General features: G+C 65.8%; 109 protein-coding genes, 1 tRNA gene, 1 other RNA gene and 2 pseudogenes (2 of these 113 only partly in view). 62 read left to right on the forward strand and 51 right to left on the reverse strand.

The window, feature by feature from the left end; all coding sequences use genetic code 11:
* The 9 genes from ABLE85_RS08255 to ABLE85_RS08295 form a co-directional block, all read right to left on the reverse strand.
* Positions 1–329, reverse strand: partial view of a hemolysin family protein gene (locus tag ABLE85_RS08255; RefSeq protein ID WP_348792493.1) — the start only. Its footprint begins 748 nt before the window's first position; the window shows 329 of its 1,077 coding nt (coding positions 1–329); its start codon is at positions 327–329; its stop codon lies off the left edge, out of view.
* A 27-nt stretch (positions 330–356) separates the two neighbouring features.
* Complete coding sequence (ybeY, locus tag ABLE85_RS08260; RefSeq protein WP_348792236.1) at positions 357–863, reverse strand: rRNA maturation RNase YbeY; 507 nt, start codon at positions 861–863, stop codon at positions 357–359.
* A gap of 16 nt (positions 864–879) precedes the next feature.
* The gene (locus tag ABLE85_RS08265; protein WP_348792494.1) at positions 880–1,875 is read right to left on the reverse strand and encodes a PhoH family protein; all 996 of its coding nucleotides are present in this window, start codon (positions 1,873–1,875) and stop codon (positions 880–882) included.
* 65 nt (positions 1,876–1,940) lie between these two features.
* A complete protein-coding gene (miaB, locus tag ABLE85_RS08270) occupies positions 1,941–3,338 on the reverse strand; it encodes a tRNA (N6-isopentenyl adenosine(37)-C2)-methylthiotransferase MiaB (RefSeq protein WP_348792237.1) in 1,398 nt (465 codons plus the stop codon).
* A 157-nt stretch (positions 3,339–3,495) separates the two neighbouring features.
* Positions 3,496–4,290, reverse strand: a complete 795-nt coding sequence (locus ABLE85_RS08275; RefSeq protein WP_348792238.1) for a lysophospholipid acyltransferase family protein — start codon at positions 4,288–4,290, stop codon at positions 3,496–3,498.
* Between the two features lie 33 nt (positions 4,291–4,323).
* Positions 4,324–4,818, reverse strand: a complete 495-nt coding sequence (rimI, locus tag ABLE85_RS08280; RefSeq protein ID WP_348792239.1) for a ribosomal protein S18-alanine N-acetyltransferase — start codon at positions 4,816–4,818, stop codon at positions 4,324–4,326.
* Complete coding sequence (gene tsaB, locus ABLE85_RS08285; RefSeq protein ID WP_348792240.1) at positions 4,818–5,495, reverse strand: tRNA (adenosine(37)-N6)-threonylcarbamoyltransferase complex dimerization subunit type 1 TsaB; 678 nt, start codon at positions 5,493–5,495, stop codon at positions 4,818–4,820. Before tsaB ends, rimI begins: the two co-directional genes overlap by 1 nt.
* A 24-nt stretch (positions 5,496–5,519) precedes the next feature.
* Positions 5,520–7,688: a malate synthase G gene (locus ABLE85_RS08290; RefSeq protein ID WP_348792241.1), complete on the reverse strand. Its 2,169-nt coding sequence runs from the start codon at positions 7,686–7,688 to the stop codon at positions 5,520–5,522.
* A 163-nt stretch (positions 7,689–7,851) separates the two neighbouring features.
* The gene (locus ABLE85_RS08295; RefSeq protein ID WP_348792242.1) at positions 7,852–9,870 is read right to left on the reverse strand and encodes a hydantoinase/oxoprolinase family protein; all 2,019 of its coding nucleotides are present in this window, start codon (positions 9,868–9,870) and stop codon (positions 7,852–7,854) included.
* Positions 9,871–10,295: 425 nt separating this feature from the next.
* On the opposite strand from ABLE85_RS08295, the gene ABLE85_RS08300 reads away from it, so the two are divergent.
* Entirely contained in the window at positions 10,296–10,985 is a 690-nt protein-coding gene (locus tag ABLE85_RS08300; protein ID WP_348792243.1) for a hypothetical protein, read from the forward strand.
* Positions 10,986–11,035: 50 nt separating this feature from the next.
* Here the strand turns inward: ABLE85_RS08300 and ABLE85_RS08305 are convergent, their stop codons facing one another.
* Entirely contained in the window at positions 11,036–11,635 is a 600-nt protein-coding gene (locus ABLE85_RS08305; protein WP_348792244.1) for a lysozyme inhibitor LprI family protein, read from the reverse strand.
* 129 nt (positions 11,636–11,764) lie between these two features.
* Between ABLE85_RS08305 and ABLE85_RS08310 the strand changes: the two are divergent.
* Positions 11,765–11,971 (forward strand): annotated as a pseudogene (locus ABLE85_RS08310) (GIY-YIG nuclease family protein); the annotation flags it as partial.
* 371 nt (positions 11,972–12,342) lie between these two features.
* Here ABLE85_RS08310 and lepA read toward each other — a convergent pair.
* The 3 genes from lepA to ABLE85_RS08325 all read right to left on the reverse strand — a co-directional run bounded on the left by lepA (position 12,343) and on the right by ABLE85_RS08325 (position 16,595).
* Positions 12,343–14,157, reverse strand: a complete 1,815-nt coding sequence (lepA, locus tag ABLE85_RS08315; RefSeq protein WP_348792245.1) for a translation elongation factor 4 — start codon at positions 14,155–14,157, stop codon at positions 12,343–12,345.
* A gap of 72 nt (positions 14,158–14,229) precedes the next feature.
* Complete coding sequence (gene dmeF, locus ABLE85_RS08320; protein ID WP_348792246.1) at positions 14,230–15,153, reverse strand: CDF family Co(II)/Ni(II) efflux transporter DmeF; 924 nt, start codon at positions 15,151–15,153, stop codon at positions 14,230–14,232.
* A 401-nt stretch (positions 15,154–15,554) separates the two neighbouring features.
* Positions 15,555–16,595: a phosphatidylglycerol lysyltransferase domain-containing protein gene (locus ABLE85_RS08325; RefSeq protein ID WP_348792247.1), complete on the reverse strand. Its 1,041-nt coding sequence runs from the start codon at positions 16,593–16,595 to the stop codon at positions 15,555–15,557.
* A 146-nt stretch (positions 16,596–16,741) separates the two neighbouring features.
* On the opposite strand from ABLE85_RS08325, the gene ABLE85_RS08330 reads away from it, so the two are divergent.
* Entirely contained in the window at positions 16,742–17,884 is a 1,143-nt protein-coding gene (locus ABLE85_RS08330; protein ID WP_348792248.1) for an NAD(P)/FAD-dependent oxidoreductase, read from the forward strand.
* A gap of 1 nt (position 17,885) precedes the next feature.
* Here ABLE85_RS08330 and ABLE85_RS08335 read toward each other — a convergent pair whose 3' ends face one another.
* Positions 17,886–18,590, reverse strand: a complete 705-nt coding sequence (locus ABLE85_RS08335) for an SDR family oxidoreductase (protein WP_348792249.1) — start codon at positions 18,588–18,590, stop codon at positions 17,886–17,888.
* A 238-nt stretch (positions 18,591–18,828) separates the two neighbouring features.
* Here ABLE85_RS08335 and ABLE85_RS08340 point away from each other — a divergent pair, with 238 nt between their 5' ends.
* The 5 genes from ABLE85_RS08340 to ABLE85_RS08360 all read left to right on the forward strand — a co-directional run bounded on the left by ABLE85_RS08340 (position 18,829) and on the right by ABLE85_RS08360 (position 21,608).
* Entirely contained in the window at positions 18,829–19,167 is a 339-nt protein-coding gene (locus ABLE85_RS08340) for a hypothetical protein (protein WP_348792495.1), read from the forward strand.
* 120 nt (positions 19,168–19,287) lie between these two features.
* Positions 19,288–19,998, forward strand: a complete 711-nt coding sequence (locus ABLE85_RS08345; protein ID WP_348792250.1) for a phosphatase PAP2 family protein — start codon at positions 19,288–19,290, stop codon at positions 19,996–19,998.
* A gap of 78 nt (positions 19,999–20,076) precedes the next feature.
* A complete protein-coding gene (locus tag ABLE85_RS08350) occupies positions 20,077–20,406 on the forward strand; it encodes a metalloregulator ArsR/SmtB family transcription factor (protein ID WP_348792251.1) in 330 nt (109 codons plus the stop codon).
* Entirely contained in the window at positions 20,406–20,837 is a 432-nt protein-coding gene (locus ABLE85_RS08355; protein ID WP_348792252.1) for an SRPBCC domain-containing protein, read from the forward strand. Before ABLE85_RS08350 ends, ABLE85_RS08355 begins: the two co-directional genes overlap by 1 nt.
* A 27-nt stretch (positions 20,838–20,864) precedes the next feature.
* Positions 20,865–21,608: a thioredoxin family protein gene (locus ABLE85_RS08360; RefSeq protein ID WP_348792253.1), complete on the forward strand. Its 744-nt coding sequence runs from the start codon at positions 20,865–20,867 to the stop codon at positions 21,606–21,608.
* An 84-nt stretch (positions 21,609–21,692) separates the two neighbouring features.
* On the opposite strand, the gene ABLE85_RS08365 is transcribed toward ABLE85_RS08360, so the two are convergent.
* On the reverse strand, positions 21,693–22,499 hold the full coding sequence (locus ABLE85_RS08365; RefSeq protein WP_348792254.1) for an undecaprenyl-diphosphate phosphatase: 807 nt from the start codon (positions 22,497–22,499) through the stop codon (positions 21,693–21,695).
* 153 nt (positions 22,500–22,652) lie between these two features.
* Here ABLE85_RS08365 and ABLE85_RS08370 point away from each other — a divergent pair, with 153 nt between their 5' ends.
* The 11 genes from ABLE85_RS08370 (at position 22,653) to ABLE85_RS08420 (ending at position 33,032) form a co-directional block, all read left to right on the forward strand.
* Positions 22,653–23,345: a glutathione S-transferase family protein gene (locus ABLE85_RS08370; protein ID WP_348792255.1), complete on the forward strand. Its 693-nt coding sequence runs from the start codon at positions 22,653–22,655 to the stop codon at positions 23,343–23,345.
* Positions 23,326–24,501 carry a tRNA epoxyqueuosine(34) reductase QueG gene (queG, locus tag ABLE85_RS08375; protein ID WP_348792256.1) on the forward strand — a complete coding sequence of 392 codons (1,176 nt, stop codon included), beginning with the start codon at positions 23,326–23,328 and terminating at the stop codon, positions 24,499–24,501. The genes ABLE85_RS08370 and queG overlap by 20 nt, the downstream gene beginning before the upstream one ends.
* Positions 24,498–25,406: an SDR family oxidoreductase gene (locus tag ABLE85_RS08380; protein WP_348792257.1), complete on the forward strand. Its 909-nt coding sequence runs from the start codon at positions 24,498–24,500 to the stop codon at positions 25,404–25,406. Before queG ends, ABLE85_RS08380 begins: the two co-directional genes overlap by 4 nt.
* A 105-nt stretch (positions 25,407–25,511) precedes the next feature.
* Positions 25,512–26,582, forward strand: coding sequence for a penicillin-insensitive murein endopeptidase (gene mepA, locus ABLE85_RS08385; protein WP_348792258.1), 1,071 nt, complete (start codon positions 25,512–25,514; stop codon positions 26,580–26,582).
* Positions 26,583–26,691: 109 nt separating this feature from the next.
* Positions 26,692–27,075 carry a methylglyoxal synthase gene (locus ABLE85_RS08390; RefSeq protein ID WP_348792259.1) on the forward strand — a complete coding sequence of 128 codons (384 nt, stop codon included), beginning with the start codon at positions 26,692–26,694 and terminating at the stop codon, positions 27,073–27,075.
* 20 nt (positions 27,076–27,095) lie between these two features.
* A complete protein-coding gene (locus ABLE85_RS08395; protein ID WP_348792260.1) occupies positions 27,096–28,121 on the forward strand; it encodes a glucokinase in 1,026 nt (341 codons plus the stop codon).
* 170 nt (positions 28,122–28,291) lie between these two features.
* Positions 28,292–30,139, forward strand: a complete 1,848-nt coding sequence (locus tag ABLE85_RS08400; protein ID WP_348792261.1) for an ABC transporter ATP-binding protein — start codon at positions 28,292–28,294, stop codon at positions 30,137–30,139.
* On the forward strand, positions 30,136–30,957 hold the full coding sequence (dapB, locus tag ABLE85_RS08405; RefSeq protein ID WP_348792262.1) for a 4-hydroxy-tetrahydrodipicolinate reductase: 822 nt from the start codon (positions 30,136–30,138) through the stop codon (positions 30,955–30,957). The genes ABLE85_RS08400 and dapB overlap by 4 nt, the downstream gene beginning before the upstream one ends.
* 31 nt (positions 30,958–30,988) lie before the next feature.
* On the forward strand, positions 30,989–31,609 hold the full coding sequence (locus ABLE85_RS08410; protein ID WP_348792263.1) for a 2,3-bisphosphoglycerate-dependent phosphoglycerate mutase: 621 nt from the start codon (positions 30,989–30,991) through the stop codon (positions 31,607–31,609).
* Between the two features lie 340 nt (positions 31,610–31,949).
* Positions 31,950–32,034: transfer RNA gene (locus ABLE85_RS08415), tRNA-Leu, on the forward strand.
* 425 nt (positions 32,035–32,459) lie between these two features.
* Complete coding sequence (locus ABLE85_RS08420) at positions 32,460–33,032, forward strand: DUF3592 domain-containing protein (RefSeq protein ID WP_348792264.1); 573 nt, start codon at positions 32,460–32,462, stop codon at positions 33,030–33,032.
* Between the two features lie 318 nt (positions 33,033–33,350).
* Here ABLE85_RS08420 and ABLE85_RS08425 read toward each other — a convergent pair whose 3' ends face one another.
* Positions 33,351–34,241: a GntR family transcriptional regulator gene (locus tag ABLE85_RS08425; RefSeq protein ID WP_348792265.1), complete on the reverse strand. Its 891-nt coding sequence runs from the start codon at positions 34,239–34,241 to the stop codon at positions 33,351–33,353.
* A 147-nt stretch (positions 34,242–34,388) separates the two neighbouring features.
* On the opposite strand from ABLE85_RS08425, the gene ABLE85_RS08430 reads away from it, so the two are divergent.
* The 6 genes from ABLE85_RS08430 (at position 34,389) to ABLE85_RS08455 (ending at position 41,220) form a co-directional block, all read left to right on the forward strand.
* Positions 34,389–35,894 carry an altronate dehydratase family protein gene (locus ABLE85_RS08430; RefSeq protein WP_348792266.1) on the forward strand — a complete coding sequence of 502 codons (1,506 nt, stop codon included), beginning with the start codon at positions 34,389–34,391 and terminating at the stop codon, positions 35,892–35,894.
* A 77-nt stretch (positions 35,895–35,971) separates the two neighbouring features.
* Positions 35,972–36,958, forward strand: coding sequence for an aldo/keto reductase (locus ABLE85_RS08435; RefSeq protein ID WP_348792267.1), 987 nt, complete (start codon positions 35,972–35,974; stop codon positions 36,956–36,958).
* Between the two features lie 12 nt (positions 36,959–36,970).
* Entirely contained in the window at positions 36,971–37,420 is a 450-nt protein-coding gene (locus ABLE85_RS08440) for an RbsD/FucU domain-containing protein (protein WP_348792268.1), read from the forward strand.
* A gap of 142 nt (positions 37,421–37,562) precedes the next feature.
* On the forward strand, positions 37,563–38,558 hold the full coding sequence (locus ABLE85_RS08445) for an ABC transporter substrate-binding protein (protein WP_348792269.1): 996 nt from the start codon (positions 37,563–37,565) through the stop codon (positions 38,556–38,558).
* Positions 38,559–38,672: 114 nt separating this feature from the next.
* A complete protein-coding gene (locus ABLE85_RS08450; protein ID WP_348792270.1) occupies positions 38,673–40,208 on the forward strand; it encodes a sugar ABC transporter ATP-binding protein in 1,536 nt (511 codons plus the stop codon).
* A gap of 37 nt (positions 40,209–40,245) precedes the next feature.
* Positions 40,246–41,220, forward strand: a complete 975-nt coding sequence (locus ABLE85_RS08455; RefSeq protein ID WP_348792271.1) for an ABC transporter permease — start codon at positions 40,246–40,248, stop codon at positions 41,218–41,220.
* 2 nt (positions 41,221–41,222) lie between these two features.
* Here the strand turns inward: ABLE85_RS08455 and ABLE85_RS08460 are convergent, their stop codons facing one another.
* Positions 41,223–41,765: a DUF488 domain-containing protein gene (locus ABLE85_RS08460; protein WP_348792272.1), complete on the reverse strand. Its 543-nt coding sequence runs from the start codon at positions 41,763–41,765 to the stop codon at positions 41,223–41,225.
* Positions 41,766–41,918: 153 nt separating this feature from the next.
* On the opposite strand from ABLE85_RS08460, the gene ABLE85_RS08465 reads away from it, so the two are divergent.
* Together ABLE85_RS08465 and ABLE85_RS08470 are read left to right on the forward strand one after the other, a co-directional pair.
* Positions 41,919–42,572, forward strand: a complete 654-nt coding sequence (locus tag ABLE85_RS08465) for a 5-formyltetrahydrofolate cyclo-ligase (RefSeq protein WP_348792273.1) — start codon at positions 41,919–41,921, stop codon at positions 42,570–42,572.
* Between the two features lie 71 nt (positions 42,573–42,643).
* A complete protein-coding gene (locus ABLE85_RS08470) occupies positions 42,644–43,708 on the forward strand; it encodes a nitronate monooxygenase (RefSeq protein WP_348792274.1) in 1,065 nt (354 codons plus the stop codon).
* Between the two features lie 58 nt (positions 43,709–43,766).
* On the opposite strand, the gene hutC is transcribed toward ABLE85_RS08470, so the two are convergent.
* Together hutC and ABLE85_RS08480 are read right to left on the reverse strand one after the other, a co-directional pair.
* Complete coding sequence (gene hutC, locus ABLE85_RS08475) at positions 43,767–44,510, reverse strand: histidine utilization repressor (RefSeq protein WP_348792275.1); 744 nt, start codon at positions 44,508–44,510, stop codon at positions 43,767–43,769.
* A 32-nt stretch (positions 44,511–44,542) separates the two neighbouring features.
* On the reverse strand, positions 44,543–45,895 hold the full coding sequence (locus ABLE85_RS08480) for a formimidoylglutamate deiminase (RefSeq protein WP_348792276.1): 1,353 nt from the start codon (positions 45,893–45,895) through the stop codon (positions 44,543–44,545).
* Positions 45,896–45,996: 101 nt separating this feature from the next.
* Between ABLE85_RS08480 and hutI the strand changes: the two genes are divergently transcribed.
* From hutI to ABLE85_RS08520, 8 genes are all read left to right on the forward strand, one after another.
* Complete coding sequence (hutI, locus tag ABLE85_RS08485; RefSeq protein ID WP_348792496.1) at positions 45,997–47,232, forward strand: imidazolonepropionase; 1,236 nt, start codon at positions 45,997–45,999, stop codon at positions 47,230–47,232.
* Positions 47,229–48,773, forward strand: coding sequence for a histidine ammonia-lyase (gene hutH, locus ABLE85_RS08490; protein ID WP_348792277.1), 1,545 nt, complete (start codon positions 47,229–47,231; stop codon positions 48,771–48,773). Before hutI ends, hutH begins: the two co-directional genes overlap by 4 nt.
* A complete protein-coding gene (gene hutG, locus ABLE85_RS08495) occupies positions 48,770–49,588 on the forward strand; it encodes an N-formylglutamate deformylase (protein WP_348792278.1) in 819 nt (272 codons plus the stop codon). The genes hutH and hutG overlap by 4 nt, the downstream gene beginning before the upstream one ends.
* 32 nt (positions 49,589–49,620) lie before the next feature.
* Positions 49,621–51,297 carry a urocanate hydratase gene (gene hutU, locus ABLE85_RS08500; RefSeq protein WP_348792279.1) on the forward strand — a complete coding sequence of 559 codons (1,677 nt, stop codon included), beginning with the start codon at positions 49,621–49,623 and terminating at the stop codon, positions 51,295–51,297.
* Positions 51,297–51,887 (forward strand): HutD family protein, encoded by a 591-nt coding sequence (locus ABLE85_RS08505; RefSeq protein WP_348792280.1) that lies wholly within the window; start codon positions 51,297–51,299, stop codon positions 51,885–51,887. Before hutU ends, ABLE85_RS08505 begins: the two co-directional genes overlap by 1 nt.
* Before the next feature lie 327 nt (positions 51,888–52,214).
* On the forward strand, positions 52,215–52,466 hold the full coding sequence (locus tag ABLE85_RS08510) for a hypothetical protein (RefSeq protein ID WP_348792281.1): 252 nt from the start codon (positions 52,215–52,217) through the stop codon (positions 52,464–52,466).
* Between the two features lie 195 nt (positions 52,467–52,661).
* Positions 52,662–54,416: an ABC transporter permease subunit gene (locus ABLE85_RS08515; protein ID WP_348792282.1), complete on the forward strand. Its 1,755-nt coding sequence runs from the start codon at positions 52,662–52,664 to the stop codon at positions 54,414–54,416.
* Positions 54,417–54,452: 36 nt separating this feature from the next.
* A complete protein-coding gene (locus ABLE85_RS08520) occupies positions 54,453–55,778 on the forward strand; it encodes a nitrate/sulfonate/bicarbonate ABC transporter ATP-binding protein (protein WP_348792283.1) in 1,326 nt (441 codons plus the stop codon).
* A gap of 155 nt (positions 55,779–55,933) precedes the next feature.
* Here ABLE85_RS08520 and ABLE85_RS08525 read toward each other — a convergent pair whose 3' ends face one another.
* The 7 genes from ABLE85_RS08525 to ABLE85_RS08555 form a co-directional block, all read right to left on the reverse strand.
* The gene (locus ABLE85_RS08525) at positions 55,934–57,211 is read right to left on the reverse strand and encodes a cysteine desulfurase-like protein (RefSeq protein ID WP_348792284.1); all 1,278 of its coding nucleotides are present in this window, start codon (positions 57,209–57,211) and stop codon (positions 55,934–55,936) included.
* Positions 57,212–57,282: 71 nt separating this feature from the next.
* On the reverse strand, positions 57,283–57,960 hold the full coding sequence (locus tag ABLE85_RS08530; RefSeq protein WP_348792285.1) for an amino acid ABC transporter permease: 678 nt from the start codon (positions 57,958–57,960) through the stop codon (positions 57,283–57,285).
* Positions 57,961–58,064: 104 nt separating this feature from the next.
* Positions 58,065–58,856 (reverse strand): ABC transporter substrate-binding protein, encoded by a 792-nt coding sequence (locus ABLE85_RS08535; protein WP_348792286.1) that lies wholly within the window; start codon positions 58,854–58,856, stop codon positions 58,065–58,067.
* Between the two features lie 102 nt (positions 58,857–58,958).
* Complete coding sequence (locus ABLE85_RS08540; protein WP_348792287.1) at positions 58,959–60,098, reverse strand: aminotransferase class V-fold PLP-dependent enzyme; 1,140 nt, start codon at positions 60,096–60,098, stop codon at positions 58,959–58,961.
* Positions 60,099–60,574: 476 nt separating this feature from the next.
* Complete coding sequence (locus ABLE85_RS08545; protein ID WP_348792497.1) at positions 60,575–61,261, reverse strand: GntR family transcriptional regulator; 687 nt, start codon at positions 61,259–61,261, stop codon at positions 60,575–60,577.
* Between the two features lie 104 nt (positions 61,262–61,365).
* The gene (locus ABLE85_RS08550; RefSeq protein ID WP_348792288.1) at positions 61,366–62,085 is read right to left on the reverse strand and encodes a fumarylacetoacetate hydrolase family protein; all 720 of its coding nucleotides are present in this window, start codon (positions 62,083–62,085) and stop codon (positions 61,366–61,368) included.
* Between the two features lie 197 nt (positions 62,086–62,282).
* Complete coding sequence (locus ABLE85_RS08555) at positions 62,283–62,753, reverse strand: CAP domain-containing protein (protein ID WP_348792289.1); 471 nt, start codon at positions 62,751–62,753, stop codon at positions 62,283–62,285.
* A gap of 313 nt (positions 62,754–63,066) precedes the next feature.
* On the opposite strand from ABLE85_RS08555, the gene ABLE85_RS08560 reads away from it, so the two are divergent.
* From ABLE85_RS08560 to ABLE85_RS08570, 3 genes are read left to right on the forward strand one after another with little or no spacing between them, the layout of a single operon-like run.
* Positions 63,067–64,254 carry an efflux RND transporter periplasmic adaptor subunit gene (locus ABLE85_RS08560; protein WP_348792290.1) on the forward strand — a complete coding sequence of 396 codons (1,188 nt, stop codon included), beginning with the start codon at positions 63,067–63,069 and terminating at the stop codon, positions 64,252–64,254.
* Positions 64,251–65,324, forward strand: coding sequence for an efflux RND transporter periplasmic adaptor subunit (locus ABLE85_RS08565; protein WP_348792291.1), 1,074 nt, complete (start codon positions 64,251–64,253; stop codon positions 65,322–65,324). The genes ABLE85_RS08560 and ABLE85_RS08565 overlap by 4 nt, the downstream gene beginning before the upstream one ends.
* Positions 65,321–68,377 carry an efflux RND transporter permease subunit gene (locus ABLE85_RS08570; protein WP_348792292.1) on the forward strand — a complete coding sequence of 1,019 codons (3,057 nt, stop codon included), beginning with the start codon at positions 65,321–65,323 and terminating at the stop codon, positions 68,375–68,377. Before ABLE85_RS08565 ends, ABLE85_RS08570 begins: the two co-directional genes overlap by 4 nt.
* Before the next feature lie 162 nt (positions 68,378–68,539).
* On the opposite strand, the pseudogene ABLE85_RS08575 reads toward ABLE85_RS08570, so the two are convergent.
* Positions 68,540–69,439, reverse strand: a pseudogene (locus ABLE85_RS08575) (D-alanyl-D-alanine carboxypeptidase family protein); the annotation flags it as partial.
* 198 nt (positions 69,440–69,637) lie between these two features.
* Between ABLE85_RS08575 and ABLE85_RS08580 the strand changes: the two are divergent.
* A complete protein-coding gene (locus ABLE85_RS08580; protein WP_348792293.1) occupies positions 69,638–70,270 on the forward strand; it encodes a nucleoside triphosphate hydrolase in 633 nt (210 codons plus the stop codon).
* 117 nt (positions 70,271–70,387) lie between these two features.
* Here ABLE85_RS08580 and ABLE85_RS08585 read toward each other — a convergent pair whose 3' ends face one another.
* The 3 genes from ABLE85_RS08585 to ABLE85_RS08595 all read right to left on the reverse strand — a co-directional run bounded on the left by ABLE85_RS08585 (position 70,388) and on the right by ABLE85_RS08595 (position 72,668).
* Positions 70,388–71,092: a glutathione S-transferase N-terminal domain-containing protein gene (locus ABLE85_RS08585; RefSeq protein ID WP_348792294.1), complete on the reverse strand. Its 705-nt coding sequence runs from the start codon at positions 71,090–71,092 to the stop codon at positions 70,388–70,390.
* A gap of 108 nt (positions 71,093–71,200) precedes the next feature.
* Positions 71,201–72,412 (reverse strand): beta-ketoacyl-[acyl-carrier-protein] synthase family protein, encoded by a 1,212-nt coding sequence (locus ABLE85_RS08590; RefSeq protein ID WP_348792295.1) that lies wholly within the window; start codon positions 72,410–72,412, stop codon positions 71,201–71,203.
* Between the two features lies 1 nt (position 72,413).
* Entirely contained in the window at positions 72,414–72,668 is a 255-nt protein-coding gene (locus ABLE85_RS08595; RefSeq protein WP_348792296.1) for an acyl carrier protein, read from the reverse strand.
* A gap of 250 nt (positions 72,669–72,918) precedes the next feature.
* On the opposite strand from ABLE85_RS08595, the gene ABLE85_RS08600 reads away from it, so the two are divergent.
* Positions 72,919–73,170: a DUF1272 domain-containing protein gene (locus ABLE85_RS08600; RefSeq protein WP_348792297.1), complete on the forward strand. Its 252-nt coding sequence runs from the start codon at positions 72,919–72,921 to the stop codon at positions 73,168–73,170.
* Positions 73,171–73,203: 33 nt separating this feature from the next.
* On the opposite strand, the gene ABLE85_RS08605 is transcribed toward ABLE85_RS08600, so the two are convergent.
* Positions 73,204–73,695 (reverse strand): hypothetical protein, encoded by a 492-nt coding sequence (locus ABLE85_RS08605; RefSeq protein WP_348792298.1) that lies wholly within the window; start codon positions 73,693–73,695, stop codon positions 73,204–73,206.
* Between the two features lie 327 nt (positions 73,696–74,022).
* Here ABLE85_RS08605 and ABLE85_RS08610 point away from each other — a divergent pair, with 327 nt between their 5' ends.
* The gene (locus ABLE85_RS08610; RefSeq protein WP_348792299.1) at positions 74,023–74,568 is read left to right on the forward strand and encodes a peroxiredoxin; all 546 of its coding nucleotides are present in this window, start codon (positions 74,023–74,025) and stop codon (positions 74,566–74,568) included.
* Positions 74,569–74,691: 123 nt separating this feature from the next.
* Positions 74,692–75,327 (forward strand): HAD family phosphatase, encoded by a 636-nt coding sequence (locus tag ABLE85_RS08615; RefSeq protein ID WP_348792300.1) that lies wholly within the window; start codon positions 74,692–74,694, stop codon positions 75,325–75,327.
* Positions 75,328–75,349: 22 nt separating this feature from the next.
* Here ABLE85_RS08615 and ABLE85_RS08620 read toward each other — a convergent pair whose 3' ends face one another.
* Positions 75,350–76,117 (reverse strand): class II aldolase and adducin N-terminal domain-containing protein, encoded by a 768-nt coding sequence (locus ABLE85_RS08620; protein WP_348792301.1) that lies wholly within the window; start codon positions 76,115–76,117, stop codon positions 75,350–75,352.
* A 197-nt stretch (positions 76,118–76,314) separates the two neighbouring features.
* Between ABLE85_RS08620 and ABLE85_RS08625 the strand changes: the two genes are divergently transcribed.
* On the forward strand, positions 76,315–77,016 hold the full coding sequence (locus ABLE85_RS08625; RefSeq protein ID WP_348792302.1) for a hypothetical protein: 702 nt from the start codon (positions 76,315–76,317) through the stop codon (positions 77,014–77,016).
* Between the two features lie 22 nt (positions 77,017–77,038).
* On the opposite strand, the gene ybgC is transcribed toward ABLE85_RS08625, so the two are convergent.
* Complete coding sequence (ybgC, locus tag ABLE85_RS08630) at positions 77,039–77,506, reverse strand: tol-pal system-associated acyl-CoA thioesterase (RefSeq protein ID WP_348792303.1); 468 nt, start codon at positions 77,504–77,506, stop codon at positions 77,039–77,041.
* 121 nt (positions 77,507–77,627) lie between these two features.
* Here ybgC and ABLE85_RS08635 point away from each other — a divergent pair, with 121 nt between their 5' ends.
* On the forward strand, positions 77,628–78,845 hold the full coding sequence (locus ABLE85_RS08635) for a cellulase family glycosylhydrolase (protein WP_348792498.1): 1,218 nt from the start codon (positions 77,628–77,630) through the stop codon (positions 78,843–78,845).
* Positions 78,846–78,896: 51 nt separating this feature from the next.
* Here the strand turns inward: ABLE85_RS08635 and ruvB are convergent, their stop codons facing one another.
* The 9 genes from ruvB to opgC form a co-directional block, all read right to left on the reverse strand.
* Positions 78,897–79,934: a Holliday junction branch migration DNA helicase RuvB gene (ruvB, locus tag ABLE85_RS08640; protein WP_348792304.1), complete on the reverse strand. Its 1,038-nt coding sequence runs from the start codon at positions 79,932–79,934 to the stop codon at positions 78,897–78,899.
* A 43-nt stretch (positions 79,935–79,977) separates the two neighbouring features.
* Positions 79,978–80,598: a Holliday junction branch migration protein RuvA gene (ruvA, locus tag ABLE85_RS08645; RefSeq protein ID WP_348792305.1), complete on the reverse strand. Its 621-nt coding sequence runs from the start codon at positions 80,596–80,598 to the stop codon at positions 79,978–79,980.
* Positions 80,599–81,033, reverse strand: a complete 435-nt coding sequence (locus ABLE85_RS08650; RefSeq protein WP_348792306.1) for a type II toxin-antitoxin system VapC family toxin — start codon at positions 81,031–81,033, stop codon at positions 80,599–80,601. It lies immediately after the preceding gene.
* Entirely contained in the window at positions 81,011–81,274 is a 264-nt protein-coding gene (locus ABLE85_RS08655) for an AbrB/MazE/SpoVT family DNA-binding domain-containing protein (RefSeq protein WP_348792307.1), read from the reverse strand. The genes ABLE85_RS08650 and ABLE85_RS08655 overlap by 23 nt, the downstream gene beginning before the upstream one ends.
* 61 nt (positions 81,275–81,335) lie before the next feature.
* Complete coding sequence (gene ruvC, locus ABLE85_RS08660; protein WP_348792308.1) at positions 81,336–81,848, reverse strand: crossover junction endodeoxyribonuclease RuvC; 513 nt, start codon at positions 81,846–81,848, stop codon at positions 81,336–81,338.
* 90 nt (positions 81,849–81,938) lie between these two features.
* Entirely contained in the window at positions 81,939–82,472 is a 534-nt protein-coding gene (locus tag ABLE85_RS08665) for a DUF1465 family protein (RefSeq protein ID WP_348792309.1), read from the reverse strand.
* A 358-nt stretch (positions 82,473–82,830) separates the two neighbouring features.
* A complete protein-coding gene (locus ABLE85_RS08670; RefSeq protein WP_348792310.1) occupies positions 82,831–83,232 on the reverse strand; it encodes a hypothetical protein in 402 nt (133 codons plus the stop codon).
* A 183-nt stretch (positions 83,233–83,415) separates the two neighbouring features.
* On the reverse strand, positions 83,416–85,056 hold the full coding sequence (locus tag ABLE85_RS08675) for an acyl-CoA synthetase (RefSeq protein ID WP_348792311.1): 1,641 nt from the start codon (positions 85,054–85,056) through the stop codon (positions 83,416–83,418).
* Positions 85,057–85,176: 120 nt separating this feature from the next.
* The gene (gene opgC, locus ABLE85_RS08680) at positions 85,177–86,376 is read right to left on the reverse strand and encodes an OpgC domain-containing protein (RefSeq protein ID WP_348792499.1); all 1,200 of its coding nucleotides are present in this window, start codon (positions 86,374–86,376) and stop codon (positions 85,177–85,179) included.
* A gap of 266 nt (positions 86,377–86,642) precedes the next feature.
* On the opposite strand from opgC, the gene ABLE85_RS08685 reads away from it, so the two are divergent.
* The 8 genes from ABLE85_RS08685 to ABLE85_RS08720 all read left to right on the forward strand — a co-directional run bounded on the left by ABLE85_RS08685 (position 86,643) and on the right by ABLE85_RS08720 (position 94,480).
* On the forward strand, positions 86,643–87,314 hold the full coding sequence (locus ABLE85_RS08685; protein ID WP_348792500.1) for a thiamine phosphate synthase: 672 nt from the start codon (positions 86,643–86,645) through the stop codon (positions 87,312–87,314).
* Between the two features lie 13 nt (positions 87,315–87,327).
* Entirely contained in the window at positions 87,328–88,398 is a 1,071-nt protein-coding gene (locus ABLE85_RS08690; RefSeq protein ID WP_348792312.1) for a tetratricopeptide repeat protein, read from the forward strand.
* Positions 88,399–88,536: 138 nt separating this feature from the next.
* Positions 88,537–89,103, forward strand: a complete 567-nt coding sequence (efp, locus tag ABLE85_RS08695) for an elongation factor P (RefSeq protein WP_348792313.1) — start codon at positions 88,537–88,539, stop codon at positions 89,101–89,103.
* 24 nt (positions 89,104–89,127) lie between these two features.
* Positions 89,128–89,928, forward strand: coding sequence for an inositol monophosphatase family protein (locus ABLE85_RS08700; RefSeq protein WP_348792314.1), 801 nt, complete (start codon positions 89,128–89,130; stop codon positions 89,926–89,928).
* 84 nt (positions 89,929–90,012) lie between these two features.
* Positions 90,013–90,717 carry a hemolysin III family protein gene (locus ABLE85_RS08705; protein ID WP_348792315.1) on the forward strand — a complete coding sequence of 235 codons (705 nt, stop codon included), beginning with the start codon at positions 90,013–90,015 and terminating at the stop codon, positions 90,715–90,717.
* Positions 90,718–90,860: 143 nt separating this feature from the next.
* Positions 90,861–91,880, forward strand: a complete 1,020-nt coding sequence (locus tag ABLE85_RS08710) for a MotA/TolQ/ExbB proton channel family protein (protein ID WP_348792316.1) — start codon at positions 90,861–90,863, stop codon at positions 91,878–91,880.
* Between the two features lies 1 nt (position 91,881).
* On the forward strand, positions 91,882–92,910 hold the full coding sequence (locus ABLE85_RS08715; RefSeq protein ID WP_348792317.1) for a peptidoglycan -binding protein: 1,029 nt from the start codon (positions 91,882–91,884) through the stop codon (positions 92,908–92,910).
* Positions 92,911–92,995: 85 nt separating this feature from the next.
* Positions 92,996–94,480, forward strand: coding sequence for a carboxypeptidase M32 (locus ABLE85_RS08720; protein WP_348792318.1), 1,485 nt, complete (start codon positions 92,996–92,998; stop codon positions 94,478–94,480).
* 97 nt (positions 94,481–94,577) lie between these two features.
* Here ABLE85_RS08720 and ABLE85_RS08725 read toward each other — a convergent pair whose 3' ends face one another.
* Positions 94,578–96,380, reverse strand: coding sequence for an ABC transporter transmembrane domain-containing protein (locus ABLE85_RS08725; RefSeq protein WP_348792319.1), 1,803 nt, complete (start codon positions 96,378–96,380; stop codon positions 94,578–94,580).
* A gap of 191 nt (positions 96,381–96,571) precedes the next feature.
* On the opposite strand from ABLE85_RS08725, the gene rpmE reads away from it, so the two are divergent.
* On the forward strand, positions 96,572–96,793 hold the full coding sequence (gene rpmE / locus ABLE85_RS08730) for a 50S ribosomal protein L31 (RefSeq protein WP_348792320.1): 222 nt from the start codon (positions 96,572–96,574) through the stop codon (positions 96,791–96,793).
* A 92-nt stretch (positions 96,794–96,885) separates the two neighbouring features.
* On the opposite strand, the gene ABLE85_RS08735 is transcribed toward rpmE, so the two are convergent.
* From ABLE85_RS08735 to ssrS, 7 genes are all read right to left on the reverse strand, one after another.
* Complete coding sequence (locus ABLE85_RS08735; RefSeq protein ID WP_348792321.1) at positions 96,886–97,959, reverse strand: D-alanine--D-alanine ligase family protein; 1,074 nt, start codon at positions 97,957–97,959, stop codon at positions 96,886–96,888.
* Positions 97,960–98,079: 120 nt separating this feature from the next.
* Positions 98,080–98,385, reverse strand: a complete 306-nt coding sequence (locus ABLE85_RS08740; protein ID WP_348792322.1) for a SelT/SelW/SelH family protein — start codon at positions 98,383–98,385, stop codon at positions 98,080–98,082.
* Positions 98,382–99,131, reverse strand: coding sequence for a YebC/PmpR family DNA-binding transcriptional regulator (locus tag ABLE85_RS08745; protein ID WP_348792323.1), 750 nt, complete (start codon positions 99,129–99,131; stop codon positions 98,382–98,384). The genes ABLE85_RS08740 and ABLE85_RS08745 overlap by 4 nt, the downstream gene beginning before the upstream one ends.
* A 122-nt stretch (positions 99,132–99,253) precedes the next feature.
* Complete coding sequence (locus ABLE85_RS08750) at positions 99,254–100,015, reverse strand: TerC family protein (RefSeq protein ID WP_348792324.1); 762 nt, start codon at positions 100,013–100,015, stop codon at positions 99,254–99,256.
* Positions 100,016–100,081: 66 nt separating this feature from the next.
* Positions 100,082–100,906 carry a YmdB family metallophosphoesterase gene (locus ABLE85_RS08755; protein WP_348792325.1) on the reverse strand — a complete coding sequence of 275 codons (825 nt, stop codon included), beginning with the start codon at positions 100,904–100,906 and terminating at the stop codon, positions 100,082–100,084.
* 84 nt (positions 100,907–100,990) lie between these two features.
* Positions 100,991–101,575 carry a 5-formyltetrahydrofolate cyclo-ligase gene (locus ABLE85_RS08760; protein ID WP_348792326.1) on the reverse strand — a complete coding sequence of 195 codons (585 nt, stop codon included), beginning with the start codon at positions 101,573–101,575 and terminating at the stop codon, positions 100,991–100,993.
* A 136-nt stretch (positions 101,576–101,711) separates the two neighbouring features.
* A non-coding RNA gene (gene ssrS / locus ABLE85_RS08765) (6S RNA) lies at positions 101,712–101,868 on the reverse strand.
* Positions 101,869–102,203: 335 nt separating this feature from the next.
* On the opposite strand from ssrS, the gene tolQ reads away from it, so the two are divergent.
* The 8 genes from tolQ (at position 102,204) to ftsH (ending at position 111,163) form a co-directional block, all read left to right on the forward strand.
* Entirely contained in the window at positions 102,204–102,914 is a 711-nt protein-coding gene (gene tolQ, locus ABLE85_RS08770; protein ID WP_348792327.1) for a protein TolQ, read from the forward strand.
* Positions 102,915–102,928: 14 nt separating this feature from the next.
* Positions 102,929–103,381 carry a protein TolR gene (tolR, locus tag ABLE85_RS08775; protein WP_348792328.1) on the forward strand — a complete coding sequence of 151 codons (453 nt, stop codon included), beginning with the start codon at positions 102,929–102,931 and terminating at the stop codon, positions 103,379–103,381.
* A 6-nt stretch (positions 103,382–103,387) separates the two neighbouring features.
* Complete coding sequence (locus ABLE85_RS08780; RefSeq protein WP_348792329.1) at positions 103,388–104,446, forward strand: hypothetical protein; 1,059 nt, start codon at positions 103,388–103,390, stop codon at positions 104,444–104,446.
* 37 nt (positions 104,447–104,483) lie between these two features.
* Positions 104,484–105,800: a Tol-Pal system beta propeller repeat protein TolB gene (gene tolB / locus ABLE85_RS08785; protein WP_348792330.1), complete on the forward strand. Its 1,317-nt coding sequence runs from the start codon at positions 104,484–104,486 to the stop codon at positions 105,798–105,800.
* A 205-nt stretch (positions 105,801–106,005) separates the two neighbouring features.
* Positions 106,006–106,512 (forward strand): peptidoglycan-associated lipoprotein Pal, encoded by a 507-nt coding sequence (gene pal, locus ABLE85_RS08790; protein ID WP_348792331.1) that lies wholly within the window; start codon positions 106,006–106,008, stop codon positions 106,510–106,512.
* A gap of 158 nt (positions 106,513–106,670) precedes the next feature.
* On the forward strand, positions 106,671–107,735 hold the full coding sequence (ybgF, locus tag ABLE85_RS08795; RefSeq protein WP_348792332.1) for a tol-pal system protein YbgF: 1,065 nt from the start codon (positions 106,671–106,673) through the stop codon (positions 107,733–107,735).
* Positions 107,729–109,117 carry a tRNA lysidine(34) synthetase TilS gene (gene tilS / locus ABLE85_RS08800; RefSeq protein WP_348792333.1) on the forward strand — a complete coding sequence of 463 codons (1,389 nt, stop codon included), beginning with the start codon at positions 107,729–107,731 and terminating at the stop codon, positions 109,115–109,117. The genes ybgF and tilS overlap by 7 nt, the downstream gene beginning before the upstream one ends.
* Before the next feature lie 105 nt (positions 109,118–109,222).
* A complete protein-coding gene (gene ftsH / locus ABLE85_RS08805; protein ID WP_348792334.1) occupies positions 109,223–111,163 on the forward strand; it encodes an ATP-dependent zinc metalloprotease FtsH in 1,941 nt (646 codons plus the stop codon).
* A gap of 105 nt (positions 111,164–111,268) precedes the next feature.
* Here the strand turns inward: ftsH and ABLE85_RS08810 are convergent, their stop codons facing one another.
* Entirely contained in the window at positions 111,269–111,619 is a 351-nt protein-coding gene (locus tag ABLE85_RS08810; RefSeq protein WP_348792335.1) for a cupin domain-containing protein, read from the reverse strand.
* Positions 111,620–111,748: 129 nt separating this feature from the next.
* On the opposite strand from ABLE85_RS08810, the gene ABLE85_RS08815 reads away from it, so the two are divergent.
* Positions 111,749–112,033: the 5' portion of a MarR family transcriptional regulator gene (locus tag ABLE85_RS08815; RefSeq protein WP_348792336.1), read on the forward strand. The gene runs 246 nt beyond the window's last position; 285 of the gene's 531 nt are visible here — the first part of the coding sequence; its start codon is at positions 111,749–111,751; its stop codon lies beyond the right edge, outside the window.

The following is a 112,033-nucleotide window of genomic DNA, read 5'->3' on the forward strand; positions in this document are numbered from 1 at the left end:
TCGGCGCGGGGCACCATGACATCCTCGACGCGCACCTCGCGCAGCCGCAGGATGTTATTCAGCATCGCCCGCTCGCCGGGCGAAAACCCTTCCGCTTCGGTGGTGCTTTCGGCCAGCGCGTCGGTCAGGTCGTCGCGGAGGCTGGATCCATTGCGCGGCTTGAATAAGCCGGCGAGCCGTTCAAACAGCGACGGGCGGTCATGAGAAGGATCATTTGCGACGCTGCTTGGCGTCGCGATGGGACTAGGGTCCTCTTCGGCGCTTTCGGGCGCCTTCGGCGCGCTGCTGCCGGCGTCCGATCGGGCGGCAGTGTCAGGGTTTTCGTTCATCATCGTCCGGTTGGTTGTCATTATGTGTTACGCATAGGGGTCGGGGATAGCAAGCCGCGCCAGCGCCCGGCGCTCCAGGCCCTCCATCTCCTCCGCTTCCGTGTCGGTTTCGTGATCATAGCCCATGAGATGCAGGAAACCATGGATCACCAGATGAATAATATGATGCTCGCGCGGCTTGCCTTCCAGTGTCGCCTCACGCTCGACGGTCTCGGCGGCAAGCACGATGTCGCCCATCAGCGGCGGCAGCGGCGCGCCGGGCTTGGTCGGGAAGGCCGGGAAGGAGAGCACGTTGGTCGGCTTGTCCTTGCCGCGCCATTCGGCGTTCAGCACCTGGATATGGGCGTCATCCGAAAAGACCAGGCTGAGCTCGGTGCCTGTCGGCGCAGCCGCGCCGGTCTCGGCGAGGGCCGCGGCGACCGCGCGCCGCGCCAGCGCCTCCAGTTCCTCCTCGGACGGCCAATCGCCGGCCTCGACCATCAGATCGATCTCGACGGGAAGCGCTTCCGCGCCTTTCTCGACGGTGTTGTCCATGATGCGTTTCGGCCAATCAGTTTTCGGAGGCGCCCAGGCCGCGCTCGATCTTGCCGTCGCGTTCATAGGCGCGAACGATCTCGGCAACCAGCGGATGCCGCACCACGTCGCTGTCGTTGAAGCGTACCGTGACCACACCGGGCACGCCGTCGAGAATGCGCAATGCCTCGACCAGGCCCGAGCGCGTGTTCGGCGGCAGGTCGATCTGGCTCGGATCGCCGGTGACGATCATGCGCGAGTTTTCGCCCAGGCGGGTCAGGAACATCTTCATCTGCATGGAGGTGGTGTTCTGCGCCTCGTCCAGGATGACGGCGGCGTGCGAGAGCGTACGGCCGCGCATGAAGGCCAGCGGCGCAATCTCGATGACCTCGGCGGCGATCGCGCGCTCGACCTTGTCGGCCGGCATCATGTCGTAGAGCGCGTCATAGAGCGGGCGCAGATAGGGGTCGACCTTTTCCTTCATGTCGCCGGGCAGGAATCCTAGCCGCTCGCCGGCCTCGACCGCCGGGCGCGACAGGATGATGCGCTCGACCATGCCGCGTTCGAGCAGCATGGCGGCATGCGCCACCGCCAGATAGGTCTTGCCGGTGCCCGCCGGACCTATGCCGAACACCAGTTCGGCCCGCTCCAGCGCACGCATATAAGCGTCCTGGTTGAGGGAGCGGGCATAGATGGTGCGCTTGCGCGTCGAGATCTGGGCCGCGGCCATCTTGCCCTTGCGCTCCAGCGTCGGAAGGGTCAGCTGGTCGTCGGTGGCGATCGCCATGCGAATGGCGCCGTCGACATCGGACTGGGCGATCTCCGCCCCCTTTTGCAAAATAGCGTAGAGGTTGTCGAGCGCGCGCTGCGCCTGCCCGGCCGCAACCGGGTCGCCCTTGATGGTCAGCCGATTGCCGCGCGAATTGATGTCGACGCCGAGCTTTTGCTCGATACGCGCCAGGTTCTCGTCGAACTGGCCGTAGAGGGCGCTGGCAAGCTTGTTGTTGTCGAAGGTCAGAACGATATGCGCCATGTCCGAGGCCCCGGAGGGCACATTCTTCACGTCGGCGTTCAACCGTATCTCCTCATCTCGGTGCCTCAGACCCGCTCGGCGAACAGGCTAGCATGGCCGGTTTTCGTGATTCTTACCTGGATAATCTCACCGATTCCACCGGCCTTTTCATCAAGAATGACCGGCTGGAGCCAGGGTGAGCGGCCGACGATCTGCCCGGCCTGACGGCCCGGCTTCTCGATCAGCGTCTCGATCGTCTTGCCGACGAGGCTGGTGAGGAAGGCGTCCTGCTGCTCGTTGAGGAGGGCCTGCAGGCGCTGCAGGCGCTCGTCCTTCACCTCTTCGGCGACATGGTTTTCCATCTCGGCGCCCGGAGTGCCGGGGCGCGGCGAATACTTGAACGAGAAGGCCTGCGCGTAGTTCACCGCACGCACGATCTCCATCGTGTCCTCGAAGTCCGCGTCCGTCTCGCCGGGGAAGCCGACGATGAAATCTCCCGACATGGCAATGTCCGGCCGCGCCGTCCGGATCCGCTCGATGAGGCGCAGATAGTCGGCTGCCGTGTGCTTGCGGTTCATCGCCTTCAGGATGCGGTCCGAACCCGCCTGCACCGGCAGGTGCAGATAGGGCATCAGCATGGGCAAATCGCGATGCGCGGCGATCAATTCGTCGTCCATGTCGCGCGGATGGCTGGTGGTGTAGCGCAGCCGCGCCAGGCCGGGGATTTCGGCCAGTCGCAACAGCAGCCGGCCAAGGCCCCATTCGTTGCCGTCGGGTCCCTCGCCATGCCAGGCATTAACGTTCTGGCCAAGCAGGGTCACCTCGCGCACTCCCGCCGCCGCCAGACGTTCGGCTTCGGCCACGATCTGCGCAACCGGGCGTGAAACTTCGGAACCGCGCGTATAGGGCACCACGCAGAAGGTGCAGAACTTGTCGCAACCCTCCTGCACGGTGAGGAAGGCGGTCACGCCGCGGCCGATGATTTCGGCGCGCCTGGGCTGCGGCAGGTGGTCGAACTTGTCTTCCAGCGCGTATTCGGTCTCCACGACCTTCTCACCGCCGCGCACCTTTTTCAGCGCTTCCGGCAGGCGATGGTAGGTCTGCGGCCCAATCACCAGATCGACCGCCGGCGCGCGCCGGATGATCTCGCGCCCTTCCGCCTGCGCCACGCAGCCGGCAACGCCGATCACCATCTCGCCGCCATTCCTGGCGCGCTCGGCCTTCAGTTCGCGGATACGGCCGAGTTCGGAATAGACCTTCTCGGCGGCCTTTTCGCGGATGTGGCAGGTGTTGAGGAGCACGAGATCGGCCTCCTCGATGGCCGTGGTCGCCACATAGCCATCAGCGGCCAGCGCATCCGACATGCGCTGGGAATCGTAGACGTTCATCTGGCAGCCATAGGTCTTTACGAAAACCTTCTTGGCCACTCCCGCCGCCCCGTGAGGGGTCTCGGCACCGTCCTGAGAAATCTGTTCCAGTTCCATGGGGCGGCTTCTAACGCTTTTCGATGTCAAAAAACAGACGATTCTTGGCTGGGGCATCGGACCGAAAAGTGGAATCCGGTTTTCGGAATATTCCGATGCTCATTTGAATGTCGGATCGTCCTTTGTGCGTCCGAATGGACGCACGGCGATCCAAGCGTCAGCGCTTCGGGTCGCGCAGCGCCTGCTGCATCATCGCCCGCACGTGTTCCTCCACCGCGCGGGCCGTTTCCTTGCGGCTGCTGCCTGCGGAAAATTCCAGCGGCTCGCCGAAATGCACTTCAACGTCGATCGCACCTTCGGCAAGCAGGTCCTTGATGTGCGGCACCAGGTCCTGGTCGCCAATCCAGGCGGCGATGGCGCGGTGCTGACGCCCCATGGGCAGACCATGCAGGCGCGTATAGCTGATCGCGACCGGCTGGATGAAGACCTTGTCGGCCCCGCCTTCGGCCAGGGCAAGATTGGCCGCGCCGAACAGCGTGCTCTTGAACGGCAGCAGCAGGTTGCCGTCGCCCGTGGTTCCCTCGGCAAACAGCACCATGGCGTCGCCCGAAGCGAGGCGGCTGGCGATCTCGTTCGCCTGCTCACCCGATTTGCGCTTGCGGTCACGCTCGACGAAGATGCAGCCCTGAAGGCGCGTCAGCCCGCCGATGAGCGGCCAACGCGCCATTTCCGACTTGGCGATGAAGGCGACGTCGTTGAACGAGCCCAGCACCATCACATCGGTCCAGGAAACGTGGTTGGCGGCGACCAGGAGCGGGCGGCTTTTCGAAATCTCGCCGGTCACATGGACGCGAAAGCCCAGCGCGCGCAGGATGAGCCCGTTGCACCAGCGCCGTATCCGGCGCGGCTGGTAAAGCCCGGTTTTCACGCCGAGATAGGCGAACGGCACCATCAGGCCCAGCCCCACCGCGACGCAGAGAAGCGCCAGACCTATGCGTAACTTCACAAACATGCGCCGCGCCGTTCCTACACGCCGCCGAATTCGCTAGCGGAGGTCGCGCCGCATGACAAGAGCTCCGTTGGCGCCGCTGCCGGGGGCACGGTAGTAGTCGGGGCGCTTGCCGACCTCGCGGAAGCCGAGCCGTCGGTAGAGCGCGATCGCCGGCGCATTGGTCTCGTCGACCTCGAGGAACAGCGCCTCGGCGCGCTGCGCATGCAACTCGCGCAGCACCGCATCCATGAGCTTCCAGCCGAGCCCCTGCCGCCGGTGTGAGCGCGCCACCGCCACCGTCAGGATCTCGCCCTCGCCGGCAACCAGCCGCGCCAGCACGAAGCCGACGGGCGGTGCCTTGCCGCGGCCGACCTCGCGCGCGACATAGCCAAAGACCGTGTCCTGCGCCAAAAGGTCGGCGAACTCGCCGCCCGTCCACGGCCGCACGAAATCCTCGCGGTGCAGCGCCGAGACCGCGTCGCAGTCCTTGACGGTGAGCGGCTCCAGCGAAAAGTCACGTTCGCGCGAGGTGATGAAGGGGATGCGCATCAACCGCTCCTCGGCAGAACGAAGCCGGCCTGCGGCTTCGCGTCCGGTTCACGCAGATAGAGCGGCTTCGGGCGCTCACCGGGTTCCTTGCCGGCGGCCAGCCGGGCGTAAACGCCGATGTCGGCCGTCGACCCGAGCGGGCCGACCGAGTTGTCCCGTCCCGACAGGCTGCCGGCGATCATTTCCGCCGCGGTGCCGGCAAGCGCCGCATCATATTCGGTTGCCAGCAAGGTCGCCCGCGCAAGGTCGATGACGGCCGGGACGAAGAGTATTGCGCCGACATCATCATAGACCGCGGCTTGAATCTCGCCGCGCCCGCCGTCGAGAGCGGCAAGAACGGTGCATGGCCCGTTGAGCACGCGCGCCTCGGCGGCCAGCGCCTCCAACGTGGAGACACCAATTGCCGGCACGTTCAGCGCCAGCGCAAGGCCGCGTGCGGCCGAGACGCCGACGCGCACGCCAGTAAAAGAGCCCGGCCCGACCGAGACTGAGACCGCCCCAAGGTCGGCAAAGGCCAGCCCGCCCGCCTTCATCGCCGCTTCGATCACGCCCATCAGGTGCTCGGCGTGGCCCTTGCCGAGGTCGAGCACCTCGCGACCAAGCTCTTTTCTCGCGTCCGCGTCATAGACGCAGGCCGCGCAAAGCCGGGCTGAGCAATCGATGGCGAGGAGCTTCATTGGCAGCACACCTGCGGCAAACGACTACTTCGCCGCCGCGCGGTCGCGCGCCTTCAGCTCCAGCCGGCGCCGGTGCAGCACCGGCTCGGTGTAGCCATTGGGCTGCTCGCGGCCCTTGAAGACGAGATCGCAGGCGGCCTGGAAGGCGACGGAGTTGTCGAAGTCGGGCGCCATCGGCCGATAGAGCGGGTCGTCCGCATTCTGCCGGTCGACCACCGCCGCCATGCGCTTCATCGTCTCCATGACCTGCTCATGCGAGACCACGCCGTGATGCAGCCAGTTGGCGAGGTGCTGCGAGGATATCCGCAACGTGGCGCGGTCTTCCATCAGGCCGACATCGTTGATGTCCGGCACCTTGGAGCAGCCGACGCCCTGGTCGATCCAGCGCACGACATAGCCCAGAATGCCCTGGGCGTTGTTGTCGATCTCGTGCTGGATTTCCTCCGGCGTCCAGTTGGGCCGCACGGCCACCGGCACCGACAAGATGTCGTCGAGCTTGGCACGTGGGCGGTTCTTCAGCTTTTCCTGCACCGCATGCACGTCGACCTTGTGGTAGTGCGTGGCGTGGAGCGTGGCCGCCGTCGGCGACGGCACCCAGGCCGTGTTGGCGCCGGCCTTGGGATGGGCGATCTTCTGCTCCAGCATCGCCGCCATCAGATCCGGCATGGCCCACATGCCCTTGCCGATCTGGGCGTGGCCGGAAAGCCCGCATTCCAGCCCGATGTCGACGTTCCAGTCCTCATAGGCGGAGATCCAGGCGGCCTGCTTCATGTCGCCCTTGCGGATCATCGGCCCGGCTTCCATCGAGGTGTGGATCTCGTCGCCGGTGCGGTCGAGGAAGCCGGTGTTGATGAACACCACCCGCTCCTTCGCCGCACGGATGCTTTCCTTAAGGTTGATGGTGGTGCGCCGCTCCTCGTCCATGATGCCCATCTTGAGCGTGTTCGGCTTCATGCCGAGCAGCTTCTCGACGCGATCGAACAGCTCGACGGCAAATGCCGCTTCCTCCGGCCCGTGCATCTTCGGCTTGACCACATAGACCGAGCCGTTGCGCGAATTGGCGTGGCGGCCATTGGGGCCGATGTCGTGCAACGCGATGAGGCCGGTGACGGCGGCATCCATGACGCCTTCCGGCACCTCGTTGCCGTCGCGGTCGAGGATCGCGGGGTTGGTCATCAAGTGCCCGACATTGCGCACCAGCATCAACGAGCGGCCGGGCAGCACGAGCTTGCCGCCGTCGGGTGCGGTGTATTCGCGGTCGTCGTTCAGCTTGCGGGTGACACTCTTGCCGCCCTTCTCGAAGGTTTCGGCAAGGTCGCCCTTCATCAGGCCGAGCCAGTTGCGATAGGCAATGACCTTATCCTCGGCGTCCACTGCCGCGACCGAATCCTCGCAGTCCTGGATCGTGGTCAACGCCGCCTCGATCACGAGGTCGGCAATGCCGGCCGGATCGGTCTTGCCGATGATGCTGTCGCGGTCGATGACGATCTCGACATGCAGGCCATGGCGCTTGAGCAGCACGGCCGAAGGGGCCGCCGCATCGCCGCGATAGCCGACGAACTGCGCCGGATCGGCCAGTCCGGTCGAGCCAACGACCAGCTTGCCGTCCTTGACCGACAGCGCGCCGGCATTGGCCCAGGAGCCGTCCTTCAGCGGCGCGGAGGTGTCGAGGAAATTGCGGCCCCAGGCAATGACCTTCTCGCCGCGCTTGGGGTTGTAGCCCTTGCCCTTCTCGGCGCCGTCCGTCTCCGGAATGGCATCGGTGCCGTAGAGCGCATCGTAGAGCGAGCCCCAGCGGGCATTGGCGGCGTTGAGCGCATAGCGCGCGTTCATCACCGGCACGACGAGCTGCGGGCCGGCCACCACCGCGATCTCGGGATCGACGCCGTCGGTCGCAACCTGGAAGCCAGGGCCTTCCTCGACCAGATAGCCGATCTCTTTCAGGAACCCACGGTAGGCGGCCATGTCGGACGGAGCACCATTCTCACGGTGCCAGGCATCGATCTTTTCCTGAATGGCGTCGCGTTTGGCCAGCAGTTCGCGGTTTTTGGGAGCGAGATCGTGCACGATCGCCGAGACCCCGGCCCAGAAGGCGTCGGCCTCAACGCCGGTTCCGGGCAATGCCTCCTGCGCCACGAAATCGTGAAGCTCCCGGGCGATCTTCAATCCCGACGCTTCAATCATACCGCTCATATCTTCTCTCCTGAGACCTGTCCGGGCAGATCAATCAGCTTCGCCCGGCGCGAATTTCCGCGGCCTTTGAACACGTTGGGGTGGCAGGGTCAATTCATCCCTAGGTTTACCAGCCCCAAGCCAATCATAATACGCGCGAAAGGGGCGTGGATGAACCTGTCCTTCAGACGGCAATGCGCGGCCTGCCGGTGGCGACGGCCAGAATATGCGCCTCGATGAACATGCGCTGGCCGTCCACCATCGACGCGCGCACATCATGCGTGACCTCGATCTCGGCGGCGTCGGTGCCTGCCTCCAGCGCCCGCTGGGCGGCGATCTTGCGGATCTCGGCGTCGGCGACGCGGATCGCTTCCTCCTCGTTCAGGAAATCGCGCACATCATCACCCGAAGCCACCCGGAACAGCCCCTCCTTGGGCTGACTGACGCGCGCCTCGGCGGAAATGCGCACCTGGCCAACCACGGCGCCCAGCGCATTGGCCACATCCGTATCCTGCGGCACCACGCAGTCATTGCCGACGAAGCCCGGCAGGCCGGCATAATGCAGCGGCGCGGAAGCGCCGAGGCCGATGACCGGCCGATCAAGCGCGACGGTAAAGCGGGCGATGCCCTCATGGCCGTCGACGGCGCGCTGCACCAGCGCATGGGCGACGGTGGAGGCACCGTCCAGCCCGTCCTCGGCGAAGGCGGTTTCGAGAATGACTTCCGCCGAATTGCGCGTGACTGCGAGCAGCACCCTTTCCGCAATTGCTTCCGGCGTATCGGCAATCGCCTGACCGCGACCGTCGCGCTTGCGGGCAAAAAGCTCGGCGCCGAGGCGGGCGGCAGCAGCGTCCCAGTTCGACTGGCGGCCGAGCGTATGGGCGGCGTCCGACGGCGTGAAGCCCGCGACATGCACCAGGCCCCGCCCCACCAGCCGGTTGAGCGTCGCGGTCTGCGCGGTCGAGGTGAGCAGCCTGTCGAGCGGCAGCGGCACGGGGCCGATGGCCTCGTAGAGCTTGGCCTCGGGCCCGGTGAGGCCGGCGGCAAGGCGCTCCGGCACGCCGGTGCGCATGGCGAAGCGGCCGTCCATGCGGCCGGGGTTGGGCGCACGCAGCTGGCGCTCCAGCTCGGCGATGACGGCCTCGCCATGGGCGACGGCGGCAAGCGACAGCGGCACGACGCGGCGGGGCCCGAGCATGATGCGCGGGGCAAGCCCGCCGTCTTCCAGCGCGACCTCCGAATCCCCGCCGAGGCCGAAGGTGCGCATGGCCACCGCCTCGACCATGGTGCGAAAACCGCCGACGGTGGCGCCTTCGGGGTCGAGCCGGGGGCGGCCATTGTCGAGCACGGCGACGTCGGTGGTGGTGCCGCCGATGTCCGACACGACGGCGTTGTCGAGGCCGGTCATGTGGCGGGCGCCGACGAGGCTGGCGGCGGGGCCGGACAAAATCGTCTCGATCGGGCGCTGGCGGGCAAAGGCGGCCGAGACCAGCGCGCCATCGCCGCGCACCACCATCAGCGGCGCCTTGATCCCCCGCGCGGCCAAAAAGCCTTCGGTGGCGGCGACCAGACGGTCGATCATCGAGATCAGCCGCGCGTTGAGCAGCGTGGTCAGCGCCCGGCGCGGACCGCCGAGCTTTGCGGACAGCTCGTGGCTGGCGGTGACGGGCAGGCCGGTCTTTTCGCGGATGAGGTCGCGGGCGGCGATTTCGTGGGCCGGGTTGCGGGTGGCGAAATAGGCGCAGACAGCAAAGCCCGACACCGATTTTTCCAGCTCCGGCAGCGCGGCCTCGAGTTCGGCCAGTTCCAGCGGCTTGGCGTTGCCATGCACGTCATGCCCGCCGCCGCAAAACACCACCGGGTCGGTGCCGAGCGCTGTCTTCAGCCCGTCGCGGGCGAGATCGGCTTCCGAGAATCCGATCATGACCAGCGCCACGCGCCCGCCCTGCCCCTCGACCAGAGCGTTGGTGGCGAGCGTAGTCGACATCGACACCAGCTTTATGCCGGCCGGGTCGGCCTTGGCCTGCCCCAGCACCGCATCGACCGCGCCCGAAATGCCGACCGCGAGATCGTGCCGCGTCGTCAGCGACTTCGCCTTGGCGGTGACGCCCGCGCTCTCCGACCACAAGACCGCGTCGGTATAAGTGCCGCCGGTATCGATGCCGAGAAACAGCGGGGACGACGGCGTGGGCATTTGGGTCATGTCGCGGGCAATCCGGAGCGGTTGAACTCGCCCCTGCCCTTAGCCCACAAAACTTCGCCACGGAAGCACCGCAAGGTTGAGCCAGTGCGGGCCAGCCGCTGTCGTCACCACGCCCGGCCTTCGCCGTCTGGTCATTGTCCCTCGACACGCTCGGGATGAATTCGGGAAGCGGGGCGCATGGCCATGCCTTCCTATGGTAATACGTGGCACGGTTTCCGCGCCCCGCCGGTGCTCTTGCCCCCGCTCTGTCGCCTCCACATTCGCGTGGCCAGCCGCCGCCAAGGCCCGGGCTTGGGGGCTCATCACCCAGCAACGCCACCGTTAGCGTCACCAGCCCGGACACCGACGCTTCCACCTGATACCCGGTGCGCACCAGGCTTCCCGCGGAAGCGGATTTGGCCTTCAGGATAAGAGGCGGTGGTGGCGTGGGGGATAAAGCTTTTCGCGGCGTGGGTGCGGCTGGTGTTTGTTCACCAGCCAAGACGCTGGCATTTCAATGGATTGGCTGGTTTGGCGCGCGGCGGGCGCTGGTGTGGCAGGCGAAAATAGCGGGATTTCTGTCCACCTTTTGCCGGCGCGAAAACACCCTCCTGACAGCAAGTTGTCAGGAGCTGTCAGTTATGCTCGGGCATCAATCAAGGGAGGGACGGATGCGCGACGAAGGATTTGCCGATTTCGATTTCCTGATCGGGGAATGGAGCATCACCAACGAGTGCCTCAACGAGCGGCTGGCCGGCTGCACCGAATGGCACAGTTTTCCGGCCACCGCGCGGGTGGAAAAGGTGATGGATGGCTGCGGCAATCTCGACCAGATGTTCGTGCCCGCGCGCGGCTTCACCGGCATGACGCTGCGCCTCTACAACCCCGAAACAACATTTTGGTCGATCTACTGGTCCGACACCAAATCGCACCGGCTGTTTCCGCCGACGGTCGGAAAATTCGAAAACGGCCGCGGCGAATTTTATGGCGACGATGTCGAGGGCGGAAAGCCGGTGCGCGTGCGGTTTTTATGGACGGCGGACAAAAGCCCGCGCTGGGAACAGGCGTTTTCCACGGATGGCGGGGAAAGCTGGGAGGTGAATTGGGTGATGAAGTTTGAAAAGAGTAGCGGATAGGTTGGGCCTCAGGCCCCGCACCGTTGAGACCGAGGAAGATAGCTGTAGTGTTAACCCTCGTAGCGCTCGCGCATCTCTTCCAACATACGTTTCAGTTCGCCCGTTCGGCTCAGGGTAACGGATTCCAACTCACTGGCGTAAACGAGAGGCGCCATGGAGCCGCCCTCAAATTCGGCAGCAGCAAATTCCGCTTGGGCTTGAGCGTACTTCTCCCAACGTCCCTGAGTCTCTTTCAGGGCTGCCGTTTGTGCTTCGCTAATCCAGCCCGAACGCTCCAACGCGATGATGGCACGTTCCATTTGTTGCCTTGCTACAACCGCGCGGCGGCCCGCCTCCTCGTTGATTTCGGCCTGTGTCATGTAAGTGCTGTCGATAAGTTCAATGGCGTTTTCAACGAACGCCTCTTGTTGGCTGATTAGGACGCTCATGAATTGAGAGGCATCATCGCGAGCGTACTTCACCAAGTCCGGGTCCTTGCCGACAGACTTCAGCTTTTCCATTATGTTTAGCGTCAGAATATTCTCCTCAACATTTGCTTTTCTGCGTGCTGAGGGAATAAATCGATTAATCCATTCGGTGCTTGCGGGCATGAAAACGGAACGAAAAAGATCCGCAATAAATCCTAAAACGAAGCCGCCCAACCATTCCATTACGCCCCCTGCTTTCAGTAGAATCGGCTCCGCGATGATAGCAGCGCATGAGTCGAGCCCCCAGGTCTTCAGAGAATTTCTTCCAACCGACGACTGTCTTGTCCAGCAAAATTGGGAGACGCGGTGTGGCTATGGGAGCACAAGGAGGCTGTCTACTACGGATAGACCGCCAAACGGCGGCCGGTGGAGTTGGTGTTCACCGAAACCTACGACCGGATCATCGACGCGATCGCGCGGGAGCGGCAGATAAAGGGATGGTCGCGCACCAAGAAGGAAGCGCTGATTGCGCTCGCCTATGAGAGGCTGCCGGAACTGGCGAGCAGGAAGAAAAGATAGCTGGAGCCACCCTCGTGGTTCGAGGCTCCGTTCCGCTTCGCTCCACTCCCGCACCTCACCATGAGGGTGGGGGTGTGCCGCCTCGCTCATTGTTGAAGGGGCGTGCCGAGCGCTCAATCTTGAGGGTGGGGTTGCGCCAACTTCCCTCATCCTGAGGAGGCGGCGAAAGCCGCCGTCTCGAAGGACGCACCCATCGTGAGGGTGGGGGCGCGCCAATGCCCACTAAACATTGTTCTCGTATTTCGAACGTTGAAGGTTAGCGCAGCGGCATTCCAGTAGCCCTCATGGTGAGGTGCCCGGCCCGCAGAGCGCCAATTATAGTTCCGCGAGCCCGGCAAGGCCGGGCCTCGAACCACGAGGGCGCTGGGCTCTTAGTTATCGCCCATCTTCAGCGCCTGGATGAACGCTTCCTGCGGGATGTCCACCTTGCCGAACTGGCGCATGCGCTTCTTGCCTTCCTTCTGCTTTTCCAGAAGTTTGCGCTTACGCGACACGTCACCACCATAACATTTGGCAGTGACGTCCTTGCGCAGCGCCGAGATGGTTTCGCGCGCGACGATGCGGCCGCCGATGGCGGCCTGGATCGGGATCTTGAACATGTGCTGCGGGATCAGCTCTTTCAGCTTCTCGCACATGACGCGGCCGCGCTTTTCGGCTGCCGTGCGGTGCACCAGCATGGAGAGCGCGTCCACCGGCTCGTCATTGACCAGGATCGACATCTTCACCAGGTCGCCCTCGCGATAGTCGGTGAGGTGGTAGTCGAAGCTGGCATAGCCTTTCGAGATCGACTTCAGCCGGTCATAAAAATCGAAGACGACCTCGTTGAGCGGCAGGTCGTAGACCAGCATGGCGCGCTTGCCGACATAGGAGAGGTCGGCCTGGATGCCGCGCCTGTCCTGGCACAGTTTCAGGATGCTGCCGAGATAGTCGTCAGGCGTGAGGATGGTGGCGCGGATCCACGGCTCCTCGATGTGGGCGATCTTGACCACGTCGGGCATGTCGGCCGGGTTGTGCAGCTCCTTCACCTCGCTGTCGTTCATGACCATGCGGTAGACGACCGACGGGGCGGTGGCGATGAGGTCGAGGTTGAACTCGCGCTCCAGCCGCTCCTGGATGATTTCGAGGTGAAGCAGGCCGAGGAAGCCGCAGCGGAAGCCGAAGCCGAGGGCGGCGGAGGTTTCCATTTCGAAGGAGAACGAGGCGTCGTTGAGGCGCAGCTTGCCCATGGCGCCGCGCAGGTCCTCGAAGTCGGCGGCGTCGACCGGGAACAGCCCGCAGAACACCACCGGCTGGGCCGGCTTGAAGCCCGGCAGGGCGTGATCGGTGGGGCGGCGGTCCTCGGTGATGGTGTCGCCGACTCGGGTGTCGGCCACTTCCTTGATCGAGGCGGTGATGAAGCCGAACTCGCCGGGGCCGATCTCGTCGGCCTGGATCATCTTGGGCGTGAAGAAGCCGGTGCGCTCGACCGGATACTTTGCGCCGGTGCCCATCATGCGGATGGTCTGGCCCTTCTTCAGCACGCCGTCGATGACGCGCACCAGCACGATGACGCCGAGATAGGCGTCGTACCAGCTGTCGACCAGCATGGCCTTGAGCGGCGCCTTGGCGTCGCCCTCGCGCGGCGGCGGCAGCTGCTTGACGATCGCCTCCAGCACGTCCTCGATGCCGATGCCGGTCTTGGCCGAGATCATGACGGCCTGGGAGGCGTCGATGCCGATGACTTCCTCGACCTGCTCCTTGATGCGCTCGGGCTCGGCGGCGGGCAGGTCGATCTTGTTCAAGACCACGACGATCTCGTGGTTGTTGTCGATGGCCTGGTAGACGTTGGCCAGCGTCTGCGCCTCGACGCCCTGGCTGGCGTCGACGACGAGGAGCGAGCCTTCGCAGGCCGCCAGGCTGCGCGACACCTCATAGGCGAAGTCGACGTGGCCGGGCGTGTCGATGAGGTTGAGGACGTAGTCCTCGCCGTTCTTGGCCTTGTAGTTGAGGCGCACCGTCTGCGCCTTGATGGTGATGCCGCGCTCGCGCTCGATGTCCATATTGTCGAGCACCTGCTCCTTGCCCGCCATTTCGCGCGAGTCGAGGCCGCCGGTCATCTGGATGAGCCGGTCGGCGAGCGTGGACTTGCCATGGTCGATATGGGCGACGATGGAGAAATTGCGGATGTGATCGAGCGGTGTGGTCATGGCCGCGCATTTAGCAGGGGGCCGGGCCTTCCACAAGCGCCGCGAGCGGGGTCTCGCGGCGCAAGAGCCGCTTTATGCGGCGTGGACCTCCACAGTGACATGGGAAAGCCGGGGCAGGCCGGCAAGGAGGGCCTTGTAGCTTTCCGGCTGCTGCGGCAGTGCCGAGACGATGGAGACGATCAGGCCCATGTGCCCCGGCCCCAGCCGCCACAGATGCAGGTCGGCGACGCGGTCGCCTTCGCGTTCGAGACGACGGCGCACTTCGGCAGCGAGCCCATCGTCGGCGCGGGCGTCAAGCAGCACGGCGCCGGAAGACCGCAGCAGGCCCCAGGACCAGCTGGCGATGACGGCAGCGCCGATGATGCCCACCACCGCATCCATCCAGATCCATCCGTAGAGCCTGCCGGCGAGCAGGCCGAGTATGGCGAGTACGGAGGTCATGGCGTCGGCAAGGACATGCAGATAGGCCGACCGCAGATTGTGATCGACATGGGCGTGATGATGGGCGTGATCATGGTGATGCCCGTGATCGTGGTCGCCGCCGCCCGACAGCAGCCAGGCGCTGAGCAGATTGACGCCAAGGCCGAGCACCGCCACCGCGATGGCGTCGTTGAAGCGGATCGGCACGGGCGCGACGAGCCGCGTCGCCGACTCGTAGCCGATCATCAGAGCGATGACCGCCAGGACGATGGCACTGGTGTAGCCGGCAAGCTCGCCGAACTTGCCGGTGCCGAAGGCAAAGCGCTCGTCATGGGCATGGCGGCGCGCATAGGCGTAGGCCGCCGCGGCGATGGCCAGCGCGCCGGCGTGGGTCGACATGTGGAAGCCGTCGGCCAGAAGCGCCATCGAGCCGAAGAGCAGGCCGGCGGCGATCTCGCCCACCATCATGACGAATGTCAGCGCGATGACCATGTAGGTGCGGCGCGCATTGCGGTCGTGATGCTCGCCGAGGAAGACGTGGTCGTGGGTGTATCGTTCGATGGGCAACGTGCGCATGGCCGGCCTCTCAAAGATATTTGCTGATCTCCCGGAACTTTGGGCGCGCCTGGCGCCCTCGTGGTTCGAGGCCCGGCCTTCATGGGTTGAGCAACAGGTTCGACGCAGTGCGGGCCGGGCACCTCACCATGAGGGCTACTGAAGCGCCGCTATGTTACCCTTCAACGTAGGAGCTATGGAAATCAATGTTTGGGCGAGGCGGCGGCAAGTCCCACCCTCACGATGGGTCCGCCCTTCGAGACGGCGGCTCACGCCGCCTCCTCAGGATGAGGGAGGCGGCGCAACCCCCATGCTCAAGAATGGCAGCGGCACGCCCCCACCCTCATGGTGAGGTGCGCAGTGGAGCGAAGCGGAACGGAGCCTCGAACCACGAGGGTGGCTCCAGCTATCTCTTCTTCCCCTCACACCGCCTTGCACAGGCGCAAGAGCGCCATGACCTCGAGCGGGGTTCCCCGCTTGAAGGCGATGTAGGTCGGCTCCTCCTCGCCGTGGAAACGGCGCTTGAAGGCCGCCTGCCCCTGCAGGTTGAAGACGTGCCGGTTGATGCGGCCGGAATCGTAGGCGCGAGAAAACATCGAGCGCCAGAAACGGCTTTCGTCGAACCCGCTTTCGCGGATGTCGGCCAGCGGCGACAGGCCGAGCGTGACGATGCTGTGCCCTTCCTTGCGGAAGCGATCGACCGCGAATTTTGTCAGTCCGATCTCGGCATGCGGCGTGGTGCCGGCGAATTTGCGCTTGAAGGCGGTGGTGTAGCCGACGACCTCGCCGCCGCTGTGGATGGGGTCGAAGTCGAGCAGAGCCACCGTCCTGCCATCGGGGTCGGCGAGCACGAAGCGGCGCATGCCATGGCCAAGCCGCGCCCTGAAAGGCCGGTTGAGGAAACGCATCTCCCAGCGCTTGACGACGCGCTCGGCCAGCCAATCGGCGGACAGGCGCTCGATATGGCCGAGCGAGCCACCGTCGCCCTCCTCCTCGATGATGGAAAAGCCGCGCTTGAGCAGCCAGCGCTCGGAATAGCGCACCGTCTCGTTGCGCGTGCCGGAAAAATCATGCGCGGGAAGCGGCAGGCGGGTGTCGATGCCCATGCGGTTGATGCGAAAGCCGAGATCGGCCAGCGTGGCGGCGGTGGCTGCCCCGATCTGGACGAACCACGGGTCGCGGGCGGCGGCGACGAAGCCGCGGATGAGGGCCGCCCTCTCGGCAGGCGCGGCCACCGGATCGCCTAGCGCGAAGTGGCTGCCCATCTTGGTGGCGAAGGCGATGTAGCCGTCGGTATCGCCGAAATAGGACAGATCGTCCTGGATCGCGGTGGAATAGGCGAGCGAGAAATCGCCATGGCGCCGCACCACACCCAGACGATCCTCCAGTGCCAGCTCCGCGCGCGGCACGACCGGCGCGCGCCTGTCCAAGTAGGCGTCGAAACTCTTGCGTAGGAACCGCATGCTTTCGTCAAGTCCCCGTGCCGCCGCTGCAAGAAGATGCCCCCGCATCTTCATTGGCCGGCAAAGGCACTCTTGCTCAAAATCTTCGGCTGCGCCACAAAGATCGCAACAGCGCGCCGACCGGCACAAATTCCAGCGAGAGTTGCATGTCTTCAACTGATGTCGAACGGGTGATCGTGATCGGCGCGGGGCCGGCCGGCATGGCAACTTCGCATGCGCTGGGCAAGGCCGGGGTGGCGTCGGTGATCCTGGAACAGGAGGCGCGCATCGGCGAGCCGTGGCGGCGCCGGCACAAGAACCTGACGCTGAACACCCATCGCGACCTCTCGGCCATGCCCGGCCTGACCTTTCCGAAGGGCACGCCGGCATTTCCCCATCGCGATCAGTTGGTCGAGCATCTCACCGCCTTCGGGAAACACCACAGGCTGCCGATCGAATATGGCGTGACGGTCGACGCAATTTCGCGGCAGGACGGGTTTTGGGCGGTGCGGGCAAACGGCACCAAATGGCTGGCGCGCGACGTGGTGGTGGCGACCGGCCGCGACAAGCACCCCTACATGCCGGACTGGAAGGGCGCGAAGACATTCGGCGGCAGGCTGATCCATGCCGCCGATTTCACCCAGGCGGCGGATTTTGCCGGCAAGTCGGTGCTGGTGATCGGCGCCGGCAATTCGGGCTTCGACCTGCTCAATCACCTGATCCGCGCCCAAACCGGGCAGCTCTGGCTTGCCGCGCGCAACGGACCCTCGATCCTGCCCAAGCGCATCGCCAAGGTGGCGGTGCATAAATTCTCCCCCATCACCAACGCGCTGCCGGGCTGGCTGGCGGATGCCGTGGTGGGGACCACGCAGCGGCTGATGTGGGGCGACATGACCCGCCACGGCCTGCCCAAGGCGCCGGGCGGCGGGGTGAGCCGGCTGCGCTCCGACTACACGGCGATCGCGGCCGACGACGGCGCGATGGATGCGATCAAGGCAGGCCGCATCAAGGTGGTGCCGACGGTGCGGGAGTTTCTGGCCGACGGCGGCGTGGTGCTGAGCGATGGGCGCACGATCCACCCCGACGTGACGATCGCCGCCACCGGCTACCGCACCGGGCTGGAAAAGCTGGTGGGCGAGCTTGGCGTGCTGGACGAGCGGGGCTTTCCGCTGGTCAACGGCTCAGACCATCCCAACGCGCCGGGGCTGTGGTTCCTCGGCATGCGGCCCAGCATCCGCGGCTGCTTCTACGCCTCGGTCCGGCAGGCCGGCCAGATCGCCAAGGCGATCTCGCGCAGCCGGCGGGGGTGAGCTACACCGAGCGCGTGATGCCGCCGTCGATGCGGATGTTCTGGCCGGTGATGTAGCTCGACTTGTCGCTGGCGAGGAACGCGATCAGCTCCGACACCTCCTCCACGCGGCCGTAGCGGCCCATGGGGATGCGCTCGCGCCGTTCGCCGGCTTCCGGCAGGCTGTTGATGAAGCCTGGCAGCACATTGTTCATGCGCACATTGTCGGGCGCGTATTTGTCGGCGAACAGTTTTGTGAAGGCGGCGAGCCCGGCGCGGAACACGCCCGAGGTCGGGAACAGCGCCTCGGGCTCGAAAGCGGCATAGGTCGAGATGTTGACGATGGAGCCCGACTTCTGCGCCTGCATGACCGGCGTGACCAGGCGGGCGATGCGCACGGCGTTGAGCAGATAGGTCTCCATGCCGAGCTGCCAGTCCTCGTCGCTGATCTCCAGGATCGGCGCGCGAGGCCCGTGGCCGGCGCTGTTGACCACGGCGTCGATGCGGCCCCACTTCGCAAACGTGGCGTCGACGAGGCGCTTGAGATCATCGTTGGAGCGGTTGGAGCCGGTGACGCCGATGCCGCCGAGTTTTTCGGCCAGTGCAGCACCCTTGCCCGACGAGGACAGTATGGCGACCTGGAAACCTTCCTCGGCAAGCTTGCGGGCGGCGTCCGCGCCCATGCCGCTGCCGCCCGCGGTGATGATGGCCGTCTTCAGTTCCGACATGTTTGTTCCCACTCCCCTTGAGGCGCACTGCGCCGGCAAATCCCGATCGGCAAAGAGGTATCCGCGCGGGAGGAGCGCGACAAGCCGCTGGACCAGCAGGCAGGCGGCCGTGGCAAGTGGTCCGGGCGGCGGCACCTTGACGGCGCGCGGCGGCTTTGCCAGACAGATCGGGTGGACGGGCCGGAGTTTCCAGCCGGGCGCCGATGTGGCGCCTTGCACCATGCCCGCGGAGAACGACTTGAGCTTATTCGGCTTTGTGCAGCTTGCCGCCTCGACGGTGATCTTCCTGCTTGCGGCGACCTGCGCCAAATCCTGGGCGCTGACGCCCGGCATCGGCAAGCTCGCGCTGACGCTTGCGCTCTATTCGGCGGGCAACCTGGTGATGCTGCGCCTGGTGCGCGAATTCGGCATGGCCTCGGCCTTCAGCCTGTCGGCCATCATCCAGCTGGTGGCGATCAACGTGATCGCGCTGGCCTTCTTCGGCGAAAGGCTGAGCGCAGTGCAGAGCGGCGGCATCGTGCTCGCCATCCTGGCCGTCGGCCTCATCACGCTCGGGCCGCAGGCCGGTGGGCAGTAGGCATTATCCGGCATCATTCGGTCGCGCCTCGCCCGAGATAAACTCCACCGCCGTAAGGCGTGGCTTATGGATGCGGCCATTTTGTGCTAGCTCGCAAGGCGACTGACCAAGGGAATTGCCATGCGGACATCATGGGGCCTTTTCGGCAAGGTCGAATTCACCGTCCTGCTTGCGGCGCTGGTCGTGGCGGGCGGGCTGTGGGGGTTCGTGGAGCTCATGGAATTGGCGCGCGACAGCGCCCCGCACGGCTTCGACACCGAGATCCTGCTGGCGCTGCGCACGCCGGGCGATCTCGCCACGCCGATCGGGCCGCGCTGGCTGCCGGATGCCATGCGCGACCTGACCAGCCTTGGAAGCGCAGCCGTGCTGGTGTTCATCACCGCAGCCGCGATCTTCTATCTGCTGGTGGAGCGAAAGCCACTGGCGGCGCTTTTCGTGTTCGTCGCGGTGGACGGCGGCCAGGTGCTGAGCAGCCTGTTGAAGCTTGGCGTCAACCGTCCGCGCCCGGACGTGGTGCCGCACCTGGCCGAGGTGCACTCGCTGAGCTTCCCCAGCGGCCACGCGATGATGTCGGCCGTGACCTTCCTGACGCTTGGCGCGCTGCTGGCACAGACGCTGCCCGACCGCGCCACCAAGATCTACGTGCTGACGGTCGCCGTACTGGCGACGCTGATCGTGGGCTTCAGCCGGCTTTACCTCGGCGTGCACTGGCCTTCCGACGTGGCGGCCGGATGGTGCGCGGGTGCGGCCTGGGCGATGCTGTGCTGGCTGGTGGCGCGCTGGGTGCTGCGGCGGCGCGCCGGAGCGCGTGTCGATACTGACAGCTTGTGAAACCCGTCCCGGGCGAGCGCCCGGGAAATTGCGACCACGCGCTTGACAGCGGAGGGCTGCGGCCCAATACTTAACCTCATGGTTAAGTTTCAAGAGCCCGACCTCGACCGCATCTTCGCCGCCCTTGCCGATCCGACCCGGCGGGCTATGCTTTCCCGGCTGGAGGAGCAGGAAAGCCTTTCGGTGAGCGAGCTGGCGCAGCCTTTTCCGCTGTCGCTGCCCGCGGTGATGAAGCATCTGGACGTGCTGTCGGACGCAGGCCTGATCAGCCGCGCCAAGACCGGGCGCACCGTGGCCTGCCGGCTGAACGCAGGCCCGATGGAAGAAGCGATGAACTGGCTGCACCGCTACGAGCGCTTCTGGAGCGGCAGCCTCGACCGACTGGCCAAATTCGTTGAGGAGGAATGATGCTGGACAAGCCAAGCCTGACGCTGAAACGCCGCATGAATGCAGCCCCGGAAAAGGTCTACGCCGCCTGGACAGAGCCGAAACGGATCATGGGCTGGTGGGGACCGCGCGAGGACGACGAACCGGTGCTGGCCGAGACCGATGTGCGCCCCGGCGGCCGCTTCCGTATCGTCTTTCGCGGCGCCGACGGCGAGGAATTCGACGTGCGCGGCGTGTATCGCGAAGTGGTGCCAGCGGAGAAGCTGGTGTTCAGCTGGGCCTGGCGCTCGACGCCGGAGCGCGAGTCGCTGGTAACGGTGACGCTGCGGCCCGACGGCGACGGCACCATGCTGACGCTGCACCACGAGCAGTTCTTCGACGAGGCCGCGCGCGACAGCCACCGCATGGGTTGGACGGGGGCGCTCGACAAATTGGAGAGGCAGTTTTCCTGATCGCATATCCACCAAGGGAGAAGACAGATGGAACCGCATAAAGTCGTCTCGCAGCAGGAATGGATGGAAGCCCAGAAGGCCCATCTGGTGAAGGAAAAGGAATATACGCGCCACCGCGACCGGCTGAACGCCGAGCGCCAGGCGCTGCCCTGGACGCGGGTGGAGAAGGATTACGTGTTCGACACGCCGCAGGGGAAAAAGACGCTGGCCGAGCTGTTCGCCGGACGCAGCCAGCTGATTGTCAATCACTTCATGTTCGGCCCGGACTGGGAGGCGGGCTGCGTCGGCTGCTCCTTCGGCGCCGACCATATCGACGGTGCCAACCAGCACCTGAAGCAGCATGACGTGACGCTGGTGGCCGTCTCACGCGCGCCGCTGTCCAAGATCGAGGCCTACAAGAAGCGCATGGGCTGGAAGTTCGACTGGGTGTCGTCCTTCGGCAGCGACTTCAATTTTGATTTCGGCGTGTCGTTCCGAAAAGAGGACATCGCAAACGGCAAGGCGATCTACAATCACGCGCCGATGACGTTCGAAATGGACGAGATGCCCGGCCTGTCCGTGTTCTACAAGGACGAGGACGGCAACATCTACCGCACCTTCTCGCAATATGCGCGCGGCGACGAGGACAAGATAAGCACCTATGCCATCCTCGACCGCACGCCCAAGGGCCGCGACGAGAAGAGCGCGATGGACTGGGTGAAGCGCCACGACGAATATCCCGACGAGGACAAGAACATCGCGGCGATGCTGACGTCGTCCTGCTGCGGGTGATTTAGGGAGGCGTTTGCGGGCATTTGCCCGGGAAAACCCGGCCGAAGCTTAGCGCCGGCCGGGCCCGGATCCGGGCGAAAAAACTCAGCGCAAGGCCAGCAGTGCGGCAAGGCCGACGGAGCCGATCACCAGCCGCCACCACGCAAACAGGGCGAAGCCGCGGCGCGACACGTAGTCGAGCAGGTGGCGCACGACGAACAAACCGGCAACGAAGGCGGCGACGAAGCCGACCGCGATGATCGGCAGGTCGGCCGCCGACAGCACGTCGCGGTTCTTGAATAGGTCGTAGGCGAAGGCGCCGGCCATGGTGGGCATGGCGAGGAAGAACGAAAACTCGGCTGCCGAGCGCTTGTCCGTGCCCATCAGCAGCGCGCCGACGATTGTTGCGCCCGAGCGCGAGGTGCCCGGAATCATCGCCAGGCACTGGCAGAAGCCGATGGCCAGGCAGGCCGGCAGCGGGAAATCCATAACGTCGTGATATTTCGGCGTCAGCTTCAGCCGGTCGACGCCGAGCAGCACGATGCCGCCGACGATCAGCGTGATGCAGATCAGCATCGGCGATTCGAACAGCACCGTCTTGATGAAGCCATGCGCCATCACACCGATGACGGCCGCGGGCAGGAAGGCCAGCAGGATGCCGACCACGAAGCGCCGCGTGCGCGCGTCGCCCGGCAGGTCGGTGACGATCTTCCAAAGCCGCCCGAAATAGACGGCCAGGATCGCCAGGATGGCGCCGAGCTGGATCAGCACCTCGAAGGACTTGCCGGTCGACTCGAAGCCGAGGAAATGGCCGGCCAGCAGGAGATGGCCGGTGGAAGAAACGGGGATGAACTCGGTCAAGCCCTCAAGCAGACCAAGCAGCAGGGCCTCGATAATGGTTTGATGTTCCATGGGGATCTCGACGATACGGGGAACGGCGGGGCTTGCTTGTCACGGCGCGGAACTGTCCCTATACGGATGCGCCATGACAGCCTTGTGAATCGGGCATAGATAGAACTACCGGCGCGGCCGAAAAATGACCAGCGCAGTTTTCACCACGGAACCATGCTGACGCTTTTCCACCATCCCATGTTCGCCTCCTGTCGTTTCGTCCGCCTCGCCTTCGGCGAATACGGCGAAGAGCTGGCGCTGATCGAGGAAAGGCCGTGGCTGCGCCGCCGGGAGTTTCTGGCGCTGAATGCCGCCGGCACGCTGCCGGTGCTGCTGGCCGAGGGCGACGTGCCGATCATCGGCGCAGGGGTGATCGCAGAATATCTCGACGAGACGCGCGGCGTGCTGAAGCGCGAGCGGCGCCTGTTCGCCGAGGACCCGATGGAGCGCGCCGAAATCCGCCGGCTGGTGGACTGGTATCTGGTCAAGACCGAGGGCGAGGTGACCAAGCACCTAGTGCGCGAACGCGTGCTGAAGCCGCTGATGCCCAACGAGATGGGCGGCGGCTCGCCGGACTCGGGCGCCATCCGCGCCGCCCGCGCCAATATCCGCCAGCACATGAAATACACCAACTGGCTGGCCGGCACCCGCCACTGGCTGGCCGGCCCGCGCATCACCTATGCCGATCTCGCCGCCGCCGCTGCCATTTCCGTGCTAGACTATCTTGGCGAGATCGACTGGCACGACCACACCGCGGCGCGCGAATGGTACACGCGGGTGAAGTCGCGGCCCTCGTTCCGCCCGCTGCTCGGCGACCGGGTGCGCGGAATTTCGCCGGTATCCCACTATGCGGACCTCGACTTCTGATAAGCCCGATAAGGGCGAGCGCCTGCGGCAGATGATAGACCGCGAGGCGCGCCGCGCCGGCTTCGACGCGGTGGCGATGACCACGCCCGAGGCGATCCCGCAGGCCCCTGCCCGGCTGGCCGAATTTCTGGCCGAAGGTTTTCACGGCTCGATGGGCTGGATGGCCGAGACTTTTGCGCGCCGGGCGGCTCCCAAAGCGCTTTGGCCGGGCGTTCGCTCCGTCATCGTGCTGGCCATGAACTACGGGCCGGAGGAAGACCCGCGCGAACTGCAGGCGATGCCCGAGCGCGGCGCGATCTCCGTCTATGCCCGCAACCGCGACTATCACGACGTCATCAAGGGCCGGCTGAAGGAGCTGGCCGGCAAGATCGTGGCGCAGGCCGGCGGCGACGTGAAGGTATTCGTCGACACGGCACCCGTGATGGAAAAGCCGCTGGCGGAGGCCGCCGGCATCGGCTGGCAGGGCAAGCACACCAATCTCGTCAGCCGGCAGTTCGGCTCCTGGCTGTTTTTGGGCACCATCTTCACCACGGCCGAGATCGCGCCGGACCAGCCGGAAACCGACCATTGCGGCTCCTGCCGCGCCTGCCTCGATTCCTGCCCGACCAATGCCTTTCCCGCGCCCTACAAGCTCGATGCGCGGCGATGCCTCTCCTACCTCACCATCGAGAACAAGGGGCCGATCCCGCACGAATTCCGGACGGCGATGGGCAACCGCATCTATGGCTGCGACGACTGCCTCGCCGCCTGTCCGTGGAACAAGTTTGCCCAGGCCGCTTCCGAGGCAAAACTCGCCGCCCGCGACGATCTTCTCGCGCCAAAGCTGGCGGATTTTCTTGTCATGGACGATGCGGCCTTCCGCACCTTCTTCACCGGCTCGCCGGTGAAGCGCATCGGCCGCGACCGCTTTGTCCGCAACGTGCTGATCGCCGCCGGCAATTCGGGCGACCGGGCGCTGATCGGCCCTTGCGAAAGCCTGCTCGATGATCCCTCGCCGCTGGTGCGGGGGGCGGCGGTGTGGGCGCTGTCGCGCCTCATGCAGCCGGCGGATTTTGCGGCGCTTGCAGCACGGGCGGAGACGGAAGACGACGCCGAGGTGCGCCGGGAATGGGACTTGGCTGCCGGCCAGCCGCAAACGATCGGGGAACATGTATGAGTGTGGACAAGATGGTCATCTTCGGGGCCGGCTATTCCGGCAAGGCGGTCGGCCGGGCCAAGCCCGACGCCGGCATCCGGATTGCCGGCACCACGCGCTCGCCCGAAAAGTTCGAGGCGCTGCGGCAGGCAGGCATCGAGCCGCTGGTCTTCGACGGGTCGCTGACCGATGAACTGGTCGAAGAGCTTGCCGAGACGACGCATCTGCTGATCTCCATCGCGCCCGACGAGGCCGGCGACCCGGTGCTGAACGCGGCGCGCGAAAAAATCCTGCGCGGCATGCCGAAGCTTCAATGGATCGGCTATCTCTCCACCGTCGGCGTCTACGGCGACCATGGCGGCGCCTGGGTGGACGAGACGGCAGAATGCCGGCCGGTCTCGCGCCGCTCGGTGATGCGGCTGAAGGCGGAGCAGGAGTGGCTGGCGCTGGGCGTCGACAGCGGCCTGCCGGTGGCGGTGATGCGCCTTTCCGGCATCTATGGCCCCGGCCGCAACGCGCTCGTGAACCTCACCAACGGCACCGCCAAGCGGCTGATCAAGCCTGACCAGGTGTTCAACCGCATCCATGGCGAGGACATTGCTGGAGCCGTCTGGGCGCTCGCGCGACAGGACAGGGGTGGCATCTTCAACGTGACCGACGATGAGCCCGCGCCGCCGCAGGACGTGGTGACCTATGCCGCCAAGTTGATGGGTGCGACACCGCCGCCGGAAATTCCCTTCGAAACCGCCCAACTTTCGCCAATGGCCCGGTCTTTCTATGGCGAGAACAAGCGCGTCTCCAATGCAGCGCTCAAGGCCGCCGGCTACCTGTTCCGCTATGCGGACTATCGCACGGCCTTCGATGCGATGTGGGCGGCGGGCAACTGGAACGAGGGCGAGGCTCGCAGCCCGATGAAGCGCGGGTGATCGCCGGCGGGAGCCGGCTATTGTATGAGCAGGCAGGAGAGCATTCGTTCACCCTTCGCTAACCAAGGCGTCTCAAGCTTGGCCTCGAGGCCGGATTGGAAACCAATGCGACTGAGTTTTTTCCTCAAGGCAGCAACCCGCATTGCCGCGGTGGCCGTGGCGGCGCTGACCCTTTCGGGGCTCGAGGCGCCGCGCGCACATGCCGAAGAATTGGCCAAGAACCTGTTCGGCGCGCAGAAGCTACCGGGAGCGACCTCGCCGAAATCCTACGGCTTCTACTCCAGAGGCTGCTTCACCGGCGGCGTGGCGATCGCCACCGACGGGCCGACCTGGCAGGCCATGCGGCTGTCGCGCAATCGCCGCTGGGGCCACCCGACGATGGTCAAGCTGATCGAGAAGCTGTCGCACGATGCGGTGGCCGACGGCTGGCCGGGCCTGCTCCTGGGCGACATCTCGCAACCGCGCGGCGGGCCGATGCTGACCGGCCATGCCTCGCACCAGATCGGGCTCGACGCCGACATCTGGTTCACGCCGATGCCCAGCCGACGCCTGACGCCGACCGAACGCGAGAACATGAGCGCGACCTCGCTGGTCGACGAAAAGACCCATCGGGTGATCGACAAGCTCTGGACACCGGCGCATGAGCGGCTGCTGAAGCGCGCCGCCAGCTATCCGGAGGTCGAGCGCATCCTGGTCAATCCGGGCATCAAGAAGAAGCTGTGCGACACGGTGACGGGCGACCGCTCCTGGCTGCGCAAGATCCGTCCCTTCTGGGGCCACGACTACCACTTCCACGTCCGCATCGGCTGCCAGCCGGGCTCGGTGGGTTGCAAGGCGCAGGAGGCGACCCCGCCCGGCGACGGCTGCGACAAGTCGCTGGCCTGGTGGTTCACGGAGGAGCCGTGGCGCCCCAACAAGAACCCTGACGCACCCAAGGCGCGCGACGTGATGACCATGGCGAGCCTGCCCAAGGAATGTCGCGCCGTGCTGAACGCGCCCTCGCCCGCCTCGGAAGCAGCCGTGACGCTCGGCGACACCGGCGGGTCGGCGGTAGCCACGGCACCCGCTCCGGCAAACCCGACCGTCGATGTGGGCGCGCCGCCATTCACCGCCAACGCCTTTGCCCCGACGCCGGAGAGCCGTGTGCCGCTGCCGTTGCCGCGCCCGGCGAAGTGAGGTTTTTCAGGCGCACAAATTCGACTGCGGCGCAAGCGTGGCCCCTTTCGCCGCGCCACATCCTTGGCTATAGGTTTCAACCGATTTAGCTACAGGAATCGGCTTCAAAGTGGCTTCACCGCTCCGGCTGGCGTTGATCGCGCATGACGAAAAGAAGGACGACATGGTCGCCTTCACGTGCGCTCACGCGCCCTTCCTGGCGGGATGCGACCTGGTGGCCACCGGAACGACCGGCCAGCGCGTCGTCGAAGCCTGTCCAAACCTCGAAGTGCGACGGCTGAAAAGCGGCCCGCTGGGCGGCGACCAGCAGATCGGCGCGCTGATTGCCGAGGGAGCGGTCGACGTGCTGATTTTCTTCGTTGATCCGCTGACGCCGATGCCGCATGACGTGGATGTAAAGGCGCTGATGCGGCTGGCGATCGTCTATGACATACCGCTGGCGCTGAACCACGCCACCGCCGAAATGATGCTCAAGCGGCTGGGTCAGCCGTGAATTTGGGGACGACGAACAGAATGTCTTTTGCCAGCGACGACTATGCCGTGCTGCAGTTTCCGATCCTGATCGGCGATATCGGCGGCACCAATGCGCGCTTCGCCATCATCGTCGACGCCAATTCCGAACCGGGCGAGACGCGCGTCGTGCAGACCGCCAACTATGCCTCGATCGACGAGGCCATCCAGCAGGCAGTGCTGGACCACACTTCGCTGACCCCGCGCTCGGCGGTGCTGGCGGTGGCGGGCCCCGTGGACGGCGACGAGATCGCGCTGACCAACTGCCCGTGGGTGGTGCGGCCGAAGGCGATGTTCGAAACGCTGGGCCTTTCCGACATCGTGGTGCTCAACGACTTCGAGGCGCAGGCGCTGGCGGTGGCCGCACTTGGCGAAGAGCACATGGAAAAGATCGGCGACGGCGAGCCGGAGCCGAATGCCGGACGCGTGGTGCTGGGCCCCGGAACCGGGCTGGGCGTAGCGGGGCTGATCCATGCCTGTCACCGCTGGATTCCGGTGCCGGGTGAAGGCGGCCACATGGACATCGGCCCGCGCACGGCGCGCGACCGCGAGATCTTCCCGCACCTGGAGCCGATCGAGGGCCGCATTTCGGGCGAGCAGATCCTGTGCGGGCGCGGTCTTGTCAGCTCCTACCGCGCGATCGCGGCCGCGGACGGCAAGGAGGCGCGCTTCACCACCCCCGCCGAGATCACCGCCGCGGCGCTGGAGGAGTCGGACGCGGTAGCCGAGGAGGCGCTGGAATTCTTCGTCACCGCGCTTGGCCGCACGGCCGGCGATCTCGCGCTGGTGTTCATGAGCCGCGGCGGCGTTTATCTCACCGGCGGCATCGCCCAGAAGATCGTGCCCGCGCTCAAGCAGGGCAACTTCCGCGAGGCCTTCGAGGACAAGGCGCCTCACCGCGAACTGCTGCGCAGCATGCCGGTCTATGTCATCACCCACCCGCTGGCGGCGCTGAACGGGCTTGCGGCCTACGCGCGCACGCCCTCGCGCTTCGGCGTGGAGACCGCCGGCCGGCGCTGGCGCAAATAGGCTCTCGCCGCGGGGCCGGCATGGCCGGAGCGCTCGCGGCATCGTGGCCACAGCGGCGATGTTTCGCATTCCGGCCATAGGCAAGCCGGCGCGATGACGCTATTAGGATCGCCGGGCGGGTGGCGCAGCGCGCTGCCCTGGCAGCGCAATTGGCACGGACAGATCCGAATTTGAGCCTCTTCAAGAAAAAAAGCGGAACGAAAGCCGAGCCCGGCGAGATCGTCGCCGTGATCAAGCGCGTCCTGGCGGAAAACGGCCGAGAATATGTGCGGTCCTACGTGATCGCGGGGCTGTGCATGGTGGCGGTCGCGCTAACCACGGCGTTTCCGGCGTGGATCATGCGCGACGTGATCGACGACATCTTCTATCGCCAGCGCGCCGACCTGATCACGCTGATCTGCGTGTCGATCGTGGTGGCGTTCCTCATCCGTGGCGTGGCCGGCTATGCGCAGGCGGTGATCCTGGCCAAGGTCGGCAACAACCTCGTCGCCCGCTACCAGCGCCGGCTGTTCGACCATCTCATGAAGCTCGACGTCGGCTTCTTCACCGAAAACCGCTCTGGCCACCTCGCCGCGCAGATCAACCAGAACGTCAGCGGCATTCGCGACCTCTTGTCCATGACGCTGACGGCGGTGGCGCGCGACGCGGTCTCGCTGGTGGCGCTGGTGACGGTGATGATCTGGCAGGACCCGATGCTGTCGCTGCTCGCCTTCCTCGTCGGCCCGCCGCTGGTGCTGTCGGTCAACTACCTGATGCGGCGGCTGCGCGCCGTCACGCGCCAGGCGGTGGAGATCAATTCGCGGCTGATCGGCTCCATGCAGGAGGCCACGCAGGGCATCGCCGTGGTGAAGGCCTTCACCATGGAAGACCAGCTGTCGCGCCGCATGATCCAGATGATCGACCATGCCGAGGAGCGCTCGAACAAGATCGCCAGGGTTTCGGAGCGCATGACGCCGATAGCCGAGGTGCTGGCAGGCTTCGCGGTGGCCGGCGTCATCGGCTATGCCGGCTATCGCGCCACCCAAGGCGGGTCGCTGCCCGGCTCGATCGTGTCCTTCATCACCGCGCTGCTGCTTGCCTACGACCCGGTGCGCCGGCTGGCGCGGCTGCAGGTGGGGCTTGAGCGCTCGCTGGTCAATGCGCGCATGATCTACGAGATCCTCGACCTCAAGCCGCAGCAGGGCGACGCGCCCGGCGCGGTGGAGATCAAGGTCGGCAAGGGCGAGGTGCGCTTCGAAAACGTCTCCTTCGCCTATTCCGAAGACCTGCCGGTCCTGAGCGAGGTGAGCTTCGTGGCCGAGGCCGGCAAGACGACCGCGATCGTCGGCGCCTCGGGCGCGGGCAAGACCACGCTGACGGCGCTGCTGGAGCGCTTCTACGACGTCGACGGCGGCAGGATCACCGTCGACGGGCAGGACATCGCAACAGTGACCAAGCGCTCGCTGCGCGGCTCGATGGCCTATGTCTCGCAGCAGCCTTACCTATTCGAGGGCACGATCGCCGACAACATCCGCTACGGCCGCGCCGACGCGAGCGATGCCGACATCCGCTTCGCCGCCGAACAGGCCGCCGCGGACGACTTCATCCGCCAGCAGCCCGAAGGCTACGACACGGCGGTGGGCGAGAACGGCGTGACGCTCTCGGGCGGCCAGCGCCAGCGCATCTCGATCGCCCGCGCCATCGTGCGCAAGGCGCCGATCCTGCTGCTCGACGAGGCGACCTCGGCGCTCGACAACGAGTCCGAGGCGCGGGTGCAGCAGGCGCTGGCGACCGTGATGAAGGGCAGCACGACCATCGTCATCGCGCACCGCCTGTCGACCGTGGTCAATGCCGACCGCATCGTCGTTATGGAGGCCGGCCGGGTGATCGAGCAGGGCACGCATAGCGAGCTGATGGCCAACCCGCACGGCACCTATGCCCGCTTCCACCGCCTTCAGAACCAGAAGGGGCTGGAACTGGTGGACGACACCGCAACCGCCGCAACGCCCGCCATGAACCCGGAAGGAGAAAACGCATGACCGACATGGGTCTCGTCGTCGTCGGGGCTGCCGGCCGCATGGGCCAGACGCTGATCCGCACCATCCACGCCATGCCGGGCGTGAAGCTGGCGGGCGCGGTCGAGCGCGCGGGCTCCGACCATGTCGGCATGGATGCCGGCGAACTGGCGGGGCTTCGCAAGATCGGCGTGGAGATCACCGACGACCCGCTTTCGGCCTTCGCCAAGGCCGACGGGGTGCTCGACTTCACCGCGCCGGCGGCGACGGTGGAATTCGCCGGCTATGCCGCGCAGGCGCGCATCGTCCATATCATCGGCACCACCGGCTTCTCGGACGAGCAGAACGCGGCGATCGCGGCGGCGGCGCGCCACGCCACCATCGTCAAGTCCGGCAATATGAGCCTCGGCGTGAACCTGCTGGCGGTGCTGGTGGAGCAGGCGGCGCAGGCGCTGGAGCCGGAAGACTTCGACATTGAAATCCTGGAAATGCACCACCGCCAGAAGGTCGACGCGCCCTCGGGCACGGCGCTCCTGCTGGGCGAGGCCGCAGCCGCCGCGCGCGGCATCGAGCTTGCCGAGCACAGCGTGCGGGTGCGCGACGGGCACACCGGCGCGCGCGAGACCGGCGCGATCGGCTTCGCCACGCTGCGCGGCGGCTCGGTGGTGGGCGATCACTCCGTCATCCTGGCCGGCACCGGCGAACGCATAACCCTGTCGCACCATGCCGACGACCGCGCCATCTTCGCGCGCGGCGGGGTCAAGGCCGCGCTCTGGGCGCGCGGCCGCAAGCCCGGCCTCTATTCCATGCGCGACGTGCTGGGCCTTTCGCAGACCCGCTGACCCGCATCTCATCATCCCAAGGGAGTAACATATGTCCGGAACCCTCGTGCTCGTCCGTCACGGCCAGAGCGAATGGAACATGAAGAACCTGTTCACCGGCTGGCGCGACGTCGACCTCAGCGCGCAGGGCGAGGCGGAGGCGAAGGCCGCCGGCGCCACGCTCGCCGCCCGCGGCCTGAAGTTCGACATCGCCTTCACCTCGGCGCTCAAGCGCGCGCAGAAGACCTGCCAGTACATCCTCGACGCCACCGGCCAGAGCGACCTCGAGACGTTCCGTGATCAGGCGCTGAACGAGCGCGACTATGGCGACCTCAACGGCCTCAACAAGGACGACGCCCGCGCCAAGTGGGGCGAAGAGCAGGTGCATGTCTGGCGCCGCTCCTATGATACCCCGCCGCCCGGCGGCGAGAGCCTGAAGGACACCGGCGCGCGCGTATGGCCCTATTACATGCACGACATGCAGCCGCATGTGCTGCGCGGCAAGACCGTGCTGGTGGCCGCCCACGGCAACTCGCTGCGCGCGCTGATCATGGCGCTGGAGGGCATGTCGGGCGACGAGATCGTCAAGCTGGAGCTCGCGACCGGCGTGCCGATCATCTACCGGCTCAACGCCGATTCGACCGTGGCGTCGAAGGAAGTGCTGTCGGCATAAGGACCCGCGTGGGCAAAGGCCCGGCGAATCGAATTCGAAGGCCCGGCCCCTGCGCCGGGCCTTTTTCATTCACATTTGCGTCGGTGATTCGAGCCGGCAAAGCGATTCACCGGCCGCCGCCGAAGCCCCATCGGATGACGCCGGGGAACCCCCGTCCGCCGGTTCCTTCGCCGCCCGACAGCACCCAAAGTGCGCGTTTCCGGCCTTTTTCGGGGGCTGGTCGGGACACCCGGGCGGACACAAAACGACCGACCCACAGCAACTTTCCACTCATTTGCTTTTTTTGCCGAAAAGCGCGTTGACACGGCACCGCTGTCCGCTTACATCGGCGGCACACCTAGCCCAGGTGGCGGAATTGGTAGACGCGCACGGTTCAGGTCCGTGTGCCGCGAGGCGTGGAGGTTCGAGTCCTCTCCTGGGCACCATCTCTTCAGATGGTGATTGATTTATCTGCCTTTTTAGGCTTCCCATCCCACTGTTTACCAAGCGATTTCCCGGCGGGACGGTTTCGTCCTTTTGTCCCGGGATGAGCTCGCGCATCGCTCCCCTTGCGAGGCGTTCCCGGTCTGCAGCTTTCATGTAAATCGACAGCTGGCGACTGCGAACGGGTCGCGCCGTTGGCCGCTGCTGTCATCGCTGCCGCGACCGAACCGCTGCGTTTCTTGTCTGCCCCGAGCAAATGATGCACTCTCCCGAAAGGAGGGATTGGGGGAGAGCGGATGGAACAGGCAGTTCTGGCGCTGGTCGGCGACACGGGGGCCCCGGCATCCCCGCCGCAGCCGGGTTCTGCAACCAATACGACATGCTCATGTGATCCCTTTCGGCTCCCGCCCGGAAAGGACCGCTGAACATGGCGCGCAGAAAACAACCCAATCGTGGCGGCATGGCCTTCGGGCGCAACATCATGGTCCTGGGGATGGTCCCATTCGCGCTCGGGACCTACGCCGCCATTCAGGGCGCGCTGACGCTCTCATGGCCGCGCGTTAACGCAACCATCATCGGCTGCGAGCGGGTCTGGCCGGAAAACGATCGCCGCAATATCGGCACCCCCGACAATCCGAAGGGCTGGAGCACGGCGCACCTCACCTATTTCTATATCGCCAAGGGCCAGGAATACACCGGCTCGGCCGTGCAGCCCTATACTCTCGGGCTCGTCAACGCCGGCCATGACCAGCAGATGTGCCTCACCTACCAGCCCCATCAGGCTGTCGAGATTGCATACAATGCCGACAGGCCGGACATTGCCTATCTCGAACCGGGCCCAAGCCTTCCGGCTCTGATGCTTTCCGGCGTCGGCGCGTTCATGCTGCTGTGCGGCTGGCGGGTCCGGGTGCTCGCAAGCCGCGGCATCGGTACCATGAACGAGGAAGGGGCCACCGAGCACATCAAGCGTGCTCGAAACGCACCAGGCGGATGGTGGTGACCCACGGCCTGGCGCGAAGCGCTTCCGGAGCGGGTCGCAGGCTACTTCTCCCGGGTGTCGTTGCGTCCCGGCCGCTGAAAGGTCAGGAGAGCGACCACATCTCTCATGACCTGGATTATCGCCTTGATCATCAGCTGCAATCCTCCGCGCGTCTCTGCTGTGCGCATGATCGGAGTTCGACGGGCCCGCCGGCTCTTCAGCCACGAGGTTCATGATCGTGCGCAGGTCGAAGGATAGCTATTCACCGGATGCTCCACTTCATCCGACCGGATGAGGGAGACATGATTTTCGTGATTGGGCGCGCAGCCTGTGCGGCGCCTATTGCCAGCTCTCCGGGATCGAGGCGAGCAGCGTCTCGCGCGCCGATTTCAGGTGACGGCGGCATGCCTGCTCGATCGCCTCGGGCCGGCGCGACTTCAGCGCGGCGATGTAGTCCAGGTGCTCGTGCAGGGCCGCTTCATTGCGGGCGCGCTGGCCGGCCTTGTTCCACTGGTAGTGGTAGTGGAAGATCATGGCGATGACGTCGTAGAAATCGACGATGAAGCGGTTGCGCGAGACGCTGTGGACGAGACGGTGGAAGCGCTCGTCCAACTCCGAAAACTCGGGATAGCGCGTTGAAATCTCGGCCAGCAGCGCGCGGTGCTCGACCTCCATCGCGTCGAGCTCGGCCCAGACCGGGTTGTCGGCGTCGAGCGCGGCGAAGGCGGCGACCGAGCGCAACTCGAACATCTCGCGGATCTCGGTCAGCTCCAGCGCGAAGGCGCGGGTAAAGCCCTTGAGCACCCAGTGGCTGTTGCGGCGCTTCTCGATCAGGCCGAAGCGGCTGAAGCGGATCAGGAACTCGCGCACGCTGGTGGTGCCGACGCCGATCTCGCGGGCGAGCTCCAGCTCGTTGATCTGCATGCCGGCCTGGGCGCCCTCGGCCAGCAGGCGGCGCATGAAGGAGCGCTCGATGATCTGCGAAAGGCTGTCGGTCTCATCCTCGGGGAAGAAATCGGCGGGCTCGGGCGCGCGCAGCACCAGCTTGCTGCGCTTGTTCCATTCGATGAGCCCGCACTCCTCCATCCGCGCCAGGATGGAGCGCACCGTGGTGCGGCTGACCTCAAGTGCGGCACCCAGCTCCGGCTCGGAGGGCAGGCTGGCGCCGGCCGCGAGCAGGCCGAGGCAGCGGTTGTAGGCTTCCTTGTAGACGTTGTTCTGTTTCGCCATGACCAGCCCCTCGTCCCGCCGTCGCCGCACGCGGCGCACCCGGCCGCTCCTTACCGGAAAACCGATTGACGGCAAAATGTCTTTTCACGATAAAAGACAAAATCGAGCAGGTTGCAAGTGCCGCCCGCCGCCAGGAGGAGCCCCAGCGTGAACCCCGCCAGCTGCATCGTGCTGTCCGCTTCCGACAATGTCGCCGTGGCCAATGGCCGCCTGGAGCCAGGCACGGCGCTGCCGCGCGGCGGCGTGGCGTTGGAGGCGATCGACCCCGGCCACAAGGTGGCGATCGCGCCGATCGCGACGGGCGCGGCGGTGGTGAAATACGCCCAGGCGATAGGGCGGGCGACGCGCGACATCGCCGTAGGCGAGGCCGTGCATTCGCACAATCTGGTTTTCGAGGCCGGGCGCCTGCCCGTGGTGCCGCCGGCGGCGGCCGTGCAGGCGACCGAGGCCGACCGGGCGCGCAGCTTCATGGGCTATCGCCGCGCCGACGGGCGCGCCGGCACGCGCAACTTCATCGGCATCATCGCCAGCGTGAACTGCTCGACCACGGTGTGCCGGGCGATCGCGGAACATGCAAACCGGACATTGCTGCCCAGATTTCCGGGCATCGACGGCTTCGTGCCCATCGTACACGACCAGGGCTGCGGCATGAGCGGCACCGGCGACGGCATGCGCGTGTTGCACCGGACGCTGGCCGGCTATGCGCGGCACCCGAATTTCGGCGGCGTGCTGATGGTGGGGCTGGGCTGCGAGGTCAACCAGCTGACGCTCTACGGCCAGAAGGGCGTGGCCGCCGGCAAGCGGCACTTCAACATCCAGGAAGCCGGCGGCTCGCGCCGCTCGGTGGAGCGGGCGCTGGGCATTCTGGCCGAGATCGCCGAAGAAGTTGGGCAGCTGGAGCGCGAGCCGATCCCGGTGAGCGAGATCGTGGTGGGGCTGCAATGCGGCGGCTCGGACGGCATGTCTGGCATCACCGCCAATCCGGCGCTGGGGGCCGCGGTGGACATACTGGCGGGCGCGGGCGGCACCGGCATCCTTTCCGAGACCTCCGAGATCTACGGCGCCGAGCACCTGCTCGCATCTCGCGCCGCCACGCCCGAGGTTGCCGAAAAACTCGACGGCTATGTGAAGTGGTGGGAGGACTATGTCGCCATGCATGGCGCCTCGCTCGACAACAACCCCTCCCCCGGCAACAAGAAGGGCGGCCTGACCACCATCTTGGAAAAGTCGCTCGGCGCGGTGGCCAAGGGCGGCCAGACGCCGCTGCGCGGCGTCTACGGCTATGCCGAGCGCGTGACCGAGCGCGGCCTCGTCTTCATGGATACGCCCGGCTACGACCCGGTCTCGGCCACCGGCCAGGTGGCGGGCGGGGCCAACATCATCGCCTTCACCACCGGGCGCGGCTCCTGCTTCGGCTGCCGGCCGACGCCGTCGATCAAGCTTTCCACCAACACCGCCCTCTACCGCGCCATGGAGGAGGACATGGACATCGACTGCGGCCGCATCGCTTCCGGTGAAATCGGGGTGGCCGAGCTGGGTCGCGAGATATTCGAGCTGATCGTGGAGACGGCGTCGGGGCGCAAGACCAAGAGCGAGCTGTTCGGCTACGGCGACAACGAATTCGTGCCGTGGCATCTTGGCGCGACGCTGTAGCGGGAGCATGATGAGCGAGCGGACCCGGGGAACCGGATAATGCTCCTCTGGGAACGGGGTCTTCGGGGAGGGAGTTCATGAAGAAGCGCCGCATCGGCGACACTGCGCTCGAGGTCACCGAGGTGAGCTTCGGCGGCGCGGCCATCGGCGGGCTCTACCGCGCCTGCCCGCGCGAGGCGGCGATGGATACCCTCGAGCGGGCGTGGCAGGCCGGCCTGCGCTATTTCGACACCGCGCCCTTCTACGGCTTCGGCCTGTCGGAGCGGAGGGTCGGCGATTTCCTGCGCGACAAGAAGCGCGGCGACTACGTGCTTTCAACCAAGGTGGGCCGGCTGCTCAGCCCGGTGCCGGACGACCAGGTGCCCGACCTCGGCTATGTCGACCCGCTGCCGTTCCGGGTGGACTATGACTACAGCTATGACGGCATCATGCGCTCGGTGGAGTTCAGCTACGCCCGGCTGGGGCTGAACCTCATCGACATCCTCTTCGTGCACGACATCGGCGTCTACACGCATGGCGTGGAGAAGACGAACATACACTTCCGCCAGCTCATGGAGGGCGGGCTGAGGGCGCTGGAGGAACTGAAGTCCGCCGGCACGATCGCGGCCTACGGGCTGGGCGTCAACGAGGTGCAGATCTGCCTCGACGTTTTGGCCGAGGCGCCGCTCGACTGCATCCTGCTGGCCGGGCGCTATTCGCTGCTCGACCGCTCGGCCGAGGAGAAGCTGCTGCCGTTGTGCCGCGCAAGAAACACCTCGCTGGTGATCGGCGGCGTGTTCAACTCCGGCATATTGGCGACGGGGCCGGTGCCCGGCGCGACCTTCGACTACGGCCCAGCCCCGGCCGAAGTTTTCACCCGTGTCGCTGCGCTGGAGGCCACGGCGCAAGCCCACGGCATTCCGCTGGCGGCAGCGGCCTTGCAATTTCCGCTGCACGAGCCGGCGGTGGCGACGGTGCTGATCGGCACCGCCAAGCCGTCGAGCCTGGCGCGCAACCTCGATCTCCTGAACACCCGCGTGCCCGAAGCCGCCTATGCGGATTTCGAGCCCCACACATTCCGCTGAGGTAGACCAGACATGCTGCGAGGCGTCCACCCCCTGCTCGGGCCCGATCTTCTCCACGCCTTGCGCACCATGGGTCATGGCGACGAGATCGTGATTGCCGACGCCAACTTCCCGGCCAGCACGCTCGGCCGCCCGGTGATACGCGCCGACGGCATCGGCGCCGAAGCGCTGGTGGAGGCGATCCTGACCCACATGCCGCTCGACACGTTCGCGCCGGCTGCCGCCTACCGCATGGCGATGGTGGAGACGCCGGAGGAAGTGCCTCCGATCTGCCTGTCCTTCGAGGAGATCATCGACCGGCTCGCCGGCCCGTTCGTGGTGGCACCGCTGGAGCGCTTCGCCTTCTACGAGCGCGCGCGGAAGGCCGCTTATGTGGTGGCCACCGGCGAACTCAAGCTTTACGGAAACCTGATCCTGACCAAGGGCGTGCTGTCGCCGGGGGAGTTCGAGCCGGCGTGGTGAGACCGGAAAGTGTCTTGCAACCGCAGCGCGATTGAATTAACAAAAACCGTCATTTGTTTTTTATACATAAAATCCGGTTCGATGAGCGCCTGATCGACCCGGATAGAGCAGAAGGGAACAAGGCGCCCCAGGGAGGATGCCAATGAAGCTTTTCACCGCATTCGTCACACGCCGTTCGTTCGTCGCGCTCGCGACGGCCACCGCCATGATGGGGCTTGCCCCGACACTGCCTGCTTCCGCCGCCGACCCGACCATCCCGATCATCGTCAAGGACACGACCAGTTTCTACTGGCAGATCGTGCTCGCCGGCGCCCGCAAGGCCGGCAAGGATCTTGGCGTCAACGTGCCGGAACTGGGCGCGCAGGCCGAGACCGACGTCAACGGCCAGATCTCGATCCTTGAAAACGCCGTCGCCGGCAACCCGGCCGCGGTGGTGATCTCGCCCACCGAAGCCAAGGCGCTCGGCAAGCCGATCGACGAAGCGGCAACCAAGGTGAAGATCATCGGCATCGACTCCAGCGCCGAATCCAACGCCTTCACCTCCTTCCTGACCACCGACAACGTGCAGGGCGGCCGCGTCGCCGCCGACGGCCTGGCCGCCGCCATCGCCGCCGCCAATGGCGGCAAGATCGAGGGCGACGTGGCCCTCATCACCGCCCTGCCCGGCGCCGGCTCGCTGGAGCAGCGCGCCCAGGGCTTCAAGGAGCAGATCGCAGCGAAATATCCAGGCCTGAAGCTGATCGCCGACAAATATGCCGACGGCCAGGCGACGACCGGCCTGAACATCGCCACCGACCTGATCACTGCCCACCCCGACCTGAAGGGCATCTTCGCCTCCAACCTGATCATGGCGCAGGGCGTGGGCCAGGCGGTGGCGGAAAACAACCTTTCCGGCAAGGTGGCGCTGATCGGCTTCGACAGCGACGACAAGCTGATCAAGTTCCTCAAGGACGGCGTCATCTCCGGCCTCGTGGTGCAGGACCCCTACCGGATGGGCTACGACGGCATCAAGACCGCGCTGGCCGCCTCCAAGGGCGAGAAGGTCGAGGCCTTCGTCGACACCGGCGCCAACCTCGTCACCAAGGACAATATGAGCGACGAGAAGATCGCCGCTCTGCTGAACCCGAAGCTGGACTGACAAGCCCGCGACGCGCGGCGGCTTCCGGGCGGGGACGCCCGGAGGCCGGCCCTGCTGCAACAGGTGGGCCAATAACGCGCCCGCAGGCGCAGCATGCCAATCGGGAGGATTGTCATGACCCTATCCACCCTCGACGGCCAGGTTCACCCGGCTCCGTTGGAAACGATTGACGGGCAGCCGATACTCGAGCTGAAGGGGCTCGAGAAGAAATATGTCGGCACCCACGCCCTGAAACCCGTCGACCTGACCTTCAACTCCGGCGAGATCCACGCCATCGTCGGCGAGAACGGCGCCGGCAAGTCGACGCTGATCAAGCTGCTGACCGGCGTCATCTCCCGTACCGCCGGCGAGGTGTTCTGGGACGGGCGCCCGGTGGCGCTGGCCACGCCCAACGAGGCGATCGCGCTCGGCATCAACGCCGTGCACCAGGAGGTGGTGCTGTGCCGCCACCTGACGGTCGCGGCCAACATGTTCCTCGGCGAGGAGAACACCCGCTTCGGCCTGCTGCAGGGCCGCGCCATGGTGCAGCGGGCGCAGCGCATCCTCGACGATCTCGGCTTCGACCTGCCGGCGGATGTGGTGCTTGGCGACCTGACCATCGGCCAGCAGCAGCTGATCGCCGCCGCCCGCGCCACCATACGCGGCACGCGCTTCCTGATCTTCGATGAGCCGACCGCCTATCTCACCCGCAAAGAGACGGAGCAGCTGTTCGCGCTGATCCGGCGGCTGGAGGCCGAGGGCGTCACCATCGTCTATATCAGCCACCGGCTGGAGGAGGTGTTCGAGCTGGCCACGCGCGTTTCCGTGCTGCGCGACGGAACCCTGGTGGGCACCCGCACCATCGGCGAGACCGACGAGGCCGAGCTGGTGCGCATGATGATCAACCGCTCGATCGAGCAGATCTACCACAAGAACCATTTCGAGCCCGGCGCAGCGATCGTCGAGGCGAGAAACCTGTCGGGCAAGGGGTTCGAGGACGTGTCGCTGTCGGTGCGGGCGGGCCAGATCGTCGGCCTCTACGGGCTGATCGGCGCGGGGCGCAGCGAATTCGTCATGACGCTGTACGGACGCGAGAAGAAGACTGCCGGCACGGTGCTGTGGAACGGCGCGCCGGTCGAGATCGCCAGCGAACGCGACGCCATGAGGCTCGGCATGGCGCTGGCGCCGGAGAGCCGCCGCGACCAGGGCCTGTGCCTCAACCTCGCCGTCGGCACCAACCTCAACCTGCCGATCTACAAGCGCATCAGCCGGCACCTGCTGATCTCCGGCTCGCAGGAGGCCGACCATGCCGACCGCCAGATCGCCGGCCTGCGCATCAAGACCGCCGGGCGGCAGGCGCTGGCCTCGAGCCTCTCGGGCGGCAACCAGCAGAAGATCGTGATCGGCAAATGGCTGAACCACGGGGCAAGACTGTTCATCTTCGACGAACCGACGGTGGGCGTGGACGTGGGCACCAAGGCCGAGATCTACCGCCTGTTCTCGACGCTGCTCGCCGGCGGCGCCGGCATCATCCTGATCTCGTCCTACCTGCCGGAGGTCTACGAGCTGGCCGACACGCTGCACGTGTTCCGGCGCGGGCGGCTGGTGGCCAGCCATCGCCACGGCGAGGGCAACCATGAGGACATACTGACCAAGGCAATCGGGGCGTGACGCGCAGCCGCGAGGATAACGAGGGACAAGAACGCCGATGACCATCAGCGCAGAAACGACGACCATCGAGAGGCCGAAGCGCAACTACAGCATCCTGTTCGGGTTGACGCTGCTGGCGCTGTTGCTGCTGTTGTGGGCCGTGCTGGCGGTGGCCACGCCGAGCTTCGCCACCGCCAACAACATCGCCAACCTGATGCGTCAGGGGGCGATGATCGCGATCCTGGCGGTGGGGCAGACCTTCGTCATCATCACCGGCGGCATCGACCTGTCGGTGGGCGCCATCGTCGGCTTCTGCACCGTCATCGTCGCCATGATGATCAACGCCGGCTTCCCGATCTGGGTGGCAGTGCTGGCAACGCTTGCGGTAGGCGTCTGCATCGGCATGTTCCACGGCTTCGGCATCGTCAAGATGGGGCTGCCGCCCTTCATCATTACGCTGGCGACGCTGACCTCGCTGCGCGGCATCGGCCTTCTGATGACCAACGGCAACTCGATCTCGATCCAGAGCGACGCCTTCTCCGAGTTCTCGCGCAACACCTTCGCCGGCATCCCGAACCTGTTCTGGATGGTGATCCTGGTGGGCTTGCCGGCCTATGTGTTCCTGCACCACAGCCGCTGGGGGCGCTATCTGTTCTCGGTCGGCTCCAATGCCGAGGCCTCGCGCCTGTCGGGCGTCAACGTCAGCCGCACCATCTATCTCGCCTACACGCTGTCGGCGCTCTGCGCGTCCTTCGTCGGCGTGCTGCTGGCTTCGCGCATCGGCATCGGCAACCCGACGCAGGCGGAAGGCTGGGAGTTGCAGGCTATCGCCTCGTCAGTGATCGGCGGCACCAGCCTATTCGGCGCCATCGGCTCGGTGCACGGGCCGCTGCTGGGCGCCTTTATCCTGGCCACGATCAACAACGGCGCCAACCTTCTCAACGTCAACTCGTTCTGGCAGCGCATCATCACCGGTGCACTGATCATCGTGATCGTCTATTTCGACGGGCTGCGGCGCCGACGCGGCAGGTGAGCTCAGGCGGGAGCCGGTGCCGGATAGGCGAGCCGGCCGGCCGGCTGCGGCACTGCCTCGGGTGTCATCGTGGCGGGCTCGATCTTGTCGGGGTCCATGAGATGAAAGACCGCCTCACCGCGAGCGATGAGGTAGTCGGCGACGATGCGGCGGTGGCAGCGCCACCACACGCTTTCCGCGCACATGACCGCGAGCCGCCGCGCACGGCCCATCTCCACCAGCCGGTCAAACGCGGCGCGAAACTCGGCGCCCATCGCGTAATCGGCATAGTTGTGAAAACTCTGGTTTTCCCAAAAGCCGTTGACCGAGGCCGGCACCGTTTTTGAGCGGGCACGCAGGCCGCCGAGCTCGACGAGATGGATGTAGTCGATGCCGAAGGCGGCGAGGCTTTGCGGCAGCGCGTCGGCATTGTACTGCGGATTGGCGCGCGAGCGCGGAACGGTGCGGATGTCGACCACCAGCGCCACCTCGGCAAGCTGCAGCAGATGGACGAACGCCTCGATGCTGCGCGTGCCATGACCGATGGTGAAGAATGGCTGCCGCATGGCGCCTCCAGTCTCCCCATTGCAGCAGCGGGTTGGCGTGGCGTCAATGCGCGTCAGAGCCGGTTTTGTATTCGTCCAGCCGGCGTTTCGGTTTGCCTTTTGGCCCTCCGAGGCGGATAGTTGCCCTGCGCAGCCGCCCAGCAAGGAGGCTTCATGAGCGACAAGGACAACGCGGCCGGCTATGCCTCACCGCCCTGCTTTATGCATGAGCTGACACCGGAATTTCAGCCCGACAACAGCCCGGCGGACCCGACCGCCTGGGCCGATGTGGTGCGCTGGCGCAAGGCTGAGCGCCAGCGCCTGATCGACGAGCGCATGGCCGTGCCGGCCGACGAGCGGGCGCGGCGCACGGAGACGATCGCGGCAGGGCTCACCGAGGCGATCGGCGACCCGAGCGGGAAGCTCATCAGCCTCTACTGGCCGTTCAAGGGCGAGCCGGACCTGCGCGGCTGGATGAACGAGACCATCGCGGCCCGCGGCCGCTTCGCGCTGCCGGTGGTGATCAAGTCCGGCCAGCCGCTGGAGTTTCGCGCCTGGGGGCCGGGCGAGCCGCTGGAGCGCGGCGTGTGGAACATTCTCGCGCCCGCGAACGGGCCGGCGGTGCTTCCCGACGTGGTGATCGCGCCGCTGGTCGGCTTCGACGCGGCAAACTATCGGCTGGGCTATGGCGGCGGCTTCTTCGACCGCACGCTGGCAGCCATGCCGCTTAAGCCGCTCATCATCGGCGTAGGCTACAGCCAGGGGCGGCTGGCCACCATCTACCCGCAGCCGCACGATATCCCGATGGACAGGATCATCACCGCCTGATCAATGCCTTAGGCCGCGGCGTTCGGATGTCCGGCCACCCACATTCACCAAACCATCTGAACGGAGCGCCCATGCACAGAGACCGCCGCTTCCAGGAACTTGCCGGCATCGAGCTGCCGATATTGCTGGCGCCGATGGCGGGGCCCGTCGGCTCCGAGATCGCGATCGCAGTGGCTGAGGCCGGCGGGCTTGGGGCGCTACCCTGCGCGCTGCTTTCGCCTGAGCAGATGCGCGCCGAGATCGGCATTTTCCGCCAGCGCACGACAAGGCCGGTCAACCTCAACTTCTTCTGCCACACGCCGCCCACGCCCGACATCGCCCGCGAGGCCGCCTGGCGCAAGCGGCTGGCCAGCTACTATGTCGAGCTCGGGCTCGACCCGGAAGCACCGGTGCCGAACTCCAGCCGCACGCCCTTCGACTCAGGGCTGTGTGAAATGGTGGAGGAATTCCGGCCGGAGGTGGTGAGCTTTCACTTCGGCCTGCCGGAGCAGGCGCTGGTCGAGCGGGTCAAGGCAGCGGGCGCGAAAGTGCTGTCGAGCGCAACGACCGTGGACGAGGCGCGCTGGCTGGAGGACCATGGCTGCGACGCCATTATCGCGCAGGGCGCGGAAGCCGGCGGCCATCGCGGCATGTTTCTGACCGACGACATCGCCACCCAGGTGGGCACCTTCGCGCTGGTGCCGCAGGTGGTGGATGCGGTGTCGGTGCCGGTCATCGCGGCCGGCGGCATCGGCGACGCGCGCGGCATCGTCGCCGCCTTCGCACTGGGAGCCTCGGCGGTGCAGATCGGCACCGCCTATCTGTTCAGTCCCGAGGCCAAGGTGGCGGCACTGCACCGGCAGGCGCTGCGTGAGACGCGCAGCGACGCGACGGCGATCACCAATGTCTTCACCGGACGTCCGGCGCGCGGCATCGTCAACCGCATCATGCGCGAAGTCGGGCCGATGTCGGAGGTTGCGCCGGCTTTCCCGCTCGCCGGCGGCGCGCTGGCGCCGCTTAGGACAAAGAGCGAGCCGGCAGGTTCCAGCGATTTCATGTCGCTATGGTCGGGACAGGCAGGCCGGCTTGGACGCGAGATGCCCGCCGGCGAACTGACGCGGCGCCTGTGGGCCGAGGCGCAGGAGTTGATGGGGTAGCAATAGAAGTCGGCAGCTGCCCTCTGCACCCTTCCCTCGACGGGAGAGGCAAAAGACCTCACCGCGTCTGCGAGGGCGTGAAGCGGGCCACCAGGGTGTGGCTGTCGGCCGGATAGGTGAAGCGCACATGGGTGACCGGGTGCTCGGCGATCCAGGTGCGGCGCTCGACGACCAGGCAGGGCACGCCGGGCTCGATGCCCAGCGCGGCGGCGATTTCGGCGTCGGCGCCGGTCGCCCCGATACGGTGCTCGGCTGCGCTCCACGGAACATGGCCGATCAGCCACGGCCCCGGCGCGTCAACGTCGAAGGGCTCGCCAGCCGCCTCGGGCACTGCCACGAGGTTGATCAGCCGCTCCTCCAGGCAGAAGGGGCGCGGGCCGGCGAAATGCCGGCATTTGAGCGCCAACACCGGTCCGGCCTCGTGCAGTTCCATCAGTGCACGGTCGGCCGGCGTGCTCTTGCGCTTGTGGTGCGAGACCAGCTCGTAGCGGTAGGGCAGGCCCAGCGCCTGCACCTCGTCCTTGATGTCGTGGATCTCCAGCACGGCCGCCTGCGACCGCGGCCGGCGGACAAAGCTGCCCAGCCGGCGGCGGCGCTCGATCAGGCCCGTCTTGGCGAGCTCCGACAGCGCCTTGTTCACGGTCATGCGCGAGCAGCCATACTCCTCGGTCAGCTCGTGCTCGAAGGGAATGCGATGGCCTGGCGCCCATTCGCCCGACAGGATGCGCTCGCTGATGTCAGCGAGGATGCGCTGGTGCAGCGATGTCGGTTCCTGCTCCTTCAAGGTGTCCATCTTTTCCATCGCGCTATCCAGAGGCCGCGGCAACTTATGCTTCAGCCCGCGGCAAGCTCATTCATCACGGCTCGGAACTCCTCGGCAATGGCATCACGCATGAAATGTTTGCCGCCGGCCACAACTTTCTTGCCGCGCACCCAGACATTGTCGACCTTCGTGCCGTTGGCGAAGATCCAGGCGTCGAGGGCGCCATCGCCCTTCTTGCCCGCCAGCGAGGGGTTGTCAGCATCGAGCGAGACGAAATCGGCCGATGCGCCGGCGGCTATTTCCGCCGGGCCAGCGCCGAGTGCAACCGCGCCGCCTGCGCGCGCGCCGTCGAACAGCGCGCGGCCGTTCGATTGGCCGGGAGCCGCAAGCACGTTGCGCTGGCGGCGAGCCAGGCGCTGCGAATATTCGAGCTGGCGCAGCTCATCGGGCAGACCGATGAGCACGTTGGAATCGGACCCGACGCCGAAGCGGCCGTCATGCTTGGCAAACAGCGGCGCGGAAAAAGTGCCGTCGCCGAGGTTGGCCTCGGTGACCGGACAGAGGCCGGCGATGGCCCCGCTCCAGGCCATCCCGATGGTTTCGGCTTCGAGCATGTGGGTGGCGTGGATGAAGCACCAGCGTCCGTCGACCGGGGCGTTGGCGAGCAGCCACTCGACCGGGCGTGCACCGGACCAGGCGATGCAGTCCTCCACCTCCTTCACCTGTTCGGCGACGTGGATGTGGATTGGCCCGTCCGTCATGGCAGCGACGGCGGCAAGCTCCTCGGGCGTCACCGCGCGCAGGCTGTGCGGCGCAACGCCGACCACCGCGCCGGGCAGATTTTTCACCGCCGCGCGGGCGCCTTCGAGCAGGCGCGCAAAACTGTCGAGATCGTTGATGAAGCGGCGCTGACCCTCATTGGGCGCCGCACCGCCGAAACCGGAATGGGCATAAAAGACCGGCAGCAGCGTCAGCCCGATGCCGGTGCGCGCGGCGGCGGAAGCGATGCGCTCGGCCATCTCGGCGATGTTGGCATAGTGCCCGCCGTCGAGATCATGGTGCAGGTAGTGGAACTCGCCGACGCGGGAAAAACCGGCCTCCAGCATCTCGACATAGAGCTGGGCGGCAACGGCCTCGGCCTGGCGGGGCGTCATCGACAGGGCGAAGCGGTACATGACCTCGCGCCACGACCAAAAACTGTCGGCGCCGGGACCGCGCGTTTCGGCAAGGCCGGCCATGCCGCGCTGGAAGGCGTGGCTGTGCAGATTGGGCATGCCGGGCAGGATGATTTCATGGCGCTCGTCGCCGGGCTGCGGAGCGGCGTCGAGCTCGACGGCGGAGACCCGGCCGTCCTTGACGGTCAGCCGCACGTCGTTGCGCCAGCCCTGGGGCAGCAGCGCCTGCCCGGCAAAAATCGTCGTCATCGGCCTTCCCCTCCGGTCTCCAAGTCCACCTTCACAAGACACTTGCGTCTGTCGTTCTTATGTATATACATAAACAGATCGGGATGGAAACGGAAATCATGATGCAGGAACGCGAGAACGCGCAACCGGGACGGGTCCGCCTGTGGCGGAATGCCCGCCTCGCGACACTGGCCGAAAACGCACCCGGCCTCGGCATCGTGGAGAACGGCGCCGTCGCCGCAAAGGACGGCCGCATCGTCTATGCCGGGCCTGAGGCCGACCTGCCCGCCGCGCTGCGCGACGGCGCGGAGACGGTGGATTGCGAAGGCCGCTGGATCACGCCCGGCCTGGTCGACTGCCACACGCACCTTGTGCACGCCGGCGACCGCGCCAACGAATTCGAGATGCGGCTGGCGGGTGCCACTTATGAGGAAGTCGCGCGCGCCGGCGGCGGCATCGTCTCCTCGGTGAAGGCGCTGCGCGCGGCGAGTGAGGACGAGCTGGTGCGGCAGTCCCTGCCCCGGCTCGACGCACTGCTGGCCGAAGGCGTCACCACCGTCGAAATGAAATCCGGCTACGGGCTCGATCTGGAGAACGAGGCCAAGTCGCTGCGCGCCGCGCGGCGGCTGGGCAACGAGCGGCCGGTGACGGTTCGCACCACCTTCCTTGGCGCGCATGCGCTGCCGGCGGAGGCCAATGGCGACAAGGACGCCTACATCGCCAAGGTCGCCGACGAAATGCTGCCGGCGATCGCGGCGGAAAAACTGGCCGACGCGGTCGACGGGTTCTGCGAAGGCATCGCCTTTTCGCCCGAGCAGATGACGCGCGTGTTCGACGCGGCCAAGGCCCACGGCCTGCCGGTAAAACTTCATGCCGACCAGCTTTCCAACCTGCATGGTGCGGCCCTCGCCGCCCGCTACGGCGCGCTGTCGGCCGACCATCTCGAATACACGGACGAGGAAGGTGCCGCGGCCATGGCCAAGGCCGGCACGGTGGCGGTAATCCTGCCCGGCGCATACTATTTTATCCGCGAGACCAAGAAGCCGCCGGTCGACCTCTTCCGTCGCCACGGCACGAAGATGGCGCTGGCGACCGACAACAACCCCGGCACCTCGCCGCTGACCTCGCTGCTGCTGACCATGAACATGGGCGCTACGCTGTTTGCCATGACCGTCGACGAATGCATCGCCGGCGTGACCCGCGAGGCGGCGCGCGCGCTGGGGCTGCTTGGCGAAACCGGCACGCTGGAGGCCGGCAAATGGGCCGACCTCGCGATCTGGGACATCGAGCGCCCGGCCGAACTTGTCTACCGAATGGGATTCAATCCGCTGCATAGCCGCGTCTGGAGAGGAAAATGACTGAACTTGTACTGAAGCCCGGCGAATCCACGCTGGCCGACTGGCGCGCCATCTATCGCGGCGCGGTGCCGAAGCTGCATCAGAGCGCCAGGGCGAAAATCCAGGCCAGCGCCGACACGGTGGCAAAGATCGTCGCCAAGGGCGAGCCGGTCTACGGCATCAACACCGGCTTCGGAAAGCTCGCATCCGTGCGTATTCCGGCCGCAGACCTCGAAACGCTCCAGCGCAACATCGTGCTGTCGCATGCCGCCGGCACCGGCGAGCCGATGCCGGTCGCCGTCGTGCGGCTGATGATGGCGCTGAAACTTGCCAGCCTGGCGCAGGGCGCTTCGGGCGTGAAGGTCGAGACCGTCGAGCTTCTGCAAAAGATGCTGGCCAACGACGTGATCCCGGTGGTGCCCGCGCAGGGCTCGGTGGGCGCTTCGGGCGACCTCGCGCCGCTGTCGCACATGACGGCGGTGATGATCGGCGTGGGCGACTGCTTCACCCCGCATGGCCGCGTGCCGGCCAAGGTGGCCTTCGTCTCGCACGGGCTGGAGCCGGTGACGCTCGGCCCCAAGGAAGGTCTGGCGCTGCTCAACGGCACGCAGTTCTCCACGGCTTACGCGCTGGCCGCGCTGTTCGAGGCCGAGATACTCTACCACTCGGCGCTGGTGGTCGGCGCGCTGTCGACCGACGCCGCCAAGGGCTCGGACGCGCCGTTCGACCCGCGCATCCACATGCTGCGCAAGCACCGGGGCCAGATCGATACGGCCGATGCGCTGCGCGCGCTGATGGAAGGCAGCGCCATCCGCGAAAGCCATCGCGTGGGCGACGAGCGCGTGCAGGACCCCTACTGCCTCCGCTGCCAGCCGCAGGTGATGGGCGCCGCCCTGACCGTGCTGCGGCAGGCCGCCGACACGCTGGAAACGGAGGCCAACGGGGTCACCGACAACCCGCTGATCTTCGCCGAGGACGGAACCGCCCTTTCGGGCGGCAATTTCCACGCCGAGCCGGTGGCCTTTGCCGCCGACATGATCGCGCTGGCCGTCTGCGAGATCGGCTCGCTGTCGGAACGCCGCGTCGCCATGCTGGTCGACCCGGCGCTGTCGGGCATGCCGGCCTTCCTGACGCCGAAGCCCGGCCTCAACTCCGGCTTCATGATCCCGCAGGTGACGGCGGCAGCCCTCGTTTCGGAAAACAAGCAGAAGGCCTATCCGGCGAGCGTGGATTCCATCCCCACCTCCGCCAACCAGGAAGACCATGTTTCCATGGCCGCCCATGGCGCGCGCCGGCTGATGGGCATGGTGGAGAACGCCACCGCCGTCATCGGCATCGAGCTTCTGGCCGCAGCACAAGGCTGCGACTTCCACGCGCCGCTGACCTCCAGCGCACCGCTTGAGGCCGTGCGCAAGCTCTTGCGCGCCGAGGTGCCGCACCTCGACGACGACCGCCATTTCCACCCCGACATGGAAAAGGCCAATGCGCTGGTGCGCAGCGGCGCGGTGATCGCCGCCGCGAGCGCGGTGAAGCTGCCGGCTATTGCGGGGAGCGAGGGATGAGCGACACGCCCTGGCTCTCCATCACGCGCGGCGAGGCGCCGCTGCTGGTGTCGATCCCGCACACCGGCACCGACCTTGCGGGCCTCGAAGATCGTCTGGTCTCGCCCTGGCTTGGCCGCAAGGACGCCGACTGGTGGATCGAAAAGCTCTACGACTTCGCCGCCGGACTCGGCGCAACCGTGGTGCGCACCTCGATCTCGCGCACGGTGATCGACGTCAACCGCGACCCGTCCGGCGTCTCGCTCTATCCCGGCCAGGCAACGACCGAGCTTTGCCCGACGACCACCTTCGACGGCGAGCCGCTTTATCGCGACGGGCATGCGCCGAGTTCGGAAGAGATCGCCGAGCGGCGGAAGACCTATTTCGAGCCCTATCACGCAGCACTAGCCGAAGAGCTGGCGCGTCTGCGCAAGGCGCATGAAAAGGTCGTGCTCTATGACTGCCACTCGATCCGCTCGGTGATCCCGCGCCTGTTCGACGGCGAGCTGCCGGTCTTCAACCTCGGCACCAACAGCGGCGCCAGCACGGATCCGGCGCTGCAGAAGCTGGTGGCCGACATCATGGCCGGCACCGGCGAGAGCCACGTCGTCAACGGCCGCTTCAAGGGCGGCTTCATCACCCGCAATTTCGGCAAGCCGGAAGCGGGCGTGCACGCGCTGCAGATGGAGCTTTCCTGCCGCGGCTACATGCACGAGCGGTCCGGCCCGGTGAATGCCGACAACTGGCCGGCCGCCTACGACGCCGAATACGCCGCGCCGATCCGCGCGACCCTGACAAAAATCCTTCAAACCGCACTCGATTGGGCGCGCGCCTGAGGCGCCACCTGCCCTCCTGCTGGAGACCACGCATGACCCAACACACCCGCATCGACAATTCGCGCACCATCCGCGCCGCAACCGGCACCGAGCTCACCGCCAAGAGCTGGCTGACGGAAGCGCCGCTGCGCATGCTCATGAACAATCTCGACCCGGGCGTCGCCGAAAAGCCCGGCGAACTGGTGGTCTATGGCGGCATCGGCCGCGCCGCGCGCGACTGGGATAGCTTCGACCGCATCGTCTCGGCGCTGCGCAAGCTGGAAAGCGACGAGACCCTGCTCGTCCAGTCGGGCAAGCCGGTGGGCGTCTTCCGTACCCACAAGGATGCCCCGCGCGTGTTGCTCGCCAACTCCAATCTCGTGCCGCATTGGGCCAATTGGGACCACTTCAACGAGCTCGATAAGAAGGGCCTGATGATGTACGGCCAGATGACGGCCGGCTCCTGGATCTATATCGGCTCGCAGGGCATCGTGCAGGGCACCTACGAGACCTTCGTGGAAATGGGCCGCCAGCACTACAATGGCGACCTTTCCGGCCGCTGGATCCTGACCGCCGGCCTCGGCGGCATGGGCGGCGCGCAACCGCTGGCGGCAACCATGGCCGGCGCCTCGTGCCTGGCCATCGAATGTCAGGCCAGCCGCATCGAGATGCGCCTGAAGACCGGCTATGTCGACGTGCTGGCCAAGGACCTCGACGACGCGCTGGCCATCATCGACAAGGCCACCAAGGAAAAGAAGGCGATCTCGGTCGCCCTGCTCGGCAATGCCTCCGAAATCCTGCCGGAACTGGTCAAGCGCGGCGTGAAGCCCGACGCGGTGACCGACCAGACCTCGGCGCACGACCCGGTCAACGGCTACCTGCCGATCGGCTGGACCGTGGCCGAGTGGGAAGAAAAGCGCGAGCGCGACCCGAAGGCCGTCGCCAAGGCCGCGCGCGCCTCCATGGCCGTGCATGTGAAGGCCATGCTCGACTTCCACCACCAGGGCATCCCGACCGTCGACTACGGCAACAACATCCGCCAGATGGCCAAGGAAGAGGGCGTGGAAAACGCCTTCGACTTCCCCGGCTTCGTGCCGGCCTATATCCGCCCGCTGTTCTGCCGCGGCGTCGGCCCGTTCCGCTGGGCCGCCCTCTCGGGCGATCCGGAAGACATCTACAAGACCGATGCCAAGGTGAAGGAGCTGACGCCCGGCAACAAGCACCTGCACAACTGGCTCGACATGGCGCGTGAGCGCATCCACTTCCAGGGCCTGCCGGCGCGCATCTGCTGGGTGGGCCTGGGCGACCGCCACCGGCTCGGCCTCGCCTTCAACGAAATGGTCGCCAAGGGCGAGCTGAAGGCGCCGGTGGTGATCGGCCGCGACCACCTCGATTCCGGCTCGGTCGCCTCGCCCAACCGCGAGACGGAAGCGATGAAGGACGGCTCGGACGCCGTGTCCGACTGGCCGCTGCTGAACGCGCTGCTCAACACCGCCTCCGGCGCGACCTGGGTGTCGCTGCACCATGGCGGCGGCGTGGGCATGGGCTTCTCGCAGCATTCGGGCATGGTCATCGTCTGCGACGGCACCGAAGACGCGGCACGCCGCCTCGAGCGCGTGCTGTGGAACGACCCGGCCACCGGCGTGATGCGTCATGCGGACGCCGGCTACGACATCGCTATCGAATGCGCCAAGGAGCACGGCCTCAACCTGCCGGGCATTCTGGGGTGATGCGCATCTTCCGCGCAGCCGACTACCGGCGAATGCCATGGAAGAACGGCGGCGGCGAGACGACGGAAATCGCCGTCTCGCCGGAAGGTGCGTCCGTAGACGATTTCGACTGGCGGCTGTCGATGGCGACGGTGGCGAGCGGCGGTCCATTTTCGGTATTCGCCGGCATCGACCGCACGCTGGCGGTGCTGGACGGCGACGGCCTCAGCCTGACCGTCGAGGGCATGGGAACGACCGAGCTGACGACCGGCTCGGCGCCGCTCCCCTTCCCCGGCGACGCGCCCACCGGTGCCGAACTAATCGGCGGCACCGTGACCGATCTCAACATCATGACCCGGCGCGGCCGGCTGAGCCACAGGATGCGGCGGCTGGACGTCAGCGGCACGGTCGACATCGCCGCGGCTGCGTCCGGGCTGCTGGTGTTCTGCCAGAGCGGTGCGTGCCACGTAAGCGCCGGTGGAGCGGCGGTTGCCTTGGGCGCGCTGGACACCGCTCATTTCGACGACGCACGGCAGACGGTGCGTATCCAGACCGATGCCGCAGCGAGGCTTTTCCTCATAGAACTGTCACCGGAATCGCGCGCGCAATAGTTGTTGCAAGGGCGGCTTGCCGACCGTGTTGACTTCACTGCATCACATTGCGGCTACTCGCACCGGGGCAGCCAATTGGCGCTTGACACTTTGAACAATACGGGCGTAAGGCACCCTTGTTTCGGGCGTGCCCGAGGCAGTCATCAACAGATCGAACAGGTTATGGACAGTCATTCTAGTCGCTGTTCGGGGACGGCTCTGAGCCCGATCCGGACACCGCATACGACAATCGATACCGCGTCCGGCATGTCCCGCCGGGTGAGCTTCGGCAAGGCCTGACGGTCTGTCCGCTCGCTTCCGGGTCCTGTCGGACCAAGGAGGTGAGCCATGAACAACATCATCCTCTCATTTCGTGACGGCGACACGGTGCGTCTTGCCATGCGCAGCGCGGCTCCCCTCACTCGCAAGAGTGTCCGGCCGGCGGCGCCCACCAAGGCCGAAACCCGCCGCGCCGAACTGATTTGCCACTGGCAGCGGGATCCGCTGACCGGACGGCTCGAAGGCCGCTGGTCGCGCGAGCATCGCACCCTCTCCGAAGAGGGTGTCAGTCGCAGCTTCCGATACGCTCTCGCAGCCTGACCTTCCCGTCCGCGCCGCCAACGCTTTTTTCCTGATCGCGAAGATCCTTCGCCCGCCGCAACCCATGCCGGTCGCGGCGGACGAACGCGCGCCTCTCGTCCTGGGTCATCCCGCCGTCATGCCGACGATGCACAAACGGCGGACCCGCCTCCGAGCACAATTCAGCCTCCCGCATACGGACTTCGAGGTTCGCATATGATCTTCCTGCCTCACAATCGGCAATCGCTGAGCGACGCCGCTACGCTGTCGCGCGCACGCATCGTGCCCAACGTTTATGACATCCTCGCATTGTCGATCATGGGAGCGGTCTTCGTACTGGTGGCCCACGGCGCAATCGCCATGCGCGGCTCGGCGGAGCTGCTTACCACCACGCCCGTGACGCTCGACCCGGCCAACCTGCCCGAATATGCGCTGCGCACCACGCTGCGCATGTTCGCGGCCATCATCGCCTCGCTGATCTTCACCTTCGTGGTGGCGACGCTGGCCGCCAAGAGCCGGCGGGCCGAGATGGTGATCATTCCAGCGCTCGACATATTGCAGTCGGTGCCGGTGCTGGGCTTCCTGACCTTCACCGTGACCTTCTTCCTGGGCCTTTTCCCCGGCAGCCAGCTCGGCGCCGAATGCGCCTCGATCTTCGCGATCTTCACCGCCCAGGCCTGGAACATGACCTTCTCCTTCTACCAGTCGCTGCGCACCGTGCCGCGTGACCTGGACGAGGTCACCCGCGGCTTCGGCCTCACCGCCTGGCAGCGCTTCTGGCGGCTGGAAGCGCCCTTTGCGGCGCCGGGGCTGATCTGGAACACGATGATGTCGATGTCGGGCGGCTGGTTCTTCGTCGTCGCCTCCGAGGCCATCACCGTGGGCGACACCACGGTGGAGCTGCCGGGCATCGGCTCATGGCTGGCGCTGGCGATCTCCAAGGAGGATTTTGTCGCCGTCGGCTGGGCCGTGCTGGCGATGGCGATCCTGATCCTGCTCTACGACCAGCTGCTGTTCCGGCCGATCGTGGCCTGGGCCGACAAGTTCCGCGCCGAGCAGACCGCGGCCCAGCAGAAGCCGCGCTCCTGGGTCTACGACCTCCTGCGCCGCACGCGCATGCTGAAACTGGTGGGAAGGCCTCTGGCCGCCGGCTGGGACCAGCTGATGCTGGTGGGCGCCGGCCGGCCCCACAAGGCGCCGCCGCCGGCCGAGCCTGGCCGGCGCAGCAGGATCGCCGATGCCCTGTGGCTGACCTTCATCGTGCTGCTGGCCGCGGCCGGAGCGGTGGTGACCGTGGCCTATATCCGGCGCACGCTGGGCTGGGGAGATGTGGCGACGGCTTTCGGCGGCGGCTTCGCGACGCTTCTGCGGGTGGCCGTTCTGGTCGGCCTTGCCAGCCTGATCTGGGTGCCGTTGGGCGTTTGGATCGGGCTGCGTCCGGCGGTGGCACAGAAGGTGCAGCCGCTGGCGCAGTTCCTGGCAGCGTTTCCGGCCAATGTGCTGTTTCCCTTCGCCGTGATCGCCATCGTCGCCACTGGCGCCAGCCCCAATATCTGGCTCTCGCCGCTGATGATCCTGGGGACGCAATGGTACATCCTGTTCAACGTGATTGCCGGCGCCAGCGCCTTTCCCTCCGACCTCAGGGAGGCGGCTGCGGTGTTCCGCCTGAGCTCTTGGAGCTGGTGGACCAAGGTCATGCTGCCGGGGATTTTCCCCTACTACGTGACCGGGGCGCTGACCGCCACAGGCGGCTCGTGGAACGCCTCCATCGTGGCCGAGCTAGCGAGCTGGGGCAACACGCATCTCGAGGCCTACGGGCTCGGCGCCTACATCGCCAAGGCGACCGAAGCCGGCGACTTCCCCCGCGTGGTGCTGGGAATTGCGGTGATGTCGCTGTTCGTGACCATGTTCAACCGCATCCTGTGGCGCCCGCTCTACGTCTTTGCCGAGCGTCGCCTGCGCCTCGACTGAACCGACACTATATCTATTCGATCGGGAGACCGACCCATGAATGAATTCGTCAATACCACCGCAACCGTTGCAAACGCCGCTCCGCTGGTCGAGGTCAAGGGCTGCTGCCAGAGCTACGACAACGGCCAGTTCGTCGTACTGGACAAAGTCGCACTGAGCCTGAACTCGGGCGAGATCGTCGGCCTGCTCGGCCGCTCCGGCTCGGGCAAGTCGACGCTGCTACGGTCGATTGCCGGTCTGATCAATCCGACCTCCGGTTCGATCACCTTCGAGGGCAAGCCGGTCACTGGCACGCCCGAAGGCATCGCCATGGTGTTCCAGAGCTTTGCGCTCTTTCCCTGGCTGACCGTGCTGCAGAATGTCGAGCTCGGGCTCGAGGCGCGCGGCATCGAGTCCACGGAACGGCGCAAGCGCGCGCTGGAGGCGATCGACCTGATCGGCCTCGACGGCTTCGAGAGCGCCTATCCCAAGGAACTGTCGGGCGGCATGCGCCAGCGTGTGGGCCTTGCCCGAGCGCTCGTGGTGCACCCCAAGGTGCTCTTGATGGACGAGCCCTTCTCGGCGCTGGACGTGCTGACGGCCGAAACGCTGCGCACCGACCTGCTCGACCTCTGGTCGGAGGGGCGCATGCCCATCGAGTCGATCCTGATGGTGACGCACAACATCGAGGAAGCGGTGCTGATGTGCGACCGCGTGCTGATCTTCTCGTCCAATCCGGGACGGGTGGCGGCCGAGATCCGCATCGACCTGCCGCAGCCGCGCGACCGGCTCGACCCCGCGTTCCGCGCGCTGGTGGAGGATATCTATGAGCGCATGACAGCCCGCAAGCCCGTGACCGAGCCGGCCCGCGACGGCGTCTTCCCCGGTTCGGGCATCGACATGGTGCTGCCGCGCGTCTCGACCAACCTGCTGGCCGGCATGATGGAAACGGTGGCCGCCGAGCCCTATCGCGGCAAGGCCGACCTGCCGCCGCTGGCGGCCAGCCTGCAGCTGGAGATCGATGACCTGTTCCCGATCGCGGAGTCGCTGCAACTGCTTCACTTCGCCGAACTGGCCGAGGGCGACATCCGCCTGACCCCGGCGGGCATGCGCTTTGCCGAGGCCGAGGTGGACGAGCGCAAGCACCTGTTTGCCCAGCAGCTTGCCGCCCATGTGCCGCTGGCGGCCCATATCCGCCGGAAACTCGACGAGCGGGCGAGCCATGAGGCCCCCGCCCGCCGCTTCCGCGACGAGCTGGAGGACCACATGTCGGAGGAGAATGCGGAGTACACGCTGCGGGCGATAACGAGCTGGGCCCGCTATGCCGAGCTCTTCGCCTATGACGAGAAGACGGACATGTTCACGCTCGAAAACCCGAGCTGAGCGCTCGCCGGGCAGCAAACGCAGCTACCAAATAGAAGGGGCGCGACCATTCGCGGTCGCGCCCCTTCTCATATGCCGGGCGTGCCCCAACCCGGCAACCGCCCAGGGCGAGACGGCTTTTCGCTATCTCGCCCCAAGCTTTTGTCTTGAAGCCCTCACGAATGGCGGGCGATCAGTTCCTTCAGCGCCTTCTCGAAGCGGTGGATTTCCCCGATCGTGTTGTAGTGCACGAGCGACAGGCGCACCGCGCCGCTGTCCATGCTGAGGCCGAGGCGGGCCATGAGACGCGGCGCATACATGTGGCCGTCGCGGATGCCGATCTGCATTTCCGACATCTCTTCGGCGATCATCTGCGGCGACAGCTTGCCGATGTTGAAGCAGAAGGTCGGCACGCGCTCGTCGATGCGGGCTTCGTCGTCGACGCCGTAGATGGTGGCGCCGCAATCCTTCAGCACGCGCATCATCTCGCGGGCGAGGTAGAGCTCATAAGCGCGGATGGCGCCCATGCCGGCGACGATGTTTTCGCGGCGCGAGAGATTGTTGGACGGCGCGAAGTTGCGGCCGACCGATTCCAGATATTTTACCGCCGCATCCATGCCGGCGACGTTCTCGTAGATGAAGGTGCCGGCCTCGACCTTGTAGGGCGGCTCGTCCGGGATGAAATCCTCGCGGAAGGTGGGCAGGCGCTTCAGCGTCTCGAAGCGGCCCCACAGGAAGCCCATATGCGGCGAGAAGTTCTTGTAGCCCGAGCAGACCAGATAGTCGCAGTCCCAGGCCTGCACGTCGATGAGGCCATGCGGACCATAATGCACGCAGTCGAGGAACACTTCGGCGCCGGCGGCATGCGCGATCTTGGCCACGGAGGCCACGTCGACGATGGAGCCGATGGAATGCGCCGTCACCGTGCAGGCGACGAGGCGGGTGCGCTCGTTGACCAGCGGGCGCAGATCGTCGACATGCAGGTTGCCGTCCTCGCGCATACGCCACCAGACGAACTTGGCCCCGGCGGACTCCAGCGCCAGCCAGGTGGCGATGTTGGCGTCGTGGTCCATGTCGGTGACGATGATCTCGTCGCGTTCGCCAAGCATCTGGCCGATGCCGAGGCTGACCAGGCGGATGAAGGAGGTTGCGTTCATGCCGAAGCAGATCTCGGCCGGGCTGTAGGCGTTGATCAGCAGCGCCACGCTCTCGCGTGCCTCGGCGACCGACTGGTCGACCTTGACGCTGCGGCCGTAGCGGCCGCCGCGCTGGACATTGTGGCCGACGAGGTGGTTCTGCACGGCTTCGAGCACGCTCTGCGGGATCTGCGCGCCGGCGGCGTTGTCGAAGAAGATGAAGTCGCCGGCCTGCTGCAAGGCCGGGAACATGGCACGCGCCTGTTCGACCGGGAACGATGCGGCGTCGGCAGGCACGATCGGGCTATGCTGGGTCATGGATATGCTTTCTGAAGTCGAGGAATTTCACGCGGCGCGGACGCCGCCGGGTTGTGCCGGAATTGGGTGTTTCAGCTTCTTCCGTAGGCGCGCTTGCCGCGTGCCTCGAGATGGCTGACGAGGCGCACCAGCGGCCACAGGAAGGCCAGATAGATGATCGCCGCGCCGATGAGCGGGGTTGGGTTGGCCATAAGCGCCTGCGCATCGGTCGCCTGCTTCAACAGGTCGGGCATGGCCACGACCGAAGCGAGCGCGGTGTCCTTGTAGACCGAGACGCAGTTCGAGGTGAGCGGCGGCACGACCACGCGCAGCGCCTGCGGCAGCACCACCTTGCGCAAAGCCAGCCAGAACGGCAGGCCAAGTGCTGCCGCCGCCTCGAACTGGCCACGAGGAATGTTCTCGATGCCGGCGCGGCAGACTTCGGCCGTGAAGGCCGCGAGCACCATCGACAGCGCAATGGTGGCCGAGGCGAAGGAAGACAGGCGGATGCCGACGAAGGGCAGCGCATAATAGATCAGGATCAGCACCACCAGGATCGGCAGGGCGCGGAACACGTCGACATAGAAGACGGCCAGCGCCTTGAGCGGACGCGGCCCGTAGAGACGCGCCAGGCAGACCAGCAGGCCGGCGATGCAGCCGAAGAAGATGCTGGCGCAGCCGAGCAGAATGGTGTTGCCGAGCCCGCGCAGCAGGATCGGGAAAGATCTGACCAGGACATCCCAGTTGAAGAAGGTATTGATCAGTTCCATGGACCGAGCCCGCATCTTGAGGAACCTTCGCTGCCGCCAGGCGGCGGCAGCGAAGTGGATATGGCAGAAGCGCCGGCGCCATGCACCGGCGCTTCCAGACCGGATTACTCCGCCTTCGGCAGCGGCATGACCTTGATGGTGCTGGTCTCGGGATCGGCATCAGCCTCGAACCACTTCTTGTGGATCGCGGCCAGGGTGCCGTCTTCCTTCATCGCCGAGATCGCATCGTTAGCCTTCTCGACCAGCGGGTGGTCCTTCTTGGCCATCATGGCGAAGCGCTCGCCGGTGGGGATGCGGACGAGGATTTTCAGACCCGGGATCTTGGTCATGGCATACTGGAAGCCGGCGAGTTCGCCCGCGCCGCCTTCGATGCGGCCGTTCTGCACCTCGAGCAGCAGATCCTGCTGCGAGGCGTAGCTCTTGACCTCGGCAATGCCGAGCTTCTCGGCGTTTTCCTTGGCCCAGGCTTCGCCGGTGGTGGCGGCGACGACGCCGATGGTCTTGCCCTTCAGATCCTCCAGCGAGGAGACGGTGGAATCGGACTTGCCGACGACGGTGCCGTCGCTGTCGTAGTAGGGCTGCGTGAAGGACTGGTTCTGCAGGCGCTCATTGGTGATCGAGATCGACGAGATCGCGAAGTCGATGCGGCCCGAGCTGGTGCCGGCGAACAGAGCCTGGAAGCCCATGTCCTGGAACTCGACTTCCATGCCGAGACGCTTGCCGACTTCATTGGCGACGTCGACTTCGTAGCCTTCGAAGTCACCCGCCTCGGTCTTGTATTCCCACGGCGGATTGGCCGGATAGGCGCCCACCGTGATCGTGTCGGCAAAGGTCGGCGCCGTAAAGGCGAAGCCGGCCGCCACCATCATTCCCATAAGTCCCAGACGCTTGAACATTTTCACTCCCTTTGTTCGGCCACACCATGTGGCGCATTTTCCGCCCCTTCCAGCGTCCTGTTGACCGGACGGTGCAGGCGGGGCGATACCTGAATTCCAAGGCTAGGAAGCGCGCCGATCGCGCCAGCCGATCCGCCGTTCGAGACCACTGAACAGCTTCTCGACGGCCTCGTCGCAGGTGACCACGCCCGGCGACAGCCTGAGCGTGGAGCCCCGCGCGTCGCAGTAGAGCTTCTCGGCGCGCAGTACCGAAATGAGGCGAGGCGCATCCACGCCTTCCGGCAAGGTGAGCATGACGCTGCCGCCGCGCTCACGCTCGTCGAGCGGCGAGGCAACCGACCAGCCGTTTTCGAGCGCGCGCTCGATGATGCGCTCGGTCAGCACCAGATTGTGCGCGCGGATGGTATCGACGCCGGTGCGCGTGACCCATTCCAGCCCCGGCAGCGAGGCGACGCTGGCCAGGATCGCCGGCGTGCCGTGGTCGAAGCGGCGCACATCCGAGGCGTAAGTGAACTTGTCGAGGTCCCAGGAGAAGGGATTTTCCTGACTGAACCAGCCGCGCAGCTCGGGCTCGCAAGTCGCCAGCAGTTCGGGCCGCACCTGCAGGATGCCGGCGCCGGAGGTGCCACACAGCCACTTCAGCGACGAGGAGACGACGAAGTCGACGCCGGTAGCGCTGACCGTGAAGGGCGCCACGCCGACGCCCTGGGTGATGTCGACGCCCACCAGCGTGCCCATGCGCCGGCCATGCTCGGCAAGGCGAGCGACATCGCAGCGGTGCGACGAGGTGGAGGTGACGAAGGTAAGCAGCGCCACGCCGACGTCGTCCTGCCAGCGGGCGATGACGTCCTCGTCGCGCACCCAGGTCTCGCCGGGGCGCAGCGGCACGGTGTCGAGCACGAAGCCGAAACGCTCGGAAAGCTTGGCCAGCAGGAAATGCAGGCTCGGGAAGCAATCGCCGGCGACGAGGAAGCGGCGGCCCTTCAGGTGCGCTTTCGGCAGGCCGCCGATGAAGCTGTAGAGCGCGGTGGTGACGTTTTCCGCCGTGGTCAGCGAGCCGGCAGGCGCGTCGATGAGTGAGCACCAGCTGTCGATGAAGCGCTGGCGAACGGCCATCGCGGCCGGCCACTGGCCATCATCCTCGGCCGACCAAACCCCGGAGAAGGCCGACAGGGCAGCGCCCACGGCTTCCGCCTTGCCGGGAAAGGTCCCGATCGAATGATAAAGAAAATAGCCCGACATGCTCCCTCCCTCCGGCTTGTGATCATGTGATCACAAAATCCGGCGCGGATCAACCGAGGCCGGGCCAACAATTTTCACGGGGCTTTGCCGAGCGGCGTTTTTTGCGTTCCCGGGTGTGGAAATCGGGGGTTCACCGCGTCTGCCGCATGGCACTGTCATGTAGCAGGGGAGCCGGCGCGCCGACAATGAACGACAGGGACTATCACTTGGACCGCTTTGGCCATGTCAGCATCGAGGCATGGATTCCCGACACTCTCCGCTCGTTTCACTCGCTCACGAGGTCGGGAATGACGGAGGGATGGAGCGCCCGGGCGCTACCCATTCTTGCCGACCATATCACCTTCCGTCGTCCTCGGGCCGGAGCACGAGCGCAGCGAAATGCGGAGGTTCCGGGGACCCATGCCTCGGACTCGCAACCGGCAGTCCGGTCCAGGCTGGCATGGGAGGCGGGCAGCCCCCCCCCCCGAAAACCAAACCTATTGTCCGTCCGGGCAGATCCCGCGCAGCGTCTCCTGCGTCGCCTTGATGTCGGCCACGATTTCGTCGCGGGCGCGCAGGAAATCCCCTACTTTCAATGCCGCGATCACGGCCTGGTGGCGGCCGGAGGGCTCCATGGTGCCGGCCTTCATGGAGGGCGCGACGTGATGCGACAGAAGCCGCATATAGGGGCCGAATCGCAGCCACAGCGTCTCGATGAGCTGGAACAGCACGTCCGAGCCGGAGGCGCGGTAGATGGTGAAGTGGAACTGCTGGTTCTTGCTGATCAGGTCGTAGATGCTGTCGTTGCGGCCGATGTCCTGTTGCTCGGCCACGATCTGCTCCAGCGTGGCGATGTCGGCCGGTGTGAGGCGCGGGGCGCCGAGTTCAGCGGCAAGGCCCTCGACGGCGACGCGGGCGCGGCACAGGTCGTCGAGGCGGACGCGAGTGACAGGCGGCACGCAGGCCGAGCCGTTGGGCGCGATCTCCAGCGCGTTTTCCGCCGCAAGCCGGCGCAGCGCCTCGCGCACGGGCATGTTGCTGGTGCCGAAAGCCTCGGCAAGCGAGGCGATGGTCAGCGTCTGCGCCGGATCGAAGCGCCCGACCATCAGCGCATGGCGAAGCTGCTGGTAGACGCCGTCCTGCACCGTCATGCGGGTCGCCACCGGCTCGAAGCCCAAATCCATCGCCATGTCTCATCCTCCGTTCCGGCGCCGCAGCCGGGACCCGGTTCCCGCCGAATATGATCATCTGATCACAAATCCGCGCCGACGCCAAGCGATGGTGAATATCAGTTTGCCGGCTCACCGATGGTGATAGAAAGCGGCGGCAGGCCGGCGATCTCACCGACGAGGCGGTTGCCTGGCTCCACGGCCCCGACGCCGGCGGGCGTGCCGGTGAAGATAAGATCGCCGGCGCCGAGCCGGTAGAAGCGTGAAATGTGCGCGATGACATCGCCCACCGGCCAGATCATCTCGGAGAGGTCGCCATCCTGCTTGGTCGCGCCATCGACGGACAGCGCAATGCGTCCCCGCGCCGGATCGAAGCCGGCAGCGGCAGCTTTGGCGGCGGGCACCAGGCGTCCGGTCGGCGCCGATTCTTCGACGTTCTTGGCGACATCCCACGGCCGGCCGAGATCCTTGGCGGCCGATTGCAGGTCGCGGCGCGTCATATCGAGGCCGACGGCATAGCCCCAGACCGTCTTCATGGCCGCCTCGGCATCCGCCCGGAAGGCGGGCGCGCCGAGCGCCACGACGAGCTCGACCTCGAAGTGATAGCTGGACGTCTCGGGCGGATAGGCGATGCGGCAACGATCGACAGGGTCGGCGTTGACCACCGTCTCGGCCCATTTGGTGAAGAAGAAGGGCGGCTCGCGGTCGGGGTCCTCGCCCATTTCGCGGGCATGGGCGGCATAGTTGCGCCCGATGCAGAAAACCCTGCGCACCGGGAAATCGTCGCCGTCGACGGTCTTGAGGAAAGTCGCCGGTGCGGGCTCAAACAGAATTGCCAAAGATCGTCCCCAGTCGCTTGCGGCAGTAACCGCGGTTACTTCCAGATAACGCGCTTCGCCGCCCAATTCCAGCCGCAGGCATCTCGATGCGGCCTACCGGTCTGGGGAAACCGATGGGCGGGACAGAACGCTATCGGTGGCGGCGGCCGTGAGCCACGGCCGCCGCCATCCGCGCACTTGGGAGGATACGCGCGAACCTACCTGCCCATTACCAGCGCCCAGTACTTCTGGTCGCTGCCGGCGCCGCCGCGGACATAGGCCAGGCCGAAGCGGCTGAAGCGCGGATCGAGCATGTTGCGCCGATGGCCCGGCGAATTCATCCAGATGTCGAAAAGCTTGGCCATGTCCATGCGGCCGTAGGCGATATTCTCGGCGGCTGCGCCTTGGACGCTGTTGTCCTTCATGCGGGCCGCGAAATCCTTGCCCCAGCCGGTGGTGTGGGCCATGCGCCCGGCGCGCGCCATGTAGCCCGCCTGCTGCAAGGCAGCCTTCTCCAACTGCGGATCGGAAACCAGCTTGCCCAAGCCGTTGGCAGAGCGGATTTCGGCGAGATAGCCATAGGCAGACGTGGATGCGCCGCCCCCCTCACCCGGGGTGCGGGCCGTCTGGCAAGCGGCAAGAAACAGCGCGGCGCAGAGCGCTGCACCCTTGAGAATCCCCTTCTTCACGTACGATTGTCCACCCTGTCCTGTTGAATGCCCTCTTCCCCGCACGTAATGCGGCAAATCGGTGACGCTCCTGTGGCGCGCAAAATCGTCAAGAATATGCCCGACACGCCCTCGGTCGCGATCTTTTCACGCGACCGGCAGGTGGCCCCTTCCGACTGCGCGCCCGGCCTCCGTCAAAGGTACTCCCGCGCACACCTTGCGGACCAAGGCGGAGATGCTAGTTTGCTCTGGCAGGTCGAATTACGTTCGACGTAATGCGTATTTAAGTCCTGTTTGGCAGATGTGGCGGCGTCGAGCCCGGATGGGGGAAGTGATGAACGGCAACGCTGTCTGCTCGCCGAGTCATGCGCCGACGCCGCGGCGCCGGAACCCGCAAGGTACGCATTCCTTCTCCTCCCTCACCGTCGGCGGATCGCGCTCGGCAAGGGGCCTCGGCATCGGCGCGCTGGCCCTCTCGGTCCTGCTGCTCGCCGGCTGTCAGGGACAGGAGTCGGCGGCCGAACCGGAGCTGCTCAAGGTACGGGCACAGACGGTCGAACCGGCAGACTATGCCGCCACTGTGACGCTCACAGGCGTGATTGCCGCGCAGACGGTGGGCAACCTGTCCTTCCGCGTCGGCGGCCGCGTGGCCGAGCGTATAGTCGATGTGGGCCAGCACGTGGAAAAAGGCGCGGTCCTGGCGCGGCTCGACCCGCAGGCGCAGCAATCGGACCTCAAGGCCGCGCAAGCCAATCTCGATGCGGCGCAGGCGCAGTCGCGGCAGGCCAGTGCGGCCTTCGACCGACAGAAGAAGCTGCTTGGCCAGGGTTTCACGACGCGGCGCGACTACGACCAGGCCGAACAGGCGATGCGGACCGCCCAGGCCTCGGTCCAGGCTTCACAGAGCCAGGTCGCCGACGCGCGGGAAAGCCTGTCCTTCACCGAGCTTCGCGCCAGCGCGGCCGGCATCATCACCGCACGGGACGTCGAGATCGGCCAAGTGGTGCAGGCGGCGCAGACCGTCTTCACCATCGCCGAGGACGGTGACCGCGACGCTGTCTTCGGCGTGCAGGAGACGCTGGTCGCCTCCAACGCGACTGAAGTGCCACGGGTAACGATCACGCTCATTTCGGACCCCAAGATCACCGCCGAGGGTCGGGTGCGCGAAGTGTCGCCGGTGATCGATCCCGCATCGGGCTCCGTGCGCATCAAGGTGGCCGTCCCCCGCACACCGGCCGCAATGCAGCTGGGTGCGGCCGTGACCGGAATGGTTATGGCCAAACCGCGCAAGGCGATCATCCTGCCCTGGGAGGCGCTGGCCTCGATCGACGGGAATCCGGCCGTCTGGATCATCGATCCCGCCACGCGGCAGGTGTCGATGACGACCATAGGCATTCTGGCCTATGACGCAGGCATCATCGTCGTCGACAAGGGGCTGGAGGCCGGCCAAAGCGTCGTCACGGCCGGTGGACAGCTTTTGCACCCCGGCCAGGCCGTCGAGATCGCGGAGGATGGCCAATGACCCTGCCCAGGAACGCCATCTTCGCGCTCGCACTGGCGGCGCTGGCCGGTTGCGCCGGCGAGCCGGAGCAGGCGCCGGAGATCGTCCGGCCCGTGCTTTCGGTCGTGGTCGAGCCGCAGACCCGCCAGATCCAGGGGTTCGCCGGCACCATCCAGCCGCAGGTGAGCGCCGGGCTGGCCTTCCGCATCCTGGGCCGGGTGGTGTCCCGCAGCGTGCAGGTGGGCGACCTGGTCAAGAAGGGTGAGACCATCGCCGCACTCGACCCAGTGGCGCTGGAACTTTCGGTACAGGCGGCGCGCGCCGATCTGTCCAGCGCCGAGGCACAACAGGCCAACGCGACCGCCAGCGAAGAACGGCAGCGCACGTTGCTGGCGGGCGGCAACACCTCGCAAGCCGTCTATGACGCAGCGCGGCAAGCCCGCGACGCCGCGCAGGCAAATCTCGAACGGTCCCGGGCAAGCTTGCGCAAGGCCGAGGAGCAGCTCGGCTATGCACGGCTCTTCTCGGATTTCGATGGCGTGGTCACGGCGGTCGGTGCCGAGGTCGGCCAGACCGTTTCGCCGGGGCAGATGGTGGTCACCGTCGCCCGCTCCGACATCCGGGAAGCCGTGTTCGACGTTCCCGAGCAACTCGCCGCAGAATTGAAGATCGGCGCGTCGTTCGAGGTGCTGCTCCAGTCCATGCCCTCCATCCGGGCGCAAGGAAGGGTACGCGAGATAGCGCCCCAGGCCGAAAGCGTGACGCGGACGCGGCGCGTGCGCCTGACACTGACCGATCCGCCGAATGCCTTCCGCCTGGGGGCGACGATGACGGCGCGGCGGGTTACCGATGTGGCGCCGATGATCGTGCTGCCGCTGACCGCGCTGCTCGAACGAGACGGCAAAAGCCTGGTCTGGGTCCTCGATCCGCGAAGCTCGACAGTGTCGACGCGCGAGGTCCACGTCACGTCCAAGGGCGCTGACACATTCGTGGTGTCCGGCCTGGAAGCCGGCGAGCGCGTGGTGACGGCAGGCGTGAACAGCCTGACCGAGGGACAGAAGGTGCAACTACCGCAAGGAGCGTCGTCGTGAAGGGTTTCAACCTGTCCGATTGGGCGCTCGAGCATCGCTCGCTGGTCTGGTACTTCATGCTGATCTTCCTGGTGGCGGGGGTGTTCTCCTACTTCCATCTCGGCCGCGAGGAAGACCCCAACTTCACGATCAAGACCATGATCATCCAGGCCAACTGGCCGGGCGCCTCGGTCGAAGAGACGATCAACCAGGTCACCGACCGTATCGAGAAGAAACTGGAGGAGCTCGACAGCCTCGACTACACGCGCAGCATAACCACCGCCGGCAAGACCATCGTCTTCGTCAACCTCAAGCCGACCACCAAGGCGCGCCTCGTCGAACCGACCTGGATCCAGGTCCGCAACATGATGAACGACATCCGCAGCACCTTCCCGGAGGGGGTGCAGGGGCCGTTCTTCAACGACCGCTTCGGCGACGTGTTCGGCAACATCTATGCCTTCACCTCCGATGGGCTGACGCTGCGCCAGCTGCGCGACTATGTGGAACTGGTGCGCTCACGCGTGCTGACCGTGCCCAACGCCGGCAAGGTGGAGCTGATCGGCGCGCAAGACGAGGCGATCTATCTCGAATTCTCCACGCGCGAGATCGCAGCACTCGGGCTCGACCAGCAGGCGATCATCCAGAGCCTGCGGGCGCAGAACGCCATCACGCCCTCCGGCGTCGTCCAGGCCGGACCGGAGCGCGTCAGCGTGCGCGTAACCGGCCAGTTCACCTCGGAAGAAAGCCTCAAGCAGATCAATCTGCGCGTGAACGACCGCTTCTTCCGCCTGACCGACGTGGCGACCGTGGTGCGCGGCTATGTCGACCCGCCGACCTCGCTTTTCCGGGTGAACGGCCAGGAGGCCATCGGCCTTGCGATCGGCATGAAGCCCAACGCCAACCTGCTCGATTTCGGCCAGGCGCTACGGAACGAGATGCAGAAGGTGACCGCCGAGCTGCCCATCGGCGTCGGCATCCATCTGGTCGCCGATCAGCCGGTGATCGTGAAGGAAGCAGTGTCTGGCTTCACCCACGCGCTGTTCGAGGCGGTGGCGATCGTGCTCATCGTCAGCTTCGTCAGCCTGGGCCTGCGCGCGGGGCTCGTGGTGGCGCTGTCGATCCCGCTGGTTCTCGCCATCACCTTCGTGGCCATGGCCTATCTCGGCATCTCGCTGCAGCGCATTTCGCTCGGCGCGCTGATCATCGCGCTCGGCCTCTTGGTAGACGACGCGATGATCGCGGTGGAGATGATGGTGGCGCGGCTGGAGGTGGGCGATTCGCTGCGCAAGGCAGCCACCTTCGTCTACACCTCGACCGCTTTCCCGATGCTGACCGGAACGCTTGTGACGGTCGCCGGCTTCATTCCGATCGGGCTCAACAACAGCTCGGCCGGCGAATACACCTTCACCCTTTTCGTCGTCATCGCGGTCTCGCTTCTGGTGTCGTGGATCGTGGCGGTGCTGTTCGCGCCGCTATTGGGCGTCACCATCCTGCCCGCCATGATGAAGCAGAAACACGAGGGACAAGGCCGCTTCGCCCGGGGCTTTTCGCGCCTCCTGATCGCGTCGGTGCGCCGCTACTGGATCACCATCGGCGCCACCGCCCTTTTGTTCGCGCTTTCGCTCTTCGGCTTCCAATTCATCCAGCAGCAGTTCTTCCCGCCCTCGGACCGCCCCGAACTGATCGTGGACTGGAACCTGCCGCAGAACAGCTCGATTGCCGAGACCAACGCGCAGATCGCGCGCTTCGAGAAGATCGCGCTGGCCGGCAATCCGGACATCGAGCACTGGAGTTCCTACATCGGCCAGGGCGCGGTGCGCTTCGTGCTGGCTTTCGACGTGCAGCCGGCGAACCCCTATTTCGGCCAGATCGTCATCGTGCCGAAGGACGTGGGGGCGCGGGACCGGGTCAAGGCCTCGATCGAGAAGATACTGCACGAGCAGTTCGTCGGCACCGACACTTATGTGAAGCTTCTGGAGCTCGGGCCGCCCGTGGGCCGGCCGGTGCAGTACCGGGTCAGCGGGCCCGACATCCAAATGCTGCGCGCCTTTGCCATGGGGTTCGCCGGCGTCATCGCCCAGAACCGCAATCTCACCTCGCCCACCTATGACTGGAACGAGCCGGGTCGCGTACTGAAGGTGGATGTGCTGCAGGACAAGGCGCGCCAGCTCGGCATCACCTCGCAGGACATCGCCAGTGCCATGAACAGCGTCGTCGGCGGCAGCAACATCACCCAGGTGCGCGACGCGACCTACCTCGTCAACGTCATTGGGCGCTCGCGCGAAGCCGAGCGTGGATCGATCGAAACGTTGCGGAGCCTGCAGATACCGACCGGCAAGGCCGAGCCGATCCCGCTCGCGACGGTGGCGAATTTCCACTACGAACAGGAGCAGCCGACGGTCATTCGGCGCAGCCGCATTCCCACCATCACAGTCAAATCCGGCATCGTCGGCAACGTCCAGCCGGCGACGGCGGTCAAGCAGCTGGAGCCTGCCGTGAAGGCCTTCACCGACAAGCTGCCCGACGGCTACGGCGTTGCGGTCGCCGGCACTGTGGAGGAAAGCAACAACAGCCAGGCGCCGATCGCGGCGGTGGTGCCGCTGATGCTGTTCATCATGGTGACGATCCTGATGATCCAGCTGCAGAACTTCCAGCGGCTGTTCCTGGTGGTCGCGGTGGCGCCGCTCGGATTGATCGGCGTCGTCGCCGCCCTGGTGCCGAGCGGCGCGCCGCTCGGTTTCGTCGCCATTCTCGGCGTGCTGGCGCTGATCGGCATCCTCATCCGCAACTCGGTCATTCTCATCGTGCAGATCGAGGACCTGGTGCGCGAGGGCAGCGACCGCTGGACGGCGGTGATCGAGGCGACCGAGCACCGTATGCGGCCGATCGCGCTGACGGCGGCGGCGGCGAGCCTGGCGCTGATCCCGATCGCCCGCGAGGTGTTCTGGGGCCCGATGGCCTATGCCATGATGGGCGGCATCATCGCCGGCACGGCGATCACGCTGCTGTTCCTGCCAGCGCTCTACGTCGCCTGGTTCCGCCTCAAGGAGCCGGAGACCAATGAAGGAGGATGACACTCGATGGCCGACGCCACGGCGCGCCGGCCTGACGCAAGGGCGTTCGAAAAGAGCGGCCTACTCGATCGGCATCTCCGGACGGACAGGGGATCCTGTCAGCGCCATCTCGGGTGAAGGCGCCGGCATGGAAGCGGCGGGCGCTGCCGCCACGGCAGCCGGCCCGCGGCTGGCCTGCGGCAGGTAGCGCTCAATCAGCTGCTCGACCTCGGCGTTACGGCTGCGCGCCGTGTCGCCGCCCATCACCACGACGACCAGCTTGCGCCCCTCCGAATTGACCGAGGTGACGATGTTGAAGCCGGAGGCGCGGATATAGCCGGTCTTGATGCCGTCGACGCCCTCGACGCGACCGAGCAGGTCGTTGTGGCCGCGGATCGTCTTGCCGGCGAAGGCGAAGGAGCGCGCGCCGAAATAGGCGTAATACTGCGGGAAGCGCTTGCGCAGCGACAGTCCCAGCACCGCCATGTCGCGCGCCGTGGTCATCTGCCGGTCGTCGGGCAGGCCGGAGGCATTGCGGAACACGGTGTTGCGCATGCCGAGCTGGCGGGCCTTGGCCGTCATCATCTCGGCGAAGCGCTCCTCCGTGCCGCCCAGCGCCTCGCCCAGGGCGACCGCCACGTCGTTGGCCGACTTGGTGACGAGCGCATAGATCGCCGAATCGACGTCGATGGTCTGGCCCGGCCGGAAGCCGATCTTGGTCGGCGGGCGCGCGACGGCATAGGCCGAGACCGGGATGGGCGTCGACGTGGTGAGACGTCCGGCCTCGAGCGCGTCGAACGTCATGTAGATCGTCATCATCTTGGTCAACGAGGCCGGATAGCGCGCCGCCTCGGCATTGGACTGGTAGAGCACCTTGCCGTTGTTGCCATCGACCACGAAGGCCGCGTGCCGGGTCGGGTCGCCCGCCGGCCGAGGCGCTTCGACGGTGCCCAGCGTGCCCGTGGTCGAGCAGCCGGCCATGAAACCGAGAACGAGAACCAGACATGCCGCCTTTGCAAGCGAGGCGGCGCGGGAAAAAGAAAAGATCGGCAAGGAAATTACCTGACTGAGGAACAACTGCATTCGCAGCCCTGCGTTACAGCTTCCGTAAAATTAGCGCAAACCCGGTTTCCGCTCCCTTAAGGGCAGCGCGGCACGGCGGCATCGTTTTGCCGGAAGCTGGAACCGGTCCGGCAGGGTCCGCATTAATTTCGCGGCGTCGGGTTTGATATTTCCCCAGCGCCGCCACAAGATGCATTTCCTATCGCTGATGGAGCCACGATGTCCGAAATCGCGACCATTGCCGCCTCGATCTTCAAGCGCGCCGGCAAGAGCAAACGGTTCATTATCGCAATCGCCGGGGCGCCTGGCTCGGGCAAGTCAACCCTGTCCCATCATCTCCTCGATCTGTTTCCCGAAGGCTCCGCCGCCATCGTGCCGATGGACGGGTTCCATTTCGACGACGTGATCCTGCACAAGCGCGGCTTGCGCTCGCGCAAGGGGGCGCCGGAAACCTTCGACTATGCCGGCTTCGTCTCCCTACTGCACCGCATCCGCTCGCAGGAGCCGGAGATCGCCGTGCCGGTGTTCGACCGCTCGATGGAGCTTTCACGCGCCGGCGCCTCGATCATCGACAGCGACGTGAAGTTCGTGCTGGTGGAGGGCAACTACCTGCTGCTCGACGAACCGCCGTGGAACCAGCTCGGCCCGTATTTCGACTATGCGATCTACCTCGACCTGCCCCACAACGAGCTGGAGCGGCGGCTGATGCAGCGCTGGCGAGAGCACGGCAAGTCGGACCAGGAGGCGCGCGACTGGATCGCTTCCAACGACATGCCCAACATCGACCGCGTCATGGGAAAGCGACGCCCGGCCGATTTGGTGGTGCAGAGCATCGCGCTGACGGAGGCTTAGGCGGCGATTTTACCCCCTCATCCGGGCAGAGCGATCGCATTTGGGTTTCGACCACCACTCCGGTTTGCTTCGCAAACCTCCTCTCTCCCGATCGACGGGGGAGAGGAAGAGGCAGCCTCACCCGCGCGGCGGGATCTCCAGGCCGCGCTGGACGGCCGGGCGGGCAAGGCCACGCTCCAGCCAGGCCGCGACGTTGGCAAAACTGTCGAAGTCGACCAGTTCGCGCGCCTCATAGAAGCCGATGAGGTTGCGCACCCAGCCCAGCAGCGAGATGTCGGCAATGGTAAAATCGTCGTCCATGATCCACTGGCGGCCGGCCAGACGCTGGTCGAGCACGCCGATGAGGCGCTTGGATTCGGCGCGGTAACGCTCCAGCGGACGCTTGTCCTCGATGCTGCGGCCGGCGAACTTATGGAAGAAGCCGACCTGGCCGAACATCGGCCCGACATTCGCCATCTGGAAGAACACCCACTGGATGGTCTCGTAGCGGCGGGCCGCGTCGGCGGGGACGAGCTTGCCGGTCTTGTCGGCGATGTAGAGCAGAATGGCGCCCGATTCGAACATGGCGAGCGGCTTGCCGCCGGGGCCGTTGGGATCGAGGATCGCGGGGATCTTGCCGTTCGGATTGAGCGAGAGAAATTCCGGCGTCCAGGACTCGTCCTTGCCGATATGGACGGCGTGTGCCTCGTAAGGAAGGCCCGTCTCCTCCAGCGCGATCGACACCTTCACACCGTTGGGCGTCGGGAAGGAGTAGAGCTGCAGGCGGTCCGGATGCTTGGCCGGCCAGCGGGTGGTGATCGGGAATGCGGAAAGATCGGTCATGAGTGGTCCTCGCCCGGACTGCGTGGGAGGAGCCGACGCAAGGTTTGCGCGGCGGTTTCGGCCGCGCAAACTGCCCCATCAAAGGCCGTGACCGCAAGCCCCGAGAGGCTATGCCGCCCGGAAGGCCAGCACCGCATTGGTGCCGCCGAAGGCAAAGCCGTTGCTGATGGCGGCGCGCACCTCGCGCGGCCGGGCGATATTCGGCGTGACGTCGAGATCGCAGGCGGCGTCCTTCTCGCGAAAATTCGCGGTCGGCGGCACCAGCCCCTCGCGGATGGCCATGACGCAGGCGATCATCTCCAGCCCACCCGAAGCACCCATGCAGTGGGCATGCATCGACTTGGTCGAGGATACCGACAGCCGGTCGGCATGGGCGCCGAACACACGGCGGATCGCCGCGGTCTCGATCTCGTCATTGGCCTTGGTGCCGGTGCCGTGGGCGTTGACATAGTCGACATCCTCGGGCCTCAAGCCCGCCTCGGCAAGGCAGGCCTGCATCGCGGCCGCGGGACCGTCGATGGTCGGCGAGACGATGTCGGAGGCGTCGGCCGACATGCCCGAGCCGGCAAGCTCGGCCAGGATCGTGGCGCCGCGCGCCGTCGCATGCTCGTAGGTTTCGAGCACCGCGACGCCGGCACCCTCGCCGATCACCAGGCCGTCGCGATCGGCCGAGAACGGCCGGCAGGTCTCGCGGGCGAGTGCGCGGAGCGCTTCCCAGCCCTTGAGCACGCCATAGGCCAGCGGCGCGTCGGTGCCGCCGGCGACCATGATGTCGGCGCGGCCGAGGCGAAGCTGGTCGGCGGCAAGCGCGATGGCGTGGTTGGAGGAGGCGCAGGCCGAAGTGACGCCGAACACCGGACCACGCAGGCCATGGGCCATGCTGACCTGTCCGGCCGGCGCGCTCGGCATGATGCGCGGCACCGCGAAGATATTTGCGCGCGAACGGCCCTCTAGGAACAGGCCGCGATAATTGTCCTCGATGGTTTCGGCGCCGAAGATGCCGGTGCCGATGGCCGCGCCGATCCGCGCGGCGTTGGCCTCGTCGACCCGCACGCCGGCCTGGGCGATGGCCTCCCCGGCTGCGAGGATCGCCAGCAGGCTGTAGCGGTCCATGGTGACGAGGCGCTTCTTCTCGATGCCGTGTTCCGGCAATTGCTTGATCTCGCCGCCGACGCGCACCTTCAGTTCGTACAGGGGCGCCGTGGTGATCTCGCCGATGCCCGAGCGCCCGGCGCGCATGGCTTCCCAGATCGCAGGGGCGCTCGTGCCGAGCCCGCACAGGCCGCCGAGCCCGGTGATGACGATGCGAGAACGGGCCATGTCAGGCTTTGGCGCCGATCAGTTCGCGCACGGCGACGACCATGTCGCCGACATTCTTCAGATTGCTCCAGGCCTCGACGGTGTTCATCTCGATCTCGATGCCATAGGCCTCTTCCAGGTCGAAAATGATTTCGGTCAGTTCGAGTGAATGGATGCCCAGCGCGTTGAGCTCGGTCTCCGGCGTGACCTCACCGCCGTCCATGTCGGCATGGGCCTTGATCTTGTCGATGATTTCCTGCGCAAGCTGATCTGCCATTCCGCCTCTCCCAAATATGCGGACGCCCTGTCGTCGGAACGTCGCATCATCGCTCTTGCTTCGCAACGACCAACTGCAATCATGCAGGTCCCCCGCCGATGACAGCAAGAAGCACGTGTTTATCTATAGAAAGCCAGATGCCGCGAAGCAACCTGCTGTCACAATTGAGACGATGCTTGGCTCTTGCCCGGCGCGATCCGGCAGGCGATCCTCTACGAACCGACAAGGCCGGACACCCGGAGGCCAAATAATGCTGGAACTGCGCCCGAACTGCGAATGTTGCGACAAGAACCTGCCGCCCGACGCGGCCGATGCCATGATCTGCACTTTCGAATGCACGTTTTGCGCGGCATGCGCAGAGGGCGTGCTGGGCGGCAAGTGCCCGAATTGCGGCGGCGCTTTCACGCGCCGGCCAATCCGGCCGGCCGCGCTCCTGGAAAAATATCCGGCCTCGACGCGAAGGGTCCTGAAAGCAGGGGGATGTGAGCGGGCAGGCACGTAACCCGCCTGCGTCTGTTTCCGCCGGGTCGGCGCGTCACTTCTGCGGCTTGGCCGCCGCATAGATGGTTACGCCCCGGTGGTCGTCGAACTCGACCGCCAACACATCGCGCATGAGAACCGAATGCGAATCGATGGCGTGGTAGAGCATCGCATTGCCTTCGAGTTCCTTGCGCAGGTCGAGGATGTCCTTGTGGTGTTCCTTGACCTTGGCGTCGATTGCCGGCGGCAGGCCGCTTTCCGCAGCATCCGTCAGGTAGACGATGTCCACCTTGTCGAGGCTGGAGGTCTTGCGCACCTCGCTGGTGGCAGCGACGGTGTTGTCGATGGCGGCGATGATGCGGGCGGCATCGGCGTCCGCGCGCGCCTTTTCCTCCTCCACATCCGAACCGATGATGGTGTCGAGCGCCTTCTTGTTTTCCATCCCCTGCGCCATAAGCGCCATATCGGGGGCCAATGCGCCGAAAAAGAAGAGCGCCGCGACGGCATGCGTCCATCGGGTGTCGCGGCTGAGCTGGAAAATCATCATGCGGCCCTCGGTCCTCTGTAACCACCATTTCGACCCGCGGCTTGCCCACGCCCAGCGAACCAAACGATGACGGTTGCGGTGAAGTTCCTTGCGGCGGCTTCACGACAGGCATCGCTGGGCGCCGGGCGAGGCTTTTACTGCGCTGCGGCGCCGGACGGAAGAGAGGCCGTCATGGTACTGTCATACCGTTTCGGCGTTTGTGGACCGCGACGGGATGCCACGCCGCCAAAGCTGGACAGGCATCGGCCAATCGCTATTTTTGCGCCGCACTAGGTTTTAGAGCCCCCTTGCCCAAGGCGCGGGCCATCTCACCCAAGGAGAGCGTTCATGATCGGGAAAAATGTCCCTGCCGTTACCTTCCGCACGCGCGTGCGCGACGAATCGATCGAAGGTCCGAACCCCTTCCGCTGGGAAGACAAGACCTCGGCCGACTATTTCGGCGGCAAGCGCGTCATCCTGTTCTCGCTGCCGGGCGCCTTCACCCCGACCTGCTCGACCTACCAGCTTCCGGATTTCGAGAAGCTGCACGGCGAGTTCAAGGAGCTGGGCGTCGACGAGATCTACTGCATCTCGGTCAACGACGCCTTCGTCATGAACGCTTGGGGCAAGTCGCAGAACCTCGACAACGTCAAGCTGATCCCGGACGGCTCGGGCGAGTTCACCCGCAAGATGGGCATGCTGGTCGCCAAGGACAATCTCGGCTTCGGCATGCGCTCCTGGCGCTATGCTGCGGTGGTCAACAACGGCCAGGTCGAGAAGTGGTTCGAGGAAGAGGGCTACTCCGACAACTGCGAGAGCGACCCGTACGGCGTCTCCTCGCCGCAGAACATCCTCGAGGCGCTCAAGAAGGACGGCGTCGCGGAAGCTGCCTGATAGGCACGGCGCATTCCGATGAATCGAACCCCGGCCGCAACCGCGCGCCGGGGTTTTTCGTTTCGGAGGCAGAGCTTATCCCGAACGGCAACCCTATATGACCTTCGCGGAAGGAACGCCTGCATGACGCCGAAGGCCGTTTACTGGGACATGGACGGGACGCTGATCGACAGCGAGCCCTTGCACGCGCTGGCGCTGGCGACCGTGCTGAAAAGCCTCGGCATCACCCCACCGGACGACCTGCACGAGCGTGTTGTCGGCATCGCGGCAGTGCCGGTCTACGAGATGCTGCAAGACGAGTTCGGCCTGAAGCTGCCATTCGACGACTGGATTCTGCGCAAATACGTCTACTACATGGAGCATCTCGGCACGCTGAAGCCGCGGGTCGGCGCGGTGGAGGTCTACCGCGACCTGCGCGCCCAGGGCATGCCGCTGGCGGTGGTGTCGAATTCCGACCGGCTGATCGTGGAAGCCAATCTGCGCGTGATCGGCGTGGACCGGCCGGGCCTGAAATGCGTGACCCGCAACGACGTGCGCAACGGCAAGCCTGATCCCGAGCCGTTTTTGCGCGCGGCCTGGCTGACCGGGATAGACCCAGCCGAAACCTATGTGGTGGAAGACAGCCGTGCCGGCGCGACCGCCGGGGTGGCGGCCGGTATGCGCACGCTGTTCTGGCCGCAGGAGCCGATGGACACGCCGCGCGGCGCGATCCGTGTCTCCAGCCTGGACGAGCTGAGAGCCCACCTCGGCGTGGACTGAGCGCGGGCGGCGCGAAGCCGCATCAGTTCCTGTAAGCAGGCTCCTGCTCGTCCAGGATTGCCTTGAGCTCGGCCAGATGGCGTTCGGCCTGGCCGGGATAGTCGTCCATTTCGCTGGCGGTCTTCTCGGCGATCTCATCGGACAGCACGCGCAGCGGCTGGCCCGTCCAAAGCGCTTTGATATAGGTTTCGGCGGCACGCTCGAAATAATAGAGCTGGTTGAAGGCGTCGGCGACGTTCTTGCCGATGACCATGACGCCATGGTTGCCCATGACCATCACCTTCACCTTCGGGTCGGCCAGCAGTTTTGAGCAGCGCTCGCCCTCCTCCTCGAAGGCCAGCCCGCCATAGTGCCCGTCGACGACATGGCGATTGAAGAACATCGCCGAGTTCTGGTCGATGGGCGGCAGCCGGGAATCGGCCAGCGAGGCCAGCACCGTGGCGTGGATCGAGTGCACGTGCAGCACGCAGCGCGCATGCGGGCAGTTGCGGTGGACGGAGCCGTGCAGGCCCCAGGCCGTCGGGTCCGGCGCGTCGGGCCGGTTCATCGTCTCGGGGTCATTGGCATCGATCAGCAACAGGTCGCTGGCCTTGATGCGCGAGAAGTGCACCTGGTTGGGGTTCATCAGGAACTGGGAGCCGTCTTCGTTGACCGCCAGCGAAAAATGGTTGGCGACGGCTTCGTGCATGTTGAGCCTGGCGGTCCAGCGGAAGGCGCAGGCGAGATCGACGCGCTCCTCATAGTAAGGCAGGTTGGTGCGGCTCTTGGCCGGCAGATGCGTGACGCTCATGGCATTCCCCTTTTGGTTGGAGCAAGGATGCCTTCGACGCCGTCGCCGGGCAACCGGAATCGCCGCTGTCTCAAGCGCTGGCTGCGACTGGTCCATCGTCGGCGGAACGATCGACAGCGCGGCGCGTTCGGTAAAGAGGGCTAGTCGACGCGGCCAATTGGGGCGTGCCCAGCCGAATCCCGAAGCCAGGAGGCGACGTGGCGGAACCCGACGAACTGCTGTTCATGATCGATGTCGACGACACGCTGCTCGACAACGACCGTTTCGCCGTCGACCTCACCGAACGACTGGACATGGCGTTCGGCAAGGAGGAGTGCGAGCGGTACTGGCGCATCTACGACGAACGGCGCGAAAGCCTGGGCTATGCCGACTATCTCGGCACGCTGCAGACATTTCGCTTCCAGAACGCGGACGAGCCGAACCTGCTGCAGATGTCGCAATTCCTGCTCGACTATCCCTTCGCCGAAAGGCTTTATCCGCACGCGCTTGCGGTGGTCCGGCACTTGCGTGTCATGGGCGGGGCGATCGTGCTTTCGGACGGAGATATCGTGTTCCAGCCGCACAAGATCCGGCGCTCCGGCCTTTGGGACGCGGTTGAGGGCCGCGTTCTGGTCTATCTGCACAAGGAACGGATGCTGGACGTGGTGCAGCGGCACTTTCCGGCGCGGCGCTATGTGATGCTGGACGACAAGCCGCATTTGCTTGCCGCGATGAAGCGCCGGCTCGGCGACCAGCTGACCACCGTGTTCGTGCGCCAGGGGCACTATGCGGCCAAGGCTGCCAGCCTCGAGATCGACCCGGCGCCCGACATGGCGGTCGACCGCATCGGCGACCTGCTCGGTTTCGCACGGTCCGATTTTGAGGCTTCTGCCCCGGCACTCCGCACGGGCGACGGATAGGCCACGCGGCTGCCGCGCCGCCTCAGCCGCGTGGCATGAACGCCTCGATCCACTCGCGCGGGAAGCGGCGCGGGCGGCCGTTTTCGCCGATGATCGCCGCCTCCACCTTGGCCTCCACCAGCACCTCGTCGTCGCGCTTCAACTGCTGCGCCATGCGGATACGCGCGCCGGAAATCTCTTCCGTGCGCGTGTCGACGGTGAGGATGTCGTCGATGCGGGCGGGGCTGCGGAAATCAATCTCCATCCGCCGCACGATCCAGACCAGCTTTTCGCCATGCTTGCCGTCGGCAAGTTCGGTGTGATGCACGCCGGCCAGGCGCAGGAAGTCGGAGCGGCCGCGCTCGAAGAACTCCAGGTAGCGGGCGTGATAGACGACACCGGAGAAGTCGGTGTCGGCGTAATAGACCCGCGCCATCAGGCGGTGGCCGAACGGCGTCAGCTCGCCGGCGATGCCAGCCGTCAGCCTTTCGCGTTCACCATGATCGTCCATCGTGCTTCCCTTTCGCTATCAAGCCGACAGGTATCGTGCGAAAGTGGCGCCGTCGAGAGGGCTTTGGGAAGGCGAGATGGCATCCCGAATGACATCGCCGGGGGTATTCAAGGCCGCGCTGATGGCGCTGACGTTGATGGTCGCATTGGGCACGACGGCGCAGGCGGCCAGCTTTTCGATGAAACGCGGCATCAACCTCGACATCTGGACCACCTGGCCGGACGAAAGCCGCTGGGGTGACGAAGACGCCATCCTGCCTTTTCCCGAGTGGCGCAAGACCGAGGGCACCGCCGACCTCAAGCTGCTGAAGGAAACCGGGTTCGACTTCGTGCGCATGCCGGTCGATCCGGCGCCCTTCCTTTCCGACAAGACATTGCCGCTGCGAGAAAAACTGTTCGCCTCGGTGTTGGAGTCGGTGCGCATGATCAACGCGGCCGGGCTCAAAGTGGTGGTGGACATACATCTGGTGCCGTCCGGCGGCAGCCGCTCGATCGGCATGGCCGAGGTGATGGAGGACAAAAAGCAGTTCGACGCCTATGTCGAAGTGGTGCGGCAGACGGCACGGCTGCTTGCTAAGGAAGATCCCGCGCTGGTGGCCTTCGAGCCGATGAACGAGCCGGTGATCGACTGCGGGGACGACAAGACGAATCTCTGGCCAGAAAGGCTGCAGCGGCTGTTTGCCGCCGCCCGCGCCTCGGCCCCGCCGCTGACGCTTGTGCTGAGCGGCGGCTGCTATTCGAGTGCGAACGCGTTGGCGAAGGTCGATCCGGCGAAGGTGCCCGACGACAACGTCATCTGGACCTTCCATTCCTATGAGCCTTTCCTGCTGACCCATCAGGGCGCGACCTGGGCCGGTGACTTCATCCGCTACGTGACCGGCTTGCATTTCCCCCTGGAGGACGCGCATCGGGACGACTTGCGGGGCACGCTCGCCCGGATCCGCAAAGCGATCAAGGCGGAGGCGCCTCGGGCGCGACAGGCCGACATGCTCGCCTATCTCGACGAGCAGATCGCCGCCATCAACACGGAAAAGAAGCTGGATGGGCTGATGGACGCGCCCTTTCTGGCCGTGGAAAGCTGGTCCCAGGCGCATGGCGTCAAACCGGAAGACATCTTCCTCGGCGAGTTCGGCATGATCCGCCAGGAATATGGCAATCCATATGTGATGCCCGCCGACGACCGTGCGGCCTATGTTCGCGATGTGATCGGAGAGGCGGAGCGCCGCGGCTTTTCCTGGGCAATCTGGGGATATGGCGGCGCGTTCGGCGTGGTCGACGAGTTCGACGGGCGAAGGGCCGAGCCGGACGTGCTGGACGTTGTGAGGGGATTGAAACGCTAGGCGAAGCTCCCAAAGCGCTTTGGGATGCGCTTTTCGCCCGAAACTGCGCGCCTACTCCTCCTGAAACAGGTTGATCTGCTGCTGGACCAGTTCCCTCGGCGCTTCCAGCCCCAGATGCTTCCAGGCGTTCGCCGTCAGCATGCGGCCGCGCGGCGTGCGCTGGATGAATCCTTGCTGGATGAGATAGGGCTCGATGATGTCCTCGATGGCATCGCGCGGCTCCGACAGGCCGGCCGCGATGGTTTCGATGCCGACCGGCCCACCGCCGAAATTCATCGCGATCATGGAGAGATAGCGCCGGTCGAGCTGGTCGAGCCCGAGCGCGTCAACCTCCAGCCGCGACAGCGCCTCGTCGGCGATCTTCCGGTTGACGATCTCGGCGCCGGCCACGGTGGCGAAGTCACGTACCCGGCGCAGCAGCCGGCCGGCAATGCGCGGCGTGCCGCGCGAGCGGCGGGCGATCTCGACGGCGCCGTCGTCGCCCATCGGCAGGCCAAGGATGCGCGCGCCGCGCCGGACGATCAGCTCCAGCTCCTCGACAGTGTAGAAGTTCAACCGGACCGGAATGCCAAAGCGGTCGCGCAGCGGGTTGGTGAGCAGGCCGAGCCGGGTGGTAGCGGCAACCAGCGTGAATTTCGCCAGGTCGATCTTGACCGAGCGTGCCGCCGGCCCCTCGCCGATGATGAGGTCGAGCTGATAATCCTCCATCGCCGGATAGAGGATTTCCTCCACCGCCGGGCTGAGGCGATGGATCTCGTCGATGAAGAGCACGTCGCGCTCTTCCAGATTGGTGAGCAGCGCCGCGAGATCGCCGGCCTTGGCGATGACCGGGCCGGAGGTGGAGCGGAAATTGACGCCAAGCTCGCGCGCCATGATCTGCGCCAGCGTAGTCTTGCCCAGGCCCGGCGGGCCGACGAACAGCACGTGGTCGAGCGCTTCGCCGCGCCCCTTGGCCGCCTCGATGAAGATCTTGAGATTGGCGCGCGCGGCCGCCTGGCCGACGAATTCGTCAAGGCTCTGCGGGCGCAGCGTCGAATCGACGTCCTCGCCGCGCTTGTCGGCCGAGATGAGACGGGATTGGGTGTTCATGCGCCCCTCCTCGCATGGACAGCGCCTACGGACAAGCCGAGGCTCACCGCGCCAGTTCCTTCAGGCCAAGGCGGATGAGCTTCGACGAATCCGCTTCCTCGCCCGCCGTCTTCAGAGCCGCGGATACGGCGTTGGCGGCAATGTCGCGCGAATAGCCGAGATTGACCAGCGCCGAGACCGCGTCGGCAATCGGCGCCGGCGCAACGCCCTCGCCCAGCTCCTGCTTGAGGCCGATGGTGCCCACGGCTTCGCCGGCAAAGGCAGGGGCCTTGTTCTTGAGTTCGGTGACGATGCGCTCGGCCACCTTCTTGCCCACGCCCGGCGCGCGGCTGACCATGGCGATGTCGCGCAGCGCAATGGCATTGGCGAGGTCGCTCGGGGTCAGCGTGGAGAGCACCGCCAGCGCCACCTTGGCGCCCACGCCCTGCACATTGGTCTGCAGCAGGCGGAACCACTCGCGCTCCAGCGCGGTCTGGAAGCCGTAAAGCCGGATCATGTCCTCGCGGACATAGGTTTCGATGAACAGCACCGCCGCCTCGCCGGCGCCGGGAAGCGAAGCCAGCGTGCGCGCCGAGCAATAGGCCACATAGCAGACGCCGTGGACGTCGATGACGCAGTGGTCTTCGGCGATTTCGTCCACCGTGCCCTTGAGCTTGCCGATCATCTAGTCGTTCTCCAGCGGATAGGTTTCGGGGCTCAATATGTTGAGACTGGGGAAGTAGGAGCGATACCGACCCGGATCGCGCGTCAGCAGTCGATGACCCGCGACCGCCGCGTGCGCGCCGATGAGGAAATCCGGCAAGGTTCTTTCCCGCCTTCCGCCGCGCAGGCGATAGAGTGTATGGACCGCACCGGCCGAGAAAGCGGCGTCGAAAGGAAAATCTTCGCGGACGGGCTGTAGCCAGGCGAATGCGCGCGCCAGCGCCTCCTCGCCGAGAGATGGCTTTGAAAGCTCGGCCCAGACGATCGCGCTGAAAACAACCGGCCCTTCAGCAAGCGCCCGTTTCAGGGCGGTCAGCGACCAATGCCGCGTCTCCAGCTCCGCCGGGCCCAGCACGTCGATCAGGACATTGGTGTCAATGAGGGTCGAGATCTTCACGCGGTCCCCGCAGCCAATCCACATAGGCCTTTCCGTCCATCCCCATGGTGTCGAAAGTGCCTGCCACGCTCGCGGCCCATTCCTCGAAGGTCTGCTCTTTCTGCTCGGTCGAAGCTTCCCGCCTCTCCAGCACCACGACGGAGTCCCGCTCCACGAAATCAACCTCGCTGCCGGGACCGATGCCCAGCCGCTCGCGGATTTCCTTCGGGATGGTGACCTGGCCTTTTTCGGTGACGCGCATGGTAATACCTCTGCGGTATTACTTACTCGCGACACCAGAACAAGTCAAGAACATCGACAAATCAGCCAGTCAGTGCGGCAAGCCGGGAGGTCACGCTCTGCCGGTGATGGGCGTGGCAGATGGCAATCGCCAGCGCATCGGCCGAATCGGCGCCGTCGAAGATCGCCTTCGGCATCAGCACCTTCACCATCATCTGGATCTGCTTCTTGTCGCCATGGCCGACGCCGATCACCGCCTTCTTGACGGCGTTGGGCGCATACTCGGCGACCGGCAGACCGGCGCGGGCCGGAACCACCATGGCGATGCCGCGCGCCTGGCCGAGCTTGATGGTGGCGGTGGCGTCCTTGTTGGCGAAGGTGATTTCCACCGCCGCCTCGTCCGGCATCTGGCGGTGCAGCACGTCCGCCAGCCCGTCATGCAGCTGGCAGAGGCGGCTGGCGAGCGTGGCCTTGTCGTCGGAGCGCACCGTTCCGGCCGCCACAAAGCGCAGCGAATTGCCGAGCGACTCGACAATGCCCCAGCCGGTACGCCGAAGCCCCGGGTCTATTCCGATGATGCGAATCGCTTGGTTCATGCGGCGACTGTACCTCCGCCGCCGCGATGTGCCAGAATTTTGTGAACAAACCGGAAACGAAGCGGTGGAAGCCTGCTTCAGGACGATTGCCTAGCCCCGCGCGAAGGCGGTGTTGAGCAGCATGATCTGGTCTGAGACCGGATTGCTGCGGCGCAGCGCAGTATTGGCAGCAAAGGCGGAGTGATCGCCGTAGATCTCGTCGTCCATGCGGCGCACCAGCGCCTGCAGGCTGAGCGAGCGGTTGACGAGGTCGACAAAGGTCTCGGGCAACTCGGCCCAGCCGGTGGCATCCTCGCGCGCGGAGGCGGTGTCGAGCCGCACCTTGGATTTTTCAGACGCGACCTGATCGCGCGTCATTTCGCCGGAATTGGCGGCGCGCTGCAGCAGCAGCCAGGACGCGACCTGCATGAGACGCGTGGTCAGGCGCATCGATTCGGCCGCATAGAGGGTGGCGGCCGCCCGCGACAGCTTCTTGGCCTCGATCCGGCCCTGGCCGTCGAGATATTCGGCGGTCTGCTCGACCAGCCCCATTCCCTCGTCGTAGAGCGGTTTGAAGGAGTGCGAGAACACCCGCCGCTCCGCCAAGCGGATCGTGTTGCCACTTCCCATCGATGGCTCGCTCATCGTTATGCCTCTGCAACCACTCATCATTGGCGATCTGGTGCCATACCCGACACCGTCGGTCGCCTGCTGCCCGTCTTTTAGGTGTGGAAAATGCTCCCGCCGAGGGCTGAACGCAAGCATATGTTTAACGGAGGGTTAACGCGCCTACTGGCCGTTCGCCGGCACAGCCGGCATAAAAAAAGAGCCGCTGGAAAGCGGCTCTCAGGAGTTAACAGGGAGGCGTCAAACGAAGTGGCTCCAGCCACTCGGTAAGAATCCAGATCACTGGACCTCCACAGTAAACACTCGTAATGCTTAACGGCGGGTTAACAAGCCGGCGATTTCCGGCCCATCTGTTTCAAAAAGGGACGCCCCACCCTCATTCCGCTGGGGCAGGCTGGACCTGGTAGACGCGGGTTGCCGGTATCGCGATCCAGGCGAACAGCAGCATGCCTGCGAAGAAGCCGAACGAGCCCAGCGCCACCAGCGGCTCGATGGAAGCATTGCCGGCCAGCAGGAAGAAGAGCCCCACCACCAGGGCGATGCCGCTGACGGCCGTCAGCCAGAAATGCACCGGCGCGAGACTCGACGCGCGGGCCGCCGGGAAGAGATGGTAGAAGAAGGCGAACACCGACGACATCAGCCAGCCTGCCACCATGACGTGCGCATGCACCGGCATTTGCGTATGATCCTGGCTGATCGACATGACCAGCCCAAGCAGCATGCCGCAGATCGCGTAGGCGATCGCAAGCAAGAAAAAGTTGCGTGATACCCCCTGCATTGTCGTTCCCCTCCAAGTTCCCCGAAAATCCCGAGGGCCATCCCTCAGGCGACCCTAAATTAGCACGGCCGAAGATGGTCGAACAGGGAGCCGACGGGCGTTCGCACCGGCTTCTTGGGGAGGCTGCCGGATGGCCTTCGGCTCGCCCGCGGCATGAGGCGGACTGACACCAGCGCAGTCGCGTCAACGGGGCTTGGTCATCTCCCGCAGCCGGAACTTCTGGATCTTTCCGGTCGAGGTCTTGGGGATCTCCGCGAAGATGATCGCCTTCGGCACCTTGAAACGGGCAAGCAGCGTGCGGCAATGGGCGATGATCTCCTCCTCGGTGGCGCTGCGGCCGGGCTTCAGCTCGACATAGGCCACAGGCGTCTCGCCCCATTTCTCGTCAGGCCGGGCGACGACCCCGCAAGAGGCGACAGCCGGGTGCCTGTAGAGGGCGTCCTCGACCTCGATGGAGGAGATGTTCTCGCCGCCCGAGATGATGATGTCCTTGGAGCGGTCCTTGAGCTGGATGTAGCCGTCGGGATGCATGACGCCGAGGTCGCCCGAATGGAACCAGCCGCCGGCAAAGGCCTCGTCGCTGGCGGGCCGGTTCTTCAGATAGCCCTTCATGACGATGTTGCCGCGGAACATGACCTCGCCGATGGTGGTGCCGTCGGCCGGCGTTTGCTCCATCGTCTGCGGGTCCATTACCGCCAGCCCCTCGAGGGCGGCGTAGCGCACGCCCTGGCGGGCCTTTTTCGCCGTCCGCTCCGCAGGCTGCAGGGCGTCCCACTCGCCGTGCCATTCATTGACCACGGCCGGGCCGTAGGTCTCGGTCAGGCCATAGAGGTGGGTGACGGCGAAACCGGCGTCCGCCATGCCGGCAAGCACCGCCTCGGGCGGCGGGGCGGCGGCGGTGTTGAAGGTGACGGTCTGCGGAAAGTCGCGCTTTTCCTCGTCCTTAGCGTTGATCAGCGTCGACATGACGATGGGCGCGCCGCACAGATGCGTCACGCCATGGTCGGCAATGGCGTCGTACATGGACTTGGCGCGCACCCAGCGCAGGCAGACATGGGTGCCGGCCTGAACCGCCAGCGTCCAGGGGAAGCACCAGCCGTTGCAGTGGAACATCGGCAGCGTCCAGAGATAGACCGGATGCTTGCCCATGCCGGCATGGATGGTGTTGGTGTAAGCCATCAGCGCCGCACCCCGGTGATGGTAGACGACGCCCTTTGGATTGCCGGTGGTGCCGGACGTGTAGTTGAGGGCTATGGCATCCCACTCGTCGTCGGGCATCGACCAGGCGAAGTCCGGGTCGCCGGAAGCGACGAAATCCTCGTAGTCGAGCGTGCCGATGCGCTCACCCTTCGGATATGGGGCGTCCTCGGCATAATCGGGATCGTCGTAATCGATGACCAGCGGCCGCACCTTGGCCAAGGCCAGCGCATCCTTCATCACCGCCGAGAATTCGCGGTCAACGATGACGAGCTTGCTCTCGGCGTGGTCGAGCTGGAAGGCGATGATGGCCGCATCCAGCCGCGTGTTGAGCGAATGCAGCACCGCCTTGACCATCGGCACGCCGAAATGCGCCTCCAGCATGGGCGGCGTGTTGGAGAGCATGACCGTCACCGTGTCGCCCTTGCCGATACCCTGCGCGGCCAGCGCCGAGGCGAGCTGGCGCGAGCGTCGCCAGAATTCGCGATAGGTCACGTGCCTGGAGCCGTGGATGACGGCGACGTGGTCGGGATAGGTGACGGCCGCCCGCTCGAGATAGGTCAGCGGCGTCAGCGGCTGGTGGTTGGCTGGATTGCGGTCAAGTCCGCTGTCGTAGATGCTGGCCATGAAGACCCCCGAGAGCGATGAACTCCGGAGACTTTAGCGGGAGCGCCCGGCCGCGTCATCAGGATTGAGGCCGCTTGCGGCAATGCAGCCGGCAAGCGCCGTCAGGTCACCTGGGACCGCCTACCGCTCGGGCGACCGGACGGCGGCCACGGCAGGAACCTTGCCGGCCATCGGCCGCGACCCGGCCGCTCGCGCCGCCTCGGTCGACGGCTCCGGCTTGCGGCCGCCCCAGCCGATCCTGGGGAGCCAGTCGAGATAGTAGGCCAGCGCGAACTGCAGCGCGATGCCGGTCGAGATAAGCACCGTGTCGTAGAGCAGGCCGCCCGGGCTGACGGTCTTCATCACCTGGCCGATCATCGCCAGCAGCGTGCCGGCGACGAAGACCGGCAGCGAATGCCGGCCGAGGATGGCCAGCGGGTTGTCGGAACGCGTGCGCGCCAGATTCGAGAGGGCCGGGATGACCGCGATGAGATAGGCGAGCGCCAGCACATGGGCCAGGCGCGGCAGCGACAGGAAGGTCTTGTTGAAGCCCGTCAGGACGGCGGGCAGGCCGAACGAAATGTCGACGCCCCACAGGGGAACGCGCACCCAGGCGAGCGCCAGCAGCGTATAGGCAGCCGCGATGCCGGCGAGCCAGGGCTTGAACGGGATTTCGCCACCGCGCTTGACATGCATCATCGCGGCGAAGCCGATGACGAACAGGAACTGCCAGGACAAGGGGTTGAGGAACCAGTAGCCGGGCGTCGGGAAATTGAACGGCGCGATCTCGTAGATGCCCACGACGAGCCACAGCAGGCCGGAGACCGCGACCGTCAGGCGCAGGCTGACGCTGGCGAGCAGCAGGAACAGTGGCAGCATGAGAAGCACGACGGCATACATCGACAGGATGTTGTTGTAGCCGAGCTGGTGGCCGAGCGTGGCGATGCCGAACAGCGCCCGCGGCGTGTCCTCGACGACGGTCTGGATGTTGATGACGGTAAGCAGATCGGGGCGCGCGAAATAGACCGCGGCACCAGCGAAGATCGCCAGCGTCGCCACCGTGGTCATGACGTGGGTGACGTAGAGCACGCCGGCGCGCCGCCAGGCCTTCAGCGTCATCAGCAGGCGGCTGCCCGGCTTGAACTTGGTGCCATAGGCCAGCCCTATAGCAACACCAGAGATCAGCACGAAGGCCTCGGCCGAATCCGAGAAGCCGAAATTCTTGTGCGTGATGTACTCGTAGACCGTGCCGGGCACGTGATTGATGAAGATCGTCAGCAGCGCCAGCGCGCGGAACACGTCGATGCGGGTGTCCCGCTGGGATGGTGCTGATGTGGTCATGCCGCCATGAAACCCGATACGCATTGCAAATGTCGACAGCCCGACGCCGGTGGCGCGTGCATGCCATGTCGGGCCGTGCTGTAAGGCGGAGCAACGCAGATAAGAAGCGCAAGTTCGGCCTAACACCCTCAAAAAATGTTTTGCAAGTGAAACAATCGTCGCGCCCAGGGGGCCGAACGGCAAAGCTATCCAAGCCGCTCGTCTTCCTCTATGCCAAAATCCAACCATGATCGCCCTGCATGGGGCATAAACACTGGAACGCCATGATGACCGACGCCACCCCGCCCAATCGCTGCCGCATCGTGCTGATCGCTCCGGCCGGAGAGACGCCGGCCGATTTCGAAAGCCGGCTGCGCCAGGCTATCGCCGGCGGCGACATCGCCTCGCTCATCCTGCCGGCCTACGACCGGGACGAAGCCGCCTTCCAGGCCTTTGCCGCACGGATCGTTCCGGTGGCGCAGGCGGCGGGCATCGCCGCAATCATCGCCGAGGACACGCGCATCGCCGGGCGGGTGGGCGCCGACGGCATCCACCTGGAATACGGACGCGAAGAGCTGGAAGAAGCGATCGAGCGTCACCAGGCGAAGATGATGGTGGGCGCCGGCGGCGCCAAGACGCGCGACGACGCGCTCGAACTCGGCGAGGCGCGGCCCGACTATATGTTCTTCGGCCGCTTCGGCTACGACACCAAGCCGGAGCCGCACAACCGCAACCTGGCGCTCGGGCGCTGGTGGGCGGAGATGATCGAGATCCCCTGCATCGTGATGGCAGGCTCCGACATCGCCTCGGTCGAGGTGGTGGCCGCTACCGGCGCCGATTTCGTGGCGCTGTCGAGCGCGGTTTTCGGTGACGGCGTCGACCCCGAGCAGGCGATAGCCCGGGCCAATGCCATTCTCGACGACACCGCGCCGCGCTTCGATTTCCGCGAATCCGAATAGCTGAGGGACAGTCGTGACGGCTTCGAGAAACTCCCGTTCCGCGCTTTTGATGGCGCTGACGCTGGCGCTGGTTCCGACCGTGGCGATGGCCGCGGGAGGCGCAGCCGCGCCGGCCGAACCGAAGCCGCTGCCCACGACGACGCCGGCGCCAAAGGACATGACGCCGCTGCCGGCCCCAACCGACGCGATCGACCCGCAGCGCTTTGGAGCCGGCAAGGCCACCGGCGGCGAGCCCGACCAGGACCGCTTCGGCGGCGCCAAGACCGACCCGGCCTACGGCGCCTACCAGCGCGGCCTCTACAAGACCGCCTACAATCTGGCGCTGGCGCGCGCGGAAGCCGGGGACGCGGCTGCGCAGACGCTGGTCGCCGAGATCCTAGCGCGCGGCCTTGGCGTGGGGCGCGACGGCAAGGCGGCAGCCAAGTGGTATGGCCTGGCTGCTGAGCAGGGCGTTCCCGAAGCCCAGTTCCAGTATGCGCTGCTGCTGCTCGACGGCAGCCTGGTCGAGAAGGACCCCAAGGCCGCCTTCGCGCTGATGCAGTCGGCGGCCGAGGGCGGAAACCCGCTGGCGCAGTTCAATTTCGCGCAGATGCTGGTCGAGCGCGATGCGGGCGCCAAGGGGCTCGAGGATGCGGCCGTCTATTACGAGCGCGCGGCCCAAGCCGGAGTTGCCGACGCGCAATACGCAATGTCGCAGCTCTACGCCAATGGCGCCGGCGGCAAGAAGCAGGACGACGTCGAGGCGCGGCGCTGGCTGCTGCTGGCAGCACAGCAGGGCTACGACACCGCGCAGCTCGATCTCGCCACCTGGATGGTGAGCGGGCGCGGCGGCCCCCGCGAGGAGAAGGAAGGCTTTTCCTGGATGCTGCGCGCGGCCAGCGGCGGCAATGTCGCGGCACAGAACCGGCTCGCCAAGCTTTACTGGAACGGGCTGGGCACCGATCCCGATCTGATCAGCGCGGCCGCCTGGTACATACTGGCGCGGCGCGCGGGGCTGACCGACCCAGTGATGGACGGCTTCCTCGACGGCCTCGCCGAGGACGAGATGAAACAGGCGCTGTACAAAGCCAACCGGCTGCGCTGAACACGCCGAATTAAGATCAAAAACGCGCCGGTGAGCGCGCCGGTTTTGTGCCTGTCTCTTGCCTCTCCCCACAAATTGTGGTCTTGGAAGCGCCGAAACCGCCGATCGGGCGGGCAAACTTTCCGGAACAGTGCACCAATGGCCAAGATCAACGGCAATGAAATCCGTCCCGGCAACGTCATCGAGCATGACGGCGGTCTCTGGGTAGCGGTCAAGACGAACCACGTGAAGCCCGGCAAGGGCGGTGCCTACAATCAGGTCGAATTGAAGAACCTGATCAACGGCACCAAGCTCAACGAGCGCTTCCGCTCGGCCGAGACGGTCGAGAAGGTGCGCCTTGAGCAGAAGGACTTCTCCTTCCTCTACGAACAGGGCGAATCGCTGGTGTTCATGGACACCGAGAGCTACGAACAGCTCGAGCTCAACAAGGACTTCGTCGGCGAGCGCGCCGCCTTCCTGCAGGACGGCATGATGGTGACCGTGGAGCTCTACGAGGAAAAGCCGATCGGCATCGCGCTGCCCGACCAGGTGACGCTGACGATCACCGAAGCCGACCCGGTGGTGAAGGGCCAGACGGCCGCTTCTTCCTACAAGCCGGCAGTGCTCGAGAACGGCATCCGCGTTCTGGTTCCTCCCTTCATCGCGTCCGGCGAGCGCATCATCGTCGACACCAACGAAATCACCTACATCCGCCGCGCAGACTAAGCGCGGTTTCTGGAGTTTCCCAAAATGGCGCGTTCAGCGATCCTCAATGTCATGGTTCAGGCCGCCATGAAGGCCGGGCGTTCGCTGGCGCGCGATTTCGGCGAGGTGCAGAACCTCCAGGTCTCGCTCAAAGGCCCCGGCGACTACGTCAGCCAGGCCGACCGCAAGGCCGAGGAGATCATCTACACCGAGTTGTCGCGGGCGCGGCCCGGCTACTCCTTCCTGATGGAAGAGCGTGGCGTCGTCCACGGCGAGGACGACCAGCATCGCTGGATCGTCGACCCGCTCGACGGCACCACCAACTTCCTGCACGGCCTGCCGATGTTCTCGATCTCGATCGCGCTCGAGCGTCAGGGCCAGCTCGTGGCCGGTGTGATCTACAACCCGGCGATGGACGAGCTCTACACGGCCGAGCGCGGCGGCGGCGCCTTCCTCAACGACCGCCGCTTGCGGGTAGCCGCCCGCAACAAGCTCACCGATTGCGTCATCGGCACCGGCATCCCGCATCTGGGCCGCGGCCACCATGGCAATTTCCTGCTCGAGCTGCGCAACGTCATGGGCGAGACCGCCGGCATCCGCCGCATCGGCTCGGCCGCGCTCGACCTCGCCTATGTCGCCGCGGGCCGTCTGGACGGGTTCTGGGAAGAGCCCCTGGCGCCCTGGGACATGGCGGCCGGCATCCTGATGATCCGCGAGGCAGGCGGCTTCGTCTCCGACAAGCACGGCGGCTCGAGCATGCTCGACAACGGCACCATCGTGGCCGGCAACGAGCTGATCCACCGCGCGCTGCTGAAGACATTGAAGAAGCCGGTGACCTCGCGCTGAGCAGGTCCAAGCGCGACGTGCCGGCGCATCCGGCACGCATAATGCCTTGAAAAAGTCCAAGGCCGACAGGCATAGTCGGCCATCATGGAAGCCGAACCCGAACCGGGCCAGCACCTGACTGCCGTTGCCGGCGCGTCCGTTGGAGGACGCTTCCACTATTCGCGCGCCGAGCTGATCGCCGACGGCATCGTTCACGCGGTCGGCATCGTGCTGGCGATCGCGGCCGGTTCGGCCATGCTCGCGCTGGCGGCCTTCCACACCAGGCCCGGCGAATATGCCGCCGCGATCTCCTACGTCGTTTCGCTGCTGGCGGTGCTGTCGATCTCGCTCACCTACAATCTGTGGCCGGTCTCGCCGGTAAAGTGGATTCTGCGCCGCATCGACCACGCCGCTATCTTCCTTCTCATCGCCGCCACCTACACGCCGTTTCTCACCCAGCTTGCCGACACGGGCCTTGCTGCCCGTATGATCGGGCTGGTCTGGTCGGCGGCGGCCGTCGGCATTGCCTTGAAAATGTTCTTCCCCGGCCGGTTCGACCGCCTGGCCGTCTTATTCTATCTCGCCATCGGCTGGAGCGGCGTGATGGTGGCACAGACCGTGCTTGAAACGCTGCCGCCGGTGACGCTCGGCCTGCTGTTGGCCGGCGGCATCGTCTATTCCTGCGGCGTGGTGTTCTTCGCCTGGCAAAGCCTGCGCTTCCAGAACGCGGTCTGGCACGGCTTCGTGGTGACGGGCGCTGGCCTGCATTTCGCCGCGCTCATCGACTGCCTGGTGGTCAACCGGCTGTAGGTCGATCCGGCCCCGGCTGGTGCTAAGTTTCGCTTGTTGGTCGGCTAGGCCAGTAAGCGTCTTTCAATTTCGTCACATTTCCGTTTAGAGTCGAGGGCAGTTTGGCGCATGCGCGCGAGGCGCATCGGACAAGCGGGGTACGAATGGCATTGCTGAGAAAATTCAGGGCAGGCGGAACTTCCGATGCGGATTATGATCCACACAAATTGTCGAGCCCGCAGGTCTTCCTCCTCTCGATGCTGATCTTCCTGGCAATCGTCGCCTTCATCGCGGCGATCCTGACCAGGCAGATCACGAGCGCCTTCTCCACAAATCCCGGCCTCAACGGGCTGATCCTCGGGGTGCTGCTTATCGGCATCTTGCTCGCCTTCCTGCAGGTGACGCGGCTGTTCCGCGAAGTGCGCTGGGTGAACTCCTTCCGCGCCGGGTCGGAAACCACGACGCCGGTGCTGCTGGCACCGATGAAGGCCCTGCTCGGCCGCTCGTCCTCCATGGCCTTCTCGACCAGTTCGATGCGCACGATGCTCGATTCCATCGCCACGCGCCTGGACGAAAGCCGCGACATCTCGCGCTATCTCATCGGCCTGTTGGTGTTCCTCGGCCTGCTCGGCACGTTCTGGGGCCTGCTGCACACGATCGGCTCCATCGGCGACACGATCCAGTCGCTCGATCCCGGCACCGGCGACACCGCCGCCGTTCTGGAGGCGCTGAAGGCCGGGCTGGCGGCGCCGCTGGCCGGAATGGGCACGGCTTTCTCCTCCTCGCTGTTCGGCCTCGCCGGCTCCCTGGTGCTGGGCTTCCTCGACCTGCAGGCGGGCCGGGCGCAGACGCGCTTCTACACCGAGCTGGAAAACTGGCTGTCGTCGGTGACTGACCTGTCGTCCGACATCCAGACCCCGGACCCGGCGCGCGGAAACTCCTCGGAGGAGATAAAGGCGCTGACCGAGCGGCTGCACGGCCTTCAGGAAAGCGGCGGCTCCAGCCCCCGCGTGGCAACCGCCATGGCCAATCTCGCCGACGGCATTTCCGGCCTGGTCAAGAACATGCGCTCAGAACAGCAGATCATGCGCGACTGGGTGGAAGCGCAGTCGCAGGAGCAGAAGGCCATGCGCGCGACGCTCGAAAAGATCGCCGAGGCACTGAAGACGCGGGAGCACGGCTGACATGGCGCTGAGCCGCCGCCGCAGCGACCGCCGCATCGATTACTGGCCGGGCTTCGTCGACGCACTGTCGACGCTGCTTCTGGCCATCATGTTCCTGCTTTCCGTCTTCGTGCTGGCACAGTTCCTGCTCAGCCGCGAGATCACCGGCAAGGACGAGGTGCTGAACCGCCTCAACTCGCAGATCAACGAGCTGACGCAGCTTCTGGCGCTGGAAAAGACCAACACCCAGGATGCGCAGGATTCGCTCGCCAATTTGCAGGCCTCCCTCTCGGCCGCCGAGGCCGAGAAGACCCGGCTGGAGCAGCTTCTAGAGCAGGGCTCCGGCGCGGGCGCGGCCGCCGACGCGCGCATCGGCGCGCTGTCGGGGGAACTCGACGACCAGCGCCAGATCAGCCAGCGGGCGCTGTCGCAGGTCGAGCTTCTCAACCAGCAGATTTCGGCCCTGCGCAAGCAGATCGCCGCGCTGGAAGATGCGCTGCAGGCCTCCGAGACCAAGGACCGCGAGTCCAACACCAAGATCGCCGATCTCGGCCGGCGGCTCAACGTGGCGCTGGCCCAGCGTGTGCAGGAGCTGAACCGCTACCGCTCGGACTTCTTCGGCCGCCTGCGCGAGATCCTGTCGGACCGCGAGAACATCCGCATCGTCGGCGACCGTTTTGTGTTCCAGTCTGAGGTGCTGTTCCCGGTCGGCTCCGAGGTCATCAACGAGGCCGGCCGCACCGAGATGAAGAAGCTGGCCGACGCCATCATCGAGCTGCAGAAGGAGATCCCGCCGGAGATCAACTGGGTGCTGCGCGTGGACGGCCATACCGACGACCGGCCACTTTCGGGCAACGGGCGCTACCGCGACAACTGGGAACTGTCTTCGGCCCGCGCGACCTCGGTGGTAAAATTCCTGATCGAGAACGGCGTGCCGGCCAACCGGCTGGTGGCGGCGGGCTTCGGCGAGTTCCAGCCGCTGGACGCGGCCGACACCGACGAGGCGCGCTCGCGCAACCGCCGCATCGAGCTGAAACTGACCGAGCGCTGAGGCGCCCGACTGCCGCCGGCAAGGGCTTGCCAGCGGCCATGCATTGGTGTCCTCTCACCGGCCTGAATCTTATCCCGGAGGCACCATGTCATTCGCAAAGCTCGACCAGCTCGGCCGCAAACTCGAGGCGCTGGAACACGCGCTGGCCATTCTCGGTGCCGACGAGGCGACCCACATGGCGGTGGGCGGCGGCGAAAAGCGCGCCGAGGCGATTGCGGCCATCGCCGGCATGCACCATCGCCAGGCGACCGCACCGGAAATCGCCGACTGGATCGGCGCTGCCGAAGGCGAGGCGCTGGACGTCGACCAACAGACCGCACTGCGCGAATTCAAGCGGCAATATACCAACATGACCTGCCTGCCCTCCGAATTCGTGGAGCGGCAGACGGTGGCGCGCATGCGCTGCGAGCAGCTGTGGCGCGACCTGCGCGCCAAGAACGACTGGGCGGGGTTTCTCCCAGCGCTGGAAGGCGTGATCGCCCTGACGCGCGAGGAAGCCGCCATGCGCGCCGACGCGCTCGGCCTTCAGCCGTATGACGCGCTGATGGAGCAGTATGACCCCGGCAACCGCGCCGCCGACATCGCAGCGGTTTTCAACGAGTTGAAGCGCTTCCTGAAGGGCTTCGTGCCGGAAGCGCTGGAGGCGCAGGCGCAGCGACTGGCAAAGACGCCGCTCAAACCCCTTTCCGGCGTCTACCCGATCGAACGGCAGCGCGAGCTGGGCCTTGCGATGATGGCGGCTGTGGGCTTCGACCTGACGCGCGGCAGCCTGTCCGTCTCGCACCATCCGTTCTGCGGCGGCGTGCCGACCGACGTGCGCATCACCACGCGCTACAAGACCACGGATTTCCTATCCTCGCTGATGGGCGTGCTGCATGAGACCGGCCACGCGCTCTACGAGCAGAACCTGCCGCAGGAGTGGTCGCACTGGCCGCTCGGCAAGGCGCGCGGCATGGCCGTGCACGAAAGCCAGAGCCTGTTCGTGGAAAAGCAGCTTGGCCGAAACCCGGCCTTCTGGGACTGGGGGCTGCCGCTGGTCGAGCAGCACCTTGGCGAACACTGGAACAAGGCAGACATCCTCGCCCATGTCCACCGCGTGGAGCCCGGCCTGATCCGCGTCGACGCCGACGAGGTGACCTATCCGCTGCACGTCATCCTGCGCTTCGAGCTGGAGCAGGAACTGGTGAGCGGCAAGCTGAGCCCGGTCGACCTGCCGGAGGCGTGGGACGCCAAGATGCGCGACTATCTCGGCCTTTCCACCATCGACAACCCCGCCGACGGGCCGATGCAGGACGTGCACTGGCCGAGCGCGGCCTTCGGCTATTTCCCCTCCTACACGCTGGGCGCCATGATGGCGGCGCAGCAATGGGCGGCGCTGACGCGGCAGCATCCGGCCGTGAACGGCGAGATCGCCAGGGGCGATTTCCAGACGGTGAACGCCTGGCGACGCAACAACATCTGGTCGCAGGCCTCGCGCTATTCGACGCCGGAGCTTCTGGAACGCGCGACGGGCGAAAAGCTGAACGCTAAGTATTTCACCGAGCATCTGAAGCAGCGCTACGGGGCTTGATCCTTCCCGGCCAGTTGTTGCCTGCGCAACACCCCCTCTCCGCCTCGCTCCGCTCGTCACGTCTCCCCCGTTTCGGGGGAGAAGATCGCCAGCGATCCTATTCCGCCGCCTGGAAAGCCGTCGCGCCGTTCTCGAACTGCAGCCTGGCGAGTTCGGCATAGACGCCGCCCTGGCGCACCAGCGCTGCATGGGTGCCCTCTTCGACGATGCGGCCACCATCCATGACCAGGATGCGGTCGGCCTTGAGCACGGTCGCGAGCCGGTGGGCGATGACGATTGTCGTGCGGCCCTTCATCAGCCGTTCCAGCGCGGTCTGCACGGCCGTCTCGCTCTGGGCGTCAAGCGCGGAGGTCGCCTCGTCGAGCAGCAGGATCGGCGCGTCGCGCAGGATGGCGCGCGCGATCGCCACGCGCTGGCGCTGACCGCCCGACAGCATTACGCCGCGCTCGCCCACTTGCGTGTCGTAGCCCTTCTCGAGCTTCTCGATGAACTCGTCGGCCAGCGCATCGCGCGCCGCCGCCCGGATTTCTTCCGATGTGGCACCGGGCCGGCCGAAGGCGATGTTCTCGCCCGCCGTTGCGGCGAACACGGTGACGTCCTGCGGCACGATTGCGATGCGACCGCGCACGGCCTGGGGATCGGCCTTGGCGACGTCGACACCATCGACCAGCACCGAGCCCGAGTCGGGATCGTAGAAGCGCAGGATCAGTGAGAAGATGGTGCTCTTGCCGGCGCCCGACGGGCCGACGATGGCGACCGTCTCGCCCGGCTGGATCGTGAAGCTGACATTGTGCAGCGTCGGCCGGTCCGGTCGCGCCGGATAGGTGAAGGAGACGTCGCGGAACTCGACCAGGCCCTCGGCCTTCGCCGGCAGCGGCTGAGGATTGGCCGGCGTGGCGATCTGCGGCTTCTCGGCGAGGATCTCGGTGAGCCGCTCGGCTGCACCCGCGGCCTGGCTCAGGTCGCCCCAGACCTCCGACAGCGCGCCGAGCGCGCCGGCGGCGAAGACGGAATAGAGCAGGAATTGGCCGAGCGTGCCGGCAGACAGGGTTCCGGCCAGCACATCGCGCGAGCCGAACCACAGCATCGCCACCACCGAGGCGAAGATGGTGAAGATGGCGAAGAAGGTGAGGAAGGAGCGCGCGAAGATGGACGAGCGCGCCGCCTCGAAGGAGATGTCCACGGCGCGTGCGAAGCGGCCCGTGACCAGCTTCTCGTTGGTGAAGGCCTGCAGGATGCGCATGGCCCCGATCTGCTCGCTGGCGTAAGCCGTGGCGTCGGCCAGCGTGTCCTGCGCGGTGCGCGACTTGCGGCGCACAGAGCGGCCGAAAGCCACCAGCGGCAGCACGATGACCGGGATGGCGGCCAGCACCAGCCCGGAAAGCTTGGGGCTGGTCACCACCATCATGCCGATGGCGCCAAAGCAGAGGATGACGTTGCGCAGCGCAACGGAAGCGGTGGCGCCGACCGCAGACTTCACCTGCGTGGTGTCGGCCGCCAGCCGCGACACGATCTCGCCCGACTGAGCAGTGTCGAAGAAGGCCGCCGACAAGCCGGTGACGTGCGAAAAGACGTCGCGACGGATGTCGGCCACCACCCGCTCGCCTAGCGTGATGACGAAATAGTAGCGGCAGGCCGAGGCGAGCGCCAAGAGCGCCGCCATGAGCACCAGCATGGAGAAATAGTTGGCGATGAAGCCCGAATCAGAGGCGGAGAAGCCGTGGTCGATCATCCGCCGCACCGCGATCGGCAGCGTCAGCGTGGTGGCCGCGGCCATCACCAGCGACACGCCGGAGCCCACGACGAGGCCGCGATAGCGCATGATATAGGGAGAAAGGCGTTGCAGCGGCTTGAGGGAGCGACGGGTTTCCTTTTCCACGTTCCGCTCTGTTTCAGCCATGATGTCCGTCCTTTCGGTCGCGCGGCCCGAAACCGCCGGTGCGGCCTTGTGATTCATTTTTGCCTGATGTATAGGCACGCCGACCGTTTTAGAAGCCGCGGCCCTTCATTAGCTGCGGCTTTGAGTTTTCAAAAGAGGCGCATCGCCGCAGGCGCAAGCCGCGAACCGCGCCCAAAAGCAGGAAAAGTGCGATGAAGGCCGATATCCATCCCGACTACCACATGATCAAGGTCGTCATGACCGACGGCACCGAGTACCAGACCCGCTCGACCTGGGGCAACGAAGGCGACACGATGAACCTCGACATCGACCCGTCGACCCATCCGGCCTGGACCGGCGGTACGCAGACCCTGCTCGACCGCGGCGGCCGTCTGTCGAAGTTCAAGAAGCGCTACGAAGGCCTCGGCATCTAAGCCGGTCTGCAGCGCCGCTGATTGCAAAACCCGCCCTCGAGGCGGGTTTTTTGTTGTCCGCGAATGGCGTCGTCATCGCGAGCCGTCACGTGTCAGCCCTGCCGCTGCCAGCGCGCCACGGCATGCTCGATCAGCCGGCCGACGAGATCGGGATAGGCGATGCCGCTGGCGGCAAGCGTCTTCGGATACATGCTGATATTGGTGAAGCCGGGAATGGTGTTGAGCTCGTTGACGAGCGCGCTGCCGTCGGCACGGACGAAGAAGTCGACGCGCGCCATGCCCTCGCAGCCGAGCGCCAGGAATGCCTTGCGGGCGATCTCCTGCAGTGCCCTGGTCGCCGCCTCCGGCAGCTCGGCAGGAATGCGCAGGGCAGCCCCGTCGGCGTCGACATATTTGGCGTCGTAAGTATAGAAGCCGTGGCTCGCGGCCGGCACGATCTCGCCCGGCACTGAAGCGATCAGCGTTCCGTCGACCTGCTCGAGCACGGCGAACTCGACTTCGCGGCCGGCGATAAATTCCTCGACCAGCACCTTGCGGTCGTGCCTGAAGGCCTCGTCCAGCGCGGCTTGGAACTGCGCGGCCGTCTCGACCTTGCTGACACCTACCGAAGAGCCCTGGCGCGCCGGCTTGACGAAGACCGGGAGGCCGAGTTCCGCCTTGACCGCATCGAAGGAAGGCCGCTCGCCGGCATGCACGGTGACGGCGCGCGCCACTGGCAGCCCGGCCTCCTTCATCAGGCGCTTGGCACCGTCCTTGTCCATGGCGTTGGCCGAGCCCAGAACGCCGCAGCCGACGTAAGGGACGTTGGCAACCTCGGCCAGGCCCTGCACCGTGCCATCCTCGCCGAACGGGCCGTGCAGCACGGGGAAAAGGACGTCGATCTTCGGAAGTTCGAAGGGCGCACCACCGTTGGGAACCGCGACCAGACGGCCCTTGCCGCCGGGCAGGAGGCTCACCTCGGTGCCGCCTTCAGGCACCTTGGGCAATGCACCGTCCGGACCAATCGAGGTCAGGAACCAGCGGCCATCGCGGCCGATGCCGATAGGCACGACCTCGTATGTGGCGGCGTCGATTGCCTTGACCACGTTGCTTGCGGAGAGGATGGAAACCTCGTGCTCGGCGGAGCGACCGCCGAATAGAACTGCAACGCGTGGTCTCGATGTCATGCTTGGTTCCCCTCGATGAATTGTCGCCCCCAAGATCAGGGCAAATATCGAATGGAAGGCGATTGGCGCTTATCTGTGGCAAAGCGTCGGCTTATCTTGCCGCCTACGTCCGGGACGCACTCAGACCGAGTCCGCGGCCTTGCGGTCGGAATGGCCGAGATCGCGCTCGGGATCGATGATGTCACGAACGCGCTGCTTGAGCACCTTGGCTTCCGGGAAGCCTCCGTCGCGCTTGCGCTCCCAGATGAGCTCGCCGTTGCAAGTGATCTCGAAGATGCCGCCGGTGCCGGGCACGAGCGCCACCTCGCCGAGATCGGTGCCGAAGGTGGAGAGCAGTTCCTGCGCCAGCCAGCCCGCGCGCAGCATCCACATGCACTGGGTGCAATAGGTGATGGCGACACGGGCCTTCGGCGCAGGCGTCGTCATGCCGCGCTGAGCTTGGCGAGCGTTGCTTCGTCGACCTCGAAATTGGCGTAGACGTTCTGCACGTCGTCGTCGTCCTCGAGGGTTGCGATGAGCTTGAGGATGGACTGAGCGCGATCCTCGTCGACCGGGATGTTGTTCTGCGGCTTCCAGATCGCCTTGAGCGACTTGGCTTCGCCAAGCGAGGCTTCGAGCGCCTTGGAGACGTCGCCCAGGTCCTCGAAGGCGCAGAGGATGGTGTGGCCGTCCTCGTCGGACTGAACGTCTTCGGCGCCAGCCTCGATCGCGGCGTCCATCACCTTGTCGGCGCTGCCGGCCGACGCCGGATAGACGATCTCGCCGACGCGGTCCCACATGAAGGACACCGAGCCGGTTTCGCCGAGCGCCCCGCCGGCCTTGGTGAAGGCGGCGCGGACGTTGGAGGCGGAGCGGTTGCGGTTGTCGGTCAGCGCCTCGACGATGACGGCGATGCCGCCCGGGCCGTAGCCCTCGTAGCGCACTTCCTCATAGTTCTCGGCGTCGCCGCCCGAGGCCTTGTTGATGGCGCGCTGGATGTTGTCCTTCGGCATCGACTCGGCCTTGGCGTTCTGAATCGCCAGCCTGAGGCGCGGGTTCATCGCCGGGTCGGGCAGGCCCTGCTTGGCCGCAACCGTGATTTCGCGCGCGAGCTTGGAAAACATCTTGGACCGCGCCGCGTCCTGGCGACCCTTGCGGTGCATGATGTTCTTGAATTGTGAATGGCCAGCCATGGAACCCCTGCTGTCGTTGAATTCGGCTATCTGGAATGGGCCGGCTTATAGATAAATCGCCGCTGGACGTCCAGAAAAACCGTTTTGCCGCCACCGGGTGGGCGCCGGCAAAGCGCGAAAAGTCAATGCTCGCCACTGGTCTTTCGTCGCCTGGCCAGCATGTTGAGCGCCTCGACCAGAGCCGAGAAACCCATCGCCGTGTAAATATAGCCCTTGGGCACGTGATAGCCCATGCCATCGGCGATCAGCGTCATGCCGATCATCAGCAGGAAGCCGAGCGCCAGCATGACGATGCTGGGGTTGGCGGCGATGAACCTGGCCAGCGGATCGGCCGCAACCAGCATCACGGTGACGGCGGCGATGACGGCGATGTACATGATGACGATCTCGTCGGTCATGCCGACGGCGGTGATGATGGAGTCCACCGAGAACACCAGGTCGAGCAGCAGGATCTGGAGGATCGCCGCGCCCAGGCTGAGCTTCAGCGTGCCGCCGACGATGTCGTGCTCCGTGCCGTTGCGCGGGTCGACCGTGTGGTGAATTTCCCGCGTCGCCTTCCAGACCAGGAACAGGCCGCCGCCGATCAGGATGAGGTCGCGCCAGGAGAAGGCGTGGCCCAAGGCGGTGAAGAGCGGCGTGGTGAGCTGCACGATGAAGGAGATCGTCGCCAGGAGCAGCAGCCGCATGATGAGCGCCGCACCGATGCCCAGCCGGCGTGCCCGCGACTGCTGTTCCTTCGGCAGCTTGTTGGTGAGGATCGAGATGAAGATGAGGTTGTCGATGCCGAGCACGACCTCCATCACCACGAGCGTGACAAGGGCTGCCCAGGCCGTCGGTTCGCTCAGAAAGGCGAAATGCGGCGCCAGAAACTCGATGATCGGCATCTAAGGTGGGGTCCCTGTCCGGATGATGTCCGGCAGAGGTAGGTAGGCACCTGCCCTACTTCAACGTCACGACCAGAAGGAAGGCACGGTTTCTTCAAGCCGGGGCCCGAGCCGCAGCGGCGCGACCTTTTCAGCAAGCCCCGTCCTGTCGGAGATCTCGACGCCGACCCCGCAGATGGTGGCCGGGCCACTGGCCGCCTCGAAGCGCCCTTTCGGCACCTTGGAGAGGAAGCGGTTGAGCGGCTCTTCCTTGTCCATGCCGAGCGAGGAGTCGTAGTCACCGCACATGCCGGCATCCGTCAGATAGGCGGTGCCGCCATTGAGGATCTGGTGGTCGGCGGTCGGCTGGTGGGTGTGCGTGCCGACGACCAGGCTGGCGCGCCCGTCGACGAAATGGGCAAAGCACATCTTCTCGCTGGTCGCCTCGGCGTGGAAATCGATCACCACCGCATCCGCCTGCTCGCCCAGCGGGCAGGCCGCAAGCTCGCGTTCGACCGCCTGGAACGGGTCGTCCAGTTCGGGGTGCATGAAGACGCGGCCCATGATGTTGGAGACCAGCACGCGCGCGCCGTTCTTGGCGATGTAGAGGCCGGAGCCGCGCCCCGGCGTGCCCTTGGGAAAATTGACCGGGCGCAGGAAGCGCTCCTCGCGCGGCGCGAAAGTCAGCGCCTCGCGCTGGTCCCAGACATGGTTGCCGGTGGTGACGACATCGGCGCCGGCATTCAGCGTCTCGCGAAAGATCTCCTCGGTGATGCCGAAGCCGCCGGCGGCGTTCTCGCCGTTGACGATGACGAAATCGAGCCGGAAGTCGGAGATCAGCCCCGGCAGCCTTTCCCAGACCGCCGTGCGGCCGGACTTTCCGACCATGTCACCGAGAAAAAGAAGTCTCATGAAAGCTTGATCCTACGAGCGATCCTTGCGCCACCGTCGCGAGCACGATCGCCGCTTGGTCGCGGCCCGCCGGGCGCTCCCCTTCTACAGACGAGCACCGAAACGGCGCAACCCGCTTTCGGTCAGGATTTCGGGAATGATCACGTCGTGCGGCTCATCAGGCACCAGCGGCACCTCCTGGCAGTCGAAGGCAACGCCGATCATGCGCGGGCGCATGCCCTTGTCGTGCAGGCGGGCGATGGCGCGGTCGTAGTAGCCGGCGCCGTAGCCGATGCGATGACCGCGCGCGTCGAAGGCGGCAAGCGGAATCAGCATCAGCTGCGGGTCGAGAACCGGGGCGTCTTCCCCGGGGCCGGCGGTGCCGTAGCCCGTTTCCACCAGCTCGGCCCCGCGCACCAGCTCGCGGAAGACGATGGTCGTCTTGTCGAGGACGGCCGGCAGGCAAACCCGCGCGCCCTTGTCCTGCAGGGCGGACATCAGCGGTCGAACGTCGACCTCGGAACGGATTGGCCAGAAAGCGGAGACGACCGTGCCCGGCTCGACCGGGATGGCTGCGGCAGCCTCGGCCATGCCGAGCGATGTCTCGATGCGCCAATCGACGGGCAGCGCGTTGCGACGGGCCAGCGCCTCGGCGCGCATTTGCTTCTTCAGTGCCTTCAGTTCCGTCACGGCCTCACCTGCCTTTTGGCGCTCCTTATGCCGTGTCAGGATAAAAAAGACCAGTTTTGGAAAGCATCGCCGCAGCGACAATTTCGCGACGCAGGGCGAAGCCCGCTTGGCACGACACGGTTTTGGAGAGGGAAAGTGACGATCCACACAACCGGTGAAGATGTCGATCCCGGGAACCTACAAAGTAGGTGGGCGCCGTGTGAGAAAACCCACGAGTCTTCCCAGGGACAGCTCCCTTAGAGATCGATAAGGCCCCGGGGAAATGTTACTCCTGCCGCGAAGCGCAGACCGCCGTCGCTGAATATAGACTGCCCCTGTGCCCGACGCCAGAGGAGAGCTGAACGGAATCGCGTCACCCGTCCGGGAAAGGCGGCCACGCATTCTGACAATACTGCCAACGCGAAAGACCGCCTCATTCCTAACTCATCTTTAACCATAACAGTCCATGAAGAAGTCGATGAGGATTGCGCGTTTTTAACGCCTTCCTTTTACCAAATTTCGCCCCGAAAAGGCCCGGATCGGCGCATTTTGGGGACATTCCGGAAGCTTCGCGCGAACGGACCAGATGGGATCATGCGCATGGGCTAGCCGCGAGCCACGCCCGGAAATATTAAGGAACTGTCTTATCATGGAAAACATCGCACTCGCCGAACCGGGCGCACAACTGTCCATCTGGGCGTTGTTCTGGCAGGCAGGCTGGGTCGTCAAGCTGGTCATGCTCGGCCTGCTCGGCGCGTCGATCTGGACCTGGGCAATCGTCATCGACAAGGTCATCGCCTATGGGCGCATGCGTGCGGCCCTGAACCGCTTCGAGCAGATCTTCTGGTCGGGACAGTCGCTGGAGGAGCTCTACCGCACCCTCGCCGACCGCAAGACGACCGGCATGGGCGCGATCTTCGTGGCCGCCATGCGCGAGTGGAAGAAGAGCTTCGAGAAGGGCGCCAAGTCGCCGCTCGGCCTGCAGACGCGCATCGACAAGGCGATGGACCTAGCCCTGACCCGCGAGATGGAGCGCCTCGAGGGTCGCCTCGGCTTCCTCGCCACGATCGGCTCGGCCGCGCCCTTCATCGGCCTGTTCGGCACGGTGATTGGCATCATGACCTCCTTCCAGGCGATCGCCGGCTCGAAGTCGACCAACCTCGCCGTGGTGGCGCCGGGCATCGCGGAAGCGCTGCTGGCAACGGCCATCGGCCTGCTCGCCGCTATCCCGGCGGTCATTGCCTACAACAAGCTATCGTCGGACGTCGGCAAGCTCGGCATGCGCATGGAAGGCTTCGCCGACGAATTCTCCGCCATACTGTCGCGCCAAATCGATGAGAAGGTGGCCCAGAAGGCCTGAGGGGACGAGCAATCATGGGAATGTCTGTAAGCGCAGGCGGATCGGGCCGCGGCGGCCGTGGCCGGCGGCGTGCCCGCTCCGGCCCCATCTCCGAGATCAACGTCACGCCGATGGTGGACGTGATGCTGGTGCTTCTCATCATCTTCATGGTGGCGGCGCCAATGCTGACCGTCGGCGTGCCGATCGACCTGCCTGAAACGCAGGCCAAGGCGATGAACTCGGAGACACAGCCGATCACCGTGTCGGTCAACGACCAGGGCCAGATCTACCTGCAGGAAACCGAGATCGAGCTCGACGAGATCGTGGCCAAGCTGGAGGCTATCTCCAAGACCGGCTACGACGAGCGCATCTATGTGCGCGGCGACAAGACCGCCGACTATGGCACCGTGATGAAGGTGATGGCGCGCATTTCGGCCGCCGGCTACAAGAATCTCGGCCTGGTGACGCTTCAGGAACAGGACAAGTAGCCAGGCATGAGAGCCGGTCTCACCACATCGGTTATCCTGCATGCTGGCGTGCTGGCCTTCGGCCTGTTCACGCTGTCGGCGCCGCGCGCCTTCGAAGTGACGGACGTGGAGTCGCTGCCCGTCGACATCGTGCCCATCGAATCGATCACCCAGATCCAGCAGGGCGACAAGAAGGCGCCGATGAACGAGAAGCCGGCGCCCAAGCCGACCAAGCGTCCCGACATCGTGCCGGATGCGCAGAAGGTGGGCGACAACAATATCGACACCGACAAGAAACCGACGCCCGAGGCCAAGCCCAAGCCGGTGGAATCGGCGGATGCGCCGCCTCCGGCGCCCGAACCGACGTCCAAGCCTGCCGATCAGCCGAAGCCCGAACCAGTGAAGCAGCCCGAGCCGAAACCGGAGCCGACGCCGGTGAAGGAACCTGAGCCGCAGCCCAAGCAGGAAACCAAGCCGGACCAGGTGGCCGAGGCGATTGCCGCGGAAAGCCCCGACGCGGAGGCCATGCAGTTGCCCAAGTCGGCCCCGGCGCCGGCAGCGAAGCCGCAGCCGGAGAAGCCCCAGGCCGCCAAGACGCCCGACCGCAAGGAGACCGAGAAGCCGACCAAGCAGGCCTCTTCCAGCCCGAAGTCGGACGAAAAGTCGTTCAACGCCGACGATATCGCGGCGCTTCTCAGCAAGGACAAGGCGGCGGGCGGCGGCGCCAAGCGCTCGAGCGAGCAGGCCTCGCTGGGCGGCGACAAGAGCAACAACAACGGCGCAAAGCTGTCGCAGAGCGAGATGGACGCGCTGCGCGGCCAGATCCAGCGCTGCTGGAACATTCCGGCGGGTGCAGTCGACGCGCAGAACCTGCGCGTATCGGTGAAGTTCAAGCTGGACCGCTCCGGCGCGGTCGAGGGCGGCGCAGAAGTCATTTCCGGTGGCGGTTCCAGCGGCGTCGAGCGCGCCGCAGCGGAATCGGCGCGACGGGCCGTGCTGAAATGCTCGCCCTACAACCTACCCGCCGACAAATACGACGCCTGGGCGGACGTCATTGTCAATTTCGACCCGAGCGAGATGTTCTGATCCCATCCGCGCATTTGGACCAAAGAGGCCGAACTTCATGAAGAATTTCTTCAAAACAATCATGTTGATGAGCGCGCTCGCCGCCGGGATGAGCGCAGTTGCCACGCTGCCGGCGCGCGCGCTGGTCGAGATCGACGTCAACAAGGGCAATGTCGAGCCCCTGCCCGTCGCAATTACCGACTTCCTGTCGGGCGACGGCATCGGCGCACAGATTTCCGCCATCGTGGCCGCCGACCTGAAGCGGTCGGGCCTGTTCGCGCCGATCGACAAGGGCGCCTTCATCGAGAAGATCTCCAACCCGGACGCCGCGCCGCGCTTCGAGGACTGGAAGGTCATCAACGCCCAGGCACTGGTCACCGGCCGCGTGACCCAGGAAGCCGACGGCCGCCTGCGCGCCCAGTTCCGCCTGTGGGACACTTTCGCAGGCCAGCAGCTGGCCGGCGAGCAGTTCTTCTCCTCCAAGGCCAATTCGCGCCGCGTGGCCCACATCATCGCCGACGCGATCTATGAGCGGCTGACCGGCGAAAAGGGCTATTTCGACACCCGCGTCGTCTTCATCGACGAATCCGGGCCGAAAACCCAGCGCAAGCGGCGGCTCGCCATCATGGACCAGGACGGCGCCAACGTGCGCTACCTGTCGGACGGCCGCGCGATCGCGATGACCCCGCGCTTCTCGCCGACGCGCCAGGAAATCACCTACATGTCCTACGAGAGCGGCCAGCCGCAGGTCTATCTGCTGCAGATCGAGACCGGCCAGCGCGAACTCGTGGGCAACTTCCCCGGCATGACCTTTGCGCCGCGCTTCTCGCCCGACGGCCAGCGGGTGATCATGAGCCTGCTGCGCGACGACGGCAATTCCAACGTCTTCTCGATGGATCTACGTAGCCGCACCACCACGCGCCTTACCAACTCCAACTCCATCGACACCTCGCCCTCCTATTCGCCGGACGGCACGAAAGTCGTCTTCACCTCCGACCGCGGCGGACGCCCGCAGATCTATGTGATGAATGCCGATGGCTCGGGCCAGACCCGCATCTCCTTCGGCGAAGGCACCTACTCCACGCCGGTGTGGTCGCCGCGCGGCGACCTGATCGCCTTCACCAAGCAGTCGGGCGGCCAGTTCCAGATCGGCGTCATGAAGACCGACGGCTCGGGCGAGCGCATCCTGTCGAGCGGCTTCCAGCAGGAAGGCCCGACCTGGGCGCCGAACGGCCGCGTACTGATGTTCTTCCGCGAGGCCGCCGGCTCAGGCGGAGCGCGCCTCTACTCGATCGACCTGACCGGTCGCAACGAACAGCCCATTCCGACCGCGAACTTCGCTTCGGACCCGGCATGGTCTCCCCTGCTGGACTAGCAAGCCTGGCGAAACGCGGCGTTTCGCTGAAAACGCCGCGTTTCCGCCGCATTTCGGCCTAGGGTGCGGACGAATGAAATATAGGCCTCAAGGCTGCGGACGGGCGGCTGAAATCAACTGTTAACCATATTTCTTGTACGCCGGTTAACCTCAATGTGGTTACTGGTCGATCAACGAAATCACTCGAATGCGAAGGAGAGGCGGGATGCGCCGCATCGCTAAACTTGCAACCAACCCCGTGGCCGTTGCCCTGGTGGCATCGCTGGCGCTCGCCGGCTGCGCGTCCAAGAAGACCCCGAACAGCGCAGCCGATCTCGGCCTTGGCGGTGCTGGTGCGGCCACCCCGGGCTCGGCCCAGGACTTCACGGTCAATGTCGGCGACCGTATTTTCTTCGACACCGACTCCACCTCGATCCGCGCCGACGCGCAGGGCATCCTGACGCGCCAGGCACAGTGGCTGAACAAGTACGGCAACTACGCCATCGTGGTCGAAGGCCACGCCGACGAGCGCGGCACGCGCGAATACAACCTGGCACTGGGCGCCCGCCGCGCCGCCTCCACCCGCGACTACCTCGTCTCGCGCGGCGTTGCCGCCAACCGCATCCGCACCATCTCCTACGGCAAGGAGCGGCCGGTGGCCGTCTGCGACGACATCTCCTGCTGGTCGCAGAACCGCCGTGCGGTCACCACGCTGGGCGGCGCCGGCAGCTAAGCGCTGTTGCAGCAAAGCATCACCAAAGGCGGTCCTTGCGGCCGCCTTTTTTCATGGCATGTCGCAAACAAAATTTGGCCGAAGTCTCTCACACTGATAAAAGGCAGAGCGCGCACCGCGCAAATTGGCATTTCCCGTTTTTCATTGGCGAGAGGCACATGTATTTTCGATCGATCCTCAGCGGCACGCTAGCCGCCTTCCTGCTGTTCGGCCCGGCGCAAGCGAGCGACCGTTCCCTGACGGCAAGCCCGGCCGGGAGCGCCAACCCTGGCCTGTCTGTTCCGCAGCCAACCGGCCTGCCGGGCGTTTTCTCCGGCCAGCAAGGTGGCACGATGCAGCTGGCCCAGGCCAGCGATCCGCGCGTCAACGGCCTGGAGGACCAGATCCGCACGCTCAACGGCACGATCGAGGAGCTCAACTTCCAGATCCTGCAGATGCAGGAACAGCTTCGCAAGATGCAGGAAGACAACGAGTTCCGCTTCCAGGAGCTGGAAAGCAAGAAGAAGGCGGATGCCGGCCCCGGCAAAACCAACCAGAACGTCGCGGAGAACTCCGCGACGTCTTCCCACGCCAGCCCAGCTGAAACACAGACCAGCGCCGCCATTGCCCCGAGCGGCGTTGAGCCGATGGTCGTCGACGAAGAGCAGCCCACCGCGGGTTCCAACGGCCGCGGCACCCCGCCCAAGAGCTTCGGCACCATCACCTTCGACGCAAGCGGCAACGTCACGGGCGGCAGCATCGGCGACCAGATTGCCGCCGACGCCGCCGAGAACACCTCGGCCAACAGCTCTGGCGCCAACAGTTCCGGCAACACCGTCGTCGCCGCCCTGCCCGCCACCGACAACCCCGACGAACTCTACCGCAACGCCTACCAGTTCATCCTTTCCGGCGACTACGGCACGGCCGAAACCGGCTTCCGCGACCATATCGCCCGCTTCCCCAACGACCCGAAGGCCGCGGACTCGCATTTCTGGCTCGGCGAGGCCCTGCTCGGCCAGATGAAGTATCGCGACGCGGCGGAAACCTTCCTGGCCGCCAACAAGGCCTATCCGAAATCCAAGAAGGCCCCCGACATGCTGCTCAAGCTCGGCATCTCGCTCGTCGGCCTCAACCAGCGCGACGTCGCCTGCGCCACCTTCGGTGAAATCGGCAAGCGCTATCCGGACCTGTCCAGCGCTCTCAAGGATCGCGTCAAGCAGGAACAGGCGCGTGCAGCGTGCTGAAGCCTCGGGCAGAGCTCGACCCGCACCGGCTCTTTTCGACCTTTGATCTCGCCCCGCGCCGCGCGCTTGTCGTGGCGGTTTCCGGCGGCAGCGACTCGCTCGCTCTCCTTCTCCTGACGAAATCCTTTCTCGACCGCGCCGCCCCGGGCACCCGGCTCGTCGCGGTGACTGTTGATCATGCCCTGCGCGCCGGCTCTGCCGCAGAGGCCGAAGAAGTCGCGCGCTTTGCGGCGCGCCACCAGATTTCCCACCGCACCATGGTCTGGACCGGCAAGAAGCCCGAGACCGGCATTCCCGCCGCCGCGCGCGACGCCCGCTATCGCCTTCTGGCCGAAGCGGCCGCGCTGGAGGGCACCGACGTGATCCTGACCGGCCATACGGCGGACGACCAGGCCGAGACCGTGCTGATGCGCCGTGCCCGCCAGGACGCCCGGCCCGACGCCCGCGGACTTGCCGGCATGGCGCCGGTGACGCTGTTCGACGGCACCGCCTGGGTCGTCCGGCCGCTGCTGGGCGTGCGACGCGAGACGCTGCGCGATTACCTGCGCGCCCGCGGCGTAAGCTGGCTGGAAGACCCGACCAACGTCAACGAGGCCTTCGAGCGGCCGCGCCTGCGCGCCGCGCTTGGCCGGGAGGAAGCCGATCGCGTTTCCGAGACGCTGGCGATGGCCGAGGTGGCGGCGCAGCAACGGTTGCGGCTGGGGGCCGAAGCTGCCCGCCTGATCCGCGCCCATGCCACCCGCCCAGCCGCCGGGCTCCTGCGGCTCGACCCGGCCTTCGCGGCAGCGCCGGACGTCGAGGCCGCAATCTATGCGTTGCGCATCCTGCTCTCGGTGACGGGCGGCACGGCCTTCCTGCCGGACGAAACGCGCGCGGCGGCGATTTTTCGCCGGTTGGCGGAGGAATCCTTTTGCGCCACATTGTCGCGGACGGTGGTCGACGCGCGACGTGCCGGGTTTTTCCTGCGCCGTGAGGCCCGCCACCTGCCCGGGCCTCAGGCACCGCACGACGGCATGATTTGGGACGGCCGCTATCGGCTGTCGACGTCAGTGGTTACCGGCTGCCTCGCTGTCGCGCCGCTGGGCGCATCGCAGGCGAAAATGACGGAAAATCAAGCGGCCGAGGCGCCGGCAAGCCTCGTGCGGGCCGCCCGCGCCGCTCAACCTGCCTTGTTGAGCAGCGGCGAATGCCTGGGTCCGTTGGCCGCCGACACCCCGTTGCACGGCATCGCCGCCCGCCCGGTGATGGCACCCTGGGCGCGTTTTCTGCCCTGCTTCGACCTGGAGCCGGCGCGCGCCGTCGCCGCCCTGGTCGGTGCGCCGATGCCGCCCACCCCGCCCTTGGCCGCCATATTATTGGCAGGTCCCAACCCTAATGCTTAACCGAAACGTGCTCTTATGCTTGGCATCGCCACTAGGCGTGCCTATGTTAGTTCGACGCTGCCAACAACGACGCGTGCCCGGTTTTCGGGCACAACGGGAAACTCGATGAATCCGAATTATCGTAACCTCGCGCTCTGGGCGATCATTGCAGTGCTGCTGATCGCCCTGTTCAACCTTTTCCAGACGCCGCAGACGCGGGGAGCTTCCAGCGATATCGCCTATTCGGAATTCCTGAAGGATGTCTCGGCCGGGCGCGTCAAAGCCGTGACGATCGCGGGCGAACGGATCTCCGGCACCTACACGGACAATTCGAACACCTTCCAGACCTACTCGCCGGGCGACTCGGCTCTGGTGCAGAAGCTGTCGGACAAGAACGTCACCATCAATGCCCGCCCTGAAAACGACGGCTCGAGCTCGATCTTCGGCATGCTGCTGTCGTGGCTGCCGATGATCCTGATCCTCGGCGTCTGGATCTTCTTCATGCGCCAGATGCAGTCGGGCTCCGGCCGCGCCATGGGTTTCGGCAAGTCGAAGGCCAAGCTTCTGACCGAAGCGCATGGCCGCATCACCTTCCAGGACGTTGCGGGCGTTGACGAGGCCAAGCAGGACCTCGAGGAAATCGTCGAGTTCCTGCGCGACCCGCAGAAGTTCCAGCGCCTGGGCGGCAAGATCCCGCGCGGCGTGCTGCTCGTCGGCCCTCCCGGCACCGGCAAGACCTTGCTGGCCCGCTCGGTGGCCGGTGAAGCCAACGTGCCCTTCTTCACCATCTCGGGTTCGGACTTTGTCGAAATGTTCGTCGGCGTGGGCGCAAGCCGCGTGCGCGACATGTTCGAGCAGGCCAAGAAGAACGCGCCCTGCATCATCTTCATCGACGAAATCGACGCGGTCGGCCGTCATCGCGGCGCCGGCCTCGGCGGCGGCAACGACGAGCGCGAACAGACGCTCAATCAGCTGCTGGTCGAGATGGACGGCTTCGAGGCCAATGAGAGCATCATCCTCATTGCCGCGACCAACCGGCCCGACGTGCTCGATCCCGCTCTGCTGCGCCCGGGCCGTTTCGACCGCCAGGTCGTGGTGCCGAACCCGGACATCGTCGGCCGCGAAAAGATCCTGAAGGTGCACGTGCGCAACGTGCCGCTGGCGCCGAATGTCGACCTCAAGGTGCTGGCACGCGGCACGCCCGGCTTCTCGGGTGCCGACCTCGCCAACCTCGTCAACGAGGCTGCCCTGATGGCGGCGCGCCGCAACAAGCGCCTGGTGACCATGGCCGAGTTCGAGGACGCCAAGGACAAGATCATGATGGGCGCGGAGCGCCGCTCTTCGGCCATGACCCAGGCCGAGAAGGAGCTGACCGCCTATCACGAGGCCGGTCACGCCATCCTGGCGCTCAACGTTCCGGCTGCCGACCCGCTGCACAAGGCAACCATCATCCCGCGCGGCCGCGCGCTGGGCATGGTCATGCAGCTGCCCGAAGGCGACCGCTACTCGATGAGCTACAAGTACATGATCTCTCGACTGGCGATCATGATGGGCGGCCGCGTGGCCGAGGAGATCAAGTTCGGCAAGGAGAACATCACCTCCGGCGCCTCCTCCGACATCGACCAGGCGACCAAGCTCGCCCGTGCCATGGTGACCCGCTGGGGCTTCTCCGACAAGCTCGGCCAGGTCGCCTATGGCGAGAACCAGGAGGAAGTGTTCCTGGGTCATTCGGTGGCCCGCACCCAGAACGTCTCGGAAGAGACCGCGCAGATCATCGACGCCGAAGTGCGCCGCCTGATCGACGAGGCCTACACCACCGCGCGCAACATTCTGACCAAGAAGAAGAAGGACTGGGTTGCGCTGGCCGAGGGCCTGCTGGAATACGAAACGCTGTCGGGCGACGAGATCAAGCAGTTGCTCGCCGGCCACAAGCCTTCCCGCGACATGGGCGACGACACGCCGCCGAGCCGCGGCTCGGCCGTACCGAAGGCGGGCGCCAGCGGCGGCCGCCGCAAGAAGGGCGGCGAGGAACCCGACGCCGGGCTGGAACCTCAGCCGCAGCGCTGAGAAGCCAGTTGTGACAACAAGGAAAGCCGCGGAGCCAAAACTCCGCGGCTTTTTCGTTTGCGCTACGAAGCGGCCTCCGACAACTGCAGCCTGGCCTGCCGCGAACTAGGCGCTCGTTTCGATCACGAGTTCCTGCACGATGCGGTCGCTCGCATGGATGCAGACCATCTCCAGCCGCCCGGTGCCGATATTGACAAATTTGTGCGGAATGTTGGCGGCGCCGACGACAATGTCGCCGGCCGTAGCGTGGGTTTTTTTACTCCCCACGGTGAACTCGACCTCTCCTCCGCGAACGACCCAGGTCTCAGTGTAAGGATGCACGTGCAGGCGAGACCCCTGCCCCGGCTCATTGTCGACCAGGAAGAAGGAAACGGCCGAGCCATGCTCGCGCCCTTCAAAGCGGAGGGTGCGGCTGGCGCCGGGAAGCGGCTCTGTGCGGCGAATGATTTCGTACATCGTGCTTCTCCTCAAGTTCGGGATTGCAGGACTTCCAGAAACTATCTTCGCGTCAAGATATCTCATAATATCTTCTCGTCAAGATATATTTGACTTATAGGACATGGACAGCGAATTGGAGACCGCCTCATGAGCGACAAGCCGCAACCAGCAGATCACGTCGAGCGACTGCGCGGCCAGTGGGCACGCGAGTTGCCGGACCTCGACACCTCAGCCATGTCGATCCTCGGCCGCGCCTACAGACTGTCCAATCTCGTCCGGCCCAGCATCGAAGAGACCTTTGCCGCATTCGGTCTCGATCGGGGCGAGTTCGACGTCATCGGCACGCTGCGCCGATCCGGCCCGCCCTACCGGCTGACGCCGACCGATCTCTACAAATCGCTGATGATCTCGTCCGGCGGGCTGACCCATCGC

The organism is Mesorhizobium sp. KR1-2 (assembly GCF_040045035.1).
Lineage (GTDB): Bacteria > Pseudomonadota > Alphaproteobacteria > Rhizobiales > Rhizobiaceae > Pseudaminobacter.

Excerpts from the sequence above, each read along its gene's own strand:
- ybeY (WP_348792236.1), bottom strand. The coding sequence starts at position 863 with ATGGACAACACCGTCGAGAAAGGCGCGGAAGCGCTTCCCGTCGAGATC.
- ABLE85_RS08265 (WP_348792494.1), bottom strand. The coding sequence starts at position 1,875 with ATGGCGCATATCGTTCTGACCTTCGACAACAACAAGCTTGCCAGCGCC.
- miaB (WP_348792237.1), bottom strand. The coding sequence starts at position 3,338 with ATGGAACTGGAACAGATTTCTCAGGACGGTGCCGAGACCCCTCACGGG.
- ABLE85_RS08275 (WP_348792238.1), bottom strand. The coding sequence starts at position 4,290 with ATGTTTGTGAAGTTACGCATAGGTCTGGCGCTTCTCTGCGTCGCGGTG.
- rimI (WP_348792239.1), bottom strand. The coding sequence starts at position 4,818 with ATGCGCATCCCCTTCATCACCTCGCGCGAACGTGACTTTTCGCTGGAG.
- tsaB (WP_348792240.1), bottom strand. The coding sequence starts at position 5,495 with ATGAAGCTCCTCGCCATCGATTGCTCAGCCCGGCTTTGCGCGGCCTGC.
- ABLE85_RS08290 (WP_348792241.1), bottom strand. The coding sequence starts at position 7,688 with ATGAGCGGTATGATTGAAGCGTCGGGATTGAAGATCGCCCGGGAGCTT.
- ABLE85_RS08295 (WP_348792242.1), bottom strand. The coding sequence starts at position 9,870 with ATGACCCAAATGCCCACGCCGTCGTCCCCGCTGTTTCTCGGCATCGAT.
- ABLE85_RS08305 (WP_348792244.1), bottom strand. The coding sequence starts at position 11,635 with ATGGAATGGTTGGGCGGCTTCGTTTTAGGATTTATTGCGGATCTTTTT.
- lepA (WP_348792245.1), bottom strand. The coding sequence starts at position 14,157 with ATGACCACACCGCTCGATCACATCCGCAATTTCTCCATCGTCGCCCAT.
- dmeF (WP_348792246.1), bottom strand. The coding sequence starts at position 15,153 with ATGCGCACGTTGCCCATCGAACGATACACCCACGACCACGTCTTCCTC.
- ABLE85_RS08325 (WP_348792247.1), bottom strand. The coding sequence starts at position 16,595 with ATGCGGTTCCTACGCAAGAGTTTCGACGCCTACTTGGACAGGCGCGCG.
- ABLE85_RS08330 (WP_348792248.1), top strand. The coding sequence starts at position 16,742 with ATGTCTTCAACTGATGTCGAACGGGTGATCGTGATCGGCGCGGGGCCG.
- ABLE85_RS08335 (WP_348792249.1), bottom strand. The coding sequence starts at position 18,590 with ATGTCGGAACTGAAGACGGCCATCATCACCGCGGGCGGCAGCGGCATG.
- ABLE85_RS08345 (WP_348792250.1), top strand. The coding sequence starts at position 19,288 with ATGCGGACATCATGGGGCCTTTTCGGCAAGGTCGAATTCACCGTCCTG.
- ABLE85_RS08350 (WP_348792251.1), top strand. The coding sequence starts at position 20,077 with ATGGTTAAGTTTCAAGAGCCCGACCTCGACCGCATCTTCGCCGCCCTT.
- ABLE85_RS08355 (WP_348792252.1), top strand. The coding sequence starts at position 20,406 with ATGCTGGACAAGCCAAGCCTGACGCTGAAACGCCGCATGAATGCAGCC.
- ABLE85_RS08360 (WP_348792253.1), top strand. The coding sequence starts at position 20,865 with ATGGAACCGCATAAAGTCGTCTCGCAGCAGGAATGGATGGAAGCCCAG.
- ABLE85_RS08365 (WP_348792254.1), bottom strand. The coding sequence starts at position 22,499 with ATGGAACATCAAACCATTATCGAGGCCCTGCTGCTTGGTCTGCTTGAG.
- ABLE85_RS08370 (WP_348792255.1), top strand. The coding sequence starts at position 22,653 with ATGCTGACGCTTTTCCACCATCCCATGTTCGCCTCCTGTCGTTTCGTC.
- queG (WP_348792256.1), top strand. The coding sequence starts at position 23,326 with ATGCGGACCTCGACTTCTGATAAGCCCGATAAGGGCGAGCGCCTGCGG.
- ABLE85_RS08380 (WP_348792257.1), top strand. The coding sequence starts at position 24,498 with ATGAGTGTGGACAAGATGGTCATCTTCGGGGCCGGCTATTCCGGCAAG.
- mepA (WP_348792258.1), top strand. The coding sequence starts at position 25,512 with ATGCGACTGAGTTTTTTCCTCAAGGCAGCAACCCGCATTGCCGCGGTG.
- ABLE85_RS08395 (WP_348792260.1), top strand. The coding sequence starts at position 27,096 with ATGTCTTTTGCCAGCGACGACTATGCCGTGCTGCAGTTTCCGATCCTG.
- dapB (WP_348792262.1), top strand. The coding sequence starts at position 30,136 with ATGACCGACATGGGTCTCGTCGTCGTCGGGGCTGCCGGCCGCATGGGC.
- ABLE85_RS08410 (WP_348792263.1), top strand. The coding sequence starts at position 30,989 with ATGTCCGGAACCCTCGTGCTCGTCCGTCACGGCCAGAGCGAATGGAAC.
- ABLE85_RS08420 (WP_348792264.1), top strand. The coding sequence starts at position 32,460 with ATGGCGCGCAGAAAACAACCCAATCGTGGCGGCATGGCCTTCGGGCGC.
- ABLE85_RS08425 (WP_348792265.1), bottom strand. The coding sequence starts at position 34,241 with ATGGCGAAACAGAACAACGTCTACAAGGAAGCCTACAACCGCTGCCTC.
- ABLE85_RS08435 (WP_348792267.1), top strand. The coding sequence starts at position 35,972 with ATGAAGAAGCGCCGCATCGGCGACACTGCGCTCGAGGTCACCGAGGTG.
- ABLE85_RS08440 (WP_348792268.1), top strand. The coding sequence starts at position 36,971 with ATGCTGCGAGGCGTCCACCCCCTGCTCGGGCCCGATCTTCTCCACGCC.
- ABLE85_RS08445 (WP_348792269.1), top strand. The coding sequence starts at position 37,563 with ATGAAGCTTTTCACCGCATTCGTCACACGCCGTTCGTTCGTCGCGCTC.
- ABLE85_RS08450 (WP_348792270.1), top strand. The coding sequence starts at position 38,673 with ATGACCCTATCCACCCTCGACGGCCAGGTTCACCCGGCTCCGTTGGAA.
- ABLE85_RS08455 (WP_348792271.1), top strand. The coding sequence starts at position 40,246 with ATGACCATCAGCGCAGAAACGACGACCATCGAGAGGCCGAAGCGCAAC.
- ABLE85_RS08460 (WP_348792272.1), bottom strand. The coding sequence starts at position 41,765 with ATGCGGCAGCCATTCTTCACCATCGGTCATGGCACGCGCAGCATCGAG.
- ABLE85_RS08465 (WP_348792273.1), top strand. The coding sequence starts at position 41,919 with ATGAGCGACAAGGACAACGCGGCCGGCTATGCCTCACCGCCCTGCTTT.
- ABLE85_RS08470 (WP_348792274.1), top strand. The coding sequence starts at position 42,644 with ATGCACAGAGACCGCCGCTTCCAGGAACTTGCCGGCATCGAGCTGCCG.
- hutC (WP_348792275.1), bottom strand. The coding sequence starts at position 44,510 with ATGGAAAAGATGGACACCTTGAAGGAGCAGGAACCGACATCGCTGCAC.
- ABLE85_RS08480 (WP_348792276.1), bottom strand. The coding sequence starts at position 45,895 with ATGACGACGATTTTTGCCGGGCAGGCGCTGCTGCCCCAGGGCTGGCGC.
- hutI (WP_348792496.1), top strand. The coding sequence starts at position 45,997 with ATGCAGGAACGCGAGAACGCGCAACCGGGACGGGTCCGCCTGTGGCGG.
- hutH (WP_348792277.1), top strand. The coding sequence starts at position 47,229 with ATGACTGAACTTGTACTGAAGCCCGGCGAATCCACGCTGGCCGACTGG.
- hutG (WP_348792278.1), top strand. The coding sequence starts at position 48,770 with ATGAGCGACACGCCCTGGCTCTCCATCACGCGCGGCGAGGCGCCGCTG.
- hutU (WP_348792279.1), top strand. The coding sequence starts at position 49,621 with ATGACCCAACACACCCGCATCGACAATTCGCGCACCATCCGCGCCGCA.
- ABLE85_RS08505 (WP_348792280.1), top strand. The coding sequence starts at position 51,297 with ATGCGCATCTTCCGCGCAGCCGACTACCGGCGAATGCCATGGAAGAAC.
- ABLE85_RS08510 (WP_348792281.1), top strand. The coding sequence starts at position 52,215 with ATGAACAACATCATCCTCTCATTTCGTGACGGCGACACGGTGCGTCTT.
- ABLE85_RS08515 (WP_348792282.1), top strand. The coding sequence starts at position 52,662 with ATGATCTTCCTGCCTCACAATCGGCAATCGCTGAGCGACGCCGCTACG.
- ABLE85_RS08520 (WP_348792283.1), top strand. The coding sequence starts at position 54,453 with ATGAATGAATTCGTCAATACCACCGCAACCGTTGCAAACGCCGCTCCG.
- ABLE85_RS08525 (WP_348792284.1), bottom strand. The coding sequence starts at position 57,211 with ATGACCCAGCATAGCCCGATCGTGCCTGCCGACGCCGCATCGTTCCCG.
- ABLE85_RS08530 (WP_348792285.1), bottom strand. The coding sequence starts at position 57,960 with ATGGAACTGATCAATACCTTCTTCAACTGGGATGTCCTGGTCAGATCT.
- ABLE85_RS08535 (WP_348792286.1), bottom strand. The coding sequence starts at position 58,856 with ATGTTCAAGCGTCTGGGACTTATGGGAATGATGGTGGCGGCCGGCTTC.
- ABLE85_RS08540 (WP_348792287.1), bottom strand. The coding sequence starts at position 60,098 with ATGTCGGGCTATTTTCTTTATCATTCGATCGGGACCTTTCCCGGCAAG.
- ABLE85_RS08545 (WP_348792497.1), bottom strand. The coding sequence starts at position 61,261 with ATGGATTTGGGCTTCGAGCCGGTGGCGACCCGCATGACGGTGCAGGAC.
- ABLE85_RS08560 (WP_348792290.1), top strand. The coding sequence starts at position 63,067 with ATGAACGGCAACGCTGTCTGCTCGCCGAGTCATGCGCCGACGCCGCGG.
- ABLE85_RS08565 (WP_348792291.1), top strand. The coding sequence starts at position 64,251 with ATGACCCTGCCCAGGAACGCCATCTTCGCGCTCGCACTGGCGGCGCTG.
- ABLE85_RS08580 (WP_348792293.1), top strand. The coding sequence starts at position 69,638 with ATGTCCGAAATCGCGACCATTGCCGCCTCGATCTTCAAGCGCGCCGGC.
- ABLE85_RS08585 (WP_348792294.1), bottom strand. The coding sequence starts at position 71,092 with ATGACCGATCTTTCCGCATTCCCGATCACCACCCGCTGGCCGGCCAAG.
- ABLE85_RS08590 (WP_348792295.1), bottom strand. The coding sequence starts at position 72,412 with ATGGCCCGTTCTCGCATCGTCATCACCGGGCTCGGCGGCCTGTGCGGG.
- ABLE85_RS08595 (WP_348792296.1), bottom strand. The coding sequence starts at position 72,668 with ATGGCAGATCAGCTTGCGCAGGAAATCATCGACAAGATCAAGGCCCAT.
- ABLE85_RS08600 (WP_348792297.1), top strand. The coding sequence starts at position 72,919 with ATGCTGGAACTGCGCCCGAACTGCGAATGTTGCGACAAGAACCTGCCG.
- ABLE85_RS08605 (WP_348792298.1), bottom strand. The coding sequence starts at position 73,695 with ATGATGATTTTCCAGCTCAGCCGCGACACCCGATGGACGCATGCCGTC.
- ABLE85_RS08610 (WP_348792299.1), top strand. The coding sequence starts at position 74,023 with ATGATCGGGAAAAATGTCCCTGCCGTTACCTTCCGCACGCGCGTGCGC.
- ABLE85_RS08615 (WP_348792300.1), top strand. The coding sequence starts at position 74,692 with ATGACGCCGAAGGCCGTTTACTGGGACATGGACGGGACGCTGATCGAC.
- ABLE85_RS08620 (WP_348792301.1), bottom strand. The coding sequence starts at position 76,117 with ATGAGCGTCACGCATCTGCCGGCCAAGAGCCGCACCAACCTGCCTTAC.
- ybgC (WP_348792303.1), bottom strand. The coding sequence starts at position 77,506 with ATGGACGATCATGGTGAACGCGAAAGGCTGACGGCTGGCATCGCCGGC.
- ABLE85_RS08635 (WP_348792498.1), top strand. The coding sequence starts at position 77,628 with ATGGCGCTGACGTTGATGGTCGCATTGGGCACGACGGCGCAGGCGGCC.
- ruvB (WP_348792304.1), bottom strand. The coding sequence starts at position 79,934 with ATGAACACCCAATCCCGTCTCATCTCGGCCGACAAGCGCGGCGAGGAC.
- ruvA (WP_348792305.1), bottom strand. The coding sequence starts at position 80,598 with ATGATCGGCAAGCTCAAGGGCACGGTGGACGAAATCGCCGAAGACCAC.
- ABLE85_RS08655 (WP_348792307.1), bottom strand. The coding sequence starts at position 81,274 with ATGCGCGTCACCGAAAAAGGCCAGGTCACCATCCCGAAGGAAATCCGC.
- ruvC (WP_348792308.1), bottom strand. The coding sequence starts at position 81,848 with ATGAACCAAGCGATTCGCATCATCGGAATAGACCCGGGGCTTCGGCGT.
- ABLE85_RS08665 (WP_348792309.1), bottom strand. The coding sequence starts at position 82,472 with ATGAGCGAGCCATCGATGGGAAGTGGCAACACGATCCGCTTGGCGGAG.
- ABLE85_RS08670 (WP_348792310.1), bottom strand. The coding sequence starts at position 83,232 with ATGCAGGGGGTATCACGCAACTTTTTCTTGCTTGCGATCGCCTACGCG.
- ABLE85_RS08675 (WP_348792311.1), bottom strand. The coding sequence starts at position 85,056 with ATGGCCAGCATCTACGACAGCGGACTTGACCGCAATCCAGCCAACCAC.
- opgC (WP_348792499.1), bottom strand. The coding sequence starts at position 86,376 with ATGACCACATCAGCACCATCCCAGCGGGACACCCGCATCGACGTGTTC.
- ABLE85_RS08685 (WP_348792500.1), top strand. The coding sequence starts at position 86,643 with ATGACCGACGCCACCCCGCCCAATCGCTGCCGCATCGTGCTGATCGCT.
- efp (WP_348792313.1), top strand. The coding sequence starts at position 88,537 with ATGGCCAAGATCAACGGCAATGAAATCCGTCCCGGCAACGTCATCGAG.
- ABLE85_RS08700 (WP_348792314.1), top strand. The coding sequence starts at position 89,128 with ATGGCGCGTTCAGCGATCCTCAATGTCATGGTTCAGGCCGCCATGAAG.
- ABLE85_RS08705 (WP_348792315.1), top strand. The coding sequence starts at position 90,013 with ATGGAAGCCGAACCCGAACCGGGCCAGCACCTGACTGCCGTTGCCGGC.
- ABLE85_RS08710 (WP_348792316.1), top strand. The coding sequence starts at position 90,861 with ATGGCATTGCTGAGAAAATTCAGGGCAGGCGGAACTTCCGATGCGGAT.
- ABLE85_RS08715 (WP_348792317.1), top strand. The coding sequence starts at position 91,882 with ATGGCGCTGAGCCGCCGCCGCAGCGACCGCCGCATCGATTACTGGCCG.
- ABLE85_RS08720 (WP_348792318.1), top strand. The coding sequence starts at position 92,996 with ATGTCATTCGCAAAGCTCGACCAGCTCGGCCGCAAACTCGAGGCGCTG.
- ABLE85_RS08725 (WP_348792319.1), bottom strand. The coding sequence starts at position 96,380 with ATGGCTGAAACAGAGCGGAACGTGGAAAAGGAAACCCGTCGCTCCCTC.
- rpmE (WP_348792320.1), top strand. The coding sequence starts at position 96,572 with ATGAAGGCCGATATCCATCCCGACTACCACATGATCAAGGTCGTCATG.
- ABLE85_RS08735 (WP_348792321.1), bottom strand. The coding sequence starts at position 97,959 with ATGACATCGAGACCACGCGTTGCAGTTCTATTCGGCGGTCGCTCCGCC.
- ABLE85_RS08740 (WP_348792322.1), bottom strand. The coding sequence starts at position 98,385 with ATGACGACGCCTGCGCCGAAGGCCCGTGTCGCCATCACCTATTGCACC.
- ABLE85_RS08745 (WP_348792323.1), bottom strand. The coding sequence starts at position 99,131 with ATGGCTGGCCATTCACAATTCAAGAACATCATGCACCGCAAGGGTCGC.
- ABLE85_RS08750 (WP_348792324.1), bottom strand. The coding sequence starts at position 100,015 with ATGCCGATCATCGAGTTTCTGGCGCCGCATTTCGCCTTTCTGAGCGAA.
- ABLE85_RS08755 (WP_348792325.1), bottom strand. The coding sequence starts at position 100,906 with ATGAGACTTCTTTTTCTCGGTGACATGGTCGGAAAGTCCGGCCGCACG.
- tolQ (WP_348792327.1), top strand. The coding sequence starts at position 102,204 with ATGGAAAACATCGCACTCGCCGAACCGGGCGCACAACTGTCCATCTGG.
- tolR (WP_348792328.1), top strand. The coding sequence starts at position 102,929 with ATGGGAATGTCTGTAAGCGCAGGCGGATCGGGCCGCGGCGGCCGTGGC.
- ABLE85_RS08780 (WP_348792329.1), top strand. The coding sequence starts at position 103,388 with ATGAGAGCCGGTCTCACCACATCGGTTATCCTGCATGCTGGCGTGCTG.
- tolB (WP_348792330.1), top strand. The coding sequence starts at position 104,484 with ATGAAGAATTTCTTCAAAACAATCATGTTGATGAGCGCGCTCGCCGCC.
- pal (WP_348792331.1), top strand. The coding sequence starts at position 106,006 with ATGCGCCGCATCGCTAAACTTGCAACCAACCCCGTGGCCGTTGCCCTG.
- ybgF (WP_348792332.1), top strand. The coding sequence starts at position 106,671 with ATGTATTTTCGATCGATCCTCAGCGGCACGCTAGCCGCCTTCCTGCTG.
- ftsH (WP_348792334.1), top strand. The coding sequence starts at position 109,223 with ATGAATCCGAATTATCGTAACCTCGCGCTCTGGGCGATCATTGCAGTG.
- ABLE85_RS08810 (WP_348792335.1), bottom strand. The coding sequence starts at position 111,619 with ATGTACGAAATCATTCGCCGCACAGAGCCGCTTCCCGGCGCCAGCCGC.